The organism is Pseudomonas sp. AF03-9, from assembly GCF_020515815.1.
Classification (GTDB): Bacteria; Pseudomonadota; Gammaproteobacteria; order Pseudomonadales; family Pseudomonadaceae; genus Aquipseudomonas.
Genome location: NZ_JAHPJF010000003.1, coordinates 224,603 through 336,661 on the forward strand (window position 1 = coordinate 224,603; position 112,059 = coordinate 336,661).

A 112,059-nucleotide genomic window follows, 5' to 3' on the forward strand; every position below is an offset into this window, starting at 1 on the left:
GCGGCGGATGTGGCAGCCTTCAATCCGGTGTTCGACGTGACCCCGGCCGACCTGATCGACGTGATCGTGACCGAAAAAGGCGTGGTCGAACGGCCGGACGCTGCCAAGCTGGCCAAGTTGATGTGTCGTAAGCGCCTGCATTAAGCCAATTTGCCCCCGGAAACGGGCTTGGATCCAGCTCTGAGCCCCTCTCGTCGCCCTCAAGCCTGTCATCCGTCAACTTACTATGCTCCATGCGCATCAGGGGGATAGGTGCGTGGCGGCGATTGTGATAACATCCGGCGGTTTCCAAGGCCGCCCCGAGGGGTGGCCTATAACGTGCAGATCCGTGTCATAACTCGTTGATTTGTCGTAAGTCGTTGTCAGGCACCGTGCCGGCAGCGGCGAGCTTCGTTCGTCCCATATGGATGTGACGAGGTTTCACCCGAAAAAGGAATCAGGCTTCTCATGGGCGAACTGGCCAAAGAAATCCTCCCGGTCAATATCGAAGACGAGCTGAAACAGTCCTACCTCGACTACGCGATGAGCGTAATTGTCGGTCGGGCACTGCCTGATGCGCGCGATGGCTTGAAGCCCGTGCACCGGCGTGTGCTGTTCGCGATGAGCGAGCTGGGTAACGACTGGAACAAGCCGTACAAGAAATCTGCCCGTGTTGTCGGTGACGTGATCGGTAAGTATCACCCTCACGGCGACACTGCGGTGTACGACACCATCGTTCGGATGGCCCAGCCGTTTTCCCTGCGTTACCTGCTGGTAGACGGTCAGGGCAACTTCGGTTCGGTCGACGGCGACAACGCCGCGGCCATGCGATACACCGAAGTGCGCATGACCAAGCTGGCGCACGAGCTGCTGGCCGACCTGCATAAAGAAACCGTGGACTGGGTGCCGAACTACGACGGCACCGAAATGATCCCGGCTGTCATGCCAACCAAGATTCCCAACCTGCTGGTCAACGGTTCCAGTGGTATCGCCGTGGGCATGGCGACCAACATCCCGCCGCACAACCTCGGTGAAGTCATCGACGGTTGCCTGGCCCTCATCGACAACCCCGAGCTGACTGTCGACGAGCTGATGCAATACATCCCCGGTCCGGACTTCCCGACTGCCGCGATCATCAATGGTCGCGCTGGCATCATCGAAGCCTACCGCACCGGCCGCGGCCGCATTTACATGCGCGCCCGCTCGATGATCGAAGACATCGACAAGGTCGGTGGTCGCCAGCAGATCGTCATCACCGAACTGCCGTACCAGCTGAACAAGGCGCGTCTGATCGAGAAGATCGCCGAGCTGGTCAAAGAGAAGAAGCTCGAAGGCATCACCGAGCTGCGCGACGAGTCCGACAAAGACGGTATGCGCGTGGTGATCGAGCTGCGTCGTGGCGAAGTGCCTGAGGTGATCCTCAACAACCTCTACGCCCAGACCCAGCTGCAAAGCGTGTTCGGCATCAACGTGGTTGCACTGATCGATGGCCGCCCGCGCATCCTGAACCTCAAGGATCTGCTGGAAGCCTTCGTCCGTCACCGTCGTGAAGTGGTGACCCGCCGTACCGTATTCGAACTGCGCAAGGCCCGCGAACGCGGCCACATCCTGGAAGGCCAGGCGGTTGCGCTGTCGAACATCGACCCGGTGATCGCTCTGATCAAGGCCTCGCCAACCCCGTCGGAAGCCAAGGAAGCGCTGATCAGCACGCCTTGGGAATCCAGCGCCGTGGTGGCGATGGTTGAGCGTGCCGGTGCCGACTCGTGCCGTCCGGAAACCCTGGACCCGCAATACGGCCTGCGCGAAGGCAAGTACTTCCTGTCGCCGGAACAGGCCCAGGCCATCCTGGAACTGCGCCTGCACCGCCTGACCGGCCTGGAGCACGAGAAGCTGCTGGCCGAGTACCAGGAGATCCTCAACCAGATCGGCGAGTTGATCCGCATCCTCAGCAGCGCTGTGCGCCTGATGGAAGTGATCCGCGAAGAACTGGAAGTGATCCGCGCCGAATACGGCGACGTGCGCCGCACCGAGATTCTCGATGCACGCCTCGACCTGACCCTGGGTGACATGATCCCGGAAGAAGAGCGCGTCGTGACCATTTCCCACGGTGGCTACGCCAAGACCCAGCCTTTGGCTGCGTACCAGGCCCAGCGTCGTGGTGGTAAAGGTAAATCGGCTACCGGCGTGAAGGATGAGGACTACATCGCTCACCTGCTGGTCGCCAACAGTCACACCACGCTGCTGCTGTTCTCCAGCAAGGGCAAGGTGTACTGGCTGAAAACCTACGAAATCCCGGAAGCCTCCCGTGCCGCCCGTGGCCGTCCGCTGGTCAACCTGCTGCCGCTGGACAGTGATGAATACATCACCACCATGCTGCCGGTGGAGGAATATACCGAAGGTCACTTCATCTTCATGGCGACCGCCAAAGGCACCGTGAAGAAGACCCCGCTGGAGTCCTTCAGCCGTCAACGCAGCGTGGGCCTGATCGCCCTGGAGCTGGATGAAGGCGACGTACTGATCTCTGCGGCCATCACCGATGGCGAGCGTGAGGTCATGCTGTTCTCCGACGGCGGCAAGGTAACGCGCTTCAAGGAATCCGACGTGCGTGCCATGGGCCGTACCGCCCGCGGTGTGCGCGGCATGCGCCTGCCGGAAGGGCAGAAGCTGATTTCGATGCTGATCCCTGAAGAAGGCAGCCAGATCCTCACCGCTTCGGCGCGTGGTTATGGCAAGCGGACCGCCATCAGCGAGTTCCCGGAGTACAAGCGTGGCGGCCAGGGCGTGATCGCCATGGTCAGCAACGACCGCAACGGCCGTCTGGTCGGTGCGGTCCAGGTGCTCGATGGCGAGGAAATCATGCTGATTTCCGACCAGGGCACCCTGGTGCGTACTCGTGTGGCCGAAGTGTCGAGCCTGGGCCGTAACACCCAGGGCGTGACGCTGATCAAGCTGGCCAGCGACGAAACCCTGGTGGGCCTGGAGCGTGTCCAGGAGCCATCGGAAGTCGAAGGCGAGGAGCTGGAAGGTGAAGAGTTTGACGGCGAGGTGATCGCAGCAGGCGATGACAACGTTGACGAGCCAACCCTCGACGCTGCCGCAGGCGAAGAAGAACCGCAGGAATAAGCGGACACACAGGGGGCGGATGAAGATTCGCCCCCTTGTTGTTTGTCCCTTGTGAAATAACACATCCTTTGGCTGGATGCGGTCAATGTGGGAGCTGGCTTGCCTGCGATGGCAGCGCCGCGGTATCACTGCGATACCGAGGTGCCCTTATCGCAGGCAAGCCAGCTCCCACGGGATTCGCTCCAGAGAAAGGTTGTTGCCGAACATGATTGCAGCCCCACCAGATCAGAGTGAGATTGGATGTGAGCAAGAGAGCCTATAACTTCTGTGCCGGTCCCGCGGCGCTTCCTGAAGCAGTCCTGCAGCGTGCGCAGGGTGAACTCCTCGACTGGCATGGAAAAGGCCTCTCTGTGATGGAAATGAGCCATCGCAGCGATGAGTTCGTATCCATTGCCAACAAGGCCGAGCAGGACCTGCGCGACTTGCTGGACATCCCATCCAATTACAAAGTGCTGTTCCTGCAAGGTGGCGCCAGCCAGCAGTTCGCCCAGATCCCGCTGAACCTGCTGCCGGAAGACGGCACTGCCGACTATATCGACACCGGTATCTGGGGGCAGAAGGCCATTGAAGAGGCCTCCCGTTACGGTCACGTGAATGTGGCGGGCACTGCCAAGCCCTACGATTACTTCGCGATTCCAGGTCAGAACGAATGGAAGCTGTCGAAGGATGCGGCCTACGTGCACTACGTCGCGAACGAAACCATCGGTGGTCTGGAGTTCGACTGGGTACCGGAAGTGGGCGACGTTCCGCTGGTGTGTGACATGTCTTCTGACATTCTTTCGCGCCCGATCGATGTGTCCAAATACGGCATGATCTACGCCGGTGCGCAAAAGAACATCGGCCCGAGCGGCATCCTGGTCAATATCGTCCGCGAAGACCTGCTGGGTCGCGCCCGTTCGCTGTGCCCGACCATGCTCAACTACAAGGTCGCGGCCGATAACGGCTCGATGTACAACACTCCGCCGGCTTTCGCCTGGTATCTGTCCGGCCTGGTGTTCGAGTGGCTCAAAGAGCAGGGCGGTGTGGCTGCCATGGGCAAGCTGAACGAAGAGAAGCAGCGCACCCTGTACGACTTCATCGACGCCAGCGGCCTGTACAGCAACCCGATCAACCGCACTGACCGCTCGTGGATGAACGTGCCGTTCCGTCTGGCTGATGATCGCCTGGACAAGCCGTTCCTGGCCGGTGCCGACGCGCGTGGCCTGCTGAACCTCAAGGGTCACCGTTCGGTCGGCGGCATGCGCGCCTCCATCTACAACGCCGTCGACATCCATGCGATCAACGCGCTGGTTGCCTACATGGCAGAGTTCGAAAAGGAACACGGCTAATGTCTGAGCAAGAACTCAAGGCTCTGCGCGTGCGCATTGACAGCCTGGACGAGAAAGTCCTGGAGCTGATCAGTGAGCGTGCGCGCTGCGCCCAGGAAGTGGCACGGGTGAAGATGGCGTCCCTGGCTGAAGGCGAGGTGCCGGTGTTCTATCGTCCCGAGCGTGAGGCCCAGGTGCTCAAGCGCGTGATGGAACGCAATAAAGGCCCGCTGGGCAACGAAGAGATGGCGCGGTTGTTCCGCGAAATCATGTCTTCGTGCCTGGCTCTGGAGCAGCCGCTGAAAGTGGCTTACCTCGGCCCTGAAGGCACCTTCACCCAGGCGGCAGCCATGAAGCACTTTGGCCACGCCGTGATCAGCAAGCCGATGGCGGCGATCGATGAAGTGTTCCGCGAAGTGGCGGCGGGGGCGGTGAACTTTGGCGTGGTCCCGGTGGAAAACTCCACCGAGGGCGCGGTCAACCACACCCTGGACAGCTTCCTTGAGCACGACATGGTGATCTGCGGTGAAGTCGAACTGCGTATCCACCACCACTTGCTGGTGGGTGAGAACACCAAGACCGACAGCATCAGCCGTATCTATTCCCACGCCCAGTCCCTGGCCCAGTGCCGCAAGTGGCTGGATGCGCACTACCCGAATGTCGAGCGCGTGGCGGTGTCCAGCAACGCCGAAGCGGCCAAGCGGGTCAAGGGGGAGTGGAACTCGGCGGCGATTGCCGGTGATATGGCTGCGGGCCTGTACGGCCTGACGCGCCTGGCCGAGAAAATCGAGGATCGCCCGGATAACTCCACGCGTTTCCTGATGATTGGCAGCCAGGAAGTGCCGCCGACTGGCGACGACAAGACCTCGATCATCGTTTCCATGAGCAACAAGCCCGGCGCGCTGCATGAACTGCTGGTGCCGTTCCACGACAACGGGATTGACCTGACGCGCATCGAGACCCGTCCTTCGCGCAGTGGTAAATGGACCTACGTGTTCTTTATCGACTTCATCGGCCATCACCGCGACCCGCTGGTCAAGGGCGTGCTGGAGAAGATCAGCCAGGAAGCCGTGGCGCTCAAGGTGCTGGGCTCTTACCCGAAAGCGGTTTTGTGAGGCGTTAACATGAGTGGCAACTTTCTCGCCCTGGCGCAGCCGGGCGTGCAGCAACTGTCGCCTTACGTTCCGGGCAAGCCTGTGGACGAGTTGGCGCGTGAGTTGAACCTGGACCCGGCAAAGATCGTCAAGCTGGCCAGCAACGAGAACCCGCTGGGCCCGAGCCCCAAGGTGTTGGCGGCGATTCGTGAAGAGTTGGCCGAGCTGACCCGTTATCCCGATGGCAACGGTTTTGCCCTCAAGTCGCTGTTGGCAGAGAAGTGCCGGGTCGAGCTGAACCAGGTGACTCTGGGCAACGGTTCCAACGACATCCTTGAGCTGGTCGGCCGTGCTTACCTGGCGCCGGGCCTCAATGCGGTGTTCAGCGAGCATGCGTTCGCCGTCTACCCTATCGTTACCCAGGCGGTTGGTGCGGATGCGCGGGTGATTCCTGCGAAGGACTGGGGCCACGATCTGCCAGCGATGCTGGCGGCCATCGATGCACAGACCCGCGTGGTGTTTATCGCCAACCCGAACAACCCGACCGGGACCTGGTTCGATGCGCAGGCGTTGGACGATTTCCTGCAGGACGTACCGGAGCATGTGCTCGTCGTGCTGGACGAAGCCTACATCGAGTACGCCGAGGGCAGTGACCTGCCGGACGGCCTGGACTTCCTTGCGGCCTACCCGAACCTGCTGGTATCGCGCACGTTCTCCAAGGCCTATGGCCTGGCGTCGTTGCGGGTCGGTTACGGCCTGTCCACCGCAGTCGTCGCCGATGTGCTGAACCGTGTTCGCCAGCCGTTCAACGTCAACAGCTTCGCCCTGGCGGCAGCTTGTGCGGCGGTGAAGGATACCGAGTACCTGGAAGAAGGTCGTCGTATCAACCAAAGCGGCATGCTGCAATTGCAGGAAGGCTTCCGTGAGTTGGGCCTGGGCTGGATTCCGTCCAAGGGCAACTTCATCTGTGTCGACCTCGGCCAGGTGGCGGCCCCGGTGTTCCAGGGGCTGCTGCGCGAGGGTGTGATCGTGCGCCCGGTGGCCAATTACGGCATGCCGAACCACTTGCGTATCACCATTGGTTTGCCGGCTGAAAATGCCCGCTTCCTGGAGGCGCTGGCCAAGGTTCTGGCTCGTGGTTGATGTCACTGCATTGCAACCTGTCGTGCCTATGATCGGTCGCCTGGTGGTGGTCGGCCTGGGTTTGATCGGCGGCTCCTTTGCCAAGGGCCTGCGTGAAAGTGGGCTGTGTGGCGAAGTGGTCGGTGTGGACCTGGACCCGCAGTCGCGCAAGTTGGCGGTTGAGTTGGGGGTGGTGGATCGCTGTGAGGCTGACCTGGCGCTCGCGTGCCAGGGCGCTGATGTGATCCAGCTTGCCGTGCCGATCCTGGCGATGGAGAAGTTGCTGGCTCTGCTGGCGGGGATGGATCTGGGGCAGGCGATTCTGACGGATGTCGGCAGCGCCAAGGGCAATGTGGTGCGCGCGGCGCAACTGGCCTTTGGCGGCATGCCTGCGCGGTTCGTGCCTGGGCATCCGATTGCCGGTTCCGAGCAGAGTGGGGTGGAGGCGTCCAATGCGCAGCTGTTCCGCCGCCATAAAGTGATCCTGACGCCATTGGCGCAAACCGATCCGGCTGCGCTGGCCGTAGTGGATGGTCTGTGGCGCGCGTTGGGGGCGGATGTCGAGCATATGCAGGTCGAGCGTCATGACGAAGTGCTCGCGGCGACCAGCCACTTGCCGCATCTGTTGGCATTTGGCTTGGTGGATTCCCTGGCCAAGCGCAACGAAAACCTCGAGATTTTCCGTTACGCCGCCGGTGGCTTTCGCGACTTTACGCGGATTGCCGGCAGCGACCCGGTGATGTGGCACGACATCTTCCTCGCCAACCGCGAAGCGGTGTTGCGCACGCTGGATACCTTCCGCAGTGATCTCGACGCCCTGCGGGACGCGGTCGATGCAGGGGATGGTCATCAGTTGCTGGGCGTATTCACCCGTGCGCGGGTGGCACGTGAGCACTTCGGCAAGATTCTGGAGCGCCGGGCTTACGTCGAAACCGCTGTGAGCACCGATGAGCTGACCTTCGTCGCCAACCCGGGTGGGCGCTTGAGCGGGCGTATTCGCATGCCGGGTGACAAGTCGATCTCTCATCGCTCGATCATGCTGGGCTCGTTGGCAGATGGCGTGACCGAGGTTGAAGGTTTCCTCGAAGGTGAAGACGCCCTGGCGACCTTGCAGGCGTTTCGCGATATGGGCGTGGTGATCGAGGGGCCGCACCATGGGCGCGTGACAATTCACGGCGTGGGCTTGCATGGCTTGAAGCCTGCGCCGGGGCCGATCTATCTGGGGAACTCCGGTACGTCCATGCGCTTGCTGTCCGGCTTGTTGGTCGCGCAGCGTTTCGACAGCGTGTTGACGGGGGATGCGTCACTGTCCAGGCGCCCGATGAGCCGCGTGGCAGAGCCGCTGCGAAAAATGGGCGCGGTGATCGAGACTGGGCCTGAGGGGCGTCCGCCGTTGACCATTCGTGGCGGGCAGGTGTTGAAGGGCTTGAGTTACGCGCTGCCGATGGCCAGTGCCCAGGTCAAGTCCTGCCTGTTGCTGGCTGGGCTGTATGCCGAAGGCAAGACCGCAGTGACCGAGCCTGCGCCGACCCGCGACCATACTGAGCGCATGTTGCGAGGTTTTGGCTACCCGGTGGTGGTGGAGGGGGCTACGGCGTCGGTTGAATCCGGGCGTGCGCTGGTCGCTACCCGTATTGAAGTGCCAGGGGATATTTCCTCTTCGGCGTTTTTCCTGGTGGCCGCCACGATTGCCGAGGGTTCCGAGCTGGTGCTGGAACATGTCGGTATCAATCCGACGCGCACTGGGGTAATCGACATCCTGCGGCTGATGGGGGCGGACATCACCCTGGAAAATCCCCGTGAAGTGGGCGGCGAGCCTGTCGCTGATCTGCGTGTGCGCGCAGCGGTGCTGAAGGGTATCGACATTCCCCAGGCGCTGGTGCCGTTGGCGATCGATGAGTTTCCAGTACTGTTTGTCGCGGCGGCTTGCGCTGAGGGGCGAACGGTGTTGTGCGGGGCTGAAGAGCTGCGCGTGAAGGAGTCCGATCGTATCCAGGTGATGGCCGATGGTCTGCGGGTGCTGGGGGTCAAGTGTGAACCGACCTCAGATGGGATTATTATTGACGGTGGGTTGCTGGGTGGTGGTGAAGTCCATGCCCATGGCGATCACCGGATTGCAATGGCGTTCAGCGTGGCCTCCCTACGGGCGGCGGCGCCGATTCGTATTCGTGACTGTGCCAATGTTGCTACGTCTTTTCCGAACTTTCTTACACTGTGTGCCCAAGTCGGCATCCGTGTTGCCCAAGAGGCTCAATTGTGAATATCAAAGCACCGGTGATTACCATCGACGGGCCAAGCGGCTCGGGCAAAGGCACAATCGCCGGCATCCTGGCCAAGCGCCTGGGCTGGTGCCTGCTGGATTCCGGCGCGCTTTACCGCCTGCTGGCATTTGCTGCGCGCAACCATGGCGTCGATCTGACCAACGAAGAATCCTTGAAACTGCTGGCGGCGCATCTTGATGTGCAGTTCGTCGGGGCGACGGAAGGTCATCCGCAGCGCATCATTCTGGAAGGGGATGATGTGACCGATGATTTGCGCAACGAGCAAGTCGGCTCGTGGGCCTCCCAGATCGCCGCGCTGCCGGCCGTGCGTGATGCGTTGCTGCAGCGCCAGCGGGCATTTCAAGAGCCGCCGGGCCTGGTTGCCGATGGTCGTGACATGGGGACGGTGGTGTTTCCCGAGGCGCCCCTGAAGATTTTCCTGACCGCCAGCGCCGAGGAGCGGGCTCGCCGGCGCTACTTGCAGTTGAAGGGCAAAGTCGATGGTGTTAGTCTGTCGAGTCTGCTAGATGAGATCCGTGCACGCGATGAGCGTGACACCCAGCGTGCGGTAGCCCCGCTCAAGCCGGCGGCTGACGCCATACAGCTGGATTCCACGGAGTTGTCCATCGAGCAGGTGCTGGAACGCATCTTGAGTGAAATCGCCATTCGCGATATTGCCGGGTGATCAAGAAGGCCGCGGGGGACCAGTCATAGTCCTGCGGTGGCTTCTTTTAACTGAAATTGACCCACACCGTCTGGGGTGTGGAGATGGGCGTATTCTTCGCCCTTATCAACAGGAATTAAAATGAGCGAAAGCTTTGCGGAACTCTTTGAAGAAAGCCTAAAAACCCTGAACCTTCAGGCTGGCTCCATCATCACCGGTGTTATCGTTGATATCGATTACCAAGCTCGCTGGGTAACCGTTCACGCTGGTCTGAAGTCTGAAGCTCTGATCCCGCTGGAACAGTTCTACAACGATGCTGGTGACCTGACTATCAATGTCGGTGACGAAGTTCACGTTGCTCTGGACTCGGTTGAAGACGGTTTCGGTGAAACCAAGCTGTCCCGTGAAAAAGCCAAGCGCGCTGAATGCTGGATTGTTCTCGAAGCAGCCTTCGCAGCTGAAGAAGTGGTCAAGGGCGTTATCAACGGTAAGGTTAAAGGCGGCTTCACTGTCGACGTTAACGGCATCCGTGCGTTCCTGCCAGGTTCTTTGGTCGACGTTCGTCCAGTGCGCGACACCACGCACCTGGAAGGCAAGGAACTCGAATTCAAGGTCATCAAGCTCGATCAGAAGCGCAACAACGTTGTCGTTTCCCGTCGCAGCGTCCTGGAAGCAGAGAACTCCGCCGAGCGTGAAGCTCTGCTGGAATCCCTGCAGGAAGGCCAACAAGTCAAAGGTATCGTCAAGAACCTCACCGATTACGGCGCATTCGTCGATCTGGGTGGCGTCGATGGCCTGCTGCACATTACCGACATGGCTTGGAAGCGCATCAAGCATCCATCTGAAATCGTCAACGTTGGCGACGAGATCGATGTGAAGGTTCTGAAATACGATCGCGAACGCAACCGTGTTTCCCTGGGCCTGAAGCAACTGGGTGAAGATCCATGGGTTGCTATCAAAGCCCGTTACCCAGAAAGCACTCGCGTAACCGCGCGTGTTACCAACCTGACCGACTACGGCTGCTTCGCTGAGCTGGAAGAAGGCGTTGAAGGCCTGGTACACGTTTCCGAAATGGACTGGACCAACAAGAACATCCACCCTTCGAAAGTCGTACAAGTCGGCGACGAAGTGGAAGTTATGGTTCTGGACATCGACGAAGAGCGTCGTCGTATCTCCCTGGGCATCAAGCAGTGCAAATCTAACCCATGGGAAGATTTCTCTGGCCAGTTCAACAAGGGCGATAAAATCTCCGGCACCATCAAGTCGATCACCGATTTCGGTATCTTCATTGGTCTGGACGGCGGCATCGACGGCCTGGTTCACCTGTCCGACATCTCCTGGAACGAAGTTGGCGAAGAAGCTGTTCGTCGTTTCAAGAAGGGCGACGAGCTGGACACCGTTATCCTGTCGGTTGACCCAGAGCGCGAGCGTATCTCCCTGGGTATCAAGCAGCTGGAAAGCGACCCGTTCTCTGAATACGTTCAGGACAACGACAAAGGCGCAATCGTTAAAGGCATCGTGAAGGAAGTTGACGCTAAAGGCGCCATCATCACTCTGGCCGACGATATCGAAGCAACTCTGAAAGCCTCCGAAATCAGCCGTGACCGCGTTGAAGACGCGCGCAACGTTCTGAAAGAAGGCCAGGAAGTAGAAGCCAAGATCATCAGCGTTGATCGCAAGAGCCGTGTAATTCAGCTCTCCATCAAGTCGAAAGACGATGCTGAAGAGAAAGAAGCAATCCAGAGCCTGAAATCGGCTCCGGAAGGCGAAGCAGCAGCTGACACCACTATGGCTGCTCTGTTGCGTCAAGCAATGGCTAAGCAGAACTAAGTTCTGTAAGGCTTTAGAAAAAGGGCGACTTCGGTCGCCCTTTTTTGTGCCTGAAATTCGTTGGATCGCCAAATCAGAATGAATGTATTCTGGCTATGATGCTCATTTAGTAATGGCCGCACTTGTAAGTTGCAGAGACGTTAAACTTTTGGAAGCTGGTCGAGGTTGAGTGTATAGAAACGCGCAAAATAATTAGCTGATAGTTATTGTGATAAGTACTTGTAATAAGTAGTGGTGATATTGTCTGGTGGTATTGAATCGAATCGCGAGGCTGTCGTAGCACTCCCTCGGTAGTCGGTCAGTTTAGGAGTTGAGTATGGAAAAGATTGTAATTTTGGGGTCGTCCGGTCACGCCAAAGTCATTATCGATATTGTCGAAAAACAGGCGCGCTATGCAATTCTTGGCTTCGTAGACGATTTTAGAGCGCCCGGTGCTGAAACGCTTGGCTACCAGGTTCTTGGGTGTGAATCGGACCTCCCGACGCTCGTCGCACAGCACAGTATCAAGGGAATAGTTATTGCTATAGGAGATAATGCCGTAAGGGAGGATGTGGCAACTAGAGTTGCAGGATTGTGCCCTAGCTTAATGTTTGTCAATGCCATACATCCCAGCGCAATTATTGGGCGTGATGTTTCTATAGGCGTGGGTACGGTAATAATGGCGGGAGGGATTGTAAATCCGAGCTGCGAAATAGGTAATTTTTGTATTGTTAATACAAAAGCATCTTTGGATCACGATTCTACAATGCAGGATTTTTCCAGTCTGGCACCCGGTGTCAGCACGGGGGGCGGCTGCCGGGTGGGTAGGCTCGCAGCTGTGGGGATCGGCGCAAGCTTACGTCATGGTATTAGCATAGGCGAATGCGCAGTCGTTGGTGGCCAATCGATGGTGTTGGAGGATGTACCTCCTTACACCGTTGCATACGGTTCGCCGGCAAAAACTATCAGGTCCAGAGGGCGAGGCGAAAAGTACTTGTGAGGCGAGTTGTGCCTGAGTTCGACGTAACTGATTGCCTCCATATATTTCGTGGGGTAATCAGGCAGGGGTGAGCTTGGGTGCCTTGGAGTGAGGGTAGAAATTTTCCAGTAGCGGTGCTGCGCGATTTTTTGTCGGTATGCCAACTGAAGTCGGAGGACGGGCTTTTCAAAAGCATCAAGTCGTGCTAAAACCTTTGGAGCGCTGATCTAGCTGCTTGAAAAAGAAGGGAAAAATATGACGAAGTCGGAGTTGATCGAACGAATTGTCACCCATCAAGGGCTACTTTCATCCAAGGATGTAGAGCTGGCTATCAAGACTATGCTTGAACAAATGTCGCAATGCTTGGCTACTGGTGACCGTATTGAAATTCGAGGTTTTGGTAGCTTTTCACTTCATTATCGGGCACCTCGTGTGGGTCGTAACCCAAAAACCGGGCAATCTGTTAGCCTGGACGGGAAGTTTGTGCCTCACTTCAAGCCGGGCAAAGAGCTGCGGGATCGCGTGAATGAAGATGAAGACGAGGGTCTCTGAGTGAGTCTGCTGCCGAGGAGGTCGTCGGGTGCATTTGCACGCGTTTTCAAGGTTCTGATTGTATTGTCGCTCGTGCTGGCAGTGGCGACGTTTGTCTTGGAGAACCAGCAAAGCGTTACATTGTCATTTCTGGGGTGGCGTACGCCTGGCTTGGCGGTTTCTGCCTTCATGATCCTCTTTCTAATCGTGGGAATGATCGTCGGGCCAGCGATTGCTGTGGTTCTGAAGGCGAGTCGTCGCCGAGATTGAAGTTGTCGCTGGGGCTGAGCACAGAGCGACCCCATTCGCTGGGCGAGGTGGTTGATTCTGCTACAGGACTATTGAGCAATTCGCTTGAAGGAATTCTCCTACAGCCTTGTCAAGACTTGTATTGTTGTCGTTAGATGTCAAAATGCTAATTGTTCTCGAGAACAGGCTTTTTGTGGGCTTTAACAGCTAGGTGGGAGTTATAGCCGAGATGACACGCTAAAGAGCTACAAAATGCCTGCATAACGAGCCCGCAGTTTCATTCTTGAAGGCAGGTTTTTGTTGTGAGTAGTAGCTTTCGCACCCCGCAGATTTCCCCGGCTGAAGACATTCAATTTGCAGCATTTTTCCGATCCATATGGCGGCAAAAGAAGCTGATTTTGCTGGTTTCAGCGCTCTCGACTGCGATAGCGGTTCTATACGCTTTTGTAGCCACTCCCGAGTTTCAGGTTACGAGTGTTCTCCGACCTTCAGCAATTAATGAACTGGACGCTTTGAATCGTTCAGAAATCTATAAACTCCCACCTTCTGAGGCTTTGAATAAAGTTGGTGCGGCCCTTGAATCTTACGATATTCGTTTAGGTTTTTTTCGTGCTAACCCGAATTTATTCAAGAATTTTGTGCAGCCCGGTCGAACGCTAGAGCAAAGTTTCGAAGAGTTTAATCGTAACTCGATCAAGCTAATATTGCCAGATACTAAGAAAGCAGATTCGTTGAGTGCCTATATTAAACTTGAAATGACTTATCCGAAGGATATAGACGGTGTAGCGATATTGAATGGCCTCATTGATTATGCAATCTCAAATGAGCGTGAACAAATCGGTTCTGATCTTGAAGTTATCGTCAAAAATAGGATGGCAGAGCTAAACGGAAAGTTGGATGCAGCTCGCGCCAATTATGAGACAGAGAAACAAGCCAAAATTGCTTTGCTTGTAGAGTCTGACCTCGTAAAGCGTGCTCAATTGCAGGACGAGCTCAGTGCGCTTAGAGTCCAGTTAAAAACCAACCGTATGGAAAGAGTGGCGCAGTTGAACGAAGCTATTGTGATCGCAAAATCACTTGGCATCCGAAAGCCTGCAACGCCATCTTCTTTTGGTGATGCCATTCATGATAGTTCCACCAATATCATGCGTACAGAAATCAATAATCAACAAATACCTCTTTATTTTATGGGGGTTGAGGCTTTGGAGGCAGAGCGCACTGCGTTATTGCAGCGTAAGTCAGATGATTTCTCGGAAAAAAGAGTCTCGCTTATCGCTAAGGAGCTTCAACTGCTGCAGTCAAATCGGCAGATAGATGTTTTGAATCAGCGGAAAAATGAGGAGCTATTCTTGAGCGGAGTAGCCCCTATGCGCGCAGAAGCTGTTCGCTTGCAGAATTTAAATATCGATATGTCCAGAATCAAACTGGTCACTATCGATAAGCAAGCAATAGAACCCCTAAACCCCATAAAACCCAAAAAAGCACTAATAATTGTCCTAGGGCTTATGTTGGGCTTAATATTTGGTGTTGTCTTTGCAGCACTGCGCGAATTTCTTTTTCTCAGAAAGCGACAATCAAGCTAAGTCATGTTGATGCTCTGAATACCTGAGGGGGATGCGATAGCAGCCTTGTCAGGTCTTTTGAAGTCGGTAGCGTAGAAGGTGTGGCTATTGGCTATATGCCATCATTCATCATTGTGGCTGACCTGGTCACCGTTCACCACTATTTCCGAAGCGGTGCCGTTGGTTGAATTGAGTTTGCAGCACTGGATCATTCGCTTAATATCACAGGTCTAGGTTGGCGGGTGAGTGGCCGGCCATTTTTTGGATATGTTTTGGTGATGCACCGGTTCGGGTCTGCATCCCTGTCAGAAAAATCCTCATATCGATAGCTGATGCAATAACCTCATAGGAAATTGATGTTAGTTAATGATTTATTGGAATGAACGGTTAAGGGTCGTGTCCAATAGCCATCATGCTGTCAGTACGAATCATTGGAATTGGGTTAAGCGCAGGCCTGAGGTGAGCGAACTTGCCGATGAAAACCTTCGGGGCAAGTGAAATATCTGGGTTGTGCCTGCGTTTGGAGCGAAATGCTTACTGGATGGATCGCCAGTAAATGGCTTTTGTTGGGGGGGGGGGCTCTTGATTTGCCTCCTCGTTGACCTGCATAGGGTTCACTAAAATGTATGCAAGGGGTTGAGCTGGCAGTTGCTTTTACTCCTTCTCCTTGGGCGGCGGGCTTGTGCGTGATTCGAAATTTCAACGACCGAGGTCGCTTTAGAGATTCTTCTACATACGCTATGGTTAAGGAAATGCTCATATTGGATAGCACAACAGCTTATCGTGATTCCATTTTCATGACGTCAGATGGATGGCGCCGGGTGGTTTTGCTAATCAATGTGTTGAATTGGTCAGAGTGTTTTTCTGTCGGCAACGAGCTCGCATGCCCATACCGCGGAGGTAGGGGAGCCCTCGTTACTCAGCGCCGCATCGAGGGCTTAAATCCCGGGGCGGTAGCGTGTTGAAATTTGGGTTTGTGTACGGCACGGCATCAATGTTTTGGGATCTGTTGTGGTGTTTGAATGCTCTAAAGTGGTCCCAATCATGTGAGCATTCAATGTCAGAAAAATCCTTTAATCGATGATCAGAGAGATTTTCTAATTGAGTTGCTCATATTGAAGAGATTTTTCAACGAAAAAAACATAGAGCGATTATTTTAAACATTTATCACGGAATAAATACATGCTGTCACTTGAAGATATAAAGCTCGCTGTTGTTGGCTTGGGGTACGTCGGTTTGCCATTGGCTGTTGAGTTTGGAAAGCATCGTTCGGTTATTGGCTTTGATATAAATCAAGCTCGAATTGATGCTCTGAATGAAGGGCGTGATGGCACATTAGAAGTAAATGACGACGAGTTAAAAGCAGCAAAGCATTTAAGCTTCAGTGCTAAGTCAGATGTACTGAAAGGATGTAATGTTTTTATTGTCACCGTGCCAACTCCGATTGATCAGTATAATCAGCCTGATCTAACGCCATTGATTAAGGCATCAGAAACAATTGGACGAGTGCTTAAACAGGGGGATTTGGTTATTTATGAATCAACTGTTTATCCAGGCGCGACCGAAGAAGACTGCGTTCCGGTGCTAGAGAAATACTCAGGGTTGAAGTTTAACGTCGACTTCTTCGCCGGTTACAGTCCAGAGCGCATCAATCCTGGCGATAAGGAACATCGCGTAACGACTATTAAAAAAGTCACATCAGGTTCTACTCCGGAAGTGGCGGATATAGTAGATGCTTTATATCGACAAATTATTACCGCAGGAACTCATAAGGCAAGCAGCATAAAAGTCGCCGAAGCTGCCAAAGTGATTGAAAATACGCAGCGTGACCTTAATATTGCACTTATTAACGAGTTGGCTATTATTTTCAACAAGATGGGGATAGATACTGAAGCTGTCCTAGAGGCTGCTGGAACGAAGTGGAATTTTTTACCCTTCCGTCCAGGTCTGGTAGGCGGACATTGTATTGGCGTTGATCCTTACTATTTGACTCATAAAGCTCAGTCGATAGGCTATCACCCAGAAATTATTCTGGCTGGGCGCCGTCTGAATGACGGTATGGGTGCATATGTAGTTTCGCAATTAGTAAAGGCTATGCTTAAAAAGCGTATTCACGTTGATGGAGCAAAAGTGCTCATCATGGGCTTGACTTTCAAGGAGAATTGCCCCGATCTTCGCAATACTCGAATAGTGGATATTGTGCGTGAATTAGGTGAGTACAACATTGAAGTGGATGTGTATGACCCATGGGTAAATCCGTCAGAGGCTCAGCATGAATATTCCATTATTCCAATAGCGGTTCCGGTGACTGATAGTTATGATGCAATAGTACTAGCAGTAGCGCACAACGAGTTTCGAGCAATGGGCGCAGAACGTATTCGCTCTTTAGGAAAGGCGAAACATATTCTATACGACTTGAAATATCTTTTAGATCGAGCCCAATCCGATATACGATTGTAATCAAGCAAGGAAGGCTTGACTTACTAGGGTCGGTATAAAATTTTAGGAGCGCAACCAATGACTCGTTATGAAAATGTACTGGAATCACTTATCCGTGCGCCGAAGACCTGGCTCATTACTGGTGTCGCGGGCTTTATAGGTTCAAATGTTCTTGAAACGTTGCTTAAGCTCAATCAGCACGTTATTGGGCTGGATAACTTCTCTACGGGTCATCATCGAAATCTAAAAGAAGTCCAACGGTCTGTAAGTGATGAGCAATGGATGCGTTTGAAGTTTATTGAAGGCGATATTAGAGATTTAAATTGTTGCCGTGAAGCATGTCACGCTGTCGATTATGTGCTTCATCAAGCCGCATTAGGTTCGGTTCCAAGATCTCTGAACGACCCCATCAGCACTAATCAGACCAATATTGACGGTTTCCTTAACATGCTGCTTGCTGCGCGTGATGCAGGTGTCAATAGCTTCACCTATGCTGCAAGCAGTTCGACTTATGGTGATCATCCCGGGTTACCAAAAGTAGAGGACGTTATCGGAAATCCGCTATCCCCTTATGCTGTTACAAAATACGTGAACGAGTTGTACGCCGATGTGTTTGCACGCTGCTATAACTTTAATAGTATAGGTCTTCGTTACTTTAATGTGTTTGGCAAACGGCAAGATCCTGATGGTGCCTATGCGGCAGTTATTCCAAAGTGGGCCGCATCCATGATCAAGGATGAAACTATATTCATCAATGGCGATGGAGAGACAAGCAGGGATTTTTGTTTTATCGAGAATACTATTCAGGCAAATATACTCGCGGCAACTACCGAAGATCATGACGCAAGAAATCAGATTTACAACGTTGCTGTCGGTGGTCGTACAACGCTCAATAGTTTGTTTGTTGCGATGAAAAATGAATTGAATTTGAATGGAGTGGTTTATACAAAAGATCCGGTATATCGGGAGTTTCGTGATGGTGATGTCAGGCACTCGCAAGCAGACATAAGTAAAATAAAAACTAAGCTGGGGTATGCCCCTACTTACTCTATAGACGGAGGAGTGGAGAAGGCGATGCCTTGGTATGTTAAGTTTTTAAACTAATGACTTCATGATTCACTGATATATATGGCTGTGATGGGAGGGGCGTGATGAGTCTTGTAAAATGGATAGATTTTCAAACGTTAGGTGATGAACGAGGCAGTCTTGTTTCTATTGAGCAAGGTAAGATCGTTCCTTTCGAAATAAAGCGGGTTTATTATATTTATCGGACCGCTGAGGGCGTCAGTCGCGGTTTTCATGCTCACCGAAGCCTAAAACAAGTTGCAATATGCTTGGTGGGCAAATGCCGCATGGTTTTAGATAATGGCATCACACGTGAAGATGTCTGGCTCGATTGCGCGACAAAGGGAATACTCATCGAAGGTGGGGTGTGGCGCGAAATGCACGATTTTAGTGAGCAGTGCGTACTTTTGGTTCTGGCGAGTGCAGCCTACGACGAAGCAGACTATATTCGAGATTATGATGAGTTTTTGGAAGGTGCTTGTAAAAAATAACATATAATTTTTTATACGTATTTTATATTAAAGGCTTGTTCGGTGGTTGACAGTCGTGCAAGTTTCTTCAGGAAATTAATTGGATTATTCAAATGGTAGGCTTTCTCGATTTAAAAGGTATTAATTCTGCATATCGCGACGAGTTGATAAGTGCGTGCACTCGAGTGATCGACTCTGGATGGTATATTTCTGGAGCGGAAGTCAGTGCATTTGAGTCCGAGTTTTCTAATTATTGTGGTGTAGAGCATTGTGTCGGCGTTGCGAACGGCTTGGACGCGTTGACGCTGACTATAAGAGCATGGAAAGTGATGGGGCGCTTGAAGGATGGTGACGAAGTTATCGTGCCTGCGAACACTTACATTGCTAGTATTTTATCGATCACTGAGAATAATTTAGTTCCTGTTTTGGTTGAGCCCGATCCCGAAACATTTAATATATGCCCCAAAAATGTGGAGCAGGCTCTAACTAGTCGCACAAAGTTGATACTTCCGGTTCATTTGTATGGCCGTATTTGTGACATGGGCGCTGTAATGGCGATAGCAAAAAAACATAATCTTTTAGTACTGGAAGACTCCGCGCAATCTCATGGCGCGAGTGTCGATGGTAAAAAAGCTGGAAGTTGGGGAGATGCTTCAGCCTTCAGCTTTTATCCCGGAAAAAATCTTGGCGCGTTAGGTGATGCGGGCGCGGTAACTACCGATGATGAAGACCTAGCAGAGACGATCCGTGCCTTAGGGAATTATGGGTCAAAAGTAAAATACAACAACCTATTCAAAGGCGTTAATAGCCGCCTGGATGAATTGCAAGCAGCAATGCTGCGCGTGAAGCTTAGGTATTTGGATCGTGATACCAATAATCGTCGAAGCGTAGCGGCTGCTTATATGGCAGGGATAAAGAATGAATTACTGCAGTTGCCTTTTTCGGACGCGGTTGATGTTGAAAATTACTCGGGGCACGTTTGGCATTTGTTCGTTATTCGTTGCAAGGATCGGAAGGCCTTTCAAGAGCATTTGCGCTCCAACAATGTAGAGACATTGATACACTATCCTATCCCTCCTCATAAGCAACAAGCCTATGCAGAATGGTCCGACCTAAACTTTGAGGTTACTGAGGATATTCATGCTGAGGTTATTAGTTTGCCAATCTCGCCAAACATGGGTATGGACGATATTAAGTTAGTTATCCTTGCGTGTAATAGCTATATTGGCGCTACGATAGAATGACGTTTCTCAAAACTAGCTTGCTCAACGGAATAGCAGTTGCGGTTCGTATGCTCACATTGTTGGGTATCAATAAGATTCTTGCGATTTACGTCGGGCCGGTTGGGTATGCGGCCCTCGGACAATTCCAAAACGCGGTGCAAATGATTACCGCGTTTGCAAGTGGTGCGATTAATGCTGGTGTGACTAAGTACACTGCTGAGCATTTCGAGGATGAGGTTAAGCAGCATACAGTGTGGAGGACTGCGGGAAGTATTTCTTTGCTGAGTTCGGTCATTACTGGTGTTGCTGTTGTCGTATTTAATAAAGAATTGGCGCTGTTTTTTTTAAATGATCGTGCTCTCGGTAGTGTCTTTGTTTGGTTCGCGATAACATTAGTACTATTCGTTTTGAATGCTTTGTTGCTTGCCGTTTTAAATGGTAAGAAGGAGATAGGTCGCTACGTCATATCGAATATAGCCGGAAGCTTGTTCGCGTTAGCAGTGACCAGTTGCATGGCAATTGCCTGGGGATTATATGGCGCTCTGGTAGCGTTGGCTGTTTATCAGTCGTTGAGTTTTTTTGTTACGTTGTGGCTTTCCTATCGCGCGCCTTGGTTTAAGTTTAAATACTTTTTAGGTCGAATTGACTCGGGGGTTGCGCGTGATTTGGCTAAGTATACGGCGATGTCATTGACCTCGGTAGCATGTGTTCCTCTTAGCCAAATTCTGGTTCGCAATCACATTGGGCAAAGTTTCGGTTGGGAGGCTGCAGGTTATTGGGAGGCGCTGACCAGATTAAGTGCGGCTTATTTGATGCTGATTACCACGACCCTGAGCGTATATTATTTGCCGCGGTTCTCAGAGCTTAAGAATTCCGATCAGATTCGTGCCGAGATAATCAAGGGCTATAAGATAATTTTACCTGTGGCTGCAGCAGGAGCGTTAATCATATACTTACTTCGCGAGCTAATTGTAAGTCTATTATTCACCCCTGAGTTCTTGCCCATGATCGATTTGTTTGCTTGGCAAATGCTGGGCGATGTATTGAAAATCGGCAGTTGGGTCCTGGCCTATTTAATGCTGGGTAAAGCAATGTTTAAGCTCTTTATGATTACGGAAGTTGTTTTTTCGTGCTCTTTTGTGCTGCTGGCTTGGGTTTTTACTCAACAGTTTGACCTGCAGGGCGTGACGATCGCCTATGCGCTTAACTATGCTGCTTATTGGGTTGTGATGGGAGTTTGTATGTCCCATAAACTTAAGTCATTAAATAAATTAGATTGAGTTTGTAATGATTACTCTTTTGATTCCTTCTTACAATCATGAAAATTATATAGTTGACTGTTTGGACGCGGCTAGATCTGTAGATATTCCAGGGCGGAAGATATTGGTTGTTGATGATGGGTCCACAGACGGAACTGTGGGTGTAGTTAAAGAGTATATGGAGCGTTTGAATGATCACTCAATTGAGCTTGTCTGTAAGAAAAATTCTGGACTTGTATCGTCGTTGAACCTAGGGCTCGATGCAGCGGTTACAGAGTTTTTCTACTTGGTTGCATCTGACGATTTACCTAATGCCGAGGGTATTAGTAAAAGCGTCAGAGAATTAATCAATAATCCAGATGCAAAATTTATCGTGGGCGGTGGATATGCATTTTATGATGATGCGCCGGAAAAAAAACTTCCCGTCTATGGGCGCGCTCAGGATGTATTTTTCAGGTTGCCACCTGAGTCTATCGCGCGCAGTTTATTTTTGAATTACCCTTCTCCATTGCTTTTGCAATCGACAGTTTTTAGGACCGAGGCTTTAAGAGCGATTGGTGGGTGGGATTCGAACTTGGTGCTGGATGACTATCCTACGTTTGTAAAAATGTTATTGAAATATCCTCTACTGAACACTGACTTCTTTTTCGCTCCTGAGTTTTGCGTGGTTGGATATCGGCAGCATAGTTCTAATAGTTATAAAAATATAAGAAGACAATATTCTATGGTTTCGGCTGTTATTGCATCTTTAGCACCGGAGTCGATAAAGGTCAAAGCGATTTCTCGTGTACTTGCTTCCTATATATTGTCCGCAATTAAAGTTCGAGATTTTAGCGCAATACGTGCGATGCTTGCTGCTTCAAAACCGAAATATGTTCTGAGTGCACTACCTGCTATGATTGAGCTGCTATGTCGCAAGATTTGCGCTAGATTTATTGCGTAAAGGTTCAATAGTGGTATGTTGGTTTCGTCAAAGTATTTGCGTTTCTCTAGACGGTGGCTTAAGTGGGAAAATATTTTAAGAACGCATTAGTGTCCCCTGTCTTCATTTTATTGTTCATAACGACGTTGATGTTTGCCGCAAATATTTTTGCATTGGAGCAAGAGTGGGAGTGGGGGCATAGTGTATATTTGTTGGGCGTGCTTTCGTTTGTTGTGCTTTATTTTTTAGTTTATGCGTTCTTGTTGTTGACGAATTTTATAACGCCCAAGAAGGAGGTCTCTGTACCTTATTTGTTTGTTATACAGCTCTACTGGGTTTTGTCTTTTGTTGGCCTTGTTCTTTGTCTTTATAAGATTATTGCCGTCGGGATGAGTGGGCAGTACGATAGTGTTTTGTTGGCACTGCGAATTGCAAATACATGGGAGCATCAGCCTTCCTACGGTGCGCAGCACTTCGCGTTGTTTTCTTTGGCGTTGGCACTTTACTATGCGCAGAGGAAAAGGGCGCTTCCTTGCATTATTGCCGCTTCGATTTACTTGGTCTCTGCATTTAGCATGGCCGAAAGAACAAGTATGCTTTTTTTGTTTGTTGCGATCGGGTATACGGCGATTAACGAGGGGTGGGTCAAGCTCAAGGGGCTACTCGTTTCATTTGCCCTGCTGGTCGCATTGTTTATTATCGTTGCTATTGGTACTGGGAAAACCGGCGGGGACAATAGCTATGATTTTTTATTAAAGTACTTTTCTTATGCGGTGACGGCGTTTTCGGTATGGACTGAGGGGAGGGAGTATTTAGGTTGCGCTGATCTTGTGTTTGGTAAGTTAATTGACATTATCTCGCTCGGCTTGTATTCGTGCGCACCGCTCGATCTTGGGCTTACTGACCGTGATTTCAACGTTCTTACCTACGCGGCGTCTCCGTATCTAGCTGGAGGAACTCCAGCAGTCATAGTCAGTATGGCATTTCTCGGTGGCGTTTTTGCTCTGCTACGAGTGTTGGCGATGAAGCGGAAAGGTTATTACCTGGCTTTGCTGAGTTGTTACATGTATGCGTTGATTATGATGTTTTACGCCTGGCAGTTCTCGTTAACCACGTATTTGTATTTGGCGTTAATATTTATTCCGCTGTTTGCTGGTCGTTTTATTGGGCGGAATTAGTGCTATTGATTGTGGTGGGCAATGGTTGGTTGTGCCTTTCAAAGTTTGCTTGTGATGGTTTGGAGTTTTGGTTGATATGAAGGTTTTGTTGTTGTCAAAATACTCTCGTATGGGCGCCAGTACCCGACTTAGAGCGCTACAGTATTTGCCTTACTTGGAAAGTGATGGCGTCCAGGTAAAAGTTCAAACTCTTTTTGATGACCAATATTTAGAGTCCCTTTATCAGGGGCGAGGCCGCTCCCATTGGCTGACGCTCAAGCGGTATATAGCGCGTTTTTTGGTTCTTTTCCAAGTGGGAAAATATGATGTAATTTGGATCGAGAAGGAAATATTTCCTTTCTTGCCCGCCACAGTGGAGCGGTTGCTAAAAGTTTTGGGTATTCCGTACGTTGTTGACTACGATGATGCTATTTTTCATAACTATGATTTGTCAAAAAACGTTTTTGTTAGAGCGCTGTTAGGCTCGAAAATTGATGTTGTAATGCGATACGCGCATTGTGTAGTCGCTGGAAATAATTATCTGGCCCAAAGGGCGGCTAATGCTGGTGCGTCAAGCATTGAAGTTGTTCCTACCGTTGTTGACTATTTAAGATATTCTGGGGAAGCGTCGCAACGAAATAGGAAACTTACGATTGGATGGATTGGGTCGCCCTCAACCGAAAAATACGTTGTCCAGATTCGTGATGCGCTCAGGGAAGCGTGTGAGACGTACGACGCTCGCCTGGTACTCATGGGGGCGGGGGCAGGAGTTCTTAGCGAATTCGAAGGTGTCGATATAGAGCTTCATCCTTGGAGCGAGGATGCTGAAACGGGCTTTATTCAGCTATTGGATATTGGAATAATGCCTCTCGTTGATGGAGACTGGGAAAAAGGGAAATGTGGATATAAACTCATTCAATACATGGCTTGCGGTGTGCCAGTCATTGCTTCGCCGGTTGGTGTAAACGTCGACATCGTCGAGGGGAATCAGTGCGGTATGTTGGCGGTGGATCTTTCTGATTGGCGAGATTGTTTGGGCAAGCTGTTGAGTGACGAAAAACTGCGGTCCAGTTATGGGCGGAACGGGCGTCGTGCTGTCGAGCAAACTTTTTCCTTACAGATTCAAGCTCCTCGGATTAGAGATATACTTGGACGTGCGGGAGAAAGCCTCGACCATGCATAACAGCGTTGGCCGGCTCTGGTGTTGTTTGTGCTCATGTTCATTTGATTTTTTAAGATCTGTGTGCGTTTTTTTCGTCCAAGTGCTCAAATTCAGGATTCGTTAACAATGTGTGGAATAAGTGGTCTTTTTGACCTTTCTAAGCCCGCTCAGCTTTACGATTGCATTTCAAAAATGAACGACGCCATAGCTTATCGTGGACCTGATGACGCGGGCGTTTGGATTGATGACTGCGGTCTTGCACTTGGGCATCGACGTTTGGCGATAGTCGATCTCACGAGTGCTGGCCACCAGCCCATGCACTCAGCAGATCAACGATACGTCCTGACGTTCAATGGCGAAATTTATAATCATAACCAGCTCCGTAGTCAGCTAGCTGATGAAGGTGCCTCTGTGGCGTGGAGCGGGCATTCAGATACTGAGGTTTTGCTTGAGTGCCTAGTTCGATGGGGGGTTGAAAGAGCCCTAAAGGCGTCGGTGGGGATGTTTGCGTTTGCACTTTGGGACAGGCATGAGCAAATACTGACGCTCGCACGGGACCGTATGGGTGAAAAGCCACTTTATTGGGGCTGGCAAGGAGATGTTCTTTTATTTGGATCCGAGTTGAGTGCCATAAAAGCATATCCAGGATTCAAGGCAGAAGTTGACCGTAATTCCTTGGCGCTTATGTTGCGCTACAGCTGTATTCCTGCCCCCTACAGCATTTTCAAAAATATCAACAAGCTTCGTCCTGGTCATTACATCACGCTGAATTTGGGTAACCCGAGTGCAGCTAAAGATGCTCGTCCTCATGCATATTGGTCTGTAAATAGTGTCGTAGAAGCAGGGCTCGCGAACCCCTTTCAAGGTTCCGAAGTTGAGGCTACGGATACATTGGAAAGCACACTTCTACATAGTATCGGTCAACAGATGCTTGCTGATGTACCTCTCGGTGCGTTCCTGAGTGGTGGTGTCGACAGTAGTGTGGTTGTTGCATTAATGCAGGCCCAAAGTACACGTGCGGTTCGCACGTTTACTATCGGTTTCGATGAGGCTGCATATGATGAGGCCATATATGCTAAAGCAGTAGCGAAGCATCTGGGCACAGAGCATTCCGAACTTTATGTTCGTCCTCAAGATGCACTTCGAGTTATTCCTGGATTGGCGTCGATTTATTCTGAGCCTTTCAGTGATAGCTCCCAAATTCCAACTTTTCTTGTTAGTCAAATGGCCCGACAAGACGTGACTGTAGTTCTTAGTGGCGATGGTGGCGATGAGTTATTTGGTGGTTATAATCGTTATTTGACCGCGCGTAAAGTTTGGCAGCGCATGCACCGTTTGCCTGGGTTTGCGCGTAGTGGCGCTTCCCAAATCTTGCGTTCTCTTTCTCCTGCTAGCTGGGATCGCCTATTTGCATTAACTAAACCTCTGTTACCAGAGCGGATGCATTTGGCAACCCCAGGAGATAAGGCTCACAAGCTCGCATCGGTACTTGGGCTTACCAGTGGTGAAGCGTTTTATCATCAACTGAATAGTCACTGGGACGATCCTGCCAGTGTGGTTATTGGTGCGTGTGAACCTCAAACGCTTTTTACAAATAAAAATGAATGGCCTGCCGCCGATAGCTTTGAGCATTGGATGATGGCGATGGATGCACAGATTTATATGCCTGATGACATCCTCGTCAAGGTGGACCGCGCGTCTATGGCTGTGAGCCTTGAATCTCGGGTGCCGATGCTTGATCATCGGGTGGTTGAGCTGGCCTGGCGGATGCCGTTGGAATACAAGATACGTGGCGGTCAAGGCAAATGGTTGTTACGAGAGGTGCTGTACCGTCACGTTCCTAAAGATCTTATCGAGCGCCCGAAGCAAGGTTTCGGCATCCCGCTGGACAGTTGGTTGAGAGGTCCTTTACGAGAGTGGGCTGAGGAGCTCTTGGATGAATCGCGGCTCCGTCGAGAAGGTTATCTTCACCCAGAGCCGATTCGCCGTAAGTGGGCGGAGCACTTGAGTGGGCGGAAAAATTGGCAACATCATTTGTGGGACATTTTGATGTTTCAGGCGTGGTTGGCGGAACAATGATATGAAAATTCTTGTGATTGCTAGCTACGCGGACTCATTGATTAATTTTCGGGGACCTTTGTTGGACGCTTTGCTTGCGAGAGGTCTCTCGGTGAGTGTTGCTGCTCCAGGGTTACCCGCTGGAAGTGCCGTTAGAGCAGATCTGGAAAGTAAAGGTATAACAGTATACGAAATACCTTTGCAGCGTGTGGGAACGAACCCGTTCGCAGATCTCATGGCGTTTATCTCGCTTTGTAAGCTAATGGTGCGCGTCAATCCAGAAGCCGTCCTGGCTTACACAGTGAAACCAGTAATCTATGGCTTGCTTGCCGCGCGCCTGATGAGAGTTCGCCGTCGTTTTGCGCTTATTACCGGCTTAGGTTACGCGTTTCAACACGCGACTAATCCTGGGAGTGGTGGACGCGGATTGCTCCAGTCGCTGGTGCAGCATTTGTATGCATTGGCGCTGCGACCTGCTACGAGGGTTTTCTTTCAGAACCCTGATGATGAGGCGCTTTTCAAGGAGATGCGATTAATCGCTTCCGAGACACCGTCTACGGTGGTAAACGGCTCAGGTGTCGATCTTAGCAATTTTGGTGTCGTACCACTCCCCGGATCGGTCAGTTTTCTTTTAATCGCCCGACTTCTTGGCGATAAAGGGGTACGCGAGTTCGTTGCGGCCGCCCGGGCCGTTAAGGCCAAGCATGAGGGCGTTGTATTCAAGATTGTAGGATGGATCGACGAAAATCCCGACAAGATTTCACCTGACGAATTAGACGCCTGGATTGCTGACGGTACAGTTCAGTTTCTTGGGCGTCTGAAAGATGTCCGCCCCGCAATTTCTGATTCAAGCGTGTATGTTCTGCCCTCTTATCGTGAGGGAACTCCTCGTACAGTACTTGAAGCGATGGCCATGGGCAGGCCTATTATTACCACCGATGCACCAGGCTGCAGAGAGACTGTTATTGACGGCGAAAATGGGTTCTTGATACCAGTAAAGGACGTCAGTGAACTCACTGCGGCGATGTTGCGTTTCGTCGAGTGCCCCGAGCTCATCCAGACGATGGGCAAGCAGTCCCGGCATTTGTGCGAGATTAAGTATGACGTGAAAAAGGTCAACGAAGTTATGTTGGATGGAATGGGTATTTAGTGCTTGTAAATCATAGGATGTGGCTTGGAACCTATGGTTTTCGTGTTTTTGTTAGCTCAGGGTTGAAGCCAGCCTTATTTCTCTACTGGGTAGATTATGCTTAAGCGTTCATTTGATATTTTTGCATCTGTATGCGGTCTTTTTTTATTTGCTCCAGTCATGATTGTCGTGGCTTGGTTCGTCAGGAAGAAGCTTGGGTCGCCGGTGCTGTTTAAGCAGGTCAGACCGGGGCTGAATGGCAAACCCTTTACGTTGGTCAAATTTCGTACTATGCGTGATGATTGCGATCAAGATGGAGTTCCGCTGGCCGATTCTGATCGCCTGACTAGGTTCGGTCGCTTCTTGCGCTCCACCAGCCTTGATGAATTGCCTAGCCTTCTGAACGTACTCAAGGGGGACATGAGTATCGTCGGCCCTAGGCCGTTATTGATGGAATATTTGCCTTTGTATAGTGCTGAGCAGTATCGGCGCCACGATGTAAGACCTGGCATCACTGGCTGGGCTCAGGTAAATGGACGTAACTCCCTTAGCTGGGAAGAAAAATTTAAACTCGATATTTGGTATGTTGAAAGAAGATCGCTCTGGATGGATCTTAAGATAATTATGATGACTGTTAAGAAGGTTTTCGTCAGAGAGGGTATTAGTGCTGACGGCGTAGCAACAATGAATAAGTTTACAGGCACTAAGTGAAAAAGGACTGATGCACCTGGGCGCTGTAAATTAGCCGATCAGTGTCGCATGCTTTTGCTTTTATAAATACATAAGGAGTTTCCATGTTAGGAACAACATTTTCTCCCTGGCCTTCTTTCACGGTAGAGGAAGCAGACGCTGTCCGCGATGTGGTTCTATCAAATAAGGTCAACTATTGGACGGGGCAGGAAACGCGTCAGTTCGAGGCGGAATTCGCTACCTGGTCGGGCGTCAATCATGCTGTTGCGCTCGCAAACGGGACTGTTGCGTTGGACGTAGCGCTGGTAGCTCTAGGCATTGGTTCCGGTGATGAGGTCATCGTAACCTCCAGAACATTCCTTGCGTCTGTTTCTTCCATTGTGAATGCAGGTGCCATCCCTGTGTTCGCTGATGTGGATCTTGACTCGCAAAACATCACAGCGAAGTCTGTTGAAGCAGTGATTACTCCACGTACACGAGCAGTGATCTGTGTACACCTTGCAGGCTGGCCATGTGATATGGATCCAATCATGAGCCTTGCTGCCGAACATGACTTGAAAGTCATTGAGGACTGTGCGCAGGCGCACGGGGCTTATTATAAGGGCCGGCCAGTTGGCTCCATAGGCCATATCGGAGCCTGGTCCTTCTGTCAGGATAAAATCATGAGCACCGGCGGCGAAGGTGGCATGGTCACGACTAACGACCGCGATCTTTGGGCGAAGATGTGGTCGTACAAGGATCATGGCAAGAGTTGGGAGGCTGTGTACGAGCGCTCCCATGCCCCTGGTTTTCGCTGGGTACACGAAAGTTTTGGTACCAATTGGCGTATGCTTGAGGTGCAGGCTGTAATTGGTCGTATTCAGTTGCGCCGGATGGAGGCATGGCACGCTCAGCGTGCACAGAATGCGCAGAGCATTTGGGCGGCTGCACGTCGGTTGCCTGCGTTGAGAGTCCCGGACTTTCCTGAAGGTGATGTGCACGCTGCCTATAAGTGTTATTTCTTTGTACGCCCAGAACGTTTAAGAGACGGCTGGTCCCGTGATCGTATCTTGAGCGAATTCGCGGCACGCGGCGTTCCTGCCTTTTCAGGATCGTGCTCTGAGGTCTATCTCGAAAAAGCATTCGACAACACCGGCTGGCGACCGGCAAAAAGGCTCCCCAACGCCAAAGAGCTAGGTGAGACGAGTTTGATGCTTCTCGTCCATCCAACGTTGACGGCAAGTGAAATTCAGATGACTTGCAGAGTATTGACAGACATAGTGGGTGAGGCATCAATCCAATAATTGTGTGAGATGGCGCAATGATGGTCAGAATGAAGATTTCGCTGGGAGCAAAATAGTGTTCAAGGGGTATATGGATCGCATACGGGCGTACTTGCTGAGTCTTCCTCGAAGACAAAAGCGGGTCTTGCAGGTGATCACGGATGTGATTTTGGTTTGGAGTGCGCTTTGGCTTGCGTTCGTAGTGCGCCTGGGAATAGACGAAATGACCAATCCGGTCAGGCTGCATCTGTGGTTGTTCGTCTGTGCGCCGGTCGTCGCCATCCCCTTGTTCATTCGGTTTGGAATGTACCGCGCTGTGATGCGGTACTTCGGTAATGATGCGCTCATCGCTATCATCAAAGCTGTTTGTCTCTCATCTCTTATTCTGGGTGTGATTGTTTATTGGTTCAGTAATCATCAGAGTGTTATTCCAAGGTCCATTATTTTTAATTACTGGTGGTTAAGTCTAATAATGGTGGGCGGTTTGCGCTTGGCGATGCGACAGTATTTCTTGGGTGATTGGTTCGCGGCTGCTCAGCATGTTCCATTTACCAGTCGAGAAAACGGTCTTCCGCGAGTTGCGATTTATGGTGCCGGTGCCGCGGGTAACCAACTAGTTGCTGCTTTACGAATGGGTCGTGTAATGCGGCCTGTAGCGTTCATTGACGATGACGACAGTATTTCCGATCGTGTCATTTCGGGCTTGCAGGTATACAAACCGCGTCATATTCAGCGAATGATCGATGCTACAGGTGCTCAAGAGATTCTATTGGCGATCCCTTCTTCCAATCGTGGTCGCCGTCGTGAGATCTTGGGGCTTCTTGAGAAGTATCCTCTGCATGTGCGTAGCGTTCCCGGATTCATGGACCTTGCGAGCGGTCGTGTAAAGGTTGACGATATTCAGGAAGTCGATATTGCCGATCTTTTAGGACGTGATGCGGTCCCGGCCCAAGCGGAACTACTGGAGCATTGCATTAAAGGGCAAACGGTTTTGGTTACCGGTGCTGGTGGTTCGATTGGTTCTGAGCTATGTAGGCAGATTCTGGAGCTTCGTCCGACTACTCTGTTGATGTTTGAACACAGTGAATTCAATCTTTATTGCATTTTATCTGAGTTGGAGCAACGCATTGCGCGCGAGTCGCTGATTGTTAGAGTCCTACCGATCCTAGGATCTGTTCGTGATCCAGCGAAACTGCTGGACGTGATGAAAACCTGGCATGTAGATACTGTTTATCATGCTGCGGCTTACAAGCACGTGCCGATGGTTGAGCATAATATTGCTGAAGGGGTACTGAATAATGTAATCGGTACCTTGAATACTGCACAGGCAGCTCTGCAGGCCGGAGTTGCCAATTTCGTATTGATTTCTACTGATAAAGCGGTGCGGCCAACTAACGTTATGGGCAGTACCAAGCGGTTGGCCGAAATGACGCTGCAGGCCCTCAGTCAGGAAGTGGCGCCTGTGATGTTTGGTGAAAAGGCAAACGTCTCTCGTGTCAATAAAACACGCTTCACCATGGTTCGTTTTGGCAATGTGCTAGGGTCATCCGGATCAGTCATTCCCTTATTCCATAAACAGATCAAGTCTGGGGGGCCGCTAACGGTTACCCATCCTAAAATTACCCGGTATTTCATGACCATTCCTGAGGCTGCCCAGTTGGTTATTCAAGCTGGTTCGATGGGGCAGGGCGGCGATGTGTTTGTACTCGACATGGGGGAGCCGGTTAGGATCGTTGAATTGGCGGAAAAAATGATTCACCTCTCAGGCTTGAGTCTGCGGTCTGAGAAAAATCCTCATGGAGACATTGCAATAGAGTTCAGCGGTCTGCGGCCCGGAGAGAAACTTTATGAGGAATTGCTGATCGGCGATAACGTAGTCGGTACTCAGCATCCAATGATTATGAGTGCCAGTGAGGATCACATCGCCTGGGATGTCCTGAAGACAAAGTTGAGTGAACTACTCGACGCGATTCATCACGATGACTATGGTCGGGTACGACAACTACTTCGTGATACGGTGAGCGGATATTCACCTGACGGCGAGATAGTCGATTGGGTTTATCAACAACGTCGACAGGAACCATAATGGCTATAGTCTGCCGAGGCGTAGCACAGTGGCATTGATGCGAATGATTGTCTGCTCACTGTCGAGGATCGACATGATCTTCTTAAGTAGCTAGTGTGTTCAGGTTGGAGGGTAAGGATGTTCTCTGAATATCTAGCTCTTTTAATTTTACAGTTTACTTATTTTGCACAGTTTTGGTTTTGTGCCTCATAGATTGGAGTCTGAAATGTCTAAAATACTTATCGCAGGGGCTGGTGGGGCACCGTCCGAGGGCGTGATCAATTCACTTTTGATGGGTGCCAAAGGCGATACGGTTATTGGAATGGGGTCGGAGCCTTCAGACCTCGCGTTGTCAAAGGCAAGTAAGAAGTTTTATATTCCGTACGCCAACACGCCAGAATACCAGGGCAAGCTGATTCAACTATTAAATGCCGAGAAGCCAGATTTAGTTCACTTCCAGAACGATCTTGAGATTTTTCATGCCTCTTTGATACGTGATGCAATTCTTGCAACGGGTACAAAGTTGTTTATGCCCAGTCATGAAGTTATCGATACGTGCGTGCATAAGCATAAGTCTTATGAAGCTTTCAAGCGCGCAGGCATTACAGTGCCCCGCAATATTATGATCAACGACGAGCAGGATCTGCGAGAGGCATTCAAATCCCTCGGGAATGTTGACGGTAAAATTTGGTTGCGTGCGTCCTCTATTGGGGGCGGTGGCAAGGGGGCGATACCTACCAATGACTTTGCCTTGGCTAAGTCGTGGATTGATCATTATAACGGTTGGGGGGATTTTGTAGCTGCTGAGTTGCTCACACCCAACACTATTACATGGCTTTCTATCTGGCACGAAGGTGATTTGGTTGTAGCGCAATCACGTGAGCGTAGAAGTTGGACTCATGGCAATAGAAGTATTTCTGGTGTTACAGGTGTCACGAAAGTTGGGGTTACCTGCGCTAACGATAAAGCCACTGAAGTAGCAATTAACTGTATAAAGGCTGTTTCAGAAAAGCCGCATGGAATATTTGGTGTGGACATGGCGTATGGTTTTGATGGTGTGCCAAATCCTACTGAAATCAATATTTCCAGATTTTTCACAACCGTGCAGTTTTTTACCGAGGCAGGTTTGAATATGCCTGAGATTTTCAAGGATATTGCACTGCACGGGGAGTTTCCACAGCTAGAGTCCATCATCAATCCTTTGCCAAATGACCTTATGTGGCTGCGCGGTATGGATACGCCTCCAAGGTTGACTACCGAGCAAGGTATTCGAGATGAGATTATCTTCATATGAATATTTTAATTACCGGCGCGTCTGGTTTTATTGGCGAGCGGCTATTAGATGCGGCAATCACGCTGTGGGGGAAGGATAGTGTCACTGCGTTCAGTTCTCGGAAAATCGAGGGCTGTTATAGCATTGTTTATAATAAATCATTGCCCGGTTTCGGTTTGCAGGCCGCGGACCTTGCCAGGATCGAAAATGTCGATGTTTTGATCCATGCGGGAGCCTATACTCCGAAAAGTGGCGGCGAAGCCAATATTTTTAGTGCGTGTAACGGTAATGTTTATTTCACTGAAGAGTTGCTGAAATTACCCTTTAGTAAACTGAGCAGGATATTGTTTGTCAGCACGCTCGATGTGTATGCATCCGCCACTCCGATATCGGAGCTTACACCTACTGTGCCTGCGACCTTGTATGGGTGGTCTAAGCTTTACTGCGAACAAATGGTTTCACTGTTTGCCCGTGAGAAAAAAATTAATCATACAATTCTGCGCGTCGGCCACGTCTACGGACCAGGTGAGGAGAAATACGCGAAATTCCTACCCAAAACTATCACAAGTATCCTGGCAGGCGGACCTGTTGAGTTGTACGGGGATGGGGCTGAGTTAAGAAGTTTCATTTATATTGATGATGTCGTTACGGCGCTGCTCGCTGCGGTTGACTTGGCGGAACAGGTTTCTGTCATTAACATCGTCGGTGGTACCGCCGTATCAATCAAAACAGTATTGGATGAGTTGGTTGCAATCAGTGGTCGGCCCGTTGAAATAGTTCGGCGCGAATTTTCGGGTGTTAAGCGCGACTTTGTTTTTGATACAATGTTGTTAAAGAAATATTTGCTACCTCAAGAGACACCTTTCTTGTTGGGGCTGAACGCCGAGTTTGCTTACTTCGAGAGCCTCAAGTGAATATTATATTTGATCTCGATGGCACGCTGATCGACTCGCGTCTTCGCCTATATCAGCTTTTCCAAAAGTTGGTTCCGGAGTCACGGCTTGATTATATTCAGTACTGGGATTTTAAATTTGCGGGGCTTTCAAATGAGGCGATTTTGTCGCGCCAATTCGGCCTTGGAGAAACGCAGGTTATAGAGTTTCGTGAGCGATGGATGGATTTAATTGAAAGTCCGGAATTTCTTTCGATAGATACGAATTTTCCCGGTGTGCATGCTGCGTTATCGCGGTTGAAAAGTGAGGCGAAATTGTATGTTTGCACGGCGCGTCAGTTGGTTGACCCTGTCTATGTGCAACTGGAAAGTCTGAAGTTGCTCGAGTATTTTGAAAGTGTGATGGTTACCGAACAGCGCAATACAAAAGATTTTTTGATTTCGCAAAACGTCAAGGATTTGAGTTCGGCTGATTGGGTGATTGGCGATACAGGGAAAGATATACAGGTGGGTGCTGCGCTCGGTATGAGTACCTGTGCTGTATTGACCGGTTTTATGAAGCGTGAGGCTTTACTTAAATACTGTCCGAGTCGAGTTGTCGAGTCGGTCATCGACTTTGCGCTTTAGTATCAGAGCGCTATCGGCTCGACGGTCAATTTAGTTATAAGGATTCATGGAGTGTTTTTGAGTTTTTAAGTTGCTTCTGATTTTATTTGGTAGAGTCGAAATAATAGCCTTTATTCAGGTTTGCATAATTTTCTATGACTATTTATTTCCTGAAGCACCTTTCGAATACTTAAATTTACACCCTGTAACTCAACCCTCTTTGACGAATCCCCCACATCACCTAAGTTTGAAAAGCAGCTTCGGAAAAGCTGCTTTTCTCTTATTGATCCCAAGGAGCGTCACCCATGCAAAACACCTACATTTCTTCCCTGATCTTCGCTGTCCTCGCCACACTTTCCGTCACCACCACCGCCGCCCCTTCGATCAAACCCGAAGCCCCAGCGCCCATTTCCGCGCAGATCAACAAGGCCGAGCAATCCGCCAAGGTGAACCTGAACGCCGCCGACGCGGAGACCCTGCGTCGGGATCTGTTTGGCATCGGTGCCGCCAAAGCCAAGGCGATCATCGCCTACCGCGATAGCAATGGGCCGTTCACGGCGGTAGATGAGTTGCTGGAAGTGAAGGGGATCGGCAAGGCGCTGCTGGAGAAGAATCGCGAAAGGCTGTCGATCAACTGAGGCGTCAGGGAGGCCGGTCATTGACCGGCCTTTTCGTCATCCTGTATCTGCGCCTTCAAGGTATCGCGCACCACCGCCATGATCCGCGCCGCCAACTGCGGATTCTCGACACTCCTGGCCAGCACCAATGCGCCCACCAGTGTCGACATCACCACCAGGCTCTGCGCATCACCGCGGCCTTCACCCAGCGCTGTTTCAATCTGCTTGAGCCGTGCGTCGAGTACAGCGTCCGTTGTTGGACTAGGCTGGCCTCTCATCCCCAACTCGGAGCACATGGTTGGCAGCGGGCAACCCTGGTCCGGGGAGACCTGGTGCCAGTCCGACAAGTAGCTGTCGATGAACGCGTCCAGCGGCCGCTCCTGGCTGAAGAGTGTCTCGCAATGCGCATTGAGTTCTGCCGCCGAGGCGAGGAGGGCCTTTTCCACCAGTTCGTCCTTGGACTTGAAGTGTGCGTAGAACCCGCCATGGGTCAGGTTCAGCGCCTTCATCAAGGGTTGCAAGCCGGTGGCGCCAATGCCATCGCGGCGAAAGCGCACGGACGCTTCCTTGATGATGCGTTGGTGAGTCTTGGCTTTGTGGTCTCGGGAATAACGCATAAGGCGGCCTCGGGAACGAGGGGGAAGTTTAACCAAGTTGAACGTTATTACGCATCTGCACACAGGTCTGCAGCTTGGCATGAAAAGTGATTACGTCTACAGCGCAGATTGTTCAACAATCACGAGGTAAAGATGACGCTCAGTTTGTCGCTGGCCGACCAGATCGCTCTGGAGCTGCGCGCCGATATCATCGGCGGGCGGTTGTTACCTGGAATGGCGTTGGTCGAGGTGGAATTGGTCAAGAGGTACAACGCGTCGCGCAATACGATCCGCGAAGCGTTGCACCGTTTGGGGCAGGAGGGCCTGACCCGTTATGTGCGCAACAAGGGGGTCATGGTCCGGCGCCTGGAGCGCGACGAGGTGCGCGATTTGTTTGTCGTCCGACGTACCCTGGAGCTGCAGGCCATCGCCCAAAGCCGCGCGCTGACATCCGATCAGTCTGAGCGCATGCAGAACGCCATCGATGCCACCAGCCTGGCGCGGGAGCGTGAGGATTGGCGAGCCGTGGCCACCCACAGCCTGGTGTTCCACCAGCAGATTGTCGGCTTGATGCGCAGCCCCTTGTTTGATGAATTTTTCGCCCAGGTGATCGCGCAGCTGCGCCTGGTGTTTTGTGCGGCGCCCGACGAGCAGCGCTTCCAGTCGCCTTGGCTGGAGCGTGATCGTGAGATTTACACGTTACTGGTCCAGGAGGACAAACCGGCGGCAGGCGAAGCGATGAGCGTGTACCTGGATGATTCGGAACGTCTGTCACTGGCCCTGTTCACCCAACCCTGATCGAGGAACCCCATCATGTACAAAGACTATCCGGCCGCCTATCAGGTCAGCAAAGGTTCGGCGTTGCAGGTCGACACCGCGTTTTATGAGCGGATTCGTGAGCGTGCCGACCAGCGCACGTTGATCGAACAATTCGAGGTGCCGATTCGCACGGGGAGGGCGTGGAAGGTGCCGGCAGGGCATGTGTTCCGGGTGACTACGCCGGTCGGTCCGCAGGTGGGGGATTTCAATGTATGGAACGCCAACGATCCGCGCGAGCGCCTCTGGGCGGCACGCACGCGGCAGTTGCAGGGTGCGCATGTCAGTACCCATGACCGGTTGTGGTCGAACCTGCCGTTCCTGCGGCCGCTGGTTACGATCACCGATGACAGCCTGGCGGGCTATGGCATCGATGAACACGGCGGGCGCCTGCACGATTTGCTTGGCACGCGCTGCGATCCCTATGTGAACCGCATGCTCACCGGCGAGGATTTCCACCACCACTGCCATTCGAACCTGACGCGTGCGGTATTGCCCCACGGCCTGACGGAATTCGACGTGCATGACGTGCTGAATATTTTCCAGTGCACCGGCCTCAATCATGACGACATGTATTTCATGAAGGCGTGCCCGGCGCGCAAGGGCGATTACCTGGAGTTCTTTGCCGAGATTGATCTGCTGTGCGCGCTGTCGACATGCCCGGGCGGGGACTTGTCACTGCCGATGTGGGGGCCCAACGCCCAGGACCCCCTGACGGTGTGCCGTCCGTTGGGTGTCGAGATCTATCGGTTGGACGAGGCGCTGCTGGATGGCTGGAGCCAGCCGGAACGTGCTGCCTATAAGGGGCAGCACGGTTTGCAGATTGCCAAGGCTGCCTGGGAGTAACCCAAGGCTCAGCGATCCTGCGCGTCCTTGGCATCCGCCTGGGCGTTGCGTTCGGCCACGCGCTTGCGTTGTTCGTCGGTGAGTTCCACTTTGTTGGCGCTGTCCCGCAGCATCAGCAAGCCACCGACGATCGATCCGATCGCTACCACTAAAATCAACCACGCATACCACGGCATAAGGCTCTCCTTGAGGCAGATTGCCGTGGGAGAATTTTCCCACGGTAATAACTGCTTTGAGTGACGGGCTTTCTGAGTAGTTCAGTGTAGGCCCGTTCTGCCTCAAGTAGATCAGAGCCCGGTCAACATCGCATCCGCCGGGGCATCGGCGCGGTTTTGTGCAGTCAACTGGAAGTAGGCAAACCCGACTGCCATGAAGGCCAGAAAAATCAGCCCGATCAGCGCGTTGAACCAGGCCATCGCGACCAGGCACACCACCGCCAGTACCAGCGCGATGCCCGGCACAATCGGATAACCCGGCGCGCGGAAGGTGCGTTCCAGCAGCGGCTCGGTCTTACGCAACTTGAACAGGCTGAGCATGCTCATGATGTACATCACGATGGCGCCGAACACTGCCATGGTGATCATCGCGGCGGTCAGTGTCATGCCGCCCAGGTTGATCAGGCCGTCGCTGTAGATCGCGGCGATACCGACCACGCCACCGGCGATGATGGCGCGGTGCGGCGTCTGAAAACGTGACAGCTTGGCCAGGAAAGATGGCAGGTAACCGGCGCGAGCCAGGGCGAAGAACTGACGCGAGTAGCCGAGGATAATGCCGTGGAAGCTGGCCACCAGGCCGAACAAACCGATCCATACCAGCATGTGCAGCCAGCCGGAGCTGTCGCCCACCACGGTTTTCATCGCTTGGGGCAGCGGGTCGTTGATGTTCGACAGGGTGCGCCAGTCGCCCACGCCACCGGCGAAGAACATCACGCCCATGGCCAGGATCACCAAGGTCAGGATGCCGCTGATGTAGGCTTTTGGAATAGTGCGCTTCGGATCTTTTGCTTCTTCAGCGGCCATGGCCGCGCCTTCGATGGCGAGGAAGAACCAGATCGCAAACGGAATCGCCGCAAACATCCCGGCAATGGCCGGTGCGCCGAAGGTGTCGGAACCGGCCCAGCCATTCAGGGCGAAGTTGCTGAAGCTGAACGCCGGGGCGACTACGCCCATGAACACCAGCAACTCGGCCACGGCGAGCACGCACACCACCAGCTCAAAGGTGGCGGCGAGTTTCACCCCGAGGATGTTCAGGCCCATGAATACGATGTAAGCGCCGACGGCCGCGTGTTTTGGGTCGAGAGCCGGGAACTGCACGTTGAGATAGGCGCCGATGGCCAAGGCGATGGCGGGCGGGGCGAAGACAAATTCGATCAAAGTCGCCAGCCCGGCAATCAAGCCGCCTTTCTCTCCGAACGCCCGGCGGCTGTAGGCAAACGGCCCGCCAGCGTGGGGAATTGCGGTGGTCAGCTCGGTGAAACTGAAGATAAAGCAGGTGTACATCGCGGCGACCATCAACGACGTCACCAAGAAGCCCAAGGTCCCGGCCACGCCCCAGCCATAGCTCCAGCCGAAGTATTCCCCGGAAATCACCAGCCCGACGGCAATGCCCCACAAATGCAGGGTGCCCAAGGTGGGTTTGAGTTGTGTGTTCATCGTGCTGCGCTCCCTGAACGGTTTGGAATGATTCAAGGTGTTGCAGCGGCCATGCCAGCCTGAGAATCATTGTCGTAAAGCCGCGCAACTGTCGTGGGGGGAATGGTTTGGCGTTTGAATCCCGCCAGGGTTGCACCAGATAAGTGCGGCGGTGCTTGAACCGACGCTTTCGCGAGCAAGCCCGCGCCCACACTCGACCGCGTTCGCCAGGCAAGCACCCATCAAAATGTGTGCGGGCTTGCTCGCTAAGAGGCCCGCCCAGACACCGAAAGCCCCCCTGTAACCCCCGCATAAACCCACTCTTTACGCCGTCTTTACGCCCCGCCCATACCCTCGCTCTCGTTCCTTTACGCCACTCCTGCGGACAATTACCCCACACGCGGCAACACGCCGCTAAACGGAGAGACTTCCATGAGCGTTCTGGACGGGGTGTCACTGCTATTGGCCGTGGCGCTGTTCATTTATCTGCTGGTTGCGCTGTTACGCGCGGATCGGAACTAGGAGCTGGCCATGCACAGTTATGACTATTGGCTGATCATCGCCTTCTTTGCCTTGGTGCTACTGCCCGCGCCGTTCCTGGGGCGGTTCTACTACAAGGTGATGGAAGGCCAGCGCACCTGGCTGAGCCCGGTGCTGGGGCCGGTGGAAAACGCCTGCTATCGCGTGGCCGGTGTCGACGCGCAGGCAGAACAGAGCTGGCAGAAATATGCGCTGGCCCTGCTGGCGTTCAACCTCGCCGGTTTCTTGCTGTTGTTCGCGATCTTGCTGTTCCAGGACTATCTCCCACTGAACCCGCAGAAATTGCCGGGTCAGGAATGGACCCTTGCCTTCAACACCGCCGTCAGTTTCATGACCAACACCAACTGGCAGTCCTATAGCGGGGAGGCGTCCCTGAGCTACCTCAGCCAGATGGCTGGCCTGACCGTGCAGAACTTCGTCAGCGCCGCCACCGGCCTGGCCGTCTTGGTCGCCTTGTGCCGTGGGATCGGCCGTAAATCCGCCAAGACCTTGGGCAACTTCTGGGTCGATATGACCCGCGCCACCCTCTACGGCCTGCTGCCACTGTGCCTGGTGCTGGCGCTGTTGCTGGTCTGGCAGGGCGTCCCGCAAACCTTCGCCCATTACATTGACGCGGTGACGCTGCAAGGCGTGGATCAAGTGATCCCCCTGGGCCCGGCCGCCAGCCAGATCGCGATCAAGCAACTGGGCACCAACGGTGGTGGCTTCTTTGGCGTCAACTCGGCGCATCCGTTTGAAGACCCGACCGCGTGGGCCAACCTGTTCGAGGTGGCGTCGATCATCCTGATCCCTGTGGCGCTGGTGTTCACCTTCGGTCACTACGTCAAGGATCTGCGTCAGAGCCGTGCAATTCTCGGCTGCATGCTTGCGCTGTTCCTGATCGGCGGCGCGACGTCGTTGTGGTCCGAATACCAGCCCAACCCGACCCTGAACACCCCGGCCGTCGAGCAGACCGCACCGCTGGAAGGCAAAGAGGCGCGCTTCGGTACTACCGGCACCGTGCTCTGGTCGGTGACCACCACGGCGGCGTCCAACGGTTCGGTCAACGGCATGCAGGACAGCCTCAACCCGCTGAGCGGCATGGTGGCGATGGTTAACATGATGGTCGGCGAAGTGATCTTCGGCGGCGTCGGCGCCGGCATGTACGGCATGCTGCTCAACGTGTTGATCGCCGTGTTCCTCGCTGGCCTGATGATCGGCCGCACCCCCGAATACCTGGGCAAGAAACTCCAGGCCAAGGAAGTGCAATTGCTCGTCGTCACCTTGCTGGTGATGCCGGTGGGCGTGCTTGTGCTTGGCGCCATTGCGGCCAGCCTGCCTGGCCCGGCGAGTGCCATCAGCAACCCCGGCCCCCACGGTTTCAGCCAGTTGCTCTACGCCTACACCTCGGCCAGCGCCAACAATGGTTCGGCGTTCGCTGGCTTCAGTGCCAACACCGCGTTCCACAACCTGATGCTTGGCCTGGGCATGTTGATCGGGCGCTTCGGCTACATCCTCCCGGTGCTGGCCCTGGCCGGCAGCCTGGCGATGAAGAAGGCTGCACCGATTGGCCAAAACAGCTTTCCGACCCATGGCCCACTGTTCGTGACCCTGTTGACCGTAACCATTTTGCTGGTGGGCGGCCTGACGTTCCTGCCAACGCTGGCACTAGGCCCGATTGCTGAACACCTGAGCATGGGCTTCTAAGGGGATATGAAAATGAATATGCCTGCAAAAAACGCAGCTCCGGTGAAAGCCCAGGAGCCCGCCAAAACCGCTATCTCTGCCCTGTGGCGCCCGGCGCTGATCCAGGCGTTCGTCAAGCTGGACCCGCGCCAGTTGCAACGCTCGCCGGTGATGCTGGTGGTCGAGCTGACCGCCATCCTCACCACCGTGTTGTGCTTTGTGCCGGACACCACCGTGCCGACCTTCGTCGCTGTGCAAATCGCCGTGTGGCTGTGGTTCACCGTGCTGTTCGCCAACTTCGCCGAAGCCTTGGCTGAAGGGCGTGGCAAGGCCCGCGCCGACAGCCTCAAGGCTGGCAGCGAAGGCCTCAGCGCCCGGCGCAAGGAAACCGACGGCAGCTTCAAGGTGGTGCCGGCCACCAGCCTGCGTAAAGGCGATGTAGTGCGCGTCGCTGCCGGGGAAATGATCCCCGGTGACGGCGAGGTCATCGAAGGTATCGCCGCGGTCAACGAAGCGGCGATCACCGGCGAATCCGCACCGGTGATCCGCGAATCCGGTGGCGACCGCTCGGCGGTCACCGGCAACACGCGGCTGGTCTCGGACTGGCTGCTGATCCGCATCACCGCCAACCCTGGCGAGTCGACCCTGGACCGCATGATCGCCCTGGTCGAAGGCGCCAAGCGCCAGAAGACCCCCAACGAAGTGGCGCTGGATATTCTGCTGATCGGCCTGACGCTGATCTTCCTGCTGGTGGTGGTGACGTTGCAGCCGTTCGCCCACTTCGCCAGTGGCAGCTTGCCGCTGGTGTTCTTGGTCGCACTGCTGGTGACGCTGATTCCTACCACCATTGGCGGCCTGTTGTCGGCCATCGGCATCGCCGGCATGGACCGTCTGGTGCGCCTGAACGTGATCGCCAAATCCGGCCGTGCGGTGGAAGCGGCGGGGGACGTGCACGTGTTGCTGCTGGACAAGACCGGCACCATCACCTTCGGCAACCGTCGTTGCGCGGCGGTGGTCGCGGCCCCTGGCGTCAGCGGCAAGGAAGTCGCCGAAGGCGCGCTGTTTGCCTCCCTGGCGGATGACACGGCCGAAGGCAAATCCATCGTCGAATACCTGCGCGCCTTGCACCCCCAGGCCGAACCGGCGCCCGAGCAACTGACCGGCGTACCGTTCAGTGCCGAAACCCGTTTGTCCGGGGTCGACTATCAAGGCCGTGTGTTCCGCAAAGGCGCGGTGGATTCGCTGCTCGCCTTCCTCGGCCAGCAACGCGGTGAACTGGCCCCGGCGCTGTCACGGGAAATCGACAAGATCGCCCAGAGCGGCGGCACGCCATTGCTAGTGTGCGCCGACGGCAAGTTGCTCGGCGCGATCCACCTCAAGGACGTGGTCAAACCCGGCATCCGCGAACGTTTCGCCGAACTGCGCAAGCTGGGGATTCGCACCGTGATGGTCACCGGCGACAACCCGCTGACCGCCGCCGCGATTGCCGCTGAAGCCGGGGTGGACGACGTGCTGGCCGAAGCCACCCCGGAGAAAAAACTCGCGCGCATTCGCCACGAGCAGAACGACGGCCGCCTGGTCGCCATGTGCGGCGACGGTGCCAACGACGCCCCGGCCCTGGCCCAGGCGGACGTCGGCATGGCGATGAACGACGGCACCCAGGCCGCCCGCGAAGCCGCCAACATGGTCGACCTCGACAGCGACCCGACCAAGCTGCTGGACGTGGTGCAGATCGGCAAGGAACTGCTGGTGACCCGTGGCGCGCTGACCACCTTTTCCATCGCCAACGACGTGGCCAAGTACTTCGCGATCCTGCCGGCGCTGTTCGCCTCGATCTATCCGCAACTGGGCGTGCTCAATGTGATGCATCTGCAAAGCCCGCAGAGCGCGATCCTCTCGGCCATCGTGTTCAACGCGCTGATCATCGTGGTGCTGATTCCCCTGGCGCTGCGCGGTGTGCGCGTGCAAGCGGCGAGCGCGGCGGCGTTGCTGCGGCGCAACCTGTTGATCTACGGCCTGGGCGGGATTTTGGTGCCGTTCGTGGGCATCAAGGCGATCGACATGCTGCTGACCGCACTGCACTTGGTTTGAGCCCTATGACTGTCTGTGGCGAGGGCGCTTGCGCCCGTTGGACCGCGTAACGGTTCCACGTTTTGCGGCTGCTGCGCAGCCGAACGGGGGCAAGCGCCCTCGCCACGGTGGTTCTCGATTTGTTAAGGAGTTGAACATGGCTAACATCATCCGCCCGGCCCTGAGCCTGCTGGTGCTCATGACCCTGATTACCGGCGTCGCCTATCCACTGGTGGTCACTGGCGTCGCCCAAGTCGCCTTTCCCGAGCAGGCCAACGGCAGCCTGGTGTACGACGCCAGCGGCAAGGTGCGCGGCTCCAGCCTGATCGCCCAGGATTTCAGCGGTGACAACTGGTTCCACCCGCGCCCATCCGCGGGTGCCTTTGCCACGGTCTCCAGCAGCGCCAGCAACCTCGGCCCAAGCAACCCGGCATTGGCCACGCGTATCTTCGAGGACGCGAGTAAACAACTGGTGCCAAGCCAGGGGCCGGTGCCTTTGGCCTCGCTGACTACCTCTGGCAGCGGTCTTGATCCACACTTGCCACCACAGGCGATTGCCTATCAACTGGCGCGCGTGGCGGCGGCGCGGAATGTGCCGGTGTCGACCTTGCAGCGCTTGTTGGATGAGCACATTGAAAGCCCGTTGGTGGGCCCGCCGGTGGTGAATGTGCTGGCATTGAACATGGCCCTGGAAAAACTGTAAGCAGTGAAACCGCCATCGCGGGCAAGCCCGCTCCCACATTTGCAATGCAAGCCCTTGTGGGAGCGGGCTTGCCCGCGATGACGGCCTTAAAGACTGTAAATAAACACCTGAAGGAACCCCCTACATGAGCGACTCCGGCCGCGCCGATGCCTTATTAGCCGATCTGCCCCGCAACGGCCGTGGCCGGCTCAAAGTCTTTCTCGGCGCCGCGCCGGGGGTGGGCAAGACCTACGCCATGCTCCAGGCCGCCCATACGCAGCTGCGCCAGGGCGTCAAACTCATCGCCGGGGTGGTCGAAACCCATGGCCGCGCCGAGACCGAAGCGCTGCTCAGCGGCCTGCCGCAGCAACCGCTGTTGCGCAGCGAATACCGCGGCGTGATGCTCGAAGAGATGGACCTCGACGGCCTGCTCGCCGCCAAGCCCAAGCTGGTACTGGTGGACGAACTGGCCCATAGCAACGCCCCTGGCAGCCGGCATGAAAAGCGCTGGCAAGACATCCAGGAGCTGCTCGCCGCTGGCATCAACGTGTTCACCACAGTCAACGTCCAACACCTGGAAAGCCTCAACGACCAAGTGCGCGGCATCACCGGCGTGCAAGTGCGCGAAACCCTGCCGGACTGGGTGCTGCAAGAGGCCGACGAACTGCTGTTGATCGACCTGCCTTCCCGTGAGCTGCTCGAGCGCCTGCGCGACGGCAAGGTGTACGTGCCGGAACAAGCCCGCGCCGCCATCGACGCGTTCTTCACCCAGACCAACCTGATGGCCCTGCGCGAACTGGCGATGCAGACCGCCGCCGCCCACGTCGACGATGACTTGGCCCAAGGCTATCGCCAGCTCGGCCAGGCCGCACCGGCTGTGCGCGGGCGCTTGCTGGTCGGCGTGGACGGCGATGCCCAGGCCGAACGCCTGGTGCGCCATGCCAGCCGCGTGGCCCAGCGTCGGCATCTGCCGTGGAGCCTGGTGCATATCGACAACGGCCGGGCGCGGGATGAGCAATCGCGTCTGCGCCTGCAAAACGCCCAGCAACTGGCCGAGCGCCTCGGCGGCGAAGTGGTGTTGCTGCGTGCGGGGGAAGTGGCCAAGACCCTGATCCAGCACGCCGCCGAACGCCGCGCCAGTTTGCTGCTGGTGGGACAGTCGCGGATGCGCTGGCACCGTCGCGTGTTCGGCGGTGGTCTGGCGGCGCGTCTGTTGCGCAATGCGCGGGGCTTGGAAATCAACGTCCTCGACAGCGACGACGTCCCCGCGCCGCCACGCCTGCCGGATGTACGTGGGTTGGTGTGGTTCGACTACGGCCTGGCGGTTGCCGCCACCGTGGTGGCGGCGGCGTTGGCCTGGGCGGTGGCCAGCGTGTTGCCGTTGCCGAATATCTCCCTGGTGTTCCTCGCTGCCGTGCTGCTGGTGGCGGTGCGCAGCAGTCTGGGGCCATCGCTGGTGTGTGCGGCGCTGTCGTTTCTGACGTATGACTTCCTGTTTATCCCGCCGAATTTTTCCTTCGCGATCCAGCGTGAAGAAGATGTGCTGACGCTGCTGTTTTTCCTGCTGATGGCGGCGCTCACCGGCAACCTCGCCGCGCGTCAACGCCGGCAGTTGCAGGCGCTGCGCGACACCCAGGAAGAAACCAGCGAGTTGCTCGACCTGTCGCGCAAACTCACCGCCGCCACCGATCGCCAGGCGGTGATCAGTGCGGCGGCCCATCACCTGGAAGGTTGGAGCGACCTCGACTTATGCCTGGTCAACCGCGACGGCCAGGGCGGTTGGACCATCGAGACCGGCGGCCCGCTGACCCTCACCGAAGCCGAACGCGCCGCCGCCGACTGGGCCTGGCAACACGACCAGCCGGCCGGCATGGGCACCGGTACCTTGCCGTTCGGGCGTTGGTGGTGGTGGCCGCTGTCGGGTGAAGAGGGCCCGTTGGGCTTGCTCGGCGTGAGTCCCAAGCCGGGCCTGGAGTTGAGCGGCCAGCGTCGCCGTTTGCTCACGGCCTTGAGCCAGCCGCTGGCGCAAGCCCTGGCCCGTGCGCAACTGGCGCAGGAGTTGGAATCGGCACGCCTGCACGGTGAAACCGAGCAACTGCGCAGCGCCTTGCTCGCGTCGGTGTCCCACGATTTGCGCACGCCGCTGACCGCCATGCGCGGCAGCATCGACAGCCTGCTGGCCCTCGGTGAAGCTATTCCGCTGGAGGATCGCCGCGAGTTGCTGGAAGGTACCCGCGATGAGGCCGAGCGTCTCGACCGTTATATCCAGAACCTGCTCGACATGACACGCCTGGGCCACGGTGCGCTGAAGCTGGCGCGTGACTGGGTGGCGCCGGGTGACATCGTCGGCAGCGCGCTTGGCCGGCTGCGCGCCGTGCTGGCGCCATTGCAGGTGCGCACTGAGGTGCCATCGGGGTTGCCCTTGCTCTACGTGCATGCGGCGCTGATCGAGCAGGCGTTGGTCAATGTGTTGGAAAACGCCGCACGGTTTTCGCCCGCCCACGGGCGTTTGGACTTGAGTGCGGGGGTGTCGGATAACCAGCTGTTTTTTGCAGTTGCCGACGAAGGCCCGGGGATTCCCGAGGACGAGCGCGCGAAAATTTTCGACATGTTCTACACCGCCGCCCGGGGTGATCGCGGCGGGCAGGGCACCGGCCTCGGCCTGGCGATCTGCCAGGGCATGGTCGGCGCGCACGGTGGGCATATCAGCGTGGCCGAAGGTATCGACGGGCGCGGCACCTGCATCACCTTGTTCCTACCGTTGCCGACCCAGCCTGGCCTTGAGCGCGAGGCATGAGCTACCCTGTTTTCTCCGCCGATTCTGATTGGACACCATGAGCCAGACCGCGACGATTTTGGTCATTGATGACGAACCGCAGATCCGCAAATTCCTGCGCATCAGCCTGGCCTCCCAGGGCTACAAAGTGATTGAGGCCGGCACCGGCAATGAAGGCCTGGCCCAGGCCGCGCTGAACAAGCCGGACTTGCTGGTGCTCGACCTCGGCCTGCCGGACATGGACGGCCAGCAGGTGCTGCGTGAGTTTCGCGAATGGTCGATGGTGCCGGTGCTGGTGCTCTCGGTGCGGGCCAGCGAAGGGCAGAAAGTCGAGGCCCTCGACGGTGGCGCGAATGACTACGTGACCAAACCGTTTGGCATCCAGGAGTTTCTTGCCCGCGTGCGTGCGCTGTTGCGCCAGGTGCCGACGGGCGAGGCTCAGGAAGCGTCGTTGAGTTTCGGCCCGTTGACCGTCGACCTGGCCTATCGCCGTGTACTGCTGGACGGTGCCGAGGTGGCCTTGACCCGCAAGGAATACGCGGTACTGGCACAACTGGCGCGTCATCCGGGGCGGGTGATTACCCAGCAGCAATTGCTCAAGGACATCTGGGGGCCGACCCATACCGAAGACAGTCACTACCTGCGGATTGTGGTCGGGCATCTGCGCCAGAAGTTGGCGGATGACCCGACGCAGCCGCGGTTTATCGTGACGGAGGCGGGGGTGGGGTATCGGTTGTTGGGCGCTTAGATCTTTGGTGTATGGGCCGGCCTCTTCGCGGGCTTGCTCGCGAAGGGGTCATCAGCAACACCCCATCATCTCAAGACTGCTCCCGCTCATACCGATCCAACGTATCCCGCGCAATCTCCCGCCCCAACGCGATCAACTCCGGCGCCTTGTAAAACTCGAAAAACCGGCACACCCGCTTCGGCACGTTGATCAACACATCCGGCGGATACCCGGCGATCTTGTATTGCGCCAACGAGGTCTGCATCACCTCGAAACTCTGGTTGATCAAGTCCAGCAACGACGCCGGGCCGACGTTGTCGATGATGAACGAACCGGTCGCCGACTTCGGTGCCCCGGCGGTTTCCGGGGCGGCGGCGGGTTGTTGGGCTTCGGGTTCCGCCGAGTCCAGCCAGGGGTTGATGTCTGCGGCTTCGGCCTGCAATGCCTCTTGCTCCAGCTTCATCAACTGTTCGGCCTGTTTGCGGCGGAAGGGCAGGTGCGAACCGAGGGATTTCGCCAGGCTGTTGAAACGGCTCTTGAACGCTGGTGGGCGCTGGATCACCGGCAATTGGTAGTGTTTCTGGTTGGTGGCGTTGAGGTTGACCGCAATGATCAAGTCGCAATGGCTCGACACCACCGGCACGATCGGCAGCGGGTTGAGCAGGCCGCCGTCCACCAGCATGCGGTTGCCCTGCATCACGGGTGTAAACAGGCTGGGGATCGCCGCCGAGGCGCGCATGGCCTGGTGCAGACAACCTTCCTGGAACCAGATTTCCTGTTGGTTGGTGAGGTCGGTGGCGACGGCGGTGTAGGGGATGCGCAACTCTTCGATGTTCAACTCGCCGACGATCTTGCGGATCTGGCCGAAGACCTTCTCGCCTCGGATCGCCCCCAGGCGAAAACTCACGTCCACCAGGCGCAACACGTCGAGGTAATCGAGGCTTTCGATCCAACTACGGTAGTCATCCAGTTTGCCGGCGGCGTAGATGCCGCCCACTACGGCGCCCATGGAGCAACCAGCGACACAGGCAATGTCGTAGCCGCGCCGTTCGATCTCCTCGATCACTCCGATATGGGCGTAGCCCCGGGCCCCGCCGGAGCCCAGCACCAAGGCAACACGTTTCTTCATGGTCCATGTCCTACAGAAGGCAGGTGCCCACAATGCACCTATTGAGGGGGCGGCTTCAATCTTCGCTGCGGGAGTGATAAGGCTCGGGTATGCTCTGGCAATAGGTAGGATCGATTTCAGGCTAGGGACAAGGCACTTTTCCAAGTAGGCAACGTCTACAACGTACGACTGTTTTTCTTTATTTTGAGGTGTCATCGATGAAAGCCTGGATGTGTGTGCCTGTGATCGTGTTGGCCCTGGCCGGTTGTGCCGGGAAAACCGCGTACCGCGACAGCTGCGGCACGCAATTGGATGCCGCCTGGCATGAGCTGGACCTGGCCAAGGCCGAAGGTTTCGCCGGTACGGTCAGTTACTCCAAGGCTCTGTCGCTGTTGACCGGCGCCAAGACTCAGCAACAGTTCGAAGCGTTTGAAGGCTGCGCCAACAAGGCCGAAAAAGCGCGTTTCTATATTCGTGAGTCGCGCGCCGGGCGTTGATCCGGGCGCTAATAGGATTTTTCATCGGGGAGTGAGGGCAGGATGTCAGCGTTGGTCGATCAGTTAGTCGCTCAGGTCATTGGCCTGGAAGTTGGGTTGCTGAGCTGCCAGGCTCGTCTTGCCGCCGTCACCGACGATGAAGCCCTGCATGATCTGCGCACCACCGTGCGCCGCCTGCGCAGCCTGTTGCGCCCCTTGCGCGGGCTGCCGGGGGTGGAACAGCTGGAAGCGGCCGCCAGCGCGGTCGGCCAGTTGACCACGCCGTTGCGTGACCGCGAGGTGCTGGCGGCGTATTTGCACCAGCACGGTCATCACCTGGCCGCCGACCGACGCCTGCGCTTGCAACCCGAGGCGTATCGGCAGGTGGCACAAGGCCAGGAGCTGGCGCACTTGCTGCTGATCCTCGATGCCTTTCCGCGCTTCATCCGCGCTTCTGAACATCAAAAACTGCTCAAGGGCCTGCGCACGCGTATCGAGAAGCGCCTGGCCAAGCAATGGCAGGCACTTGGCGCCGCGTTGAAAGACCCCGAGCACGATCGCCATCGCCTGCGCTTGTTGATCAAGCGTGTGCGTTACGCCGCCGAAGCGTATCCCGAATTGGACAAACTCCCCGCCAAAGCCCTGCCTCGCCTCAAGGGAGCTCAAGCTGCCCTGGGCGATTGGCACGACTGCTGGCAGTGGCTGGCCCAGGCCCAGCAGCAGGCGGATTTGCAGCCTTGCGTGGCGGTGTGGCAACGCACCATGGCCAAGGCGCAAGGGCAGGCGGATCGCGTGCTGGATAAGCTCAGCGCGGATTGTTTCTGAACCGGTCCGGCTTTTGGCCGGAATAGGCGCTGTGCCTGGCGGGCCCGCTGGTTAAGATCGCCCATCTGTTTCTTTTGATGTGAGGTCGCCATGCGTTTCAGTGATTTGCTCGACGCCGCCCGTAGCCACCCGCAGGACGTCACCATCCCCGCCGAATGGGCGCAAGGCCGTGCCACGTTTGGTGGCCTGGTCGCCGCCTTGCAGTACGAAGCGTTGCGCGCCCAAGTGCCGGCGGATCGGCCGTTGCGCTCGCTGGCGGTCACCTTCGTCGGGCCGGTAGCGCCGGATGTGCCGGCCAGCTATCAAGTCGAAGTGTTGCGCGAAGGCAAGGCCGTCAGCCAGTTGCTCGGCCGTGTGGTGCAGAACGGTGAAGTGGCGACCCTGGTACAGGCCAGTTTCGGTGGCTCCCGCGCGTCGGAAATCACGGTGGAGAGCGAAGCGCCGCCGGTGTTCAAGCACTGGGATGAGTGCCAGGAACTGCCTTACATCAAGGGCGTCACGCCGGAGTTCATGCGCCATTTGGCGATGCGTTGGAGCGTCGGCGGTCTGCCGTTTACCGGTAACAAATCCCGCGACATGGGCGGCTGGGTCCGACTGCGTGGGGATGTAAAAGAGGAACCGCTGACCGAAGCGCACATCCTCGCCCTGGTCGACGCCTGGCCCCCGGCGTTGCTGCCGCACCTGAAAAAGCCGGCGCCGGGCAGCACACTGACCTGGACCATCGAGTTCATCCAGCCGTTGCAGGATTTGACCACCCTCGACTGGTGCCAGTACTACGTCAGCATCGAACACGCCCGTGACGGCTATGGCCATGCCGCCGCCGCGCTGTGGAGCCCGAGCGGTGCGCTGATCGCCATCAGCCGCCAGACCGTGGTGGTGTTCGCCTGATCCTCAGTGCCGATGGCGCTGCCGCCAGGCGCGCCACCAGCCACCGCTGAAGACAAAACGCGGGAAGGTCACGAATTGCTCGACCACCAACCGCTGCACGGCGTCTTTGCGACCACTGAAGGGTTCACTGGCCTGGGCTTCCAGGCTATGCCCGTGACGCTGCAAGGCCAGGCCGGCGAGGATACCGACCACGCCAATGGCAAAACTCGCCAGGCTCAGGCTGAACACGCCGGACACAATCAGCAGAAACCCGATGATGAATAGCGGCACGGCAATCAGGTGCAACGCCAGGTTGGTCGGGTGCTGATGGTTCTGTGGGTAATTGCGCCATTGCCAGGCGGGGAGATTGGGATGACGTTTGCCCATGCTGAAAAATCCTCTGTCCGGTGAAACAACTTGAACAGAGTTTAGGCAGGGACGGGCGCAGCGGCGAATCAAGGCTGGCTATAGGGGCTATAGCCAACCTTGGATGGCTTACAGCTTCAATTGCCCGATGGCTTTGCTCAATTCACCGGCCAGAGTCGCCAGTTGGTTGCTGGTGGTTGCCGAATCCACGGTTTGTTTCACGGTGTTTTCGGTGACGTCACGAATGCTCACCACCGCGCGGTTCATTTCCTCGGCGACATGGCTTTGCTGCTCTGCGGCGACGGCGATCTGAGTGTTGCTTTCACGCATCTGCGCCACGGCGCTGGTGATTTCGGCCAGTGCCGCGCCCGCTTCAAGGGCTTGTTGCACGCAGTCGTCGGCCTTGAAGGAGCTTTCCTGCATGAAGTCCACCGCATCGCGGGTGCCGGCTTGCAGCGCGGAGACCATGCGGGTGATTTCGTCGGTGGAGCTTTGTACACGTTTGGCCAGGTTGCGCACTTCGTCGGCGACCACCGCAAAACCACGGCCCATTTCCCCGGCGCGGGCGGCTTCGATCGCGGCGTTGAGGGCGAGCAGGTTGGTCTGTTCGGCGATGCTGTGGATCACGCTGACGACGCCGTTGATTTTCTGGCTGTCCTCGGCGAGTTTCTGGATCATTTCGGCGGTCTGTTGCACGCCGGTGGACAGCCCGGCAATCGAGCGTTGCACGCGGCTCACCACTTCATGGCCGCTGCCGGCGAGGGTGTCGGCGGTCTGGGACAAATCCCGCGTGGCGCCGGCGTGCTGGGCGATGTGGTAGACGGTGGCGGTCATCTCGTTGATGGCGGTGGCGGCCTGGTCGGTTTCGCTTTGCTGGCCGAGCATGCCGTGCTGCACGTCGTTCATGCTGCTGGCCAGGCGCGCGGCGCCGTCGTCCAGTTGCTGGGCAGTACGCGCCACGGTGTTGACCACCCGTTGGTAACCGGCCTGCATGGCGTTGAAGGCGCTGGCCATCTGGCCGACTTCATCCTTGCACGCCAACGGCACGCGGGCCGACAGGTCGCCGGTTTTCTCCACGTGCAGCATCACGTCCTTGAGGGTGTTGAGCTGGCTGAGCAAGAAACGGATCAGCAACTGCGAAGCGCCGAGCATCGCCAGCATCAGGATCGCGACGGCCACGGCGTAGTTGGTAAAACGGTCTTCGAAGACCTGGCTCAGGCTGGGCGCGTAGGCCAGCACGGCGACGTATTGACCGTCGGCGCGCGCGACCACATCGGCGCCCAACAGCGGGTTAACGCCCAGCCAGGGCATGTGATTGAGTTCGATCCAGCCGGTGGCGCTGGCCAGGGCTGACAGATCCTGCTCCGCCAGTTGTGGGACTTGGCCTCGGGCAAATGTCAGCAGGTGCTCGCCCTTGGGCAGCGGTTTGTCAGCCGGCCACGCGCTGAGCAAGCGCGCCTGCGCCTGCGCGGAGGCCTGGGACGCGTCGCTGCGTGCCTGTTGTTCGAGCTGTACGGCGTACAGCACCAGCAACAAGGTGGTGATGAAGGCGACCGCGTTGACGGCCCAGAATTTGTACTTCAGCGAGATGTTGCTAAGCCAGGCACCCATGGAAGGTTTTCTCTGATAGCGGAAACAGCATTGGCAAGGTGCCATTATTGTGCCGCTATTCAACAATACCCTTTTGACATGGGTCAATGGGCCGCATCACTCCACCGCAGGCAACCGAAAAAACGCGCGGGCACAGGCGGTGCTGTGCTGGGCCAGGTCGTCAGGCGTCTCGTGGCGGTGCAGGGCGACTTCGCGCAGTACTTCGGGCAGGTAGGCCGGTTCGTTGCGGCCGTTTTTCGGCTTGGGGCGCAGGGTGCGCGGCAGCAGGTACGGCGCATCGCTTTCCAGCATCAGGCGGCCTCGGGGAATTTCCCTGACCAGCGGGTGCAGATGCGTCCCACGGCGCTCGTCGCAAATCCACCCGGTGATGCCGATGTGCAGGTCGAGGTCCAGGTAGCTGAACAACGCCTGCTGCTCGCCGGTGAAGCAATGCACCACGGCGGCAGTGAGGTGGTCGCGGTAGTCCTTGAGGATCTCCAGCAGGCGCTGATTGGCGTCACGCTCATGGAGGAACACCGGCAGCTTCAGCTCGACGGCCAGGGCCAGGTGTTCTTCGAGGACTCTTTCCTGCTGCGGGCGCGGTGAGAAATCGCGGTTGAAATCCAGCCCGCATTCGCCCACCGCGCGCACCCGGCTCTCGCCGAGCAAACTGCGCAAACGTCGGGCGCTGTCGCCGTTCCAGTCGCTGGCGCTGTGGGGGTGGATGCCGGCGGTACAGACCAGGCGTTGACCACTGTCATCAAGCTTTGCGCAGAGTTCCAGGGCCTGTTCGCTGCCCTCGACACTGGTGCCGGTGAGGACCAATTGTTGCACGCCAGCAGCGTACGCACGCTCGAGTACGCCCTGGTGCTTCTCGTCGAAACTGGGGTTAGTCAGGTTGACGCCGATATCAATGAGTTGCATGGTGCTATCTCCGCCTGCGGCCGGAAAGCATATCAGAGCTGTAGATTTATAAGAAAATCGAAGAACTACAACGAGTTATCGCTGTCTTTGAACGTCGCAAGTGACATCGCGGTTGGCCTCACGCTTCGCCCTGTGTCACCGTTGCGCGCTTTTTCAGCGCTTCAAGTGCTCTGTTTCTGACTCCCACCGCCTCGTTTTTCGCGAGGATGTTGGCCAGTATTCTTACCGGAGAGCGGATGATCCGACCCTCGGCGTTGCTAGTGTTGTGCCTGACGTTACTGCTGCCCATGGCGGCGGTCGCGCGCCTGGACGGGCCGCTGGAAGTGACCAAGCCCGGCAAGGTCCGTGACCTGGCCGAGATTCGCTCCAGCCGCACCTTGCGGGTGTTGGTCAACCAGAGCCGCAACAGTTCCGGTGAAATCCAGGGCCAGGCCATCGGTGTCGAATACCATCGCCTGCGCGCCTTCGAGCAATACCTGAATGGCCACGCGCGTGATGGCCAGGAAATCAACCTCAAGATCATCCCCAAGGCCAAGGACCAACTGCTCGGCGCATTGGCCCGTGGCGAAGGTGATCTGGTCGCCCCCGGCGAGCTGCTCGACGTCAATGCCGCGCACAAGATCAGCACCAGTGACCCGATTGCCAGCGGTGTGCCGTTGTGGCTGGTGGGTGTGAAGGGCGAGCGGCGGTTCACCAAGTTGGAGCAGTTGTCCGGGCGCACCCTGGCCTTGACCACCGGCAGCGCGGCGGCGGATGCGATCAGCCAGGTCAACCAGAAACTGGCCCTGCACAAACAGCCACCGATCAAGGTGGAATGGGTGGACCCGACCCTGGCTGTGGAAGACGTGCTGGAGATGGTACAGGCGGGTATTTTCCACCTGACCATTGTGGAAAAGCCGATTGCTGAACGCTGGGCGAAGATCCTGCCCAAGTTGCGCTTCGACAAGCAGGTGGCCATCAGCGAGCCGGGCGACGAATACTGGTTCTTGCGCCAGGACGCGTCGATGCTGCGGGCCAGCATTGATCGATTTCTCAAGACCTATCACACCCCATCCGACCAGGACGTGGCGTTCCAGCGCATCTATCGACGCCTCTATCAAGTGCGCAACCCGCTGGCGCGGGTCGAGCGCCAGCGCCTGGAAAAACTGCGCCCGGTCTTGCAGAAGCACGCCCGCGAGCAGGGCATGGACTGGCTGAACCTTGCCGCGCTGGCCTTCAAGGAGTCCGCCCTCGACCCCGGCGCGCGCAATAGAGGTGGGCCCACTGGGCTGATGCAGATCACCCCGTCGGCGGCCCAGCGGGTGGGCGTCAACAATATCGAGAGCCTCGATAGCAACGTGCAGGCGGGCGCCCGCTACCTGGCGATGATCCGCCGCAAGTTCTTCGCCAGCCCCAAGCTGAACGAACGTGAGCGCATGGCGTTTGTATTGGCGGCTTACAACATGGGCCCGGAGCGGGTGCAGGGGATGCGCACCGAGGCCAAGCGGCGGGGGCTGAACCCCAACCAGTGGTTCTTCCAGGTTGAGAGGATTGCCATGGAGCAGGTGGGGATGGGGGGTGTCAGCTATGTTAATAGCGTCAACAAGTATTACTTGGCGTTCGATCGGGAGCGCGAATCCCTGGAGCCGCCTGCGCCGAAAGTCGCCTCACGGAAGTGATCGATTTAATCGATATTAATAAGGCATTTTTTCGGCTTTTATCATTCCATAAACTGATTAATATGGCGGCCAACCAACCCCTACTTCAAAAAGGATTCTTACCATGAGCCCACTGATCAAAAACCTCCTGAGCACCCGCGCCGGCTACGGCCTGACCATCCTGCGCATCGTTGTCGGCATTATCTTCGCCGCTCACGGTTCGCAAAAACTCTTCGGCTGGTTCGGCGGCTATGGCTTGGCGGGTACGGCGCAGTGGATGGAAAGCATCGGCCTGGCACCGGGTACCCTGATGGCACTGTTGTCTGGCGGGACTGAATTCTTTGCCGGCCTGGCGCTGATCATCGGTTTGCTGGTGCGTCCAGCGGCGCTGGGGCTGACCATTCTGTCGGTGGTTGCGATCTTCTCGGTGCACATCCACAACGGTTTGTTTATGGCCAACAACGGTTATGAGTTTGCACTGGCCTTGCTGGGTGGCTCCCTGGCCGTGCTGTTTGAAGGTGCCGGCAAGCTGTCCGCCGACCGCGCCATCGCCAACTGACAGACCTGCAACCCCCTCAACAGGCCCGCCGCGTGCGGGCCTTTTCGTTGCGCGCAATTCTTGACATGGCCCTGTCGGCTTCTCTAGGATGCCCGCTCATGCGCCGATTTAAACAGCTAATTGCGGGGCGCCATGGGTGGTTGTTTATGCTCGGTCCAGCGTACACAGTCCCGATAGAAGTGCTGTTTCCGACTCAGGAGCAGGCTTCGAAATACCGCTAAAGCGCTGGTTCGGTGTTGCCTCTCACCTGCCCGCAGACTTTTGAGGCAGAGACACGACACGATGAATGCACTGCACCCCCTCATACGCCTGGCCCCGATCACTGCGGACCTGACCCAGCGCAATCCGAAAATCCTGCTGGGCGGCAAGCACCAGCCGACGTTGCTGCGTTATCTCGATGGCTGGCCACGCCGCACCGGCCGACCTTCGGCGTTCCTGATCCAGTTTGTCGAAGACGGCGATTCCCTCGCGCGGTTTGCCAACAACAGCTTTGACCTGGCCGTCATCCAGGCCCCCAGCGCCGCTGACGCGCAAGAAGTCATCCGCCAGCTCACGCGCATTGCCCGGCAGGGGCTGATCGCTCGTCGTTAAACCTGCAAGGGCAGTGGCCGCCGGCGATGCTGCCAGCGAAACAGCGCCCAGGCGCTCAGGCATAGCAGCAGCGGCAACGGCACAATCACCAACAGCTTCACGCCCAGTATCCAACGCTGCAGTGGCTTGTATGCGTCCACCTTCAACGTTTGCAGTTCCATCGCCAAGCGCAGGCGCTCCTTGTTGAGCGCTTGTAGTTGGGTGCTGGTATCGACCGCTTCGGTGCCGAGGGTTGTGATGGGCGGGTTCAAGCGTTGCCATTCCTGTTCCGCCTGGGCCAGGCGTCGCTCTAACTCGTCGGCCTGGTCCTGATAGGCACGCGCAGCGGTGTTCTGCAGGTTTTCGACGACGTGCAAGCCGTAGTTCGCCATGGCGCGAGGGCGAATGTTGGCGAGCGCCTCAGGCGCAGCAAGATTGTCCAAAGTGTTCAGCACAAACAGGTGATTGCTCAATTGCGGTGTGCGGGTCGGGCTCAGCGTGAGCATGTCCGTGTCGGCGACCACCACCACATGGATCTGCGCGGCCTTCTGCAACCCGGGTGGCTGCTCGCCGACGCCGTCAGGAAACGCCGAATACGCAGGCCCCTCGAGGCGCGCTGCGATGACATGGCGCTCACGGTGCGGCAGCGGTTCGCCGGGATGCCGGTTTACCGCAAGGTTGTTGGCGTCCAGCAGTGCCGACTGTTCGGAGCTTTGCAGCAACGGAGTGAAACGGGTTCGGCTTTTGTGCAGCGCGAAGAGCGCGCCGCTGCTTGCAAGGGTCACTGAATCCAGGCGCCAACTGCTGACGTCGTTCCTGGTCATGGCCTGTCTTGGCAGGGTCAACCGGGTCGGATCACTGCCTGGAGGCTCATGTGCGGCATAGCGGCTGTCGATCAGCACCAGGTCGGCGGGCATGCGCACGCCCCAGCTCGCCAGCAGCCCGTCCAGCTTGGCGCTGGCGGGCGGGGCGTCGGTATCCAGGGCGCTAAGCGGATCAATGAACATCATCAGCTTGCCGCCGCCCAGCACGAATTGGTCAATGGCGTACAAGGTTTGCTCGGGCAGCCTGCGCGGGTGCACGAGCATCAGGGTCTTGAAGTGGCTGGGGATACGGTCGAGCTCGGCAGGCAGGTCGACGAGGTTCACATGTCGATGCAGTTCGCGCAGCAGCGCCGCGGCCGGGGTCTTGATCGGCTGTCCTGACAGCAGGCCGATAGTGGCGGGCTGCGGTTGCGACAATTGGCTGATCAAGTGACTGATTTCATATTCCAGCAGCGCCGCCCGGTCGGGATTGAAGGATTCGATCCGTCGCGCGGCCTGGCCATTGCGAGTGCCGATGAGGCCGAAGAATCCTTCGCTATCGTCGAGGCCGTATAACCCGGCTCTGTAGGCATCGTCCGAAAGGTCGCCAGGGTCGATGATGTGCAGGTTGATCATGCCGTTTGCGGCGGTTTCGAACGCTTTGAGCATCTTTTCAACATAAACGGCGTAGCGCTTGCTGGCAGCGCTCTTTTTCGGGTGATGGCGTGCGTTGAAGTAGTAAAGGTCCACCGGGCTTTCCTGGGCGGCCAGCAGATGCAGCACGGCAGGCGAAAGAGTGTTGGTTTTCAAGGCTGAGGGGTCCCAGCGCAGGTCAGGCAGCTTGACTGCCCATACCAGGTTGAAGGCCAGGAACAGTAAGGCTATGACGATAAGTGTCATGCTGGCACGCAGTGCAGATCCCATCGATAGCCCCCCTCAGCTTTTTTTGTAGTTGAGAACAATGGTTGTTGCAGCAAGCAAGGCAATTGTCAGGCTGATGAAATAAAGCATGTCGTGCAGCGCCAATGCGCCATGATCAATCATCCCAAAACGTATGAGTGGACTCAGGGCGGTGAGGCTTTCGACTATCCAAATGGGCGCTTGATGTTCCAGCGCATCAAGCACTGATGACAGTCCGCTGATCGTTAATAACAGGCTCAGTGTCAGCACAGATGTCAGTAGTCGTTGGTGACTGAGGGCACACATGAAGCAGCCGATGGACAGATAACTTGCCGCCAATAAACCGCTGACCAGATATTGCGCGGCGATTACGCTGTTATCCACTGTGCCCAGCATGTTGACCATCACAACGAGGGGAAACGTCAGCGCCAATGTCAGGGCGACGACAGTCCAGGCTGCGAGAAACTTCCCGATAACCAGCTCTGCCGAGCTGACAGGCAATAGTTTAAGTAGTTCGCTGAGACCGGTCTGTTGTTCGTCCGTCCATAACTGGATCGACAGCGCCGGGATGAGTAGCAGATACAACCAGGGGTGCCACTCAAAGAAGTTTTGCAAATCGCTGCTGTTTTGTTCCAGTAGCCCGAGGGTGTCCAATCCGAGTGTCGTGGACAGTGCCAGGAACATTGCGATGCTCAGGTAGGTGGCCGGTGCGCGCAGGTAGCGGGTCAGCTGGAGTTTGAAAACAGGCAGCAGCAGGTTCAAAGCGAGGCCTCTTGGCTCAGTTGGTGGACCACATCGTTCAGGCGGCCGGTCTCCAGCGTCAGCGAGGTTATGGGCCATTGCCGTGTGGCGATCAGTGTGCTGACGGCGGGGTAGATGGAGTGGCCGGGCATGGCGAGCACCGTGACGGTGCGAGGGGCATGGCGGTGTTCCTCGATACCGGCAACACCGGGCAGAACCGCCAGCGCCAGCAGGTCCAGGGGCGCGTCCGACGCCAGGGTGATGGCCCTGAAGTGGCGGGAACTGCGCTGAAGCTCGGGCATTGGCATGTCCGCCAGCAGGCGCCCTTTTCCGAGGACTAGTGCGCGCGTGCAGATGTTGGACAGCGCTTCGCCATCGCGTGCGGCGACGATCACGGTCATGTCCTCGGCCAATGATTGGATCAGCGCCCGAACCTTGTCCTGCTGATGGGGGGCGAGGCCCTCGATGGGTTCATCCAGCAACAGCACGCTGGGGTCATGCAGGATGGCCTGGGCCATTGCAACTTTGCGTTGCAGGTCGTTGGGCAGCGTGTTGAGCGGGTAGTCGAGTACCGCCGACAGCTCCAGGCGGGCCGCAGCCTGCTCGATGTGCCAACGTTTTTCGGACCCGCGCAATTTGCGCAGGGTCGCCAGGAGATTCAGGAAGCGGCTGACAGACATAGTTGGGTGGCAGGGATTTGATTGAGGTTGGTAGCCCACTGCCTGGCCTATTTGAAGCGGATGGGTGTGCGTATTGAAATCGAGAATGTTCACCTGCCCGGCACAGGGTTTGACCAAACCGGCCACCAACTTCAGGAGTGTGGTTTTGCCCGCACCTTCGAGCCCGAATAGCCCAATACATTCCTGGCGTTGGGCAGAGAATGAGAGTGGCTGGATCACACTTTTCGGGCCGAGTTTTTTTGTCAGATTACTTATCGCAATCATTAGGCTGTCCTGCTGGATCGGTTTGTCGATGGAGGGGTAGCAACAAGCACTTTGGCTGACGTATGTGCAGGCTCGGGTTAAAAAATATTACGTTCAATGAGGGGGCTTTGAAATCCGGTCTTGAATTTATAAGCCAAATCCTACGTTTGTATTTGAGATGTGCTGAAACAATTGTTGCGTGTGTGACGTTTCAGATGGCAGTTGTTTTTTTGGTGTGTAATTTATGTTTATTCGCCGTGATGAGGTCCGATGACCATGATGCTTCTACGTACTCTTGTTCTTGCACGATCCGGTGAGGATGCGCCGGTCAACGGTGCACTGCTTTGTAGTTTTGCTGTACCCCAGATAGGTTGTAATTTTCTGGTTTATAGCTTGGATGAAGAAGCGGAGCCTGGTAGTTCCAGGGTATATATTGCTGTTTTGCGTAAGAAACTTGAGCGGTATTACTTGGGCGCTGTTGATGCGCCGGAAGAGTTGCAGTTGGCAATGCAGGTCTTCAAGCAAATATTGACGTGGGCGGCCTCCGGGACGAATCCCGGTGACTTGACGGATACACAGATTCCTTATCACTTTGTGGATTTGAAAGGTTGCAAGTTACCTCCTGCAAGACCGGAGGATCATCACTCCCTGATCATCAAGAAAGCCCTGGTGATGAAAGTCATCACCCTTGGAATGTCCAGCCCCGCGCAACCGGCGATCGAAAGCGCGACGTTGATCGTGCCCTCCATTCGTTTCTCATCAAAAATGAGTTCTGGCCCCAGGGTCGTGAGTCCAGCCGAGCCGGCCCAGGGGGACGCACCTGAATGCCACAGCGAAGAGCCGCAACCGATGCCTGTGCAAACATCGCAGGCCAATGTGTCGACTGAGCCTGTTGCGCCGAGTGAGCCTGAGGTGCCGGTGCCGCCCCAACTGCCGGTGGCGGCGGACAATAATGTGTTGTTCGAGATGGATAGCACGTTGAATAACCTCGCCCGTGTCGCGCAGGAGTTGACCCAGCAAAAGCGCGCGGTAATCGAGCGTGAGGCCGCGCTTGAGCAATGGCAGAGCCGCTTGCAGCAGGAGCAACATCAACTGGAGGAAAAGACCCGGGAGGTCGAACAGCGCAGTGCGCAATTGCACGAGCAGTCGGTGGCTGTCAGCCAGCAGGCTGAAGCGATGAATGTGTTGATTGCCCAGGCATCGGGCATGCGGCAGAGTCTGCGGGGTATGCTGCTCGAGCTGGACCAGGTGCTGGATCGATAGTCTGGTCTGGCTACTTTCCAGGGTTCATTTATCATCGACGCCAGCCAGTCGACGCCGGGGCTTGATTCCCTGGCGCATCGGCACCTACGGATATTGCCTGGGGATGCAAGCGTTTGAGTACCAAGCTGATTACCAAAGAAGGTCATGAGGCGCTGAAAAAAGAGCTGGATTACCTGTGGCGGGAAAAACGTCCGGACACCACGCGCAAAGTGACCTGGGCCGCGTCGCTGGGGGATCGCAGCGAAAACGCCGATTACCAGTACAACAAGAAACTGCTGCGTGAGATCGACCGCCGCGTGCGCTACCTGCGCAAGCGCCTGGAAGACATGCGCGTCGTGGAGTACATGCCGGAGCAGGAAGGCAAGGTGTTTTTCGGTGCCTGGGTCGACATCGAAAACGAGCAGGGTGAAACCAAGCGCTTTCGTATCGTCGGTTATGACGAGATCTATGATCGCATGGACTACATCTCCATCGACTCACCCATGGCCAGGGCGTTGCTGCGCAAGGAAGTCGACGATGAGGCCTTGGTGCAGACCCCAAGCGGTGAAGTGTGCTGGTGGATCACCGGTATCGAATATGTGAAGTAGGCCAGAACGGCCCGCACCCTGGGCAGGGTGCGGGCCGTTGGCGTTTCAGCCCTCGCGCAGCACGGTCAGTGGGCTGGCGTTCAGCGCGCGACGCGTGCCGAATACGCCGGCAGCGCCGATCAGTACGGCACCGATCACCGGCAGCAGCAACAGCCACGGATGAGGGTGCCAGGCCAGGTCAAAGGCGTAGCGGTACAACACCAGCGTCACCAGCTCCGTGCCCAGCGCCGCCAGCAGCCCGCTGACCGCGCCCAGCAACCCGAACTCGATGCGCCGCGCCTTGACCAGCAACTTGCGTTCGGCACCCAGTGCGCGCAGCAGCGCGCCCTGGCGAATGCGCTCATCCAGGGTGGCCTGCAAACCGGAGAACAACACCGCCATCCCCGCCGCCAGCACAAACAACAGCACGTACTCCACCGCCAGCGTCACTTGGGCGAGGATGCTGCGCAGCTGTTCCAGCAGGGCTTCGACTTGCAGGATCGTCACCGCCGGAAATGCACGGGACAGGTCGACAATCTGCTGGTCGTGCCCAGGTGCCAGGTAGAAGCTGGTCAGGTAAGTCGCCGGCAGGTTCTTCAAGGTACCCGGCTGGAAGATCATGAAGAAGTTGGGTTGGAAGTTGTCCCAGTTGATGGTCCGCAGGCTGGTGACCCGCGCCTCGCGGTTTTCGCCGCCGACGGTGAACACCAGGTGGTCATTGAGCTTGAGCTTGAGGCTCTCGGCCACTTTGGCTTCCACCGACACGCCTGGAATCTCATCGGTCGGCTGTTGCGACCACCAGGCACCGGCCGTCAGGACGTTACCCGGCGGCAGGTCGGCGGCCCAGGTCAGGCTCAGGTCACGCTGCACAGCTCGGTCGCCGCTGGAGTCCTTGCTGACAATCGCCTGCACCGCCTCGCCGTTGATGCTGATCAAGCGTCCCGGTACCACCGGATACAGCGGCGCCGATTGGGCTTGCAGGGCGAGCAGGCGGGCACTGAAGGCTTCGGTGTCGGCTGGCAGGATATTCAATGCGAAGTAGTTGGGCGCGTCCTCTGGCAGCTGGTTTTGCCAGGTGTCGAGCAACTCGCCACGCAGCAATGCGATCAACCCCATGGACAGCAGGATCAAGCCAAACGCAAGGGACTGGCCGGCGGCTGCCAGCGGGTGACGCAGCAATTGGCCCAGGCCCAGGCGCCAGGGCAGCGATGCGCGGGCCAGCAGCTTACGCAGGCTTTGCAACAACAGCAGGAGCAAGCTGCCAAGGATCAACGCGGCAAGCACACCGCCACCAAGCAAGGCGAAGGTGAGCACCAAGTCAAGGCTCAGGCGCCACATGATCAGGCCCAGGGCGAACAGGGCCGCGCCGTAGACCATCCAGGTGCTGGATGGAATCGGCAGCAGGTCGCGGCGCAGCACTCGCAACGGCGGCACACGGCCCAGGGCCGCCAGTGGCGGCAAGGCGAAACCGGCGAGGGCGACCAGCCCGGTGCCGATTCCGGCAACGGCCGGCAGCAGCCCGCCGGGTGGCACGTCCGCCGGCAGCAGGTCATGCAGGAAGTAGAACAGGCCAAATTGCGCGAGCCAGCCGAGCACGGCACCCGCCAGGCTGGCCAGCACGCCGAGCACGCTCAGTTGCAGGCTGAACAGCAGCATCGCTTCACGCCGCGACAAACCAAGACAGCGCAGCAGCGCGCTGGCATCGAAGCGCCGGCTGGCAAAGCGGTTGGCCGACAGCGCCACGGCCACGCCCGCGAGCAATACTGCCACCAGGCTGGCCATGTTCAAGTAGCGTTCGGCCTTGCCCAGGGCGCCGCCGATCTGCTGGTTGCCGTCCCGTGAATCCTGCAAGCGCTGGTTGGCGGCGAGTCCCGGCTTGATCAAGTCCCGATAGGTTTGCAGGGCGGTGCTGTCGGGCGGTGCTCGCCACAGCTCGCGATAGCTGACCCGACTGCCGGGCTGGACCACGCCGGTGGCCTCCAGGTCAGCCAGGTTGATCATCACCCGCGGCGTCAGGCTGTAGAAGTTGCCAGCGCGGTCCGGCTCATAGGTCAGGATGCGGGCCAGACGCAGGGTCTTCATGCCAACATCGATGCTGTCGCCGACCTTGAGGTTCAGCGCCGTCAGCAGCCGCGCTTCCACCCAGGCCTCGCCGGGTTTCGGGCCGCCACCGGGGGTTTCAGCGGCGAACGGTTCGGCCGCGCTTTTCAGTTCGCCGCGCAGCGGGTACTGCTCGTTGACCGCCTTGATGCTGGACAGCTGGATGCCGTTGTCGGTCGCGATAACGCTGGAAAACTCGACGATACGTGCATGGTCCAGGCCCAGTTCGGTTCCGGTGCGGATTTGCTCGGGGCGCGCCGGTGAGCTGCCTTCGAGCACCAGGTCGGCGCCGAGGAACTCAGTGGCGCGCAACAGCATGGCGCCGTTGAGGCGTGCGCCGAAGTAACCGATGGCGGTGCTGGCGGCCACGGCCACCACCAGGGCGAAGAACAACACGCGCAATTCGCCAGCGCGGGCATCGCGCAGTAATTGGCGCATGGCCAGGCTGAACAGGCGCAACAGCGGCAAACGTGCCATCAAGGCTCCAGGGGCGCGACCATCAGGCCGGCTTCAAGGCGGATCAGGCGCCGGCAGCGGTGGGCCAGGCGCTCGTCGTGGGTGACCAGCACCAGGGTGGTGCCGCTTTCTTTATTGAGTTCGAACAGCAGGTCGCTGATGCGCTCGCCGGTGTGGCTGTCGAGGTTGCCGGTGGGTTCATCGGCAAACAGTACGTCCGGTTCGGCGGCGAACGCGCGGGCAATCGCCACGCGTTGTTGCTCGCCGCCGGAGAGCTGGCGTGGCGAGTGGGTCAGGCGCTGGCCCAGGCCGACACGCTCGAGCAGGTGGCGGGCACGTTCGCGGGCGTCTTTGCGGCCGTCCAGTTCCAGCGGCAGCATCACGTTTTCCAGGGCATTGAGGCTGTCGAGCAGTTGGAATGACTGGAAGACAAAACCCACGTGTTCGGCGCGGATGCGCGCGCGCTGGTCTTCATCGAGGGTGCTCAAGGCTTGGCCGGCGAGGGTGACTTCGCCGCTGCTGGGCAGGTCGAGGCCGGCCAGCAGGCCGAGGAGGGTGGATTTGCCGGAACCGGAGCTGCCGACGATAGCCAGGCTATCGCCCTTGTTCAGTTCCAGGCTCAGTTCGTGCAGGATAGTCAGTTCACCTTCCGCGCTGGGAACCACTTTGCTGAGGTTCTGCGCGGTGAGAATGCTTGCGCCCATGGAGAATCCGATGCGAATGTGGTTTTTGAGTGCTGGCCTGGCCTTGATGTGCATGGCCCAGAACGCAGCGGCGGGTACAGTCCTGATCGTTGGCGATAGTATCAGTGCCGGTTTCGGCCTGGATACCAGCAAAGGGTGGGTCGCTTTGCTGGAGCAACGGCTCAAGAGCGAAGGTTTCGACGATAAAGTGGTCAACGCTTCCATCAGCGGCGACACCAGTGCCGGAGGCCTCGCGCGGCTGCCGGCGGCGCTTGCAGAGCATAAGCCGGACGTGGTGGTGATCGAGTTGGGCGGCAATGACGGCCTGCGCGGTCAGCCGCCGGCGCAATTGCAACAAAATCTTGCTTCGATGATTGACCACTCCAAGGCGATTGGCGCCAAGGTGCTGTTGCTGGGCATGCAACTGCCACCCAATTACGGCCCGCGCTACACCAACGCGTTTGCCGAAGTCTACGGCAGCCTCGCCAAGGAAAAAGCCGTGCCGCTGGTGCCGTTTTTCCTTGAAGGCATCGGCGGTCACCCGGAGTTGATGCAGGCCGACGGCCTGCACCCGGCGGTCGGCGCCCAGGCCAAGTTGCTGGAAAATGTCTGGCCGACGCTAAAACCGCTGTTATGACGCTTTTCTACCGGCAGGCTTTCGGCTAAGGTGGCGCCCCCCCGATCTGGAGCCCCCGATGTCACGCCCTGCCTGGTCCCTGTTCAACTACCAACTGATCGAGCCTGACGAGCAGCTGGATCTGTTCGCCTGCCAGGAAGTCCGGGTACATCTGGTGGCACGGCAATTGGAGCTGGGCGGCACGATCGACCGCACGCTGTGCGGCACCTTGCTGCCGGCTCAGCCCCGTTGGTCATCGGTGGACCGTGCGATTTTCCAGGACCAACGGCTGTGCCCGTTGTGTCGGGCGATCCTCGAATCCCAGAAGCGCGGTACACCGCTGATCTGGCCGGAGCTGCGCTTCGAGTAGAAGCGGGGCGGATTGATGCTCCCTGCGTGCTTCACGTATACAATCAGTTTTTTCCCTACCCGTCGTTCTGCGAAGGATTTTCCGGATGTTGTCGCGCCTTTCCGTCGTCACTTGCTGCCTGTCTCTTGCTGCCCTTTGCGCGGCCGGTCCTGCATTAGCCCTGCAATTGCCGTTGCCGCCACCGGGTGAAGACATCGTGGGCCAGGTCCAGGTGATCAAGGCCAAGTACGAAGACACCTTTGCCGACCTGGGCACCACCTACGACCTGGGGTATTCGGAGATGGTCGCGGCCAACCCGGGCGTTGATGCCTGGCTGCCGGGCGCGGGCACCGAGATCGTGCTGCCGACGCGTTTCATCCTGCCGCCGGGGCCACGGGAAGGCATCGTGATCAACCTGGCCGAGTACCGCCTCTACTACTATCCGAAGGGGCAGAACGTCGTCTATACCTTCCCGCTGGGGATTGGCCGTGAGGGTTGGGGCTCGCCGATTGCCCATACCAGCATCATTGCCAAGACGCCGAACCCGACCTGGACACCACCCGCGTCGATCAAGGCCGAGCACGCCGCCAATGGTGATCCGCTGCCCAACGTGGTGCCGGCCGGGCCGAACAACCCGCTGGGGCCCTTCAAGTTCACCCTGGGCACGCCGGGTTACCTGATCCACGGCTCCAACATGAAATTTGGTATCGGTACGCGTACCAGTCACGGCTGTTTCCGCATGTTCAATAACAACGTGCTGGAAATGGCCGGCATGGTGCCAGTGGGCACGTCGGTGCGCATCATCAACGACGCCTACAAGTTCGGCAGCGCTGGCGGCAAGGTCTATCTTGAGGCGCATACACCATTGAATGACGACGGTACGCCGTCGGTGGTCGACAAGCACACGGCGGTGATCAACGCCTTGCTCAAGCGCGAAGACATGGCCAATAACCTGCGGGTCAACTGGGATCAGGTCCGTGATGTGGTCGCCGCGGAAGATGGTTTGCCGACTGAGATCGGCGTGCCCGGTGGCGCATCCGTCGCTGCAAGCGCACCGATCGATCTGCAACAGTAAACTGGCTGGATCCACAGCCCGCCACGGCCTTGCGCTGCGGCGGGCTTTTTATTGCCTGGGATTCAGGGCTGAAATCCGGGCAATAAAAAAGCCGACCCATAAATGGATCGGCTTGATAACAACCCCGAAGGATTATTACTTGCGGCTAGCTTTTTCAAGCATGCGCAGTGCGCGCTCGTTAGCTTCGTCAGCAGTCTGTTGTGCTTTTTGAGCAGCAGCCAGAGCTTCATCAGCTTTACGGTAGGCTTCGTCTGCACGAGCCTGGGAGCGAGCTGCTGCGTCTTCAGTTGCAGTCAGACGAGCTTCGGTTTCTTTGGAGACGCTGCTGCAACCGGTAGCCAGAACTGCGGCCAGAGCCAGAGCAGAGAATTTCAGAACGTTGTTCATCGTGTTCCCCTTCAAGGACTTTCTATTAAATGGCTACTTTCTCCGAGTGAGCTAATAGCCGGCGTACATACTACCCATTACTTGTAGTAAGTAAACTGACGTAGCGCAAGAAGCAAAAAAAATTCTCGCGCCGAATCTATTTTGGCTAGTCTTTTGGAGGTTTGTATAAAAACTGTTCAATTTTTTTCAAGCGAATGACCATGTGAGCCCGGCTGAGAGGTCCGGCCCGCATGCGTTGGTTCGGCTAAGCCGGTATAGACTTATATATCGATGTTGATTCTTTTGTTCAGCTGGCCGTAACCCGGCCTGGCATCTTTTGCGCATGTAGAGGTGACTTTAAGAGCGCCTGTTCGTCTCAAGCTTCAACTGCCGGCAATGTTCAGGCGTTCGATCACCGGTTGATCAATGCCCTTTCTATAACCGCCAGCCGTTGGGGATGACGAGAGCGCCTTGAGCAATGACAGGATTGGTGCCTACTATCTCACTGCGTGCTGGTTGTGAGCGCCAGAGGTTTCTCGTTGTCGAAACCGGCACGGGGTGGCGTAGATGTTCCTTCGCCGGAAAAACATCGGTAAGGTAGGGGTCAGAATCCAAGACCCGCGAGGAGTAGTGATGAGCGAGGCGTTGTCCATCCACCATGACCAGGCAGGTCATCAGTTCGAGACCAATGTGGACGGTCATCGTGCCTACCTGACCTACATGGACCTCGGTAAGCAGACCCTGGACATTTATCGGACCTTCGTGCCCAACGCACTGCGCGGCCGTGGGATTGCCGCGGCGCTGACCGAGGAAGCCCTGAAGTTTGCCGAAGAGTCCGGCTATACAGTGATACCGTCCTGCTCCTATGTCGAACGCTACATGGAGCGCCATCAGCGCCATGCCGCGAAGCTGTAAGGCATAAAACACCAGCATGAAAAACGCCGGGCTTAGCCCGGCGTTTTTGTGTGCGTAATCCAGGTTCAGTTGCGTTTGCGGGTCGGCAAGACGTCCTTGAGCTTGGCATGCATGCTGCGCAGGGTGTTTTCGGTGGCCGCCCAGTCGATGCAGGCATCGGTGATCGACACACCGTACTGCAAGTCGGCAAGGTCTTTTGGAATCGCCTGGCAACCCCAGTTCAGGTGGCTCTCGACCATCAGGCCGATGATCGACTGGTTGCCTTCGAGGATCTGGTTGGCGACGTTTTCCATCACCAGCGGCTGCAGGGCCGGGTCCTTGTTGGAGTTGGCGTGGCTGCAGTCGACCATGATGTTCGGTTTGATCTTGGCCTTGTTCAGTGCCTGCTCGCACAGCGCAACGCTGACCGAATCATAGTTGGGCTTGCCGTTGCCGCCGCGCAACACCACGTGACCATAGGCGTTGCCCTTGGTGGTGACGATGGACACGCCACCTTCCTGGTTGATCCCCAGGAAACGGTGCGGGCTGGAAACCGATTGCAGCGCGTTGATCGCCACGGTCAGGCCGCCGTCGGTGCCGTTCTTGAAACCCACGGCCGACGACAGGCCGGACGCCATTTCGCGGTGGGTCTGGGATTCAGTGGTACGTGCGCCGATGGCCGACCAACTGATCAAGTCCTGCAGGTACTGCGGGGAGATCGGGTCCAGTGCTTCGGTGGCGGTGGGCAGGCCCATTTCAGCCAGGTCGAGCAGCAACTGGCGACCGATGTGCAAGCCGTCCTGGATCTTGAACGAGTCGTCCAGATACGGGTCGTTGATCAAGCCTTTCCAGCCAACGGTGGTACGCGGTTTCTCGAAATAGACGCGCATCACCAGATACAGGGTGTCGGACACTTCCGCCGCCAGCACCTTGAGGCGTTCGGCGTACTCGTGGGCAGCCTTGAGGTCGTGGATCGAGCAAGGCCCGATGACGACGAAGAGGCGGTGGTCGGTGCCGTCGAGAATGTCACGGATGACTTCGCGGCCCTTGGTGACGGTCTGCAAGGCAGCGTCGCTCAGGGGGATTTCGCGCTTGAGCTGATCGGGCGTGATCAGGGTCTCGTTGGATTCAACGTTTAGGTCATTGATCGGTAAATCAGCCATCGTGTTACTCGTCAGGGTCACGGGTGCCGGCCGCCAGCCATCCCCGTGCGGCGGAGCACAGCATGATTTGAATGCAGGGGGGAGGAACCTTAGCGCGTAATACGGGCCCGCGACAATGGGCAAAGCCCGCTTTAATCCAGTGCTGGCGCCACAAAGGCCTCGTGGGAGAACTCGACGGCATGACGCGACACCCACTCGCGGGCCAGCGCCTCGAATTGCTGGGGTGTTGGTTCGGCATCTTCGTGCTGGCGGCAGTAGCGCTCTATCCGGCATGCTTGTTCACCCATTCGTGCACCGAACAGTGCATGTTCGTCGGTAAACGCGATGCCGATGCGGTAACCGTCTTCCACCTTGCGGCACCATGCCACATAGCCTGGATAACGGGCGCTGGGCCCCAGGGATGGGATATGCAGGTCAACCGCCGTACCTTGGCGCCAGGCACGCGGCCAATGGCAGGCGATGCCACCCAGGCCGTGAGTGAGCAGGCGTTGACGAGGGATGGCGGGAGAGGGACGTTGGATTAACTCGACGGCGACATCATCAGGGTGAGGTAAAAAACGACCCATGTACACGGACTCCGAACACCGTCCAGTTGACGGCGGTGGCAGCAGTATAGTGAAGGAACTGGAATTGACCGACCTGGATATTGACCAGCAATTGCTGGGATTGCCAGGCCTTTCGCTCGTCATATTCACCAGTGCCGGTTGTTCCAGTTGCCGCTGGGCGCGCCTGCAGTTGCCGGGCTGGCGATTGCCGGTGGACCGGGTGTGCTGGGTCGATGCCGGGCACAACGGTGGTGCAGTCGAACGCTACCAGATCTTTCATTTGCCCGCGTTGTTCCTGGTGTGCGAGGGTCAATTCCTTGGGCAACTGCAGACGCGCCTGACACCGTCTGACCTTGCCAGCGCCATTGACCACGCACTTACCCGTACTCCAGAGGATTTGCCATGACCGTACAATCCCCACGCATTGGCATCATCGGCACCGGCGCCATCGGTGGCTTCTACGGCGTGATGCTGGCGCGTGCCGGCTTCGATGTGCACTTCCTGTTGCGCAGCGAATACGCTGCCGTCAGCCAGCATGGCCTGCGTCTGAACAGCACAGTGCATGGTGCTTTGCACCTGCACCCGGTCCAGGCCTATGCCAATGCCGCCGACATGCCGCCCTGCGATTGGCTGCTGGTGGGCACCAAATCCACCGGCAACGTTGACCTGGCGCCGACTATTGCCCAGGTCGCGGCGCCGGATGCCAAGGTGGTGCTGCTGCAAAACGGCCTGGACGTCGAAGACAGTCTGCGCGAGCACCTGCCGGCGTCGCTGCACCTGCTCGGCGGCTTGTGTTATATCGGCGTGCACCGCTCCGGGCCCGGGGTTGTCGAGCACCAGGCCCTGGGCCGGGTCAACCTGGGTTATCACAGCGGTACCGCCGCCAATGATGAGGCACGCCAGAAAGCCATTGTCGAAGCCGGCGCCGCGTTGTTTCATAGGGCGGGCATCGAGTCCCAGGCCATGGCCAATGTGCATCAGGCCCGCTGGCATAAACTGGTGTGGAACGTGCCGTTCAATGGCCTCTCGGTGCTGTTGGGCACGGGCACCACGGCCATGATGGCGGATGAATCCAGCCGCGAGCTGATCCGCGCGCTGATGGCGGAAGTGGTGCAGGGCGCCCATGCCTGCGGCCATGAGATTGCCGCCAGCTATGCCGAGCAGATGTTCGCCATGACCGAAACCATGGACGACTATTTGCCCAGCATGTACCACGATCATGTGCACAAGCGCCCGCTGGAACTGGCGGCGATCTATGCCCGGCCACTGGCTGCCGCCAAGGCGGCCGGTTGTGAGTTGCCGCGAATGCAGGCGCTCTACCAGGCCTTGAGTTTTATCGACCGGCGCAACCGCTGAGCAGGGGAGAACAGCATGGCGAAGGGATTGGGCGACAAGCTGGTGCTGGCGATCTCTTCGCGGGCACTGTTCGACCTGAGCGACAGCCATAAGGTCTATCTGGCCCAAGGGGTCGAGGCCTACCGCAAATATCAGATCGAACACGAGGACGAACCCCTCGAGCCCGGCGACGCCTTTGCATTGGTCAAGAAGCTGCTGAGCCTCAACGCCAGCCTCGGTCGTGCGCGGGTCGAAGTGGTGTTGGTTTCCCGCAATAGTGCCGACACTGGCCTTCGGGTGTTCAATTCGATCCAACACTATGGTCTGGATATTTCCCGCGCCGCTTTCGTCGGCGGGCGTAGTCCATATCCTTATTTGGCCGCCTTTGGTTGTCATCTGTTTCTTTCGACCCATGCTGAAGACGTGCGCAGTGCACTCGATGCCGGTTTTGCTGCGGCGACGATTTTGTCGGGCGGCGCACGACGGGCGTCGAGTGATGAACTGCGCATTGCCTTCGACGGTGATGCAGTGCTGTTTTCCGATGAGTCGGAGCGTGTATACCAGGCTGGCGGCCTGGAAGCGTTCCAGGCCAACGAGCGTGAGTCGGCGCGTCAGCCTTTGCACGGGGGGCCTTTCAAAGGCTTTTTGGCGGCGCTCAATTTGTTGCAGCGTGAGTTCCCGGACGAGTCCTGCCCGATCCGCACGGCGCTGGTCACCGCCCGTTCGGCACCGTCCCATGAGCGGGTGATTCGTACCTTGCGTGAGTGGGATATTCGTCTGGACGAGTCGTTGTTTCTTGGTGGGCTGGAGAAGTCCGCGTTCCTGGAGGCGTTTGCCGCCGATGTGTTTTTCGATGACCAGGCCGGTCATTGCGAGAAAGCCAGGGAGGTGGTGGCCACCGGGCATGTGCCCCATGGCATCAGTAATGAGGTGAGGGTTCAGTCCGGGAGCTAAGCCAGTCGAAGTCGTTGATGCGCTGCTAAGCTCATTCAATCCCCGCCATCCTGGCAGTCCAGGAGGTTCTATGATTCGTTCGATGCTGTACGCCACGGACCTCGGTCTGTATGCGCCCTATGTGATGCAACATGCACTGGCGCTGGCGCGAACGTTCAAGGCGGATCTGTATGTGATTCACGTGGTCGAGCCCATCGGGCTGTTCGCCGAATCGGTGTTGCAGAGCTACCTTGATGAGCAGGCCCTGAGCGAGTGGCAAAGCCAGGGCCTGACCACAGTGATGGCGACGATCGAACAGCGGGTGCTGGACAGTTTTCGCGAGGAACTGGGAGACGGCGAGCAAGACCTGAAGTTGATCCGCTTGGTCCGGGTGATCCAGGGGGACCCGTGCGAGGTGATACTCGACCAGTTGCGCAAACTTTCCGTGGATCTGCTGATCGTAGGTAGTCACAGCCATGCAACCGCGACGGCCACCCCGCTTGGGCGGACTGCCGCGCGGGTGCTGCAACTGTCTACGGTGCCGGTTTACCTGGTGCCCTCGTTACAACGTCGACGCAGTGATGACGTGTGATGGTTAGATGTCGATAAAAAGTTCTAGATTTATCCATCAAACCTTTAATATAGTTATATACCGTCGCTGATACCCGTGGCGTCTATCTGCTTTGAGGGATACATATGAAGCTTCAACAACTGCGCTACATCTGGGAAGTGGCGCACCACGACCTCAACGTTTCCGCTACTGCTCAAAGCCTTTACACCTCGCAACCTGGTATCAGCAAGCAGATCCGCCTGCTCGAAGACGAGTTGGGCGTTGAAGTATTCGCCCGCAGCGGCAAGCACCTGACCCGTGTAACCCCGGCCGGTGAGCGCATCATCACAACTGCCGGCGAGATCCTGCGCAAAGTCGAAAGCATCAAGCAGATCGCCCAGGAATTCTCCAACGAGAAGAAGGGCACGCTGTCCATCGCAACCACGCACACCCAGGCACGTTATGCGCTGCCGCCGGTGATCCGTGATTTCATCAAGCAATACCCGGACGTGGCGCTGCACATGCACCAGGGTTCGCCGATGCAGATCGCCGAGATGGCCGCTGACGGCACCGTCGATTTTGCCATCGCCACCGAAGCCCTGGAGCTGTTCGGTGACCTGGTGATGATGCCGTGCTACCGCTGGAACCGCTGCGTGGTGGTGCCGCAGGGTCACCCGCTGGCCAAGCTGCCGAAGCTGACCCTGGAAGCCCTGGCTGAATACCCGATCGTGACTTACGTGTTCGGTTTCACCGGCCGTTCCAAGCTCGACGAGGCTTTCAGCCACCGTGGCCTCACGCCCAAAGTGGTGTTCACTGCGGCCGACGCCGACGTGATCAAGACTTACGTGCGCCTGGGCCTGGGCGTGGGTATCGTCGCCAAGATGGCGGTCGACACCAACCTGGATAAAGACCTGGTTGTGCTCGATGCCAGCGAGCTGTTCGAGTCCAGCGTGACCAAGATCGGCTTCCGTCGTGGCACCTTCCTGCGGGGGTTCATGTGCGACTTCATCGAGAAGTTCGCGCCGCACCTGACCCGCGAAGTCATGGCCAAGGCGATCCAGTGCCACAACAAGCAGGAACTGGAAGAGCTGTTCGAAGGTGTTGAACTGCCCGTCCACTGAAACCGCAAAGGGCAGGGGGCCGCTTCGCAGCACAGCGGGAGCAAGCTCCCTCGCCACATCAAACTTGTCGCCTGATGTGGCTTATTTAACCTCGGTAACCACAAACAGTTGCCGAGCGCCCGCTACCAGAATCTCCACCTCATCGCCTTCGAACTTGCCCAGCAGGCTTTTGCCCAGCGGCGAGCGCGGGGTGATGACGGTCACCGGCTGCCCCACCACGTCCACTTTCAAACCCGCCGCGTCCGGCGCGAGGAACAGCCATTGCTGGCGACCGTTCTCGTCTTCCAGGCCCAGTAGCGTGCCGACTTCAATACCCCGCTGATCATCGTACCCGCGCAGTTGCAGGTTTTGGCACAGGGTCAGTGCCTGCTTGATCTCTTCGACACGCTTGGCTTGTCCGGCCGCCAGGTAGGACGCTTCCAGCCCCAGGGTGTCGTATTTGTTCTCGGCGATGTTTTCTTCGTGGGTCGCGGTTTCGTAGGCGGTTTGCGCAGCACGTCTGGCGATGTCGAGGTCGACGTTGAGCTTTTCCAGGATCAAGTGGTGGACGGCGTGTTTATTCATGGTCATCAATCGCAGAATTGCAGGACATTGGCCCGAGACTTTTCGTTGGGGGCGTTCTGGTCCTGTTGCAGCCAGAACTGGCATTTGGGATTGGACAGGTTGCGCGCATTGTTGCGGGCCTGATCCAGGGTTTGCTGCTGTTCCTGCTTGTGCAGGTTCTGTTGATACTGTTCGAACATGCGATTCGGCGGTTCAGGCGCCACCCCTGCAGGCTTGCCCAATTGCTCGACCGCCTGTGCTACTGGCGCCAGGCTCTGCGGGAACAGATAGCGCGACGCTAGCCAGGCGGTCAACGCAATGGCGATAAACCCCAGCCAGACGCCAAACGCGATGGCGGCACTGAGCTTGAACAGCGACAACGGACGATCAGACATGGCGGCCTCCTGGCAGGCATTTGCGGCGTGGCGGCGATTGTCGCACAGCCACTGTGCAGAATAATCGCGATCAAGCCTTCTGCATCGGCGCATTTATGCGGACAATCGAGCCTTTGAGCGTTGGAGCCCGGAATGAAAGCCCGCTGGGATATTTTTTGCAGCGTCGTCGACAACTACGGCGACATCGGCGTGACCTGGCGCCTGGCCCGGCAACTGGTGGCGGAGCACGGCTGTGATGTGCGCCTGTGGGTCGATGACTTGCGTGCCTTCGAGCGCATGTGCCCCGAGATTGATGTGCAACGCGATCAGCAATCCCAGGCAGGCGTCGAAGTGCGCCATTGGCCGGCCGAGTGGACGGGCGCGACGGCGGCGGATGTGGTGATTGCCGCGTTCGCGTGCCAATTGCCGCCTGACTATATGGAAGCCATGGCTGAGCGTGAGCGCCCGCCGTTATGGATGAACCTGGATTACCTGAGTGCCGAAGACTGGGTGGTGGGTTGCCATCGCTTGCCTTCGGTGAAGTTCAAGGGCGTGCAGAAGTACTTCTTCTTTCCCGGCTTCCGCCCTGGTACGGGAGGCTTGTTGCGTGAAGCTGGATTGCTGGAACAGCGTCGGGCGTTTCAGCAGGACACCGCTGCGCAGCATCAATTCCTACATGATATGGGGATTGTTCCAGTCGCGGGCGCACGCCTGATCTCGCTGTTTGCCTACGAAAACGCCGGGCTCGCCGCTTGGCTGGACGTGTTATCGACGGGCGGGCATGCCACTCATCTATTGGTGCCGGAAGGGCGCATCCTCGGCGATGTGCAGCGCTGGCTGGGGGCCGAGGGCCTGGCGGTGGGCGACGTCCATCAGCGCGATGCCCTGACGGTGCAGGTGCTGCCGTTCGTCCGCCAGGCGCAATACGACCGCCTGCTGTGGTGCTGCGATTTCAACGCGGTGCGCGGCGAAGACTCGTTCGTGCGTGCCCAATGGGCCGGCCGGCCGTTGTTGTGGCATATCTATCGGCAGGACGAAGACATTCATTTGGACAAGCTCGATGCCTTCCTGGAACTGTACACCGCCGCATTATCACCGGCCGCCCGGGCCGCGTTGATCGCGTTGTGGCAGGCCTGGAACACGGATGGCGATATGGCGCTGTGCTGGAAAATGCTTGCGGAGCATTGGCCCGAGCTCAACCAGCACGCCGAATCCTGGTGTCTGGAACAGGCCTTGCAGGCCGATCTTGCGACGGCGCTGGTACAGTTTTATGAAAGTTGGATATGATACGCCACCTTGAATTTTGTAAATCCCATCCAAATTTCGGATATATGCAATGAAAACTGGTAAAGAACTGAAACCCGGTACAGTGATCCGTCTCGAAAACGACCCTTGGCTGGTTCAGAAAGCTGAGTTCACCAAGTCTGGTCGTAACAGCGCAATCATGAAGACCAAGCTGAAGAACCTGCTGACCGGTTACAAGACCGAGATCGTTTACAGCGCCGACGACAAACTGGACGACGTGATCCTCGACCGCAAAGAAGCGACCCTGTCCTTCATCAGCGGCGACACCTACACGTTCATGGACACCACTGACTACACCATGTACGAGCTGAACGCTGAAGACATCGAAGCCGTTCTGCCGTTCGTGGAAGAAGGCATGACCGACGTTTGCGAAGCAATCTTCTTCGAAGACCGTCTGGTTTCCGTAGAGCTGCCGACTACCATCGTGCGTAAAGTTGCCTACACCGAAGGTTCCGCTCGCGGCGACACTTCGGGCAAGGTCATGAAGCCGGCCAAGCTGGCTAACGGTACCGAGCTGCAAGTAGCCGATTTCATCGAAATCGACGACCTGATCGAGATCGACACCCGCGAAGGCGGTTCGTACAAAGGTCGCGCCAAGAAGTAATTCTGGCCCCGCCGATACGAAAAAAACCCGACTCTGAGTCGGGTTTTTTTATGGGCGCCGTTTAGGTCAGACGGTGACGTGCAGGCGCACATCCACATTGCCGCGGGTGGCGTTGGAGTACGGGCACACCTGGTGTGCCGCGTCGACCAGGCTTTGCGCGTCGTCCTGAGCCAGGCCTGGCAGGCTGATGTGCAGGTCGATGTCCAAGCCAAAACCACCGGGGATTTGACCGATGCCCACATGGGCCGTGATCGAAGCGTCATCCGGGATTTTGCGTTTGGTCTGGCTGGCGACGAATTTCAGTGCACCGATAAAGCACGCCGAGTAGCCGGCCGCGAACAGTTGCTCTGGGTTGGTCGCCTGGCCACCGGCACCGCCCAGTTCCTTGGGGGTGGAGAGTTTGACGTCGAGGATATTGTCGCTGGAAACCGCACGACCATCACGGCCGCCGGTGGCGGTGGCTACTGCGGTGTAGAGAGTTTGCATGGTGTCGTCCTCTTGGTTTAATTGCGCAAAATGTTTGCGCGCTAAGTAGTTGGTGAGGCGAATGTATAGCGCTAATGTTTTGCGCGCAAGATAAATTTGCAAATTATTTCCAGAAACCACGTGAACCCAATGTGTGTGTAAAAGCGGGCTTGCTCGCGAATGCGGCCTGCCAGCTACTAATCAAGTGACTGACCCACCGCATTCGCGAGCAAGCCCGCTCCCACACAAGGCAGCTCCCACATTTGGCTGCTGGGTGGCTGGTCTACAGTGTCAGACGTTGGCTTGCAGGTTGCTGCGCAGCGCAATCAGATCGGCCTGCAATTTGCGCAACTGCGCCAACTCCAGGCCGCTGGCACCGAGGATGCACTGCGGAATGCCCATGGCCTTGTCCTGCAAGGCGCGCCCGGCGTCGGTCAGTTCCACCACCACCACCCGTTCATCCTCACGGCTGCGTGTGCGGCTCAGCAATCCCTCGGCTTCCAGGCGCTTGAGCAGGGGCGTGAGGGAGCCGGGATCAGTCAGCAGGCGGCTGCTGATTTCGCCGACGGTCAATCCATCCTCTTCCCACAGCACCATCATGGCCAGGTATTGCGGATAGGTCAGGCCAAGGGCTTGCAGCATTGGCTTGTAAACCTTGGTCATCAGCAGCGAGGTGGAGTGCAGGGCGAAGCACAGCTGGTTATCCAGCAGCAGGGATTCGCACGGGGCGGGATTTTTGCTCATGGCGGTGCCTTAAAAAAACATGTCTGGGCTGGAATCTAGCGGGCGAATGTTTAATGCGCCAGATAATTCTGCCCAGGCAGTCAGATCAAGCCGCTTTGCAGCGCCAGGTCCCAGGGCGGTACCGGGCTGAAACGGGTTTTCAGGTATTCCAGCAATAATCGGCTGCGCGCGTTGGGCTGTTGTTCCAGGCGCAGCGCATAGATCCCGGTGGTCTCCGGGCTCGGCAAGCCGCCTTCACAAAACAGCGGTACGAGTTCGCCACGCACCAGATATTCGCTGGCCAGCCAGGTGGGCAGGTGTGCGATGCCCAATCCGGCCAGGGCACCGGAGAGCAGGGCTTCGGCATTGTTCGCACTCATGCGGATGCGCTGCGGGCGATAGGTCGCGCGGCGCCCATCCAGCTCGAAACGCCAGGCGAATATGGGGGCCAGGCCATCCCAGTCGAGCCCGTCATGGTCACTCAATTCGCGGGGGTGGGTCGGCGTACCGCGGTTTTTCAGGTAGGCCGGGCTGGCACAGGCGATACGCACGATACTGGCGAGGGGCGTGGCGATCAGCCGGGTGTCGACGATATGCCCGGCACGCAGCACCAGGTCGACCTTGCCCAAGTGCGCACCCTGCATGTCCACAAAGCTGTCGATCAGGTGCAGGTGCACATCCAGCCCGGGGTACACATTCAGGAAGTCCGCAATCACCGGCGCCAGATGCCGACGCCCAAACGCCGCCGGCGCATCCACCCGAATCAGGCCTTCCGGTGCATGGCTCAGGGACACCGCTTCGGCCCGGGCCAGTTGCAACTCGCTGACAATCCGCCGCGCCCGCTCGGCAAACGCCAGGCCCGCCGGGGTGGGTACCACGGCGTGGGTGCTGCGCTGGAACAGGCGGCTGCCCACCGAGCTTTCCAGGCTGTCGATACGCCGCGCCACCGCCGAGGGCGTCAATGGATGGCGGCGTGCGGCGGCGGAGAAACTGCCGGTCTCCAGCACATCGAGAAACAGGCTCAGTTGGTCAGTCAGGATATTTGGATTCATGGTGAGCGCTTATGCGAGATCGGCACAGCCATTGTGCGTTGCTATGCGTTTCCGTGCCATAGCCGACTGCGTAGCATGGAGGTCTTGGGATTGTGGAGTGGCGAGCGGTGTTGGATTTAGCGATGTACCTGGTATTGGGCGTGGCCTTGGGCACCGTGGGTGGTCTGTTCGGCATTGGTGGCGGGCTGATTGCCATCCCGGTGCTGGGGGTGTTTTTCGGCCTGGACCAGCAGATCGCCCAAGGCACGGCCTTGGTGATGGTGGTACCCAACGTGATGCTGGCGCTGTGGCGGTACCATCAACGCAACCGCATTCAACTGCGCCATGCGCTGCCGCTGGGGATCATGGGCTTCAGCTTTGCGTGGCTGGGTTCGATCTGGGCGGTGGGCCTGGATGCCGGGGCGATGCGCCTCGGTTTTATCGCCTTCCTGTTGGCACTGTCGGCCTACAACCTGTTGCGCATGTTCACACGCAACGCGCCGCCGAGTGCCGAGATGCGCTACAGCTGGCCATGGCTCGGTGTCCTGGGCGCGGCGTCCGGGTCCATGGGCGGTCTGTTTGGTGTGGGCGGCGCGGTGATTGCGACGCCTGTGTTGACTAGCCTGTTCGGCACCTCCCAGGTCGTCGCCCAAGGGTTGTCCCTGGCCCTGGCATTGCCCAGCACCGGCGTGACCCTGGTGACCTACGCCTGGCACCAGGAGGTGGATTGGTTGATCGGCGTGCCTCTGGCGGTGGGGGGGCTGCTCAGCATCAGTTGGGGGGTGAAAGTCGCCCACGCCATGCCGGAACGGCTGCTGCGCGGGCTGTTCTGCGGTTTCCTGGTGGTGTGTGCGGTGATGTTGATGTTTAAAGTTTGAAACCTTCGATGATGTACTCGGCCAGGCATTCGGTGATGGGCGAGGCCATCAGCGGGTTACGCAGCAAGTGCAGATTCATCGACGGCAAGGGTGGGAATCCTTCTTCGTTGCCGAGCACGCGAAGGTCCTCGGTCACTAGGCTTTCCATGCTGATCATCACCGCCAGGCCGGCGCTTACCACTGCCTGGATCGCCGCGCCATTGGTGCTGTGGTAGGCCAGGCGATAATCGCGCCCGGCGACTTCCAGGGCGGAGCGGGCCCATTGGGTGTACAGGCAATCGCCGCCGGAAACCGCCAGGGGCAAGGTGTCGTGCTCATCCGTGCAAAAGCAGGGGGCGGCGGCCCAGACCATACGTTCGGTGCGCAGCAGTTCCCCCATTTCATTACCCGGCTCGCGGCTGATCACGGTCAATGCCAGGTCCCGGCGCTGCATCAGCACCGTCGACGATTCGCAGTGCATTTCGATCTGGATCAGCGGATAGGCCTTGGAAAACGGCTTGAGAATCCCCGGCAGGAAGCGCATCACGTAGTCGTCCGGTGTGCCGATGCGCACCAGTCCGACCATATGCGGCTCGCGCAGGGTGTTGAACACCTCGCTGTGCAGCTTGAGGATGCGCCGCGCATAGCCCAGCAGCACTTGGCCCTCCGGCGTCAGCCGCACCTGCCGGCCATCGCGCTCGAACAACTTGCGCTGCAACACGTCTTCTTCGAGGCGCTTCATTTGCATGCTCACCGCCGACTGGGTGCGGTTTACGTGCTCGCCGGCACGGGTGAATCCGCCCTGCTCGGCGATGGCGACGAAGGTGCGCAGCACTTCAGTGTCGATGCTTGGGTAGGCGGACAATTGATCAATCTCTGAGATGTATTGCATAAGAAACATTCGTTGGATTGATCATAAGGCCGGGCACACACTTGCGCCATCCCCAAGGGAGGGCGAGAAGATGAAAGGTCAAAAAGGTTTTGTGCTGATGGCGAAGCGACCCTTTTGCGGTGTGCTGAACGCACTGCACCGTTGGCAGGAACGCCAGGTATTGGCGAGTTTGAGCGATGACGCGCTCAAGGATATTGGTCTCAGTCGCGCCGACGTTGAGCGCGAGCGCCGTCTGCACGACTGGCAAGACCCGCTGCGAAAATGACCGTGGATGCAGTAGGGTAAGGGGGCGCCCACACGGAGAGTCCCATGCCCGCCGACCTATCGTTTTCACTCAAGCAAGCTCGACGCATGGCACTGGCCGCCCAGGGATTTTCCGGGCGCCAGGCGCCTGCACAGATCAAGCCCGCGCACCTCAACCGCTTGATCGAGCGCCTCGGTGTGTTACAGATCGATTCGGTCAACGCCGTGGTGCGCTCCCATTACCTGCCGCTGTTCTCCCGCTTGGGCAGTTACTCCCCGTCGCTGCTTGAGCAAGCGGCCTGGAGCCAGGGGCGCCGCCGTTCACTCTTTGAATACTGGGGGCATGAGGCCTCACTGCTGCCGATGGCGCTGTATCCATTGTTGCGCTGGCGCATGCAGCGGGCGCAGCAAGGGCAGGGGATTTACGCGCAGATGGCGCGTTTCGGGCGGGAGCAACAGGCGATCATCCAGCGCGTGCTCAAGACGGTCGAACAGCAGGGCGCCGTCGGCGCGGGCAGTTTGTCCACCCGCGAAGAGCGCGCTGGCCCATGGTGGGACTGGAGTGACGAAAAGCACGCGCTGGAATGGCTGTTCGCCGCCGGGCTGGTCACGGTTGCCGGTCGGCGCGGGTTTGAGCGTCTCTATGATTTGCCGGAGCGCGTCATTCCCGGCGAGATCCTGCAAGCGACTGTCGGCGAAGCCGAAGCCCAGCGCGGCTTGCTGCTGCACAGCGCCACCGCACTCGGTGTGGGCACCGAAAAAGACCTGCGCGATTACTTCCGCCTGGACCCCACCGACAGCCGCCATCGTCTGGCCGAACTGGTGGAAGACGGCCAATTGCTCGTCTGCCAGGTGCAGGGCTGGAAACAACCGGCGTACTGCCTGCCCGAGTCGAAAGTCCCCGGCAAGCTCTCGGCCAGTGCTTTGCTGTCGCCGTTCGACTCGCTGATCTGGGAGCGCAGCCGCACCGAGCGGCTGTTTGATTTCCGTTATCGATTGGAGATTTACACGCCCCAGCAGAAGCGGGTGTACGGTTACTACGTGCTGCCGTTTTTGCACAACGAGCGGATTGCTGCGCGTGTTGACCTGCGTGCCGAACGCGCCAATGGTCGGTTGGCGGTGCATGCGGTGCATGAAGAAGAGCCGGGGCTGGATGAGCAGGGGATGTTGGCGCTGGCGCTGAACTTGCGGCAGATGGCGGATTGGCTGGGGCTGGAGCGGGTGCAGTTGAATTGCCAGCGGGCGAGTGCGGTGCGGTTGAGGGCGGCAATGATCAGTATAAGTGCGGGCCTCTAGGGCCTCTTCGCGGGCAAGCCCGCTTCCACAGTTGAGCGTGTTCACAAATCAAAATGTGGGAGCGGGCGTGCCCGCGAAGGCGTCAGCCCAGGCAACTAAAATCTCAGCGCTTGACCTGCTTCAAGGTCTCGGCAATCAAAAAAGCCAACTCCAACGACTGGTCCGCATTCATCCGCGGATCACAGTGGGTGTGATAACGGTCCGACAACCCGTCTTCGGTAATCGGCCGTGCACCACCGATGCATTCGGTGACGTTCTGCCCGGTCATCTCGATATGAATCCCGCCGGCATAACTGCCCTCGGCCTGATGCACCTGGAAGAACTCCTTCACTTCGCCAAGGATCTGCGCAAAGTCGCGGGTCTTGTAGCCGCTGCTGGCCTTGATGGTGTTGCCGTGCATCGGGTCGGAACTCCACAGCACCTGCTTGCCCTCGCGCTGTACGGCGCGGATGAGGTTTGGCAGGTGGTCGCCGACCTTGCCGGCGCCCATACGCGCGATCAGGTTGAGGCGGCCGGGGTCGTTGTCCGGGTTGAGGATGTCGATCAGGCGGATCAGGTCGTCGGGGTTCATGCTCGGGCCGACCTTGACCCCAATCGGGTTGTTCACGCCGCGCAGGAACTCGACATGGGCGCCGTCCAGCTGGCGGGTGCGGTCGCCGATCCAGAGCATGTGGGCCGAGCAGTCGTAGTAGTCGTTGGTCAGGCTGTCGCGGCGTACGAAGGCTTGCTCGTAGTTGAGCAGCAGCGCTTCGTGGGCGGTGAAGAAGCTGGTTTCGCGCAGTTGCGGCGAACTGTCCATGCCACAGGCACGCATGAACGCCAGGGTTTCGTCGATGCGGTCGGCCAGTTGGCTGTATTTTTCCGCCAGGGCGGAGTTGGCGATGAAGTCCAGGTTCCACTTGTGCACCTGGTGCAGGTCGGCGAAACCGCCTTGGGCAAACGCGCGCAACAAATTGAGGGTGGCGGTGGACTGGTGGTAGGACTGCAGCAGGCGGTCCGGGTCCGGCACACGGCTTTTTTCGTCGAAGCCGATACCGTTGACGATGTCGCCCCGGTAGGCGGGCAGGGTGATGCCGTCGATGGTTTCATCGTTGGCCGAGCGCGGCTTGGCGAACTGGCCGGCCATGCGCCCGACTTTCACCACCGGGCAGCCGGCGGCGAAGGTCATCACGATGGCCATTTGCAGCAGCACCTTGAAGGTGTCGCGGATTTTCGCGGCAGAGAACTCGGCGAAGCTTTCGGCGCAGTCGCCGCCCTGCAGCAGGAAGGCGCGGCCCTGGGTCACTTCGGCAAACTGACGGCGCAACTCGCGGGCTTCCCCGGCAAACACCAGCGGCGGGTAGCTGGCCAGGTTCTGCTCCACTTGCAGCAAGTGTGCAGCGTCCGGGTACTGGGGTTGTTGCTGGATCGGCAGGGCGCGCCAGCTGTCGGGGCTCCAGGGTTGGCTCATCTTGAACTCGATTGGCTGATTGACGGTGGGCGCCAATGTTATCAGCAATTAGTGCGTGACCTGTTGCCGCCGGTTGGCCGACAATCGCGCCTTTGCCGTGTAGCCAAGCCTTTAGGAGTAGTGATGAGCGAGGAGCGTGTCGAGCGCCTGCTGGCCGAAGTCCATGATGACTTCGGCATGATCCGTGTGCTCGAAGTGGCCGATTACCGGTTTCTCGAATTTGGCGACGCCATTGAGCAAAGCTGCGTGTTCACGGCCGACCCGAGCTGGCTGGAATACGACTACACCCGCGCAATGCTGATTGGCGCGTTGTGCCATGAACAGCCGGAGAGTGCGCTGTTCCTTGGTTTGGGCGCGGGTACGCTGACCCAGGCATGTCTCAAGTTCTTACCGCTGGAAGATGTGGAAGCCATTGAGCTGCGCCCCGATGTGCCGCGTCTGGCCATCGAGTACCTGGGGCTGGACGACGATCCGCGTCTGTACATCCGCATCGGCGACGCTTTGCAACTGCTGGAGACCGCTGAGTCGGCCGATCTGATTTTCGTCGACCTGTATACCGATGTTGGCCCCGGCGTCGGACACCTGGCCTGGACCTTCCTGGAAAATTGCCAGAAGAAGCTCAACCCTGGCGGCTGGCTGGTGATCAACCAGTGGGCCACCGATGATGGCAAGCCGCTGGGCGCGGCATTGTTGCGTGGCTTGTACCACCGGCATTATTGGGAACTGCCGGTGAAGGAGGGCAATGTGATTTTGCTGGTGCCTTCGGAGTTGGACCAGCTATTGGACATGCAGGCGCTGTCGGCCCGTGCCGAGGCCCTGGCGCCGCGGTTGGGGTACTCGTTGCAGGCGTTGATCAAGGCGATCCGGCCGGCGACTTAGGTGTGTGTGCCGACGCCTTCGCGGGCAAGCCCGCTCCCACATTCAACCGCATTCCAAAGGATGTACGCGGTTAAGTGTAGGAGCTGGCTTGCCCGCGAAGAGGCCATCACTGTCGGCAACTAAATACCTTTAAACACCCCGGGCCGCTTCTCGATCATCGCTTTCACACCTTCCTTGGCATCTTCGCTGTTGAGCAGTTTATCCACCATCGGCGGCAACGCCTGCGCCGCCACGGCTTCGCCTTCCATCCGCGCCAGGCGTGCCGACATCAATGTCGCCTGTACACCCAGTGGCGCCTGGCGCGCAATACGATTGGCCAACTCGATGGCGCGTGGCAGCAAGTCTTCGCTGGCCATCACTTCCTGCACCAGGCCCAGGCGCAACGCTTCATGGGCGTCGAACTCATCCCCGGTGAGCAACCAGCGCATCGCGTTGCCCCAACCGGCGATCTGCGGGAAGCGCAATGTCGCGCCGCCAAACGGAAAGATCCCACGCTGTACTTCCATCTGCGCAAAGCGCGTATTGCTTGCGCACAGGTTGATGTCGGCCGCCAACATCAGCTCGATCCCGATAGTCAGGCAGTAACCCTGGGCGGCAACGATCACGGGTTTGCCCACCCGTGGGCCGGCGAACACGCCCCAGGGATCACATCCCCCCAGCGGCGGTTGCCAGCCGCCAGCCATCACCGCGCTGACATTCGCCAGGTCGAGGCCGGCGGTGAAGTGGTCGCCGTGGGCAAACACCACGGCGACCCGCGCATCGTCATTTCGATCAAATTCGCCATAAGCCAGGCTCAGCTCGTTGAGCAAATCCAGGTCAAAGGCGTTGCGTTTCGCCACCCGATCCAGGCCCAAGAGCAAGACATGGCCCTGGAGTGCACGGCTGACGCGACTGCTGCTGGCTTGATTCATCGGGTGTGCCCTCGGGCGCAAGCTAGGTTTCGGACCAAAGGCTCTTGGTGGTTGGGTGAACCGTTTAAGCGTTATGACCAACAGGGCCGGGCCTTTGAAAAATAGACCCTGTGGGAGTTATCTGCAAAGACTGTGACACGCTGCGGTTTATCGGTGCTTTGCGATAAAAAAAGCTCCCTTTTTCAGGTATTTCCGGTATAGTGCGCGCCGGCCTTTAACCGGGCCGCGTTTAGGTAGCGCAATTCCCCGAAGTCAGCTTCGGCTGCACGTCCGCACAGCGGACTCTTCCTTGACGAATCTTTTTTCTTTCATTCGTTTTCGCAAATCCCCGCCGACAAAGCAGCCAGGGCGACTCTTGAGTCTCAACACGGCATGCGCAGCTTTGGAGCATGGGTCTTTGCGGATGCACTTAGAGGCAGACCCATGACCCAGGAAACCGGCGGCTTCGCCGCTTTTAATCTGAACCCGAATATCCTTGCAGCCGTCGCAGCGACTGGCTACGAAGAGCCTTCGGCGATTCAGCAGCAATCGATCCCGATCATCATGGCCGGCAAGGACATGATTGGCCAGGCGCAAACCGGTACTGGTAAAACCGCCGCGTTCGCCCTGCCTATCCTGCACTGCATCGATCCTGCCAAGCGCGAACCGCAAGCCCTGATCCTGGCGCCAACCCGTGAGTTGGCGCTGCAAGTAGCAACCGCTTTCGAAACCTACGCCAAGCAAATGCCAGGCGTAACCGTTGTGGCCGTTTACGGCGGCGCGCCTATGGGCCCACAACTGAAAGCAATCCGTAATGGCGCACAGATCGTTGTCGCCACGCCGGGTCGTCTGTGCGACCACCTGCGTCGTGACGAAAAAGTCCTGTCGACCGTGAACCACCTGGTTCTCGACGAAGCTGACGAAATGTTGAAGCTGGGCTTCATGGATGACCTGGAAGTCATCTTCAAGGCGCTGCCACCGACCCGTCAGACCGTACTGTTCTCGGCTACCCTGCCACAGTCGATCCGCGCCATTGCCGAGCGTCACCTGCGTGACCCAGAGCACGTGAAGATCCAGACCAAGACTCAGACCGTTACCGCGATCGAACAGGCTCACCTGTTGGTTCACGCTGACCAGAAGACCTCGGCTGTATTGAGCCTGCTGGAAGTCGAAGACTTCGACGCCCTGATCATGTTCGTGCGTACCAAGCAAGCGACCCTGGACCTGGCCAGTGCCCTGGAAGCCAAAGGCTACAAAGCCGCTGCGCTGAACGGTGACATCGCCCAGAACCAACGTGAGCGCGTGATCGACTCCCTCAAGGATGGCCGTCTGGACATCGTTGTAGCGACCGACGTTGCCGCTCGTGGTCTCGACGTTCCACGTATCACCCACGTGTTCAACGTTGACATGCCTTACGATCCAGAGTCCTACGTTCACCGTATCGGCCGTACCGGCCGTGCGGGTCGCGAAGGTCGTGCACTGCTGCTGGTGACTCCACGTGAGCGCCGCATGCTGCAAGTGATCGAGCGTGTGACCGGTCAGAAAGTTGCCGAAGTCCGCCTGCCGGACGCCCAGGCTGTCCTGGATGCGCGCATCAAGAAACTGACCAACAGCCTGGCACCACTGGTGGCTGACGCTGAATCGACCCACGGCGACCTGCTGGACCGCCTGACCGCCGATATCGGTTGCACCCCTCGTGCCCTGGCTGCAGCTCTGCTGCGCAAAGCGACCAACGGTCAAGCCCTGACCCTGGCTGCCATCGAGAAAGAACGTCCACTGGTTCCGAACAGCGCGCCACGCGGTGATCGTCCAGAACGTTCCGGCGACCGTCCAGACCGTGGTGATCGTGAGCGTCGCGCTCCGGTTCCATTGGCTGAAGGTCGTGCTCGTTGCCGTACCGCGCTGGGCGCGCGTGATGGTATCGCGGCCAAGAACCTGCTGGGCGCTATCCTCAATGAGGGTGGCCTGGCGCGTGAAGCCATCGGTCGCATCCAGGTCCGTGACAGCTTCTCCCTGGTGGAGCTGCCGGAAGATGGTCTGGAAAAACTGCTGGCCAAGCTGAAAGACACTCGCGTTGCCGGTAAGCAGCTGAAGCTGCGTCGCTACCGCGAAGATTGATCCGCCCCTGGGCTGATTGATCGCACATAAAAAATCCCCGACTGGTTCGGGGATTTTTTTTGCCTGCTCGATTTAGGGTCAACCGCCGCTCCCACATTGTGATCGGTGTCAGCCAAACCGGTAGATGTCCATGCCCAAGGCACCCATGGTGAAGCCCTGGTGCGCGATGCTGAAATCCCCGCCGGCGCCGCGCGCGAAGTACAGCGGCAACAGGTGCTCATCACTCGGATGGCTAAGTACTGCATGCGGTGCCTGGCGCCGATAATCATGCAGTGCGGCCTCATCGTTGGCGGCCAGCTTTTCCACCATCCAATCGCGAAACTCCCGTGCCCACGGCTCGATGCTTTCCGGCCCGGCGTGCCAGTCCAGCTCACCCAGGTTGTGAGTGATGCTGCCCGAGCCGATCAACAGCACGCCTTGCCCGCGCAAGCCGGCGAGGGCATGTCCGACCCGCGTCTGCAGGGCAGGGCCCATGCGGCTGGGCAACGATACCTGCACCACCGGAATGTCTGCTGCGGGGTACATCAGCGACAGCGGCACCCAGGTGCCGTGGTCGAAAGGGCGGCGCTCATCGATACGTGCATTCAGGCCGTCGGCGTGCAGCAATTCGACAATTTCGCCGGCCAGCTGCGGGTCGCCCGGTGCCGGGTACTGCACCGCGAACAGTTCGCGGGGGAAGCCACCGAAGTCATGCCAGGTTTCTGGTGCGGCGCTGCCGCTGACCAGCAGTTCCTGGCTTTCCCAGTGTGCCGAGACCACGACAATCGCCTTCGGACGCGGCATTTCGCCAGCCAGGCGCTGAAGGGCAGGGCCGCTGGCGCCGGGTTGCAGGGCGAGCATGGGCGAACCGTGGGAGATAAACAGGCTGGGGAACATAAGTAGGGTCCTGAGCGTTAACATGGAGCCATCTTCAATCAGATCATTGATCTAAATCTAATATAAGTTTTAGCGCAATTTGATCGAATTTTCGGGGGTGTCCATGGAACCCAAGTTTTGGCAGGAGCGCTGGGCGCGTAATCAGATCGGCTTTCACTTGCCTGAGGTCAACCCGTACCTGCAACGGCACTGGCCGCCATTGGCCGAAGGCGCCAAGGTGCTGGTGCCGTTGTGTGGCAAGAGCCTGGACTTGATGTGGCTGGCCAGCCAAGGCCTGCGGGTATTGGGGGTGGAGCTGTCGGAGCAGGCGGTTGAGGCGTTCTTCAGTGAGCAGAATCTCACGCCACGCATCACCGGGCGGGGTGTGTTCAAGGTGTATCAGGCGGATTCGATCGAGATTTGGTGTGGCGATTTCTTCGCATTGGATGCCGAGGTGCTGGCGGATTGCGCGGCGCTCTATGATCGCGCGGCGTTGATTGCCTTGCCGCCGCTGATGCGGGCGCGCTACGCCGATCATCTGAATACGTTGCTGCCAGCAGGCTGCCAGGGTTTGTTGATTACCCTGGACTACGAGCAAGTGCAGAAGGCGGGTCCTCCGTTCGCGGTGACGGATGAAGAGGTGCAGCTGCTGCTAGGCGAGCACTGGACGCTGCAGGTGCTGCAAGAGCAGGACATCCTGGGTGAGAGTTGGAAGTTTGTGCAGGACGGCGTTACGCGCCTTGAAGAGCGCGTGTATCAGTTGGTCAAGCGCTGAATTTGCTGGCGCCATCGCGGGCAAGTCGAATCGTCGCACCGCCGCCCGCATATTTTGATCGCATTCCCCTGTGGGAGCTGCCTGCGATGGCGATAAAGCCACAAAAAAGGGGCGATCAAATCGCCCCTTTTGGTGACACTCGTGGCCTGTCAGCCTCGACGACGCAGTGCGTCGATCCGCTCTTCCAGCGGCGGGTGGCTCATGAACAGGCGAGCCATGCCCTGTTTGATACCGCCGTTGATGCCAAAGGCCGTCAAGCTGTCCGGCATGTGCACCGGCAGGCCCTGTTCGGAGCGCAGGTGTTGCAGGGCTGCAATCATCGCCCCGGTACCCGCCAGGCGCGCACCGGCTTCGTCTGCGCGGAATTCGCGTTTGCGCGAGAACCACATGGTGATCGCACTGGCCAGGAAGCCCAGCACCAGTTCGGCGAAGATGGTCGCCACGTAGTAGGCAATGCCGCGGCCTTCTTCGTTCTTGAAGATCACCTTGTCGACGAAGTTGCCGATGATCCGTGCGAAGAACATCACGAAGGTGTTCACCACGCCCTGGACCAGCGCCAGGGTGACCATGTCGCCGTTGGCCACGTGGCCGATCTCGTGGGCCAGCACCGCCTTCACTTCGTCGTACGAGAAGCGTTCCAGCATGCCCTGGCTCACTGCAACGAGCGCGTCGTTCTTGTTCCAGCCGGTGGCAAAGGCGTTGGCTTCATAGGCCGGGAAGATCCCGACTTCCGGCATCTTGATACCGGCCTCGCGGGACAATTGCTCGACGGTCTGCAGCAACCATTGCTCATGCCGGGTGCGTGGCTGGGTGATGACTTGGGTGCTGGTGCTCATCTTCGCCATCCACTTGGAGATGAACAGCGAGAACAGCGAGCCGGCAAAACCAAAGACCGCACAGAAAACCAGCAGCTGATTGAGGTTCAGGTCAACCCCGTTGGCCGCCATGAACCCGTTGAAGCCGAAAAGGCTCAGGGTGATGCTGGCAATCAGCACGACCGCCAGGTTAGTGGCCAAGAACAGCAGGATGCGCATCATGGTTGTAGAGTTCTCCTCATGCTAAATATGTCGCGTACTGCGGGGTATATAAGGTGCGGCTTGGGGCTATTCAACCGAGCGACTATTTCAAACTGTGTCCTACAGCCTGAATGTAGAGTCTTGAAGGGAATTTCCGATCCCTAAAGCCCGCCTTGATCGTTATGCCTGTTCCGTCGCGCCCCGTAATTATAGGGGGCTGAGCGCTTTATGGGGGGGCCGAGACAGGGAAGAGGGATAAAAGGGTAGAGAAGTGTTGCCAGATAATCGCTGTACGACCTATTCCCGGTCGTACAGCGTCATTGTCGTTACTGGCGATAGGATTTGAGGAAGTTGCCGATGCGACCAATGGCCATGTCCAGGTCATCCACACGCGGCAAGGTCACTACACGGAAGTGATCCGGCCACGGCCAGTTGAACGCCGTGCCCTGGACCACCAGCAGCTTTTCCGACAGCAACAGGTCGAGCACGAATTTCTCGTCGTTGAAGATCGGGCAGACTTTCGGGTCGATGCGTGGGAAGGCGTACAGCGCGCCCATCGGTTTCACACAGCTCACGCCGGGGATGGCATTGAGCAGTTCCCATGTGCGGTTGCGCTGCTCCAGCAGGCGCCCCTGGGGCAGGAGCAGATCGTTGATGCTCTGGTAGCCGCCCAGGGCGGTCTGGATGGCGTGCTGGCTCGGCACGTTGGCGCACAGGCGCATGTTGGCCAGCATGTCGATGCCTTCAATGTAACTCTGGGCGTTGTGCTTGGGACCGGAGATCGCGATCCAGCCGGAACGGAAACCCGCCACGCGGTAGGACTTGGACAGGCCGTTGAAGGTCAGGCACAGCAGGTCCGGCGCCAGGGAGGCGGTGCATACGTGTACGGCGTCGTCGTAGAGAATCTTGTCGTAGATTTCGTCCGAGAACACCACCAGGTTGTGCTGGCGCGCCAGTTCCAGCATGCCCAGCAGCACTTCCTTGGAATACACCGCGCCGGTCGGGTTGTTCGGGTTGATGATCACCAAAGCCTTGGTGTTCGGGGTGATCTTGGCCTTGATGTCGGCCAGGTCCGGGAACCAGTCGGCGCCTTCGTCACACAGGTAGTGCACCGGGTGGCCGCCGGCCAGGGTCACGGCGGCGGTCCACAGCGGGTAGTCCGGAGCCGGCACCAGCACTTCGTCGCCATTGTTGAGCAGGGCCTGCATGGACATCACGATCAACTCGGACACGCCATTGCCCAGGTAGATGTCCTCGATGCCGACACCTTCGACCTGTTTCTGCTGGTAGTACTGCATCACCGCCTTGCGCGCGCTGAACAGGCCCTTGGAGTCGCTGTAGCCCTGCGCCGTCGGCAGGTTGCGGATCACGTCCTGGAGGATTTCGTCCGGCGCTTCGAAACCAAAGGGCGCCGGGTTGCCGATGTTCAGCTTGAGGATGCGATGGCCTTCCTCTTCCAGACGCTTGGCGTGCTTGAGCACCGGGCCGCGAATGTCGTAGCAGACGTTGGCGAGCTTGTTCGATTTGCTGACCTGCATGGCGATGTGATCCTGAAAATGAACGATCCAGACGGTGTGGACACAACCGTACTGCGAATCCTGCGGGGCCCGCCCCCATAAATACGTTTGAATGCCGATGGCGCGGGTGCCAGACTGGCGTTTTGAAGAGGCGCAATCATACGTGCCACCTGATCTACGGAAAAGATACAGATCAGGGTTTTTCAGTTGCCGAGGTGTATCGATGGAAAAGTTGCAGAAAACCCTTGAGGAATGGCGGGAAATGCTCGACCCGGCGCAGTATCAGGTGTGTCGCCTCAAAGGCACTGAGCGCCCGTTTTCCGGCAAATACAATGCCACCACCACCGATGGCGTTTATCACTGCATCTGCTGCAATGAGCCGCTGTTCGATTCCAGCACCAAATTCGATGCAGGCTGCGGCTGGCCGAGCTTCTACGAACCGATTGCCGAGAGTGCGATGATCGAGATCCGTGACGTCAGCCACGGCATGATCCGCACTGAAGTTACCTGTGCCAAATGCGATGCCCACTTGGGCCACGTGTTCCCGGACGGCCCGCCGCCGACGGGCTTGCGTTACTGCATCAACTCGGTGTGCCTCGATTTCGTGCCGCGCTAGCACGACAGGAATGCATGATTAAATTGCGTGCAATTGAATTGGAAGCTATCTTTCAGCCTCTTTCCTCCTTTGTCATCGAGGCACTGCCATGAGCAATCCCCTGCTGAGCATTCCTTGCACCACCATCAAGGGTGAGCAAAAAACCTTGGCCGATTTCGCCGGCAAGGCCATCCTGGTGGTCAACACCGCCAGCAAATGTGGCTTCACCCCGCAGTACAAAGGGCTGGAGCAACTCTGGCAGGCCTACAAGGACCAGGGGCTGGTGGTATTGGGGTTTCCCTGCAACCAGTTCGGCAAGCAGGAGCCGGGTAACGAAGGGGCGATTTCTGAGTTCTGCGAGCTGAATTTCGGCGTCAGTTTCCCCTTGTTCAAGAAAATCGACGTCAATGGCAACGATGCCCACCCGTTGTTCGTCCAGTTGAAACAGCAAGCGCCAGGCCTGCTCGGCTCCAAAGGCATCAAGTGGAACTTCACCAAGTTCCTCATCGGTCGCGACGGCCAGGTGGTCAAGCGTTTCGCCCCGACCACCAAGCCCCAGGACCTGACTCAAGAGATCGAAGCCCTGCTCAAATGACCGTCTCCCTCGCCCTCGACCATCAGCTGTGCTTCAAGCTCTATGCCGCTTCCCGCGCCGTGACCCGTGCCTATAAGCCCATGCTCGATCAGCTCGGCCTGACCTATCCGCAGTATCTGGCCATGCTGGTGCTGTGGGAATGGCACGCGGCGGCCCCGGCCCTGCCCACGGTGCGGGCGCTGGGGCAGCGGTTGATGCTCGATTCGGGCACGCTCACGCCCCTGCTCAAGCGCCTGGAGCAACTCGGGCTGGTGCTGCGTCAGCGCAGTGCACGGGACGAGCGTGAGGTGCATTTGAGCCTGAGCGAGGCGGGCGCGCAGTTGAAGGGGCAGGCCCACGCCTTGAAAACCCGCTTGCTGTGCGACAGCGGCGTCGACCTGAACCAGGCCGATGCCCTGCGCGATGGCCTGGACCAACTGCTGGCGCAGATCAAAGACTTGTCGTCCTCGGCACCCACAGATCCAGCAGGCCATTGAGCTCTTCACGACGGAATGGCTTGGCCAGGTAGTCATTCATCCCCGCTGCTCGGCAACGTTCGCGTTCTTCGGCCAGGGCATTGGCGGTCAAGGCCACGATGGGCAGGTCCGGCCAGCGCCCGCTGCGGCGGATCTGCCGGCTGGCCTCGTAGCCATCCATGACCGGCATGTTGCAGTCCATGAGCACCATGTCAAAGCGCTGTTCCTCAAGGAACTTGAGCGCTTCGCCACCATGGGCGGCGATCACCACTTCACAGCCCAGCTTGCTCAGCATGCCCTTGGCCACCAGTTGATTGACCGGATTGTCCTCTACCAGCAGGATGCGTGCCCGCTGCGCGAGGGGTGGGGTCTCGATCTGGATCGGGTCAAGGAACGGTTGCGTGTCGCTGCGCAGGTTGCGATGCAGGATCTGGTACAGCGCAGTGCGGCTCAACGGGCGCGCCTGTTGCTGCAACGGCGCCAGGGCCGCGACTTCTTCACTGGGCATGAAGTTGCCATAGGCGGTGACCAACAGGATCGGGGCGCTGATCGTCGGGCGCAGGCGGAACAGGCATTCGGGGCAGTCAGTGATCAACAGATCGGGGCTCTGCCCGCCCAAGTCGGCATCGCGGGGATAGCAGCGTGGCGTGAGCCCCCAATGTGGTAGCAGGGTGGTGAGCAATTCCGCCAGGCCGCTGCCGGCACTGGTAATGGCGATCACCTCGCCTTGCAGAGGCGCCTGCTGAACCGCCGGTAAATGTGTGGGCAGCGGTAATTCGGCGCAGAACTGGCTGCCGAAGCCGACTTCTGAACTGATGCTCAAGCGCCCGCGCATCGCTTCGCACAGGTTGTAGGTCAGGGCCAGGCCCAGCCCGGTGCCGCCAAACTGGCGGGTGATGCCTGCGCCGGCCTGGGTAAAGGGCTGGAAGATCTTCACCTGCGCTTCCTGGGCAATGCCGATACCGGTGTCACACACCTCGATCCTGACTTGGTCATTGTGGGTGCTCAGGCGCACGTCCACACGGCCAAAGCGTGTGAATTTCAGCGCGTTGGACAACAAATTGCTGACGATCTGCCGCACGCGTGTCGGGTCACCGATCACCTGGGCCGGAAACTGTGGGTCGATCAGGCAGGTCAGTTCCACGCTTGAGGCGGCGTTCTGCGACAGCAGGTTCGCGGTATCTTCCACCAACGAACCCAGGTCGAACGGGATCGACTCCAGCTCCAACTGGCCGGCGTCAAACTTGGACAGGTCGAGAATGTCGTTGAGCAACTCCACCAGCACTTTGCCCGAGTCATGGGCTATCGACAGTTGCTGGCGCTGTTCGGCGGTCAGCGGGCTGTCCAGGCTAAGGGCGATCATCCCCAGCAAGCCATTGAGCGGTGTGCGGATTTCATGGCTCATGTTCGCCAGGAACGCGGCCCTGGCTTGGGCCATGCCCAGGGCGTTGACCTTCGCCGCCTCCAGCTCGTCATTGGATTGGCTCAGGCGCTGATTGCTGGTCTTGAGTTCTAGGGTGCGGGCCGAGACGATATTTTCCAGTTGCCCCAGGTATTCGGTGAGGCGGTCTTCGGCGTGGCGGCGCTGCTGGATCTCGGTTTCCATGTTTTCAAATTGCTGGTTGGCGACGTTCACCAGCACGCCGATTTCGTCGTGCTCGTGGCCGGGCGGGCAATCCAGGCGCGTCTGCTTGCTGGTACTCAGGGCGTGGATGATGCGCACCAGCGGTTGGGTCAGCATCACGTAGAACAGGGCGAGCAGGATCCCGGTCAGCAGCAGGCTGCGGGCAAAGCCATTGAGCAAGGTGATTTCGGCGCGGCGCAGGAATCGGCTGCCGAACGCGTAGGTATCGACGTCGAGGTGCAATTCGCCGAGGGATTCGTTGGGCATGTGGCTGAGGAACAGTCGGTCTTCAAACTGGCGATTGGCACCAAACAGGAAATCGCTGATGGGGCGGTAGGTACTTTCCTTGCGTGGCCGATTGACGTCAGCCAGTACCACGCCGTTGTTATCGACCAGACGGGCGCGGATGATCGCAGGGGATTGCAGCAGGCCCAGGGTCAGCTCTTGCGCCAGTTCGGCGTCGATGTTGTAGGCGATACGTGACGCGGGGTTGTGGCTGATTTCGAGCAACGAGCGTATTTCACGGTTGATGGATGCGTCTTCGCTGGCATAATCAATGCCGATTTGGATCAGACTGAGCAAGGTTCCCAAGACGAAACCGACCAGCACAGTCAATCTGGCTTGTTTATAAGACAAGCGGTGGGCGAACTTGATATCCATTGAGTGTTGAACCACTTCACGTTTCCCTTCGCCCGGCAAGCATAGCTGAACATCCACCGGCTCTGGCTTGCCCGGCATTAATCGTTTTTTACGCAGCCTCGTGTGTTTTGCCGCGGGGCTGCCAATACGCCATCTTTTGCAAGAACTTGCCAGAGGAATAATCGTGGATTCTCGATTGAATGCCTTTCTTGAGCGGGCCGATGCAGTGCTCGCCCGCCTGGAACCCTTGTTACCCGCGCCGCGCCAAACCATCGACTGGAGCCACTGCCTGGCTGCCCGCTGGCAGCGTGAAGGCCGCACTGGTTACTTGCTGCCGCTGGAAGTCAGCCTGGATATGCGCCTGTCCGACCTGATCGGCGTGGACAAGCAACGGGAAACCCTGGCGCGCAATACCCAGCAGTTTCTCGACGGCCTGCCTGCCAACCATGCGTTGTTGTGGGGGTCGCGCGGCACCGGCAAGTCGTCCATGGTTCGCGCCTTGCTGGCCCAGCATGCAGCGGCCGGCCTGCGCTTGATCGAGATCGAACGCGACCACCTGGCCGACCTGCCGCGTGTGGTCGAGCAGCTGCTCAAGCTGCCGCAACGCTTCATCCTGTTCTGTGATGACCTGTCGTTCGAAGCGGGCGAGGGCGACTATCGCGTGCTCAAGAGCGTGCTCGATGGATCCCTCGAGCAGGCGCCGGAAAACGTGCTGCTGTACGCCACGTCGAACCGTCGTCACCTGGTACCGGAAAACCAGAGTGACAACGACAACTGGAAACGTGTGGACGGTGAGTTGCACCCCAGCGAGGCGGTGGAAGACAAGATCGCGCTGTCCGACCGTTTTGGCCTGTGGCTGTCGTTCTACCCGTTTACCCAGGAACACTTCCTGGATGTGGTTGAGCACTGGATCGGCGAACTGGCGGGCAAGGCCGGCCTGCCGTGGCAACGTGACGAAGCGCTCGACATCCTCGCCGTGCGCTGGGCCACCGGACGCGGCAACCGCAACGGCCGTTGCGCATATCAATTCGCCCGTTACTGGGTGGGCCTCAAATTGCTGGAGCGTCAACCATGATCGATCTACAACACGCCGGCACCGGCCTCGACGGCTATGCCATGCTGTGTGCGCAACTGGAGTCGCTGCTCGCCGATGAACGTGACTTCATCGCCAACAGTGCGCAGTTTTCTGCGTTCCTGTTCAACCAGTTGGACGACCTCAACTGGGCCGGTTTCTACCTCAACCGCAATGAAGAGTTGGTGCTGGGGCCGTTCCAGGGCCAGATCGCCTGTGTGCGTATTCCGTTTGGTCGTGGTGTGTGCGGCGCCGCAGCCGCCTCGCGGCAAACCCAGCGGGTGGAAGATGTGCATGCGTTCCCGGGGCATATCGCGTGCGACAGTGCCTCCAACAGTGAGTTGGTGGTGCCACTGGTCAAGGATGGCCAGTTGATCGGCGTTCTCGACCTCGACAGCCCGTCACTGGCGCGTTTTACCGAGCAGGACAGCGTTGGCATCGAGCAATTGGCGGCGATTTTCCTGCGTTTGACCGACTGCCCATAACACCATCGCGCTTTTCGTGGCGAGGGAGCCTGCTCCCGCTGGAATGCGCAGCGCTCCCCGGTTTTGGCGCCGCTACGCAGCCCAACGGGAGCAAGCTGCCTCGCCACAACTAGAGGTTATCCCGGCGATTCAGCTCATTGAGCTGGGTTTGCAGTACCCGCTCCAGTTCAAGCATGCATTTTTCCAGAGCCTTGATACCTGTTTCGATCGTGGCCCGGTCCTCACCCGCTGCGCAGGCCTGTTCCAGAGCTTCACATTGCCCGGCCAACACGCTGGCCTGCACGATGCGCGCTGCACCCTTGATCTTGTGGGCCTGCTCGATGATGTCCTGGGTTGCGGCCTCGCGTGCAAGCAAGGCGACCAGCTCCTGGCGATCACGGCCGCTGCTGCTCAGCAACTCCTCCAGCAGGCGCCGGCTCAGTTGCGGGTCGCCTCCGGTGAGCGCGTCCAGGCTGCCGAGGTCCAGCTTGAGGCCCGATGGCTGCGGGCATATCTGCGCCAGTTGCCGCTCCAGTGCCGTCAGGCTGATCGGTTTGAACAGGCAATCGTCCATGCCCGCTTCAATGCAGCGCTGTCTCTCCTCGGGCTGGGCGTTGGCGGTAAAACCCAGCACTACGCAAGGGCGCAGTTGTTCCCGCTGTTCGTACTCACGAATCGAGCGGGTCAACTCGTAGCCGTTCATGATGGGCATGTTGCAGTCGGCGATCACCAGGTCGAAGCGTTCCTGGCGCCAGGCCTGAAACCCGGCAGCACCGTGCGGGGCCGCGGTGAACTGGTGCCCCAGGTAACCCAGTTGCTGGCACATCAGCAAGCGGTTCGCCGGGTGATCGTCCACCACCAATACGTTGAGCACCGGGGCAGGCGCCGGCGCCACCGGCTTGAGTTCATTCACCGCCTCGACTGGCTGCAGGCGCGACATTTTCAGGCTGACATGCACCTGGGTACCGACCATCGGTACGCTGCTCAGACTCAGGGTGCCGCCCATCATTGCGCACAAGCTGCGGCAGATGACCAGCCCCAGTCCTGCGCCGCTGCGGGCCAAATGCCCCGAGTTGTCCGCCTGGGCGAAGGGTTCGAACAACCGCAGTTGGTCGTCGCGGTTGATGCCGATACCGGTGTCCTCCACCACCAGCTTCATTTCGACTTGCTGCGCGATCTCGGTGTCCAGTAATTCCACGCGGATCTTTACCTGACCGCGTTCAGTGAACTTGATGGCATTGCTGACCAGGTTGGACAGCACCTGCTTGAAGCGCAACGGGTCGATCAGCACATCGTGGTCATCACACTCAGGCTTGAACTCCAGCAGCAGGCTCAGGGTTTTCTGGCGCGCCAGGCCGTCGAATACCCGCACCACCGATTCGATCACTTCCTTGAGGTTGACGCGCTCGGGGGCCAGGCTCAGGCGGCCGGATTCGATGCGGGCGATGTCGAGGATGTCGCCGATCAGTTCCAGCAAATCCTTGGCCGAGTTGTAGGCCACCTCGATTGCCGGACGGTCCAGGTGCCCTTGGTCGGCACGTTTTAGCGTCAGCTCCAGCATACCGATCACCGCATTCATCGGCGTACGGATCTCGTGGCTCATGGTTGCGAGAAAAGTGCTTTTCGCCCGATTGGCCTCGTCGGCGCGCTCCTTGGCCGTGCGCAGTTCATCGAACAGCTGGCGCCGCTCGCTGATGTCGATCCAGCCGCCGATGACGCCTTGGACCTCGCCCGTCGAATCGCGGTAAGGCAGGATCCAGTGGTAGATCGTCAGTTTCTTGCCGCGGATGTGCAGCGACCGATCCAGGATCAACGGGTCGCCTTGCGCCACAACGCGCTGGTAGTCGGCGTGATATTGAGCGGCCTCTGTTTCGAGTGCCGTGCTGATCTGGAGCGCACTTTTGCCGATCACGTCCTCGCGCTTGACGTCGAACGCTTGCAGGTAGCTGTCGTTACAGGTTTGCAGCAGGCCCTTGCGGTCACGCACGTAAATCGGATGGGGCGTTTCGTTGACCAGTGCGCGCATGAACTCGAACTGGTCGTTGAGTGCGCGCTCGGCCATCTTGCGATGCTTGATCTGCCGGCGCATGTAGGCGTTCCAGGCCAGGGAAATCAATAGCAGCAGGCCAGTGCCGAGAATGATCTTGGCGATCAGGTCGTGGTAGTTGCGCCAGTAACTGTCGGACGCGGCGGTGTAGCCGCGCCACCGGCTGTTGATGACGCCCAGCTCATCCGGGGCGATGCTGAGCAGGGCCTTGTCGATAATCGACGTGAGTTCGGTGGCCCTGCGGGAAGTCGCCAGCGCGAACGTGGCCGGCGCGGTGCCGATGCTGGAGCTGATCTGAATCTTGTCCTGGAACATCGGTGACGACAGCAAGTAGTTGGCGATCACCAAGGTGTTTACGGCGCCGTCCACGTGCCCTTGTACCAACAGCTCGGTGGATTTGAAGGTGTCACCGGTCTCTACCAGTTGAATCCGCGGATAGCGTTCGCGCAGGAACTTTACCAGCGGGCTGCCCTGGGTGACCGCCAGGCGCTTGCCTTCCATCGCGTCCAGGCCGTTCGGCGTCCGGTCTTCCTTGCGCGTCAACATCACGTAGGAGTTTTCGAGATAGGGCCGGCTGAAGTTCAGTTGGGCCTCCCGCTCGGTGCTTGGAACGATGGCACCGATCATGTCGGCCTTGCCGGTGTTGATCTGGTCGATCGTTGCGTTCACATCGCGCTCGCGCTGGAGTTCGAAGCGCAACCCGGTGCGCAGGCGGATCAGCTCCAGCAGGTCGGCGGTGATGCCGCGAAAATTGCCGTCGGCATCGAAGAAGGACAACGGTGCGAAGGTTTCGTTGACAACCACCTTGACCACCGGGTGATCGTTCAGCCAGCGCTCCTCGCGTTTGCTCAGTTGCAGCTTCTGGTCGGTCAGCAGGATGTCGCTGCCGGCACTCCAGCGCTTGGCAATGCTCTCGCGTTCGTTGGTGGGCACCTTTGCCAGCACTGAATCGACAATGCCCTGCAGCATGTGCTGGTCCTGGCGCATGGCAAAGCTGAAACCATGGGCCTCGTGCTTCCCGAAATTGGCCATGCGGATATTTTTCAGGTAGCCCTTGTTGATCATGTAGTGAGTGGAAATGGTATCGCCGAGAAACACATCCGCCTGATCGAATGCCACCGCATTCAACGCATTCTGGTACGACGGGTAGGCGCGGATCAGGGCCTTGGGGTACAGCTTCTGCACTTCGTCCAGTGGCAGGTAGTGATAGACCAGACTTAACCGTAGCCCTGCGAGGCCATCTGTGAGGCTGCGGGTTTCACCCTCGCGGGTGACCAGCACCGGTTGATCCACCGCATACGGCGCGGAAAGGCTGAGCAGGGGGTTGGCGGCCTCAAAGCCATTGGAGGTGCCGAGCAGGTCGATCTCCCCCGATTCGAGTGCCTGGATGGACGCTTCGCGTGATGGGTAGCGCAAGACCTTGACCGGCATCGACAAGGCCTTGGCCAGAATCCCGGCATAATCGGCGGTCAGTCCTTCGTAGTCACGCCCACTGGATGTGAGGTCGAAGGGCGGGTAGTCAGGGAGTGCCGTGCCCAGCACCAGCTCGCGTTTGTTCTGCAACCACTGGCGCTGGGTCTTGTCCAGAGGGGTGTCCAGTTGGACGGACCCTGCGCGGCTCAATAAGGTGAAGTGTTCCGGCTCCGGTTGAACAGCGAGCACAGTGGTGCTCAAGCACACGCCTGCGCTCAATACAATCAAATAATCCTTTATACGCCTGGGCATCCGCTTTCTCACACTAGCGCGTTTCGTTTTGCCAACTCGATAAGTTCTACCAAGGATTTGGCCTTTAATTTTTGCATGAGCCTCTTTTTATAAGTGCTGACGGTCTTGTTGCTTAGAAACATGCCTTTGGCAATTTCCTTGTTGGTGCGGCCTTGTGCAAAAAGTTGCAAAACCATCAGTTCCCGGTCATTAACCGATTTGAATAGTTCAAGTTCATGGGAGTGACTTTCTGAGCCTGCGGCGTTCAATGCCTGGCTGGGGAAATAGTTATAACCGGATAATACGGCGCGGATGGCGCTGAGCAGTTCGCTCAGGTCGCCTTCCTTGCACACATAGCCGTCGGCACCCGAGCGCATGCAGCGTGTGGCAAAGAGCGTAGGGGACTGCGCGGTCAGGACGAGGGTCTTCATCTGGGTGTTCATCGCGTTGAATCGGCACAACACTTCAAGCCCATCGAGTTTCGGAATACTGATGTCAAGAATGATCAAGTCCGGAAGGCATTCACGGACCATTTGTATCGCATCACAACCATTATCCGTTTCACCGACGACTTTGTAGCCTTCGTGCTCCAACAACATTCGAATTGCCAACCTTATAACGGGGTGGTCATCGATAATGAAAACTGAGTTCATAATCACATTCCATGCAAGTGCAAATAAAGCGGGCACATTAGCTCAGAAGATGTGGTGTGAGCATGAAGCCTGGTGGCAGCAGATACAAAACAAGAATGTTCCTACATCAAAAAAGGCTGAGACCTACAGGTCATCAGGATTTATGGCTGGCTGTGTCAGTGTGTCGATGGCTGCAGGGTGGGAATGTTGCGGTCAGGATGGCGAGGTTGGCTTTGTACTGGTTATTTTCTTATGTGTTGATGTTTAAATTCCTACGGCTACAAATCAGATATTGGATTAAGTAGTGCTGAAAGTTCGTTGCCGTTCAACGGTTTTGACAAGTAACCCAGTAACGGCAAGTGACGTTGTTGCGCTTGAATATAGAGTTTTGATAATTCGAGTAGGGACAGGCTGCTGAGCAACACCGCTGCGCTGATGAACCCACGGCGGCTGGCTATTTCGACCAGTTCCAGCCCCGGCAGGTCCGGCAGGCATTGGTCGCAGAGCAACAGGTCGAAAGGCGTTTCGGAGCGGCTCATCTGACGGACCGCCTGTTCGGCGTTTTCCGCCAGGGTCTGCTGCGTGAAACCGAAGCTTTTGAGCAGGCACTGAGTCGCGATGAGCTGAAAGGGATGGTCCTCCACCAACAGGATACGCAGGTGATGTTCGGGCATAAAAGGGCACACACTGAGTCAAGCGTCGTGGGTTGGGGCGTAGGAATTACTCGCCAGATCGGCCAGAAACGTGCGTGATTATTCTTCGAGTGAGTGTGCGAATTCGATCAGGCCGCTCTGTTCCCATCGTAGGGCGATTCCTTTCAGGGAACAGGCGGCTGGATAGACAGGATTACTGAGGGCTGGAACGCCCCGTCATCTCCCGTGCCATTTCGGTGGCGTAGCTGTCGGTCATGCCGGCGATAAAGTCGATCATGCGTAGAAACGAGGCGTGCAATGGCCACGCCGGATTGGGCGCGCTGTTGCCCAGCAGGTCGAGAATACGCCGGTTCTTGAACGAAGGCGTGCGTCCGCCATGCTGCTCCAGCGCGGCGCCGCAGAAGGCGTTCAGGAGGATCTCCAGAGTGGTGTAGGCGCCGATCTCATGCAGGGTCTTGCGCTTGTCCTGAAAGATTTTCTTGCGTGCCATGTCCTTGGCGTCGAGCACGCAGCGTTTGGCCGGACCGTGCATATGCTCCACCAGGTCCCCTGGCAGGGTGCCCGCAAGCAAGGCATCTTGTTGTTCGACAAAGGCCTGCGCCGCTGCGTTGGTCAGGTGTTCGATGGCCTTGCCGCGCAGGATCGCCAGTTTGCGTCGGCGCGAGTCGTCGGGGCCCAATTGGCGATAGGTTTGCGGCAGGTCGTCGCCCACCAGGTCAAGCAACAGCGACTCGACTTCGGCGTATTGCAACAGGTCCATTTCCAGGCCGTCTTCGAGGTCGATCAACGCATAGCAGATGTCGTCGGCTGCCTCCATCAGATAGACCAGCGGATGACGCGCCCAACGTTGTTCTTCCAGTTGCGGCAGGCCGAGCTTGTGGGCGATCTGCTCAAGAATCGGCAGCTCGCTCTGATAGCAGCCGAACTTGTGTTTCTTGTAGCCCAGGGAGTCGGCGTGGCGGGCGGTCCAGGGGTATTTCAGGTATGTGCCGAGGGTGGCGTAGGTCAGCCGCGTGCCGCCGTCGAACTGGTGATATTCCAGCTGGGTGAGCACCCGGAACCCCTGGGCATTGCCCTCGAAATTGAGGAAGTCATTGCGCTCGGCGCTGCTCATGTCATCCAGCCAACCGCGCCCGGCGGCCTGCTGGAACCAGTGGCGGATGGCGTCTTCACCGGAGTGCCCGAACGGCGGGTTGCCGATGTCATGGGCCAGGCAGGCCGATTGCACCACCATGCCCAGGTCACTGGGGTCGCACCAGTCGGGCAGGGCGCCGCGCAGGGTCTCGCCGACGCGCATGCCCAGGGAGCGGCCGACGCAACTGACTTCCAGCGAGTGGGTCAGGCGCGTGTGGATGTGGTCGTTGCTCGACACCGGGTGCACCTGGGTCTTGCGGCCCAGGCGGCGGAACGCGCCGGAGAAAATGATGCGGTCGTGGTCTTTGTGAAACGGGCTGCGCCCCAGTTCTTCCGGGCTGTGCAGGGGTTTGCCAAGACGTTCGCGGGTCAGCAGGGTGGGCCAATCCAAGGCGGGTACTCTCCGTGCGGTGAATGACCCCCCCAGCTTCCCGGTTCCGCTTCGGCGGGGCAAGCGAAAATCTACAGCCCGGCGGCGTCGACATCGACTAACAGCAAGCGCTGACCGTTATCGAAGAATTGTCCGGCGGTCAGGCAGTATTGATTGCTGGTGGCGTCGCGATAGGTTGAAGACAGATTCAGCCGCCGCTCCTCCCAACCCTCGGCCAGCAAGTGATAGAAATACGGGCGCCACGACCAGTTGTGACCCAGGTAACGGCTGTCGGCTTGCCAGGCATCGTGCTGCCATTCGAAGTTCGGGGTCAGTTGGGTGCCATGCCGGTCGCACTGATAGAAGCGCAGCAGCCAGGGGAAGTCCGGCAGTTGTGGCAGTTGGCTCAAGGGTGCCTGGCCCTGGGCCCAGGTTTGCAGGATGTGCATCAGCTCGACCAATTGCAGGCGCAGCTGCATGAGGCGCCCGCGCTCCGTGAGTTTTTGCTGGACGTACTGCGTGCGCAGTTGTGCAAAGCGTGGCACGAAGGCATCGGCGGCGAACCAGTCAAGCTGCGCCTGGGCGAACAGATACCCCTGCACATACCGCGCCCCGCACTCCAGGGCAAAGCTCAACTGCGCTTCGGTCTCCACGCCTTCGGCAATGATCCAGCAGCCGGTCTTCTCGGCCATTTGCGCGAGTGCGCGCACCACTTCGCTGCTCGGCCCGCCGCGTGCGGCGTCTTGGAACAGGCGCATGTCGAGCTTGAGAATATCCGGTTGCAGCGCCAGCACCCGATCCAGCTGGGAGTAGCCCGCACCGAAATCGTCGATGGCAATGCGCGCGCCGGCCTCGCGATAACGCGCCACTACGTCAGCCAGGCGCTGGATGTTGCCGCCCAACTCGGTGATCTCGAATACGATCCGCCGGGGATCGACGCCGTGGGCGCGCACTTGCTTGAGGCTGGGCAGCACCTGGCCGGGGCGCAGGCGGTTGATCCAGCGGGGCGAGATGTTCAGGCTGAGGAACCAGTCTTCGGGCACTTCGTGCAGGCGGCTCAGTGCGTTGTCGCGGATCTGCCGGTCCAGCCGCCGCAGGCTCACGCCAGGCGTGCGCGGGTCAGCGAACAGCGGCCCCACGGACTGCAAGCGGCCGTCAGGTTGACGCAAGCGACCCAGGGCTTCGACGCCGGCAATGCGCCCGGTGGCAGTGTCGATAAACGGCTGGAAGCAGGCGAGCGGTTGCCCGTCGATCACAGGGACTCCTTAAAGAAATGGCGAAAAAAGGCCCGACTCTCGAAAACGAGAGCCGGGCCGCTTCTGTCTGCAAGAATGCAGCCAGCGTGGCTCAGCCTTTGCGCGACGCACCCTGCATGGCCAGTTTGATCAGCGGGATCAAACCGGCGCCCAACCGTACCAGGCGCGTCAGGCTGGCGAGACTGCCACCCTTGGCGCCCTTGCCGGTGAAGAAGCCCAGCAGCGTCACCGCCGCCACGCCCCACAGCGGCGCATGCTTGATGCCCAGGCTGTCCTGCCAGTTCTGGCCCATGTTGCGCACCTTGGCCAGTGGTGCCACCAGTTGCTGCGACTCATGGCGGATTTCCTGGCGGTGCATTTCCATGCGCAGGCGGATCAGCGCCTTGCGCATTTCCCGGCGCGAAGTGGTGTGCGGGATTTCAGTCAGGCTCATGGCAGCAGGCGCTCCCGGTCGTTGGCCAGCTCTTCGAGGGTGGCGTGGAACGGTGTGGACTCATCGAACACCGCCGCTTTCAGGCGTAACCCGCAGAAGGCGGCGGCCAGGCTGTAGAACACGCAGAGGCAGATGATCCCGGTGAGACGATAGCCGGTGTCCCAGACCAGGATCATCACCAGGGTCGACAACCCCACCAACAGCAGCAGGGCAAACACCAACGCCAGCCCGGCAAACAGCAACAGGCTGACGGTGCGCGCCTTCTGCTCCTGTAATTCGATGCCGAACAGTTCGACGTGGCTGTGCAGCAAACCCAACACGGCCGCGCCCAGGCGCTTTGAAGTAGAGCTCGTGGACGAGCCGGTTTCGCCGTTAGACATGATTAGCGCCTTGTAGCCAGCAGGCCGATCAGGAAACCCACGCCGGCGGCAATGCCGACCGACTGCCAAGGATTGGCCTGCACATAATCTTCAGTGGCGGTGACGGCCGCCTGGCCGCGTTCGCGCAGGGACTCTTCGGTCTGGTGCAAGGTTTCACGGGCCTTGAGCAGGCTCTCGTGGATCTTGCTGCGCAGCTCGTCGGCTTGGTCACCAGCCAGGATCTTGGTGTCGTCCAGCAGCTTTTCGGTGTCGCTGACCAGGGTTTGAAAATCCGCCAGCAGTATTTCTTGAGCAGTCTTTGCCGTTTTTCTGGCCATGGTTATCTCCGTGATGGGCTGAATCTGTGCGTTGTGGTTTCGAGTCACCGGCATCGGTGAAGGTTCAGTGCAATTGTCTGGTACAGCTTTTGCTTTGCCTTGGTGCGCAGGCCACGTGGCTTGCGCTGAATCCGGGCGGTCGGGCAGGAAGCCTTCAAAAACCTTACCCTAAATAACTGAAACTCGCGGAAAAACCCTGTCGGCAACAGCCTGTTGTGGTGATCGCTGCGCTAAAGCGGTTCACGCCCTCTGAAGAGGGGTGGAGCCGGTGGTGCCAATTTAGTGCGCGAGACCCTGGCTTGAACCGCTTTGGTGCTTTTTGCCTTTAATGCAGGCCTGCCAACCTCCATGGAAAATTTGCAAAGTGCGGTGGACACCCTCGTCCACAGTTCCAACACCCTGTTTATCCTGATCGGCGCCGTCATGGTATTGGCCATGCACGCCGGCTTCGCGTTCCTCGAAGTCGGCACGGTGCGCCAGAAGAACCAGGTCAACGCGCTGTCGAAAATCCTCAGCGACTTCGCCATCTCCACGCTGGCCTATTTCTTTATAGGCTATTGGATCTCCTACGGCGTGAGTTTCCTGCAACCGGCGGCGGTGATCAGCGCCGATCATGGCTATGGCCTGGTGAAGTTCTTCTTCCTGCTGACGTTCGCAGCGGCGATCCCGGCGATTATTTCCGGAGGTATCGCCGAGCGTGCACGTTTTGTTCCGCAGCTGTGCGCCACGGCGCTGATCGTGGCGTTTATCTACCCGTTTTTCGAAGGCATGGTGTGGAACGGCAACCTCGGCCTGCAAGCCTGGCTGCTGGCGACCTTTGGTGCCAGTTTCCATGACTTCGCCGGTTCCGTGGTGGTGCACGCCATGGGTGGCTGGCTGGCGCTGGCGGCGGTATTGCTGCTCGGCCCGCGCAACGGGCGCTATCGCGAGGGACGGCTGGTGGCGTTTGCACCGTCGAGCATTCCCTTCCTGGCGTTGGGGTCGTGGATTCTGATTGTCGGCTGGTTCGGCTTCAACGTAATGAGCGCGCAGACCCTGAACGGCGTCAGCGGCCTGGTGGCGGTCAATTCGCTGATGGCCATGGTCGGCGGCACCGTGGCCGCACTGATCATCGGGCGCAATGACCCAGGCTTCCTGCACAACGGCCCCTTGGCCGGGCTGGTGGCGATCTGTGCCGGTTCCGACCTGATGCACCCGGTGGGCGCGCTGGTCACCGGCGTGGTTGCCGGTGGCCTGTTTGTGTGGTGCTTTATCGCCGCTCAGGACCGTTGGAAGATCGACGACGTGCTCGGCGTGTGGCCACTGCATGGCCTGTGCGGCGTATGGGGCGGCATCGCCTGCGGCATCTTTGGCCAGACCGCGCTGGGTGGCTTGGGCGGCGTCAGCCTGATCAGCCAGTTGATCGGCACCGCCCTGGGTGTGGTCGTGGCGTTGGGCGGCGGCCTGTTGGTGTACGGCGTGATCAAGCGCGCCTACGGCCTGCGCCTGAGCCAGGAAGAGGAGTATTACGGTGCGGACCTGTCGATTCACAAGATCGGCGCGGTCAGTCAGGATTGAGCGGCTCGTCGGCCGCTTGATAAAAACCGTGCAGCAGGCGATAGCGGTTATGCCGCACTTCGTCGACCCGCGCCTGCACCTGTTGGTCTGGCAGGCCCAGCAGGATCAAGGCGTGGGAGGCGAGCATCAGGCTCGACTCCAATAGCTCAGGCACCACTTCACTGGCGCCTGCAGCTTTCAATTCGGCCAACTGGCTGTCATCGCGGGTGCGCACCAGGATCGGCACTTCGCGGTTGATTCGCCGCGCTTCTTTCAACACCACCAGGGCGACATCGGTGTTGTCCACGGCAATCACCACCAACCGCGCGCGCTCCAGGCCGACTGCGCTGAGTAATGCGCCCCGTCGGCAATCGCCGTAATGCACGCTGCTGTCTTCGGTGGCGGCTTCCTGCACCCGTTCCGGGTCGTCATCCAGGGCGATAAACGCCTGTTGTTCATTGCGTAGAAAACGTCCGATGGATTGCCCGACGCGGCCATACCCACAAATCACCGCATGCCCGCGCAGTTCGGCGTTGAGTGCGGTGATGTGTTCCAGTTGCACCTGCTGGTTGGGCTTGCGGTGCAGACGCAGGGCAATGGCTGGAGCGGCGCGCAACAGCAGGGGCGTGAGCAACATCGAACAGAACGTCGCAGCGAGCAACAGGCCGTTGAACTCGTCCGGAATCAGCCGGCTCTGTTGCATCTGCGCCATCAAGGCAAAACAGAACTCGCCGCCCTGGGCCAGGGCCAGGCCGCTGCGCCAGGCGGTCTCGCTGTCGCTGCCGCGCCACTTGACCAGCGCAGCTACCACGCAGCCTTTGACCAGCATCAGCGTGAGCGTCAGGCCCAGGATCAACAGGCTGTGGCTGACGAACAGTTGCAGGTCGATCAGCATGCCGATGCTGACGAAAAACAGCCCCAGCAGGATGTCGCGAAACGGGCGGATGTCGGCTTCGATCTGGTGCCGGTAATGGCTTTCCCCAAGCAGCATGCCGGCCAGGAACGCGCCGAGGGCCGGGGACAGCCCCAGCAAGTGCGTCAGCCACGCCGTAAGCAGCACGATCACCAACGCCAGCAGCACAAACAGCTCCGCCGAGTGAGACGCCGCGACCTCATGAAACAGGCGCGGCAACAGCCAGCGGCTGGCCAGCAGCAAGCCGACAAACAGCACCACGGTCTTGCCCAGGGTCAGCGGCAATGCCACGTACCAGGCCTGCTCGCCGGTGCCGGCGAACACCGGCACCAGGGTCAGCAGCAACACCGCCACCACATCCTGGAACAGCAATACGCCAATCGCATTCTGGCCATGGCTGCTGAAGATTTCGCCGAGGCTGGTCAGCTCCTTGCTGACGATGGCCGTGGACGACAACGCCAGCCCGGCACCGAGCAACAACGCGATGCCCGGTGCCACGCCCAGCGTCATCAACAGGATACCCAGCAGCACCCCGCAACCCAGCACCTGCAAACTGCCCAGGCCGAACACCACATGGCGCAGGGCAAGCATTTTGGTCAAGGAAAACTCCAGGCCCAGGGAGAACAGCAGGAACACCACGCCCAGTTCGGCCAGGTCCGGCAGCTCTTCGCTGTCATTCACCCAGTCCAGGGCAGTCGGTCCCACGGCCAGGCCCACGCACAGGTAGCCGAGCACGGGCGGCAGTTGCAGCCGGCGAAACAGCGCAATCACCACCAAGGATGAGGCCAGAATGATCAGCAGGTTGGCAAACACACACATCTCCATTGCAAAAGGGCAGGCAAAAAGCCGCGAGAATCACTGAATCAGTTATAGGCCATGCTGACCTGCGTCAGGGTTTTCTGTGGCAAGGGCGCTTGCTCGCGTCGGACTGCGCAGCAGTCCCATGCCTGGGGCCGCTTCGCGGCCCAGCGGCAGCAAGCGCCCTCGCCACAGGTAACCAGCGGGCATAGAATGGTCGCCTACTTTCTGAGCAGGTCCGTTTGTCATGCTTCCTGAATGCCAGCTGTTCGGCACCCTGGGTTGCCATCTTTGTGAGAATGCCGAATCCGAAATCATGCCGCTCGTCGAACACGGGCTGATGGTTGAATTGGTCGATATCGCCGATTCCGAAGCGCTGTTTGAGAGCTACGGCCTAAGGATTCCGGTACTCCGGCGGGTCGACACCGGCGCTGAGCTGGACTGGCCGTTCGACAGCGGGCAGGTGGTCGCCTTCCTGCGCTGAGGTTTGCGCGATGGCGGGTTTCCGAATATTGAGTTACTGTATGTTTATACAGCGATTGAGTAGAGGGAACGCCCGTGGTGAATGTTGAACAACTGAAAAGCAGCGTCAATCGCATGTCCGCCGATGTCGTGCGTGACGCGGTGAACGAGCTGCGCCTCGACGGCCTGGTCACGGAAGGCAAGACGCCGTTTAACAAAGTGCATTTCAATACCTGCTTTGCCGAGATCGAGGCGTTGTTCCAGCGCGCCGGCTATCACAAGCAGTTGGATGTGGTGGGTTACCAGGGTTTGTTGTACGCGCTGTACGATCCAGGCCGCTGGGAAGCGGTGGACGTGCTGCGCTGGCTCAAGGAATTCACCGAGGCCGCCAGTGCCTCGCCGGTTCTGCGGGCGCAATTGGCCAAGGCCTGAGCCATGCGGGATAATGCCCGCCGGTTTTCTCAAGCTTCGAGCATCTGCATGTCCACTTCCGGTTTTATCGCGTCCGAGCACCAAGCCAGCACCCTGTACTTGCCGCCGGGCCCTTGGGCGACGGTGCTCGAGTGCCTGTGCGAGCACTTCCCGGCGATCGGCCGGGAACATTGGCTGGACCGCATCGCGCGCGGTCGGGTGCTGGATGTCCACGGTAGCCCGATCAGCCAGGGCCTGGCCTACAAGGAAGGCCTGTGCATCTACTACTTTCGCGAAGTGCCGAACGAAAAGGTGATCCCGGTCGAGGAGAGCATCCTCTACGCCGATGAACACTTGGTGGTCGCCGACAAACCGCACTTCCTGCCTGTGACGCCGGCCGGTGAGTATGTCGAGCAAACCCTGCTGCGCCGCCTGATCCGCCGCTTGGACAATCCGTCGCTGGTGCCCCTGCATCGCATTGACCGGCACACCGCGGGGCTGGTGCTGTTTTCGGCCAACCCGGCCAGTCGTGCGGCGTATCAACAGCTGTTTCCCACGCGCCAGATCGACAAGTTCTACGAAGCCATCGCCCCTGCCTTGCCCGACCTGACCTTCCCCCTGGTGCATAAAAGCCGCCTGGTGGATGGCGAGCCGTTCTTCCGCATGCAGGAAGGCGCAGGTGTGAGCAACACCGAAACGGCGGTTGAAGTGCGCGAGAAACACGGCGATCTGTGGCGCTACGGCCTGTTCCCGGTGACCGGCAAGAAGCACCAGTTGCGCGTGCACATGACTGCGCTCGGCGCGAGTATCTGTAACGACCCGTTCTACCCTGACGTGATCAAGGATGCCGTGGACGACTACGCCAACCCCCTCAAGCTGCTGGCCCAGGGTGTCCGGTTCATCGACCCTGTGACCGGCGAAGAACGCAGCTTCCGTAGCCGCATCACCCTCGACTGGTAACCCGCAAGAACGACAAGGCCCGCACGCGGCGGGCCTTGGTGGCAAACGCTAAGACTTACAGGTCTTTAACGGTGCGGACCTGATCCTTGTTGATGCGGGTCTGCTTGCCGTCCAGTTGTTCGAACTCGTAGAAGCCCGAATCCTTATCGAATTTAGGGGTGTCGACGGCCTGGATTTCGCGACCGTCATTCAGGGTGATCACTGTTGGCGAAGCGCAACCGGCGAGGGTGGCGAGGCCCAGTGCAAGCATGAGAGCGGCGATGGTCCGTTGAGTCATGGTGTTGTCTCCGAGAGAATTCTTTTGAAATACTGACCTTGTGACGCGCGCGGCGTCGACAAAGTTCCTGATGCGAGGCTCATTCTGACACGCCGGGGCTGGGGAGTAACAGCTCGGGGGTATTCAGGTTGGCCAGGCGCGGATCATCCGCCGGGCATTCCAGGCCCACCGCGCCGAGTTTCATGAAGATCTGTCGCGGGCTGCGTTCACCGGCGTGCCAGGCGGCCTCGACCGCGTCGTGCAGGGCGGTGGGCAGGATGCAGATCAGCGGTTCCCAGAATTGACCATGGCGCACCATCACAGGCACCCGCGGATTGCGTTGCGCGGTCGTACGCAGCTCGGCCAACAGTTGTGCATCGATCTGCGGTACATCGCACGGCAGGATCAGCAAATGCCCATGACGCGCGGCGACAAGACCGGCGCGGATGCCTGCGAGCGGCCCGGGGTAGTCCGGGCTGTCGTCATTGACCAGTTGGTCGGCAAACGCCGCGTATCGCTCGGGGTTGCGGTTGCACGAGATGATCAGGTCGTCCGTCAGCGGCCGGACCAAACCGTGCAGGTGCGCAATCAACGGCTGACCGCGCCATTCCAGCAGGCCCTTGTCCTGGCCGCCCATGCGCTGGCCACGGCCACCGGACAACAGCAACACCGAACAGGGCAGGGGCGATGAATCGATAGGCATGGCGGTTCCGCAGCGGCAGCAAAAGGGGGGCCTGTGATATAACACCCGCCTGTTTCTTCGACAACCGGACCGTGCCATGACCGCCAAGGCAGATGCGCCCTTCGTACCCCTGAACATCGCTGTATTGACCGTCAGCGACACCCGCACCCTGGACACCGACACCTCGGGCCAGGTCTTCGTCGACCGCCTCACCGC

Annotated in this window: 110 protein-coding genes (2 of these 110 only partly in view); 72 read left to right on the plus strand and 38 right to left on the minus strand. The window is 58.1% G+C overall.

The features are described 5' to 3' along the window. The 28 genes from mtnA to LIY36_RS08175 all read left to right on the plus strand — a co-directional run. Positions 1–144: the final stretch of an S-methyl-5-thioribose-1-phosphate isomerase gene (mtnA, locus tag LIY36_RS08035; protein WP_226455356.1), read on the plus strand. It extends 933 nt beyond the left edge of the window; the window shows 144 of its 1,077 coding nt (coding positions 934–1,077); the start codon falls outside the window, past its left edge; its stop codon occupies positions 142–144. 303 nt (positions 145–447) lie between these two features. Beyond that, positions 448–3,102: a DNA gyrase subunit A gene (gene gyrA, locus LIY36_RS08040; RefSeq protein WP_226455357.1), complete on the plus strand. Its 2,655-nt coding sequence runs from the start codon at positions 448–450 to the stop codon at positions 3,100–3,102. A 242-nt stretch (positions 3,103–3,344) separates the two neighbouring features. Beyond that, on the plus strand, positions 3,345–4,430 hold the full coding sequence (gene serC / locus LIY36_RS08045) for a 3-phosphoserine/phosphohydroxythreonine transaminase (protein WP_226455358.1): 1,086 nt from the start codon (positions 3,345–3,347) through the stop codon (positions 4,428–4,430). Then, a complete protein-coding gene (gene pheA / locus LIY36_RS08050; protein ID WP_003172650.1) occupies positions 4,430–5,524 on the plus strand; it encodes a prephenate dehydratase in 1,095 nt (364 codons plus the stop codon). Before serC ends, pheA begins: the two co-directional genes overlap by 1 nt. Before the next feature lie 9 nt (positions 5,525–5,533). Next, on the plus strand, positions 5,534–6,646 hold the full coding sequence (gene hisC / locus LIY36_RS08055) for a histidinol-phosphate transaminase (protein ID WP_192298687.1): 1,113 nt from the start codon (positions 5,534–5,536) through the stop codon (positions 6,644–6,646). Positions 6,647–6,674: 28 nt separating this feature from the next. Next, a complete protein-coding gene (locus tag LIY36_RS08060) occupies positions 6,675–8,885 on the plus strand; it encodes a bifunctional prephenate dehydrogenase/3-phosphoshikimate 1-carboxyvinyltransferase (RefSeq protein WP_226455441.1) in 2,211 nt (736 codons plus the stop codon). Further along, on the plus strand, positions 8,882–9,571 hold the full coding sequence (gene cmk / locus LIY36_RS08065; RefSeq protein WP_192298688.1) for a (d)CMP kinase: 690 nt from the start codon (positions 8,882–8,884) through the stop codon (positions 9,569–9,571). The genes LIY36_RS08060 and cmk overlap by 4 nt, the downstream gene beginning before the upstream one ends. A gap of 120 nt (positions 9,572–9,691) precedes the next feature. Further along, a complete protein-coding gene (gene rpsA / locus LIY36_RS08070) occupies positions 9,692–11,380 on the plus strand; it encodes a 30S ribosomal protein S1 (protein WP_192298689.1) in 1,689 nt (562 codons plus the stop codon). A 316-nt stretch (positions 11,381–11,696) separates the two neighbouring features. After that, on the plus strand, positions 11,697–12,359 hold the full coding sequence (locus LIY36_RS08075) for an acetyltransferase (protein ID WP_226455359.1): 663 nt from the start codon (positions 11,697–11,699) through the stop codon (positions 12,357–12,359). Positions 12,360–12,593: 234 nt separating this feature from the next. After that, on the plus strand, positions 12,594–12,890 hold the full coding sequence (ihfB, locus tag LIY36_RS08080; protein WP_192298691.1) for an integration host factor subunit beta: 297 nt from the start codon (positions 12,594–12,596) through the stop codon (positions 12,888–12,890). Between the two features lie 530 nt (positions 12,891–13,420). Further along, positions 13,421–14,701 carry a GNVR domain-containing protein gene (locus LIY36_RS08090; RefSeq protein ID WP_226455360.1) on the plus strand — a complete coding sequence of 427 codons (1,281 nt, stop codon included), beginning with the start codon at positions 13,421–13,423 and terminating at the stop codon, positions 14,699–14,701. Between the two features lie 1,161 nt (positions 14,702–15,862). Beyond that, the gene (tviB, locus tag LIY36_RS08095) at positions 15,863–17,140 is read left to right on the plus strand and encodes a Vi polysaccharide biosynthesis UDP-N-acetylglucosamine C-6 dehydrogenase TviB (protein ID WP_226455361.1); all 1,278 of its coding nucleotides are present in this window, start codon (positions 15,863–15,865) and stop codon (positions 17,138–17,140) included. A 57-nt stretch (positions 17,141–17,197) separates the two neighbouring features. Beyond that, positions 17,198–18,223, plus strand: a complete 1,026-nt coding sequence (locus LIY36_RS08100; protein WP_226455362.1) for an NAD-dependent epimerase/dehydratase family protein — start codon at positions 17,198–17,200, stop codon at positions 18,221–18,223. A 47-nt stretch (positions 18,224–18,270) separates the two neighbouring features. Further along, positions 18,271–18,675, plus strand: coding sequence for a sugar 3,4-ketoisomerase (locus LIY36_RS08105; RefSeq protein WP_226455363.1), 405 nt, complete (start codon positions 18,271–18,273; stop codon positions 18,673–18,675). Positions 18,676–18,767: 92 nt separating this feature from the next. Further along, on the plus strand, positions 18,768–19,898 hold the full coding sequence (locus tag LIY36_RS08110) for a DegT/DnrJ/EryC1/StrS family aminotransferase (RefSeq protein WP_226455364.1): 1,131 nt from the start codon (positions 18,768–18,770) through the stop codon (positions 19,896–19,898). Then, on the plus strand, positions 19,895–21,157 hold the full coding sequence (locus LIY36_RS08115) for an O-antigen translocase (RefSeq protein WP_226455365.1): 1,263 nt from the start codon (positions 19,895–19,897) through the stop codon (positions 21,155–21,157). Before LIY36_RS08110 ends, LIY36_RS08115 begins: the two co-directional genes overlap by 4 nt. A gap of 7 nt (positions 21,158–21,164) precedes the next feature. Beyond that, positions 21,165–22,079, plus strand: a complete 915-nt coding sequence (locus tag LIY36_RS08120; protein WP_226455366.1) for a glycosyltransferase family A protein — start codon at positions 21,165–21,167, stop codon at positions 22,077–22,079. Between the two features lie 62 nt (positions 22,080–22,141). After that, positions 22,142–23,236 carry an oligosaccharide repeat unit polymerase gene (locus tag LIY36_RS08125; RefSeq protein ID WP_226455367.1) on the plus strand — a complete coding sequence of 365 codons (1,095 nt, stop codon included), beginning with the start codon at positions 22,142–22,144 and terminating at the stop codon, positions 23,234–23,236. Between the two features lie 76 nt (positions 23,237–23,312). After that, positions 23,313–24,398: a glycosyltransferase family 4 protein gene (locus tag LIY36_RS08130; protein WP_226455368.1), complete on the plus strand. Its 1,086-nt coding sequence runs from the start codon at positions 23,313–23,315 to the stop codon at positions 24,396–24,398. Positions 24,399–24,503: 105 nt separating this feature from the next. Next, positions 24,504–26,456: an asparagine synthase (glutamine-hydrolyzing) gene (gene asnB, locus LIY36_RS08135; protein WP_226455443.1), complete on the plus strand. Its 1,953-nt coding sequence runs from the start codon at positions 24,504–24,506 to the stop codon at positions 26,454–26,456. 1 nt (position 26,457) lies between these two features. Further along, entirely contained in the window at positions 26,458–27,585 is a 1,128-nt protein-coding gene (locus LIY36_RS08140; protein WP_226455369.1) for a glycosyltransferase family 4 protein, read from the plus strand. A gap of 96 nt (positions 27,586–27,681) precedes the next feature. After that, a complete protein-coding gene (locus LIY36_RS08145) occupies positions 27,682–28,275 on the plus strand; it encodes a sugar transferase (protein ID WP_226455370.1) in 594 nt (197 codons plus the stop codon). A gap of 83 nt (positions 28,276–28,358) precedes the next feature. Beyond that, positions 28,359–29,537 carry a DegT/DnrJ/EryC1/StrS family aminotransferase gene (locus tag LIY36_RS08150; protein ID WP_226455371.1) on the plus strand — a complete coding sequence of 393 codons (1,179 nt, stop codon included), beginning with the start codon at positions 28,359–28,361 and terminating at the stop codon, positions 29,535–29,537. Positions 29,538–29,607: 70 nt separating this feature from the next. Further along, positions 29,608–31,602, plus strand: a complete 1,995-nt coding sequence (locus LIY36_RS08155; protein WP_192298885.1) for a polysaccharide biosynthesis protein — start codon at positions 29,608–29,610, stop codon at positions 31,600–31,602. 205 nt (positions 31,603–31,807) lie between these two features. Beyond that, complete coding sequence (locus tag LIY36_RS08160; protein WP_226455372.1) at positions 31,808–32,875, plus strand: carboxylate--amine ligase; 1,068 nt, start codon at positions 31,808–31,810, stop codon at positions 32,873–32,875. After that, positions 32,872–33,768 carry an NAD-dependent epimerase/dehydratase family protein gene (locus tag LIY36_RS08165; protein ID WP_226455373.1) on the plus strand — a complete coding sequence of 299 codons (897 nt, stop codon included), beginning with the start codon at positions 32,872–32,874 and terminating at the stop codon, positions 33,766–33,768. The genes LIY36_RS08160 and LIY36_RS08165 overlap by 4 nt, the downstream gene beginning before the upstream one ends. Next, positions 33,765–34,373 (plus strand): HAD family hydrolase, encoded by a 609-nt coding sequence (locus tag LIY36_RS08170; protein ID WP_226455374.1) that lies wholly within the window; start codon positions 33,765–33,767, stop codon positions 34,371–34,373. Before LIY36_RS08165 ends, LIY36_RS08170 begins: the two co-directional genes overlap by 4 nt. Positions 34,374–34,657: 284 nt before the next feature. After that, positions 34,658–34,990 (plus strand): ComEA family DNA-binding protein, encoded by a 333-nt coding sequence (locus tag LIY36_RS08175; RefSeq protein WP_226455375.1) that lies wholly within the window; start codon positions 34,658–34,660, stop codon positions 34,988–34,990. 17 nt (positions 34,991–35,007) lie between these two features. Here LIY36_RS08175 and LIY36_RS08180 read toward each other — a convergent pair whose 3' ends face one another. After that, positions 35,008–35,586, minus strand: a complete 579-nt coding sequence (locus LIY36_RS08180; protein WP_226455376.1) for a TetR/AcrR family transcriptional regulator — start codon at positions 35,584–35,586, stop codon at positions 35,008–35,010. Positions 35,587–35,718: 132 nt separating this feature from the next. On the opposite strand from LIY36_RS08180, the gene LIY36_RS08185 reads away from it, so the two are divergent. Both LIY36_RS08185 and LIY36_RS08190 read left to right on the plus strand, forming a co-directional pair. Next, a complete protein-coding gene (locus tag LIY36_RS08185) occupies positions 35,719–36,363 on the plus strand; it encodes a GntR family transcriptional regulator (RefSeq protein ID WP_192298709.1) in 645 nt (214 codons plus the stop codon). Between the two features lie 15 nt (positions 36,364–36,378). After that, positions 36,379–37,227 carry an urea carboxylase-associated family protein gene (locus LIY36_RS08190; protein WP_226455377.1) on the plus strand — a complete coding sequence of 283 codons (849 nt, stop codon included), beginning with the start codon at positions 36,379–36,381 and terminating at the stop codon, positions 37,225–37,227. An 8-nt stretch (positions 37,228–37,235) separates the two neighbouring features. Here the strand turns inward: LIY36_RS08190 and LIY36_RS08195 are convergent, their stop codons facing one another. Both LIY36_RS08195 and eat read right to left on the minus strand, forming a co-directional pair. After that, entirely contained in the window at positions 37,236–37,403 is a 168-nt protein-coding gene (locus tag LIY36_RS08195) for a DUF2897 family protein (RefSeq protein WP_008437727.1), read from the minus strand. A 111-nt stretch (positions 37,404–37,514) separates the two neighbouring features. Beyond that, a complete protein-coding gene (gene eat, locus LIY36_RS08200; RefSeq protein ID WP_192298711.1) occupies positions 37,515–38,879 on the minus strand; it encodes an ethanolamine permease in 1,365 nt (454 codons plus the stop codon). Between the two features lie 411 nt (positions 38,880–39,290). On the opposite strand from eat, the gene kdpF reads away from it, so the two are divergent. The 6 genes from kdpF to LIY36_RS08230 all read left to right on the plus strand — a co-directional run bounded on the left by kdpF (position 39,291) and on the right by LIY36_RS08230 (position 47,339). Continuing rightward, the gene (kdpF, locus tag LIY36_RS08205) at positions 39,291–39,380 is read left to right on the plus strand and encodes a K(+)-transporting ATPase subunit F (RefSeq protein ID WP_003218754.1); all 90 of its coding nucleotides are present in this window, start codon (positions 39,291–39,293) and stop codon (positions 39,378–39,380) included. Positions 39,381–39,389: 9 nt separating this feature from the next. Next, positions 39,390–41,084, plus strand: a complete 1,695-nt coding sequence (kdpA, locus tag LIY36_RS08210; RefSeq protein ID WP_226455378.1) for a potassium-transporting ATPase subunit KdpA — start codon at positions 39,390–39,392, stop codon at positions 41,082–41,084. Positions 41,085–41,096: 12 nt separating this feature from the next. After that, entirely contained in the window at positions 41,097–43,154 is a 2,058-nt protein-coding gene (kdpB, locus tag LIY36_RS08215; protein WP_226455379.1) for a potassium-transporting ATPase subunit KdpB, read from the plus strand. A gap of 136 nt (positions 43,155–43,290) precedes the next feature. Further along, entirely contained in the window at positions 43,291–43,836 is a 546-nt protein-coding gene (gene kdpC / locus LIY36_RS08220) for a potassium-transporting ATPase subunit KdpC (protein WP_226455380.1), read from the plus strand. 124 nt (positions 43,837–43,960) lie between these two features. After that, positions 43,961–46,612 carry a sensor histidine kinase gene (locus LIY36_RS08225; protein ID WP_226455381.1) on the plus strand — a complete coding sequence of 884 codons (2,652 nt, stop codon included), beginning with the start codon at positions 43,961–43,963 and terminating at the stop codon, positions 46,610–46,612. A 37-nt stretch (positions 46,613–46,649) separates the two neighbouring features. Beyond that, positions 46,650–47,339: a response regulator gene (locus LIY36_RS08230; protein ID WP_226455382.1), complete on the plus strand. Its 690-nt coding sequence runs from the start codon at positions 46,650–46,652 to the stop codon at positions 47,337–47,339. 70 nt (positions 47,340–47,409) lie between these two features. Here LIY36_RS08230 and LIY36_RS08235 read toward each other — a convergent pair whose 3' ends face one another. Further along, complete coding sequence (locus tag LIY36_RS08235) at positions 47,410–48,447, minus strand: patatin-like phospholipase family protein (RefSeq protein ID WP_226455383.1); 1,038 nt, start codon at positions 48,445–48,447, stop codon at positions 47,410–47,412. Between the two features lie 197 nt (positions 48,448–48,644). On the opposite strand from LIY36_RS08235, the gene LIY36_RS08240 reads away from it, so the two are divergent. From LIY36_RS08240 to LIY36_RS08250, 3 genes are all read left to right on the plus strand, one after another. Beyond that, entirely contained in the window at positions 48,645–48,923 is a 279-nt protein-coding gene (locus LIY36_RS08240) for a hypothetical protein (protein WP_017734442.1), read from the plus strand. A 42-nt stretch (positions 48,924–48,965) separates the two neighbouring features. Continuing rightward, positions 48,966–49,727, plus strand: a complete 762-nt coding sequence (locus tag LIY36_RS08245; RefSeq protein ID WP_226455384.1) for a CHAD domain-containing protein — start codon at positions 48,966–48,968, stop codon at positions 49,725–49,727. Between the two features lie 90 nt (positions 49,728–49,817). Next, the gene (locus tag LIY36_RS08250; RefSeq protein ID WP_192298719.1) at positions 49,818–50,615 is read left to right on the plus strand and encodes an acyl-CoA thioesterase; all 798 of its coding nucleotides are present in this window, start codon (positions 49,818–49,820) and stop codon (positions 50,613–50,615) included. A gap of 3 nt (positions 50,616–50,618) precedes the next feature. Here LIY36_RS08250 and LIY36_RS08255 read toward each other — a convergent pair whose 3' ends face one another. The 3 genes from LIY36_RS08255 to LIY36_RS08265 all read right to left on the minus strand — a co-directional run bounded on the left by LIY36_RS08255 (position 50,619) and on the right by LIY36_RS08265 (position 53,474). Then, positions 50,619–50,981: an Mpo1-like protein gene (locus tag LIY36_RS08255; protein WP_226455385.1), complete on the minus strand. Its 363-nt coding sequence runs from the start codon at positions 50,979–50,981 to the stop codon at positions 50,619–50,621. A 108-nt stretch (positions 50,982–51,089) separates the two neighbouring features. Further along, the gene (locus LIY36_RS08260; RefSeq protein WP_226455386.1) at positions 51,090–52,571 is read right to left on the minus strand and encodes a methyl-accepting chemotaxis protein; all 1,482 of its coding nucleotides are present in this window, start codon (positions 52,569–52,571) and stop codon (positions 51,090–51,092) included. Between the two features lie 96 nt (positions 52,572–52,667). Further along, a complete protein-coding gene (locus LIY36_RS08265) occupies positions 52,668–53,474 on the minus strand; it encodes a TatD family hydrolase (protein WP_226455387.1) in 807 nt (268 codons plus the stop codon). A 236-nt stretch (positions 53,475–53,710) separates the two neighbouring features. Here LIY36_RS08265 and LIY36_RS08270 point away from each other — a divergent pair, with 236 nt between their 5' ends. The 3 genes from LIY36_RS08270 to LIY36_RS08280 all read left to right on the plus strand — a co-directional run bounded on the left by LIY36_RS08270 (position 53,711) and on the right by LIY36_RS08280 (position 56,261). Next, positions 53,711–55,132 (plus strand): transglycosylase SLT domain-containing protein, encoded by a 1,422-nt coding sequence (locus LIY36_RS08270; protein WP_226455388.1) that lies wholly within the window; start codon positions 53,711–53,713, stop codon positions 55,130–55,132. A gap of 103 nt (positions 55,133–55,235) precedes the next feature. Continuing rightward, the gene (locus tag LIY36_RS08275; protein WP_192298724.1) at positions 55,236–55,670 is read left to right on the plus strand and encodes a DoxX family protein; all 435 of its coding nucleotides are present in this window, start codon (positions 55,236–55,238) and stop codon (positions 55,668–55,670) included. Between the two features lie 282 nt (positions 55,671–55,952). Then, positions 55,953–56,261: a class I SAM-dependent methyltransferase gene (locus LIY36_RS08280; protein ID WP_226455389.1), complete on the plus strand. Its 309-nt coding sequence runs from the start codon at positions 55,953–55,955 to the stop codon at positions 56,259–56,261. Here the strand turns inward: LIY36_RS08280 and LIY36_RS08285 are convergent. Genes LIY36_RS08285 through LIY36_RS08295 form a run of 3 tightly spaced genes read right to left on the minus strand, consistent with a single transcriptional unit; the run spans position 56,258 to position 59,628 of the window. After that, complete coding sequence (locus LIY36_RS08285; RefSeq protein ID WP_226455390.1) at positions 56,258–57,967, minus strand: Gldg family protein; 1,710 nt, start codon at positions 57,965–57,967, stop codon at positions 56,258–56,260. The genes LIY36_RS08280 and LIY36_RS08285 overlap by 4 nt on opposite strands. 12 nt (positions 57,968–57,979) lie before the next feature. After that, positions 57,980–58,705, minus strand: coding sequence for an ABC transporter permease (locus LIY36_RS08290; protein WP_226455391.1), 726 nt, complete (start codon positions 58,703–58,705; stop codon positions 57,980–57,982). Further along, the gene (locus LIY36_RS08295; protein WP_192298728.1) at positions 58,702–59,628 is read right to left on the minus strand and encodes an ABC transporter ATP-binding protein; all 927 of its coding nucleotides are present in this window, start codon (positions 59,626–59,628) and stop codon (positions 58,702–58,704) included. The genes LIY36_RS08290 and LIY36_RS08295 overlap by 4 nt, the downstream gene beginning before the upstream one ends. Positions 59,629–59,883: 255 nt before the next feature. Between LIY36_RS08295 and LIY36_RS08300 the strand changes: the two genes are divergently transcribed. Then, complete coding sequence (locus LIY36_RS08300) at positions 59,884–60,870, plus strand: hypothetical protein (protein WP_226455444.1); 987 nt, start codon at positions 59,884–59,886, stop codon at positions 60,868–60,870. Positions 60,871–60,983: 113 nt separating this feature from the next. Beyond that, on the plus strand, positions 60,984–61,457 hold the full coding sequence (greB, locus tag LIY36_RS08305) for a transcription elongation factor GreB (RefSeq protein ID WP_192298729.1): 474 nt from the start codon (positions 60,984–60,986) through the stop codon (positions 61,455–61,457). Positions 61,458–61,502: 45 nt separating this feature from the next. Here the strand turns inward: greB and LIY36_RS08310 are convergent, their stop codons facing one another. Together LIY36_RS08310 and LIY36_RS08315 are read right to left on the minus strand one after the other, a co-directional pair. Continuing rightward, entirely contained in the window at positions 61,503–64,013 is a 2,511-nt protein-coding gene (locus LIY36_RS08310; protein ID WP_226455392.1) for an ABC transporter permease, read from the minus strand. Next, complete coding sequence (locus tag LIY36_RS08315) at positions 64,013–64,696, minus strand: ABC transporter ATP-binding protein (RefSeq protein WP_192298731.1); 684 nt, start codon at positions 64,694–64,696, stop codon at positions 64,013–64,015. Before LIY36_RS08315 ends, LIY36_RS08310 begins: the two co-directional genes overlap by 1 nt. Positions 64,697–64,706: 10 nt before the next feature. On the opposite strand from LIY36_RS08315, the gene LIY36_RS08320 reads away from it, so the two are divergent. From LIY36_RS08320 to LIY36_RS08330, 3 genes are all read left to right on the plus strand, one after another. Next, positions 64,707–65,312, plus strand: coding sequence for an arylesterase (locus tag LIY36_RS08320; protein ID WP_192298732.1), 606 nt, complete (start codon positions 64,707–64,709; stop codon positions 65,310–65,312). A gap of 58 nt (positions 65,313–65,370) precedes the next feature. Beyond that, positions 65,371–65,661 (plus strand): hypothetical protein, encoded by a 291-nt coding sequence (locus LIY36_RS08325; protein WP_192298733.1) that lies wholly within the window; start codon positions 65,371–65,373, stop codon positions 65,659–65,661. Between the two features lie 85 nt (positions 65,662–65,746). After that, positions 65,747–66,715: a L,D-transpeptidase family protein gene (locus LIY36_RS08330; RefSeq protein ID WP_192298734.1), complete on the plus strand. Its 969-nt coding sequence runs from the start codon at positions 65,747–65,749 to the stop codon at positions 66,713–66,715. Positions 66,716–66,850: 135 nt separating this feature from the next. Here the strand turns inward: LIY36_RS08330 and oprI are convergent, their stop codons facing one another. Next, positions 66,851–67,102: an outer membrane lipoprotei OprI gene (gene oprI / locus LIY36_RS08335; RefSeq protein WP_003172710.1), complete on the minus strand. Its 252-nt coding sequence runs from the start codon at positions 67,100–67,102 to the stop codon at positions 66,851–66,853. Between the two features lie 612 nt (positions 67,103–67,714). Between oprI and LIY36_RS08340 the strand changes: the two genes are divergently transcribed. Beyond that, positions 67,715–67,996: a GNAT family N-acetyltransferase gene (locus tag LIY36_RS08340; protein WP_003233387.1), complete on the plus strand. Its 282-nt coding sequence runs from the start codon at positions 67,715–67,717 to the stop codon at positions 67,994–67,996. Positions 67,997–68,061: 65 nt separating this feature from the next. On the opposite strand, the gene LIY36_RS08345 is transcribed toward LIY36_RS08340, so the two are convergent. After that, positions 68,062–69,138, minus strand: a complete 1,077-nt coding sequence (locus LIY36_RS08345) for a 3-deoxy-7-phosphoheptulonate synthase (protein WP_192298735.1) — start codon at positions 69,136–69,138, stop codon at positions 68,062–68,064. A 131-nt stretch (positions 69,139–69,269) separates the two neighbouring features. After that, positions 69,270–69,704: a PilZ domain-containing protein gene (locus LIY36_RS08350; RefSeq protein WP_192298736.1), complete on the minus strand. Its 435-nt coding sequence runs from the start codon at positions 69,702–69,704 to the stop codon at positions 69,270–69,272. Here LIY36_RS08350 and LIY36_RS08355 point away from each other — a divergent pair. From LIY36_RS08355 to cysB, 5 genes are all read left to right on the plus strand, one after another. Continuing rightward, complete coding sequence (locus tag LIY36_RS08355) at positions 69,703–70,089, plus strand: thioredoxin (protein WP_192298737.1); 387 nt, start codon at positions 69,703–69,705, stop codon at positions 70,087–70,089. The two genes, LIY36_RS08350 and LIY36_RS08355, sit on opposite strands and share 2 nt — an antisense overlap. Next, entirely contained in the window at positions 70,086–71,039 is a 954-nt protein-coding gene (locus tag LIY36_RS08360) for a putative 2-dehydropantoate 2-reductase (protein ID WP_226455393.1), read from the plus strand. The genes LIY36_RS08355 and LIY36_RS08360 overlap by 4 nt, the downstream gene beginning before the upstream one ends. 15 nt (positions 71,040–71,054) lie before the next feature. After that, the gene (locus LIY36_RS08365) at positions 71,055–71,972 is read left to right on the plus strand and encodes a 5'-nucleotidase (RefSeq protein ID WP_192298739.1); all 918 of its coding nucleotides are present in this window, start codon (positions 71,055–71,057) and stop codon (positions 71,970–71,972) included. A 70-nt stretch (positions 71,973–72,042) separates the two neighbouring features. Further along, complete coding sequence (locus LIY36_RS08370; protein WP_192298740.1) at positions 72,043–72,543, plus strand: universal stress protein; 501 nt, start codon at positions 72,043–72,045, stop codon at positions 72,541–72,543. Between the two features lie 104 nt (positions 72,544–72,647). Further along, entirely contained in the window at positions 72,648–73,622 is a 975-nt protein-coding gene (gene cysB, locus LIY36_RS08375; protein ID WP_017734418.1) for an HTH-type transcriptional regulator CysB, read from the plus strand. A gap of 81 nt (positions 73,623–73,703) precedes the next feature. Here the strand turns inward: cysB and LIY36_RS08380 are convergent, their stop codons facing one another. Together LIY36_RS08380 and LIY36_RS08385 are read right to left on the minus strand one after the other, a co-directional pair. Continuing rightward, on the minus strand, positions 73,704–74,186 hold the full coding sequence (locus LIY36_RS08380; RefSeq protein ID WP_192298741.1) for a GreA/GreB family elongation factor: 483 nt from the start codon (positions 74,184–74,186) through the stop codon (positions 73,704–73,706). Between the two features lie 5 nt (positions 74,187–74,191). Then, positions 74,192–74,560, minus strand: a complete 369-nt coding sequence (locus LIY36_RS08385; protein ID WP_226455394.1) for a hypothetical protein — start codon at positions 74,558–74,560, stop codon at positions 74,192–74,194. A 132-nt stretch (positions 74,561–74,692) separates the two neighbouring features. Between LIY36_RS08385 and earP the strand changes: the two genes are divergently transcribed. Further along, complete coding sequence (gene earP / locus LIY36_RS08390) at positions 74,693–75,826, plus strand: elongation factor P maturation arginine rhamnosyltransferase EarP (RefSeq protein ID WP_192298743.1); 1,134 nt, start codon at positions 74,693–74,695, stop codon at positions 75,824–75,826. 49 nt (positions 75,827–75,875) lie between these two features. Beyond that, positions 75,876–76,448: an elongation factor P gene (locus tag LIY36_RS08395; RefSeq protein WP_192298744.1), complete on the plus strand. Its 573-nt coding sequence runs from the start codon at positions 75,876–75,878 to the stop codon at positions 76,446–76,448. A 66-nt stretch (positions 76,449–76,514) separates the two neighbouring features. Here the strand turns inward: LIY36_RS08395 and LIY36_RS08400 are convergent, their stop codons facing one another. From LIY36_RS08400 to LIY36_RS08410, 3 genes are all read right to left on the minus strand, one after another. After that, complete coding sequence (locus LIY36_RS08400) at positions 76,515–76,934, minus strand: organic hydroperoxide resistance protein (RefSeq protein WP_010176159.1); 420 nt, start codon at positions 76,932–76,934, stop codon at positions 76,515–76,517. Positions 76,935–77,204: 270 nt separating this feature from the next. Next, entirely contained in the window at positions 77,205–77,657 is a 453-nt protein-coding gene (locus LIY36_RS08405; protein WP_226455395.1) for a MarR family winged helix-turn-helix transcriptional regulator, read from the minus strand. An 80-nt stretch (positions 77,658–77,737) separates the two neighbouring features. Further along, the gene (locus LIY36_RS08410) at positions 77,738–78,688 is read right to left on the minus strand and encodes a LysR family transcriptional regulator (RefSeq protein WP_192298746.1); all 951 of its coding nucleotides are present in this window, start codon (positions 78,686–78,688) and stop codon (positions 77,738–77,740) included. Positions 78,689–78,795: 107 nt separating this feature from the next. On the opposite strand from LIY36_RS08410, the gene LIY36_RS08415 reads away from it, so the two are divergent. After that, positions 78,796–79,545 carry a sulfite exporter TauE/SafE family protein gene (locus LIY36_RS08415; RefSeq protein ID WP_226455396.1) on the plus strand — a complete coding sequence of 250 codons (750 nt, stop codon included), beginning with the start codon at positions 78,796–78,798 and terminating at the stop codon, positions 79,543–79,545. Here the strand turns inward: LIY36_RS08415 and LIY36_RS08420 are convergent. After that, positions 79,535–80,416 carry a LysR family transcriptional regulator gene (locus LIY36_RS08420; RefSeq protein WP_192298748.1) on the minus strand — a complete coding sequence of 294 codons (882 nt, stop codon included), beginning with the start codon at positions 80,414–80,416 and terminating at the stop codon, positions 79,535–79,537. The genes LIY36_RS08415 and LIY36_RS08420 overlap by 11 nt on opposite strands. 70 nt (positions 80,417–80,486) lie before the next feature. On the opposite strand from LIY36_RS08420, the gene LIY36_RS08425 reads away from it, so the two are divergent. Both LIY36_RS08425 and LIY36_RS08430 read left to right on the plus strand, forming a co-directional pair. Continuing rightward, positions 80,487–80,681, plus strand: coding sequence for a DUF1127 domain-containing protein (locus LIY36_RS08425; RefSeq protein WP_226455397.1), 195 nt, complete (start codon positions 80,487–80,489; stop codon positions 80,679–80,681). Between the two features lie 44 nt (positions 80,682–80,725). After that, positions 80,726–81,955 (plus strand): winged helix-turn-helix domain-containing protein, encoded by a 1,230-nt coding sequence (locus LIY36_RS08430; protein WP_226455398.1) that lies wholly within the window; start codon positions 80,726–80,728, stop codon positions 81,953–81,955. A 103-nt stretch (positions 81,956–82,058) separates the two neighbouring features. Here LIY36_RS08430 and LIY36_RS08435 read toward each other — a convergent pair whose 3' ends face one another. Further along, a complete protein-coding gene (locus tag LIY36_RS08435) occupies positions 82,059–83,405 on the minus strand; it encodes a class II 3-deoxy-7-phosphoheptulonate synthase (RefSeq protein WP_122759419.1) in 1,347 nt (448 codons plus the stop codon). A gap of 123 nt (positions 83,406–83,528) precedes the next feature. Between LIY36_RS08435 and LIY36_RS08440 the strand changes: the two genes are divergently transcribed. Then, a complete protein-coding gene (locus tag LIY36_RS08440; RefSeq protein ID WP_192298752.1) occupies positions 83,529–84,284 on the plus strand; it encodes a spermidine synthase in 756 nt (251 codons plus the stop codon). A 119-nt stretch (positions 84,285–84,403) separates the two neighbouring features. Here the strand turns inward: LIY36_RS08440 and LIY36_RS08445 are convergent, their stop codons facing one another. After that, positions 84,404–85,195, minus strand: coding sequence for a crotonase/enoyl-CoA hydratase family protein (locus LIY36_RS08445; protein WP_192298753.1), 792 nt, complete (start codon positions 85,193–85,195; stop codon positions 84,404–84,406). A gap of 423 nt (positions 85,196–85,618) precedes the next feature. Between LIY36_RS08445 and LIY36_RS08450 the strand changes: the two genes are divergently transcribed. Then, entirely contained in the window at positions 85,619–87,292 is a 1,674-nt protein-coding gene (locus LIY36_RS08450) for a DEAD/DEAH box helicase (protein ID WP_192298754.1), read from the plus strand. A 108-nt stretch (positions 87,293–87,400) separates the two neighbouring features. Here the strand turns inward: LIY36_RS08450 and LIY36_RS08455 are convergent, their stop codons facing one another. Further along, positions 87,401–88,168: a DODA-type extradiol aromatic ring-opening family dioxygenase gene (locus LIY36_RS08455; protein ID WP_226455399.1), complete on the minus strand. Its 768-nt coding sequence runs from the start codon at positions 88,166–88,168 to the stop codon at positions 87,401–87,403. Between the two features lie 103 nt (positions 88,169–88,271). Between LIY36_RS08455 and LIY36_RS08460 the strand changes: the two genes are divergently transcribed. Beyond that, positions 88,272–88,922 (plus strand): thiopurine S-methyltransferase, encoded by a 651-nt coding sequence (locus LIY36_RS08460; RefSeq protein ID WP_226455400.1) that lies wholly within the window; start codon positions 88,272–88,274, stop codon positions 88,920–88,922. Positions 88,923–89,071: 149 nt separating this feature from the next. Here LIY36_RS08460 and htpX read toward each other — a convergent pair whose 3' ends face one another. Then, the gene (gene htpX, locus LIY36_RS08465) at positions 89,072–89,959 is read right to left on the minus strand and encodes a protease HtpX (protein ID WP_176998241.1); all 888 of its coding nucleotides are present in this window, start codon (positions 89,957–89,959) and stop codon (positions 89,072–89,074) included. Positions 89,960–90,264: 305 nt separating this feature from the next. After that, positions 90,265–91,476, minus strand: a complete 1,212-nt coding sequence (locus LIY36_RS08470; RefSeq protein ID WP_192298757.1) for a pyridoxal phosphate-dependent aminotransferase — start codon at positions 91,474–91,476, stop codon at positions 90,265–90,267. Between the two features lie 202 nt (positions 91,477–91,678). Here LIY36_RS08470 and msrB point away from each other — a divergent pair, with 202 nt between their 5' ends. From msrB to LIY36_RS08485, 3 genes are all read left to right on the plus strand, one after another. Next, a complete protein-coding gene (gene msrB / locus LIY36_RS08475; protein ID WP_226455401.1) occupies positions 91,679–92,071 on the plus strand; it encodes a peptide-methionine (R)-S-oxide reductase MsrB in 393 nt (130 codons plus the stop codon). Between the two features lie 88 nt (positions 92,072–92,159). Next, on the plus strand, positions 92,160–92,645 hold the full coding sequence (locus tag LIY36_RS08480; protein ID WP_226455402.1) for a glutathione peroxidase: 486 nt from the start codon (positions 92,160–92,162) through the stop codon (positions 92,643–92,645). Next, positions 92,642–93,121 carry a MarR family winged helix-turn-helix transcriptional regulator gene (locus LIY36_RS08485; RefSeq protein ID WP_226455403.1) on the plus strand — a complete coding sequence of 160 codons (480 nt, stop codon included), beginning with the start codon at positions 92,642–92,644 and terminating at the stop codon, positions 93,119–93,121. The genes LIY36_RS08480 and LIY36_RS08485 overlap by 4 nt, the downstream gene beginning before the upstream one ends. Here the strand turns inward: LIY36_RS08485 and LIY36_RS08490 are convergent. Further along, positions 93,075–95,384, minus strand: coding sequence for a hybrid sensor histidine kinase/response regulator (locus tag LIY36_RS08490; RefSeq protein WP_226455404.1), 2,310 nt, complete (start codon positions 95,382–95,384; stop codon positions 93,075–93,077). The two genes, LIY36_RS08485 and LIY36_RS08490, sit on opposite strands and share 47 nt — an antisense overlap. Before the next feature lie 163 nt (positions 95,385–95,547). Here LIY36_RS08490 and LIY36_RS08495 point away from each other — a divergent pair, with 163 nt between their 5' ends. Together LIY36_RS08495 and LIY36_RS08500 are read left to right on the plus strand one after the other, a co-directional pair. After that, positions 95,548–96,438, plus strand: a complete 891-nt coding sequence (locus tag LIY36_RS08495; protein ID WP_226455405.1) for an ATP-binding protein — start codon at positions 95,548–95,550, stop codon at positions 96,436–96,438. Beyond that, a complete protein-coding gene (locus LIY36_RS08500; RefSeq protein ID WP_192298763.1) occupies positions 96,435–96,920 on the plus strand; it encodes a GAF domain-containing protein in 486 nt (161 codons plus the stop codon). Before LIY36_RS08495 ends, LIY36_RS08500 begins: the two co-directional genes overlap by 4 nt. A 109-nt stretch (positions 96,921–97,029) precedes the next feature. Here LIY36_RS08500 and LIY36_RS08505 read toward each other — a convergent pair whose 3' ends face one another. Both LIY36_RS08505 and LIY36_RS08510 read right to left on the minus strand, forming a co-directional pair. Next, positions 97,030–100,671 carry a transporter substrate-binding domain-containing protein gene (locus LIY36_RS08505; RefSeq protein WP_226455406.1) on the minus strand — a complete coding sequence of 1,214 codons (3,642 nt, stop codon included), beginning with the start codon at positions 100,669–100,671 and terminating at the stop codon, positions 97,030–97,032. An 8-nt stretch (positions 100,672–100,679) separates the two neighbouring features. Next, entirely contained in the window at positions 100,680–101,303 is a 624-nt protein-coding gene (locus tag LIY36_RS08510; RefSeq protein ID WP_226455407.1) for a response regulator transcription factor, read from the minus strand. On the opposite strand from LIY36_RS08510, the gene LIY36_RS08515 reads away from it, so the two are divergent. Continuing rightward, positions 101,287–101,550: a hypothetical protein gene (locus LIY36_RS08515; RefSeq protein WP_226455408.1), complete on the plus strand. Its 264-nt coding sequence runs from the start codon at positions 101,287–101,289 to the stop codon at positions 101,548–101,550. The two genes, LIY36_RS08510 and LIY36_RS08515, sit on opposite strands and share 17 nt — an antisense overlap. A 10-nt stretch (positions 101,551–101,560) precedes the next feature. On the opposite strand, the gene LIY36_RS08520 is transcribed toward LIY36_RS08515, so the two are convergent. The 6 genes from LIY36_RS08520 to LIY36_RS08545 all read right to left on the minus strand — a co-directional run bounded on the left by LIY36_RS08520 (position 101,561) and on the right by LIY36_RS08545 (position 105,825). Further along, positions 101,561–101,956 (minus strand): response regulator, encoded by a 396-nt coding sequence (locus LIY36_RS08520; RefSeq protein WP_226455409.1) that lies wholly within the window; start codon positions 101,954–101,956, stop codon positions 101,561–101,563. A 172-nt stretch (positions 101,957–102,128) separates the two neighbouring features. Beyond that, positions 102,129–103,460 carry a deoxyguanosinetriphosphate triphosphohydrolase gene (locus LIY36_RS08525; RefSeq protein WP_192298768.1) on the minus strand — a complete coding sequence of 444 codons (1,332 nt, stop codon included), beginning with the start codon at positions 103,458–103,460 and terminating at the stop codon, positions 102,129–102,131. Between the two features lie 71 nt (positions 103,461–103,531). Then, positions 103,532–104,695 carry an EAL domain-containing protein gene (locus LIY36_RS08530; protein WP_226455410.1) on the minus strand — a complete coding sequence of 388 codons (1,164 nt, stop codon included), beginning with the start codon at positions 104,693–104,695 and terminating at the stop codon, positions 103,532–103,534. A 91-nt stretch (positions 104,696–104,786) separates the two neighbouring features. Next, positions 104,787–105,128, minus strand: a complete 342-nt coding sequence (locus LIY36_RS08535; RefSeq protein WP_192298770.1) for a hypothetical protein — start codon at positions 105,126–105,128, stop codon at positions 104,787–104,789. Next, complete coding sequence (locus LIY36_RS08540; protein ID WP_192298771.1) at positions 105,125–105,508, minus strand: phage holin family protein; 384 nt, start codon at positions 105,506–105,508, stop codon at positions 105,125–105,127. The genes LIY36_RS08535 and LIY36_RS08540 overlap by 4 nt, the downstream gene beginning before the upstream one ends. Before the next feature lie 2 nt (positions 105,509–105,510). After that, positions 105,511–105,825: a DUF883 family protein gene (locus tag LIY36_RS08545; protein ID WP_192298772.1), complete on the minus strand. Its 315-nt coding sequence runs from the start codon at positions 105,823–105,825 to the stop codon at positions 105,511–105,513. 348 nt (positions 105,826–106,173) lie between these two features. Between LIY36_RS08545 and LIY36_RS08550 the strand changes: the two genes are divergently transcribed. Beyond that, on the plus strand, positions 106,174–107,382 hold the full coding sequence (locus tag LIY36_RS08550) for an ammonium transporter (RefSeq protein ID WP_226455411.1): 1,209 nt from the start codon (positions 106,174–106,176) through the stop codon (positions 107,380–107,382). Here LIY36_RS08550 and LIY36_RS08555 read toward each other — a convergent pair. Then, positions 107,369–109,093, minus strand: a complete 1,725-nt coding sequence (locus tag LIY36_RS08555) for a cation:proton antiporter (RefSeq protein WP_226455412.1) — start codon at positions 109,091–109,093, stop codon at positions 107,369–107,371. The genes LIY36_RS08550 and LIY36_RS08555 overlap by 14 nt on opposite strands. Before the next feature lie 226 nt (positions 109,094–109,319). Between LIY36_RS08555 and LIY36_RS08560 the strand changes: the two genes are divergently transcribed. The 3 genes from LIY36_RS08560 to LIY36_RS08570 all read left to right on the plus strand — a co-directional run bounded on the left by LIY36_RS08560 (position 109,320) and on the right by LIY36_RS08570 (position 110,905). After that, a complete protein-coding gene (locus LIY36_RS08560; protein WP_192298775.1) occupies positions 109,320–109,556 on the plus strand; it encodes a glutaredoxin family protein in 237 nt (78 codons plus the stop codon). Positions 109,557–109,630: 74 nt separating this feature from the next. Continuing rightward, positions 109,631–109,966, plus strand: a complete 336-nt coding sequence (locus LIY36_RS08565) for a hypothetical protein (protein ID WP_003189932.1) — start codon at positions 109,631–109,633, stop codon at positions 109,964–109,966. A gap of 48 nt (positions 109,967–110,014) precedes the next feature. Next, positions 110,015–110,905 carry a pseudouridine synthase gene (locus LIY36_RS08570; protein WP_226455413.1) on the plus strand — a complete coding sequence of 297 codons (891 nt, stop codon included), beginning with the start codon at positions 110,015–110,017 and terminating at the stop codon, positions 110,903–110,905. A gap of 55 nt (positions 110,906–110,960) precedes the next feature. On the opposite strand, the gene LIY36_RS08575 is transcribed toward LIY36_RS08570, so the two are convergent. Both LIY36_RS08575 and mobA read right to left on the minus strand, forming a co-directional pair. After that, positions 110,961–111,182, minus strand: coding sequence for a YgdI/YgdR family lipoprotein (locus LIY36_RS08575; RefSeq protein ID WP_016978480.1), 222 nt, complete (start codon positions 111,180–111,182; stop codon positions 110,961–110,963). 79 nt (positions 111,183–111,261) lie between these two features. Further along, complete coding sequence (gene mobA / locus LIY36_RS08580) at positions 111,262–111,864, minus strand: molybdenum cofactor guanylyltransferase MobA (RefSeq protein ID WP_226455414.1); 603 nt, start codon at positions 111,862–111,864, stop codon at positions 111,262–111,264. A 76-nt stretch (positions 111,865–111,940) separates the two neighbouring features. Between mobA and moaB the strand changes: the two genes are divergently transcribed. Continuing rightward, positions 111,941–112,059, plus strand: the start of a protein-coding gene (gene moaB / locus LIY36_RS08585; protein ID WP_192298778.1) for a molybdenum cofactor biosynthesis protein B. Its footprint extends 421 nt past the window's final position; only the first 119 of its 540 coding nucleotides appear in the window; it begins with the start codon at positions 111,941–111,943; its stop codon lies beyond the right edge, outside the window.

What these genes read in the sequence shown, in the direction of transcription:
- LIY36_RS08075 (WP_226455359.1), top strand. Translation starts at nt 11,697, where the DNA reads ATGGAAAAGATTGTAATTTTGGGGTCGTCCGGTCACGCCAAAGTCATT.
- LIY36_RS08190 (WP_226455377.1), top strand. Translation starts at nt 36,379, where the DNA reads ATGTACAAAGACTATCCGGCCGCCTATCAGGTCAGCAAAGGTTCGGCG.
- LIY36_RS08280 (WP_226455389.1), top strand. Translation starts at nt 55,953, where the DNA reads ATGAATGCACTGCACCCCCTCATACGCCTGGCCCCGATCACTGCGGAC.
- LIY36_RS08440 (WP_192298752.1), top strand. Translation starts at nt 83,529, where the DNA reads ATGAGCGAGGAGCGTGTCGAGCGCCTGCTGGCCGAAGTCCATGATGAC.
- LIY36_RS08275 (WP_192298724.1), top strand. Translation starts at nt 55,236, where the DNA reads ATGAGCCCACTGATCAAAAACCTCCTGAGCACCCGCGCCGGCTACGGC.
- LIY36_RS08490 (WP_226455404.1), bottom strand. Translation starts at nt 95,384, where the DNA reads ATGGATATCAAGTTCGCCCACCGCTTGTCTTATAAACAAGCCAGATTG.
- LIY36_RS08355 (WP_192298737.1), top strand. Translation starts at nt 69,703, where the DNA reads ATGTACACGGACTCCGAACACCGTCCAGTTGACGGCGGTGGCAGCAGT.
- LIY36_RS08115 (WP_226455365.1), top strand. Translation starts at nt 19,895, where the DNA reads ATGACGTTTCTCAAAACTAGCTTGCTCAACGGAATAGCAGTTGCGGTT.
- LIY36_RS08510 (WP_226455407.1), bottom strand. Translation starts at nt 101,303, where the DNA reads ATGAACTCAGTTTTCATTATCGATGACCACCCCGTTATAAGGTTGGCA.
- LIY36_RS08330 (WP_192298734.1), top strand. Translation starts at nt 65,747, where the DNA reads ATGTTGTCGCGCCTTTCCGTCGTCACTTGCTGCCTGTCTCTTGCTGCC.
- LIY36_RS08540 (WP_192298771.1), bottom strand. Translation starts at nt 105,508, where the DNA reads ATGTCTAACGGCGAAACCGGCTCGTCCACGAGCTCTACTTCAAAGCGC.
- ihfB (WP_192298691.1), top strand. Translation starts at nt 12,594, where the DNA reads ATGACGAAGTCGGAGTTGATCGAACGAATTGTCACCCATCAAGGGCTA.
- LIY36_RS08555 (WP_226455412.1), bottom strand. Translation starts at nt 109,093, where the DNA reads ATGTGTGTGTTTGCCAACCTGCTGATCATTCTGGCCTCATCCTTGGTG.
- LIY36_RS08350 (WP_192298736.1), bottom strand. Translation starts at nt 69,704, where the DNA reads ATGGGTCGTTTTTTACCTCACCCTGATGATGTCGCCGTCGAGTTAATC.
- LIY36_RS08155 (WP_192298885.1), top strand. Translation starts at nt 29,608, where the DNA reads ATGGATCGCATACGGGCGTACTTGCTGAGTCTTCCTCGAAGACAAAAG.
- LIY36_RS08160 (WP_226455372.1), top strand. Translation starts at nt 31,808, where the DNA reads ATGTCTAAAATACTTATCGCAGGGGCTGGTGGGGCACCGTCCGAGGGC.
- LIY36_RS08470 (WP_192298757.1), bottom strand. Translation starts at nt 91,476, where the DNA reads ATGCAGGTCAGCAAATCGAACAAGCTCGCCAACGTCTGCTACGACATT.
- LIY36_RS08140 (WP_226455369.1), top strand. Translation starts at nt 26,458, where the DNA reads ATGAAAATTCTTGTGATTGCTAGCTACGCGGACTCATTGATTAATTTT.
- LIY36_RS08165 (WP_226455373.1), top strand. Translation starts at nt 32,872, where the DNA reads ATGAATATTTTAATTACCGGCGCGTCTGGTTTTATTGGCGAGCGGCTA.
- LIY36_RS08505 (WP_226455406.1), bottom strand. Translation starts at nt 100,671, where the DNA reads ATGCCCAGGCGTATAAAGGATTATTTGATTGTATTGAGCGCAGGCGTG.
- LIY36_RS08500 (WP_192298763.1), top strand. Translation starts at nt 96,435, where the DNA reads ATGATCGATCTACAACACGCCGGCACCGGCCTCGACGGCTATGCCATG.
- LIY36_RS08395 (WP_192298744.1), top strand. Translation starts at nt 75,876, where the DNA reads ATGAAAACTGGTAAAGAACTGAAACCCGGTACAGTGATCCGTCTCGAA.
- gyrA (WP_226455357.1), top strand. Translation starts at nt 448, where the DNA reads ATGGGCGAACTGGCCAAAGAAATCCTCCCGGTCAATATCGAAGACGAG.
- LIY36_RS08425 (WP_226455397.1), top strand. Translation starts at nt 80,487, where the DNA reads ATGAAAGGTCAAAAAGGTTTTGTGCTGATGGCGAAGCGACCCTTTTGC.
- LIY36_RS08255 (WP_226455385.1), bottom strand. Translation starts at nt 50,981, where the DNA reads ATGGGCAAACGTCATCCCAATCTCCCCGCCTGGCAATGGCGCAATTAC.
- LIY36_RS08455 (WP_226455399.1), bottom strand. Translation starts at nt 88,168, where the DNA reads ATGTTCCCCAGCCTGTTTATCTCCCACGGTTCGCCCATGCTCGCCCTG.
- rpsA (WP_192298689.1), top strand. Translation starts at nt 9,692, where the DNA reads ATGAGCGAAAGCTTTGCGGAACTCTTTGAAGAAAGCCTAAAAACCCTG.
- LIY36_RS08545 (WP_192298772.1), bottom strand. Translation starts at nt 105,825, where the DNA reads ATGGCCAGAAAAACGGCAAAGACTGCTCAAGAAATACTGCTGGCGGAT.
- LIY36_RS08320 (WP_192298732.1), top strand. Translation starts at nt 64,707, where the DNA reads ATGCGAATGTGGTTTTTGAGTGCTGGCCTGGCCTTGATGTGCATGGCC.
- LIY36_RS08430 (WP_226455398.1), top strand. Translation starts at nt 80,726, where the DNA reads ATGCCCGCCGACCTATCGTTTTCACTCAAGCAAGCTCGACGCATGGCA.
- LIY36_RS08400 (WP_010176159.1), bottom strand. Translation starts at nt 76,934, where the DNA reads ATGCAAACTCTCTACACCGCAGTAGCCACCGCCACCGGCGGCCGTGAT.
- LIY36_RS08270 (WP_226455388.1), top strand. Translation starts at nt 53,711, where the DNA reads ATGATCCGACCCTCGGCGTTGCTAGTGTTGTGCCTGACGTTACTGCTG.
- cysB (WP_017734418.1), top strand. Translation starts at nt 72,648, where the DNA reads ATGAAGCTTCAACAACTGCGCTACATCTGGGAAGTGGCGCACCACGAC.
- LIY36_RS08345 (WP_192298735.1), bottom strand. Translation starts at nt 69,138, where the DNA reads ATGGCTGATTTACCGATCAATGACCTAAACGTTGAATCCAACGAGACC.
- LIY36_RS08365 (WP_192298739.1), top strand. Translation starts at nt 71,055, where the DNA reads ATGGCGAAGGGATTGGGCGACAAGCTGGTGCTGGCGATCTCTTCGCGG.
- LIY36_RS08300 (WP_226455444.1), top strand. Translation starts at nt 59,884, where the DNA reads ATGATGCTTCTACGTACTCTTGTTCTTGCACGATCCGGTGAGGATGCG.
- msrB (WP_226455401.1), top strand. Translation starts at nt 91,679, where the DNA reads ATGGAAAAGTTGCAGAAAACCCTTGAGGAATGGCGGGAAATGCTCGAC.
- kdpF (WP_003218754.1), top strand. Translation starts at nt 39,291, where the DNA reads ATGAGCGTTCTGGACGGGGTGTCACTGCTATTGGCCGTGGCGCTGTTC.
- LIY36_RS08570 (WP_226455413.1), top strand. Translation starts at nt 110,015, where the DNA reads ATGTCCACTTCCGGTTTTATCGCGTCCGAGCACCAAGCCAGCACCCTG.
- LIY36_RS08240 (WP_017734442.1), top strand. Translation starts at nt 48,645, where the DNA reads ATGAAAGCCTGGATGTGTGTGCCTGTGATCGTGTTGGCCCTGGCCGGT.
- kdpB (WP_226455379.1), top strand. Translation starts at nt 41,097, where the DNA reads ATGAATATGCCTGCAAAAAACGCAGCTCCGGTGAAAGCCCAGGAGCCC.
- asnB (WP_226455443.1), top strand. Translation starts at nt 24,504, where the DNA reads ATGTGTGGAATAAGTGGTCTTTTTGACCTTTCTAAGCCCGCTCAGCTT.
- LIY36_RS08100 (WP_226455362.1), top strand. Translation starts at nt 17,198, where the DNA reads ATGACTCGTTATGAAAATGTACTGGAATCACTTATCCGTGCGCCGAAG.
- LIY36_RS08575 (WP_016978480.1), bottom strand. Translation starts at nt 111,182, where the DNA reads ATGACTCAACGGACCATCGCCGCTCTCATGCTTGCACTGGGCCTCGCC.
- tviB (WP_226455361.1), top strand. Translation starts at nt 15,863, where the DNA reads ATGCTGTCACTTGAAGATATAAAGCTCGCTGTTGTTGGCTTGGGGTAC.
- LIY36_RS08260 (WP_226455386.1), bottom strand. Translation starts at nt 52,571, where the DNA reads ATGGGTGCCTGGCTTAGCAACATCTCGCTGAAGTACAAATTCTGGGCC.
- LIY36_RS08265 (WP_226455387.1), bottom strand. Translation starts at nt 53,474, where the DNA reads ATGCAACTCATTGATATCGGCGTCAACCTGACTAACCCCAGTTTCGAC.
- LIY36_RS08550 (WP_226455411.1), top strand. Translation starts at nt 106,174, where the DNA reads ATGGAAAATTTGCAAAGTGCGGTGGACACCCTCGTCCACAGTTCCAAC.
- LIY36_RS08230 (WP_226455382.1), top strand. Translation starts at nt 46,650, where the DNA reads ATGAGCCAGACCGCGACGATTTTGGTCATTGATGACGAACCGCAGATC.
- earP (WP_192298743.1), top strand. Translation starts at nt 74,693, where the DNA reads ATGAAAGCCCGCTGGGATATTTTTTGCAGCGTCGTCGACAACTACGGC.
- LIY36_RS08535 (WP_192298770.1), bottom strand. Translation starts at nt 105,128, where the DNA reads ATGAGCCTGACTGAAATCCCGCACACCACTTCGCGCCGGGAAATGCGC.
- LIY36_RS08150 (WP_226455371.1), top strand. Translation starts at nt 28,359, where the DNA reads ATGTTAGGAACAACATTTTCTCCCTGGCCTTCTTTCACGGTAGAGGAA.
- LIY36_RS08515 (WP_226455408.1), top strand. Translation starts at nt 101,287, where the DNA reads ATGAAAACTGAGTTCATAATCACATTCCATGCAAGTGCAAATAAAGCG.
- LIY36_RS08340 (WP_003233387.1), top strand. Translation starts at nt 67,715, where the DNA reads ATGAGCGAGGCGTTGTCCATCCACCATGACCAGGCAGGTCATCAGTTC.
- LIY36_RS08315 (WP_192298731.1), bottom strand. Translation starts at nt 64,696, where the DNA reads ATGGGCGCAAGCATTCTCACCGCGCAGAACCTCAGCAAAGTGGTTCCC.
- kdpA (WP_226455378.1), top strand. Translation starts at nt 39,390, where the DNA reads ATGCACAGTTATGACTATTGGCTGATCATCGCCTTCTTTGCCTTGGTG.
- LIY36_RS08560 (WP_192298775.1), top strand. Translation starts at nt 109,320, where the DNA reads ATGCTTCCTGAATGCCAGCTGTTCGGCACCCTGGGTTGCCATCTTTGT.
- LIY36_RS08420 (WP_192298748.1), bottom strand. Translation starts at nt 80,416, where the DNA reads ATGCAATACATCTCAGAGATTGATCAATTGTCCGCCTACCCAAGCATC.
- LIY36_RS08180 (WP_226455376.1), bottom strand. Translation starts at nt 35,586, where the DNA reads ATGCGTTATTCCCGAGACCACAAAGCCAAGACTCACCAACGCATCATC.
- LIY36_RS08175 (WP_226455375.1), top strand. Translation starts at nt 34,658, where the DNA reads ATGCAAAACACCTACATTTCTTCCCTGATCTTCGCTGTCCTCGCCACA.
- LIY36_RS08480 (WP_226455402.1), top strand. Translation starts at nt 92,160, where the DNA reads ATGAGCAATCCCCTGCTGAGCATTCCTTGCACCACCATCAAGGGTGAG.
- LIY36_RS08105 (WP_226455363.1), top strand. Translation starts at nt 18,271, where the DNA reads ATGAGTCTTGTAAAATGGATAGATTTTCAAACGTTAGGTGATGAACGA.
- LIY36_RS08195 (WP_008437727.1), bottom strand. Translation starts at nt 37,403, where the DNA reads ATGCCGTGGTATGCGTGGTTGATTTTAGTGGTAGCGATCGGATCGATC.
- LIY36_RS08485 (WP_226455403.1), top strand. Translation starts at nt 92,642, where the DNA reads ATGACCGTCTCCCTCGCCCTCGACCATCAGCTGTGCTTCAAGCTCTAT.
- LIY36_RS08460 (WP_226455400.1), top strand. Translation starts at nt 88,272, where the DNA reads ATGGAACCCAAGTTTTGGCAGGAGCGCTGGGCGCGTAATCAGATCGGC.
- htpX (WP_176998241.1), bottom strand. Translation starts at nt 89,959, where the DNA reads ATGATGCGCATCCTGCTGTTCTTGGCCACTAACCTGGCGGTCGTGCTG.
- LIY36_RS08250 (WP_192298719.1), top strand. Translation starts at nt 49,818, where the DNA reads ATGCGTTTCAGTGATTTGCTCGACGCCGCCCGTAGCCACCCGCAGGAC.
- LIY36_RS08380 (WP_192298741.1), bottom strand. Translation starts at nt 74,186, where the DNA reads ATGAATAAACACGCCGTCCACCACTTGATCCTGGAAAAGCTCAACGTC.
- pheA (WP_003172650.1), top strand. Translation starts at nt 4,430, where the DNA reads ATGTCTGAGCAAGAACTCAAGGCTCTGCGCGTGCGCATTGACAGCCTG.
- LIY36_RS08435 (WP_122759419.1), bottom strand. Translation starts at nt 83,405, where the DNA reads ATGAGCCAACCCTGGAGCCCCGACAGCTGGCGCGCCCTGCCGATCCAG.
- LIY36_RS08295 (WP_192298728.1), bottom strand. Translation starts at nt 59,628, where the DNA reads ATGATTGCGATAAGTAATCTGACAAAAAAACTCGGCCCGAAAAGTGTG.
- LIY36_RS08445 (WP_192298753.1), bottom strand. Translation starts at nt 85,195, where the DNA reads ATGAATCAAGCCAGCAGCAGTCGCGTCAGCCGTGCACTCCAGGGCCAT.
- LIY36_RS08060 (WP_226455441.1), top strand. Translation starts at nt 6,675, where the DNA reads ATGATCGGTCGCCTGGTGGTGGTCGGCCTGGGTTTGATCGGCGGCTCC.
- LIY36_RS08285 (WP_226455390.1), bottom strand. Translation starts at nt 57,967, where the DNA reads ATGGGATCTGCACTGCGTGCCAGCATGACACTTATCGTCATAGCCTTA.
- LIY36_RS08145 (WP_226455370.1), top strand. Translation starts at nt 27,682, where the DNA reads ATGCTTAAGCGTTCATTTGATATTTTTGCATCTGTATGCGGTCTTTTT.
- LIY36_RS08325 (WP_192298733.1), top strand. Translation starts at nt 65,371, where the DNA reads ATGTCACGCCCTGCCTGGTCCCTGTTCAACTACCAACTGATCGAGCCT.
- oprI (WP_003172710.1), bottom strand. Translation starts at nt 67,102, where the DNA reads ATGAACAACGTTCTGAAATTCTCTGCTCTGGCTCTGGCCGCAGTTCTG.
- LIY36_RS08310 (WP_226455392.1), bottom strand. Translation starts at nt 64,013, where the DNA reads ATGGCACGTTTGCCGCTGTTGCGCCTGTTCAGCCTGGCCATGCGCCAA.
- kdpC (WP_226455380.1), top strand. Translation starts at nt 43,291, where the DNA reads ATGGCTAACATCATCCGCCCGGCCCTGAGCCTGCTGGTGCTCATGACC.
- LIY36_RS08110 (WP_226455364.1), top strand. Translation starts at nt 18,768, where the DNA reads ATGGTAGGCTTTCTCGATTTAAAAGGTATTAATTCTGCATATCGCGAC.
- LIY36_RS08225 (WP_226455381.1), top strand. Translation starts at nt 43,961, where the DNA reads ATGAGCGACTCCGGCCGCGCCGATGCCTTATTAGCCGATCTGCCCCGC.
- LIY36_RS08385 (WP_226455394.1), bottom strand. Translation starts at nt 74,560, where the DNA reads ATGTCTGATCGTCCGTTGTCGCTGTTCAAGCTCAGTGCCGCCATCGCG.
- LIY36_RS08120 (WP_226455366.1), top strand. Translation starts at nt 21,165, where the DNA reads ATGATTACTCTTTTGATTCCTTCTTACAATCATGAAAATTATATAGTT.
- LIY36_RS08450 (WP_192298754.1), top strand. Translation starts at nt 85,619, where the DNA reads ATGACCCAGGAAACCGGCGGCTTCGCCGCTTTTAATCTGAACCCGAAT.
- LIY36_RS08370 (WP_192298740.1), top strand. Translation starts at nt 72,043, where the DNA reads ATGATTCGTTCGATGCTGTACGCCACGGACCTCGGTCTGTATGCGCCC.
- LIY36_RS08360 (WP_226455393.1), top strand. Translation starts at nt 70,086, where the DNA reads ATGACCGTACAATCCCCACGCATTGGCATCATCGGCACCGGCGCCATC.
- LIY36_RS08130 (WP_226455368.1), top strand. Translation starts at nt 23,313, where the DNA reads ATGAAGGTTTTGTTGTTGTCAAAATACTCTCGTATGGGCGCCAGTACC.
- LIY36_RS08185 (WP_192298709.1), top strand. Translation starts at nt 35,719, where the DNA reads ATGACGCTCAGTTTGTCGCTGGCCGACCAGATCGCTCTGGAGCTGCGC.
- hisC (WP_192298687.1), top strand. Translation starts at nt 5,534, where the DNA reads ATGAGTGGCAACTTTCTCGCCCTGGCGCAGCCGGGCGTGCAGCAACTG.
- LIY36_RS08520 (WP_226455409.1), bottom strand. Translation starts at nt 101,956, where the DNA reads ATGCCCGAACATCACCTGCGTATCCTGTTGGTGGAGGACCATCCCTTT.
- LIY36_RS08405 (WP_226455395.1), bottom strand. Translation starts at nt 77,657, where the DNA reads ATGAGCAAAAATCCCGCCCCGTGCGAATCCCTGCTGCTGGATAACCAG.
- LIY36_RS08235 (WP_226455383.1), bottom strand. Translation starts at nt 48,447, where the DNA reads ATGAAGAAACGTGTTGCCTTGGTGCTGGGCTCCGGCGGGGCCCGGGGC.
- mobA (WP_226455414.1), bottom strand. Translation starts at nt 111,864, where the DNA reads ATGCCTATCGATTCATCGCCCCTGCCCTGTTCGGTGTTGCTGTTGTCC.
- eat (WP_192298711.1), bottom strand. Translation starts at nt 38,879, where the DNA reads ATGAACACACAACTCAAACCCACCTTGGGCACCCTGCATTTGTGGGGC.
- LIY36_RS08410 (WP_192298746.1), bottom strand. Translation starts at nt 78,688, where the DNA reads ATGAATCCAAATATCCTGACTGACCAACTGAGCCTGTTTCTCGATGTG.
- LIY36_RS08245 (WP_226455384.1), top strand. Translation starts at nt 48,966, where the DNA reads ATGTCAGCGTTGGTCGATCAGTTAGTCGCTCAGGTCATTGGCCTGGAA.